Here is a 115,343-nt window from a genome sequence, read left to right as displayed (position 1 = left end):
AGCGTATCCGTATATTCGATCAGCGGCGTCTCGACCGGCTCGAAGCCATAGAGCTCGTAAACGCCCCGAATCGTGGCGAGCATCCGGTCGGCCGTCTTGATCGCGCCGGCATGGCGATCGACGAGCCCACGCGGCAGGCGCGCCTTCAAGGCGTTCGTCTTGTCTTTCTCGGCCATGTCGTCGATCCCGTCTCTCGAGCGATACATCTTGTACCGCATCCGAAGGTACATTTCGTACCGCATCTAGCGGCGCGTTTCGTACCCCATCGACCTTGAACGGGCAACCTCACCGGCGCATGACACGGAACGCAAAAGGCCGCCCCGAAGGGCGGCCTCTCAAAGCGTACTGCGAACAAAAGCACTTAGAAGGCGCGGCCGATCTTGGCGTCGACCGAGTACTGGTTGCCGCCCTTGAAGACGAAGTAGAGCGCTGCGAAGAACCAGAGCGAGGCATATTCGAAGCCGCCGGTCGCCATGAAGAAGCCGTTGCCGATATGGACGGTCAGCGTTGCGACCAGCAGGACGAAGGCAGCGACAAAGGCGGCCGGGCGGGTCAGCAGGCCGATGGCCAGGAACAGGCCGCCGAAGAACTCGCCGAGACCGGCGAGCGTTGCCAGCAGGACTGCCGGCTGCAGGCCAATCGAGCCAAAGAAGCCGGCCGTGCCCTCGATGCCGCCACCACCGAACAGGCCGAACAGCTTCTGCGCGCCATGCGGGACCAGCCAGAAGCCGACGACGAAGCGAAGAACCGCTTCGAAAAAGGGCGATGCAGCGTAAAGGCCGCCAAAGGCGGGCACGATCAGCTTCTGCGACGTCGTATCAGTCATGTTCATCTCCAGATGCCGGATCGGCATGTTCGATTGGTCTGGATCAAAACATAGACGATCCGATTGATCGCCGAAACGTAGCCGTCACACGACACACTGTTCAATCGGGGTAAACAATTCCGCGCAGGGCCTCCCCGCGCGGAACAACGTGTCACGCCGGCTGGAGCGCCACCTCCTCGCGCTCGACCAGCACATGGCCGCCCCCGCCATTCTCGACCAGCTCGAGGAAGCGGTCATGCAGGAGGGTGAGGCTGGAGCGGTGGCCGATCGACACTACCGTGGTGTGCGGCAGCCGTTCCCGGATCAGATTGTAGACCGACGCCTCTGCCTTCTCGTCCAGCGCGCTGGTGGCCTCGTCGAGCAACAGCCAATCGGGACTGGCAAGGATGGCACGCGCGATGGCGATGCGCTGCTGCTCGCCGCCGGACAGGCGATTGCCCCAATGCGCCACCTCGTCCAGCCGGTCCGCCAACCGCGACAGGCCGACGGCCTCCAGAGCCTCGCTCGCCTGGTCGGTGGAGAGCGTTTCCGCGTCGCGCGGATAGGCAAGAGCGGTGCGCAGCGAGCCGAGCGGCATATAGGCTTCCTGCGGCAGGATCAGCAGGTTGGAGCCCTCGGGGATCCGGATGGAGCCGTTGCCGAACGGCCAGATGCCCCCCAGCGCGCGGAAAAGGCTGGATTTTCCGGAGCCGGACGGCCCGGTCAGGAGGACGCGCTCGCGCGGGGTCAGCGTCAGTTGCGGCACGTCGACGATCTCGCGGCCATCGGGGAGATGCACCACCAGCCCGTTGATGACGAGATCGGCGTCGGTGCTGTCGGCGGCGAGCGCGGGTCCGGACTCGGCCAGGGCCTCTGAGTTCTCCATCGCCTTCTCGAAGCCGTCGAGACGATCGACGACCGCCTTCCAGCCCGCCAGCGTCGAATAGGCGGTGACGAAGAAGGAAAGCGCGCCCTGCACTGTGCCGAAGGCCGAGGCGATCTGCGTTAGCCCGCCCAGCTCGATGGAGCCTGCGAAATAGAGCGGACTGATCAGGATGAAGGGAAAGATCACAGCGAGCTGGCTGTAGCCGGCGGTGAGGAAGGTGAGCTTCTTGGTCCGGCTCATGATCTGGTAGAAATTCGAAAGCACGGAGCTGAAGCGGCCATAGAGCCCGGCGCGCTCCGCGGCCTCGCCCTTGAGCAGCGCGACTTCCTCGCCATTCTCGCGCAGCCGCACCAGGGCAAAGCGGAAATCCGCCTCATAGCGCTGCTGCTGATAGCTGAGCGCCACCAGCGGCTTGCCGACCCAATGTGTCACCAGCGTGCCCAGGATCGCATAGCCCAGCGCCAGCCAGACCAGATAGCCGGGGATCGCGTAGCTCTTGCCGAAGACCATCAGCGGCGCCGTCGACGAAAGGCTCCAGAGAATGACGATGAAGGTGACGAGCGTGACGATCTGGCCCAGCAGCGCAACGCCGATCGACAGCGCGCCATCGGTGAAGCGATCCGTATCCTCGGCCACGCGCTGGTCGGGATTGTCGGCAGGGTTGCCGACCAGCCGCATGCGGTAATGCGTGCCCTTCGACATCCATTGGTCGAGGTATTTGTGCGTCAGCCAGTTGCGCCAGCGGATCTGCAGCCACTGCGAAAAATAGAGCTGGTAGACGGTGGTGATGATCGTCAGCGCCGCAATCCAGGAGAAAACCACGAACATCTGGTAGGCGAAGGTCGGCCAGTCCTTCTTCTGCAGCGCCGTGTAGAAGTCGTTGTTCCAGTAATTGAATTTGACGTCGAGCCAGACGTTGAACAACCGCAGCCCAATGACGATCGCGAGCAGCCCGATCGCTACCCACATCTCGGACGAACGGAAATAGGGAAGCGCGATCCGCAGGACCGTACCCAGCGCCGATTTGAGCTTTTGCATGTCGATCTCCACGCGGAGCGGATCGCCGCCGCAGCGTATTCCAGCACTGTGGCGCGACGGACCTCACAGCGACATTGCCGCCGCGTTACCGAACATTAATGGCCGGAAGGGAGAATGCAGGCTCTGTGAACGCGATCACAATCACGGCCGCGTGATTCGCACGTCGGTTGCCGCATCCCAATCGCGATTCTATTCTACCGTATTCGAGAACCGCGCCCCGCGCGCGATGGACCTAAATGGGGGACTCCATGAACTTCCGACGCGTCATAGCCGCTTCGCTGCTGGCTGGAGCGGTCTCCATGACCGCAGGTGGCAGCGCACACGCGCAGAACTTCTTCCAGAAGCTGTTCCAGCCCAGCGACAATTTCCGCGCAACCGGTCCGGGTGCACCGCTTCCCTACAAATACCAGAAGCAGCGCGTGCGCTTCGCGACCAATGAAAAGCCCGGAACGATCATCATCGATTCCAACGAGAAGTTCCTCTATCTCGTCGAGGGCAATGGCAAGGCGCTGCGCTATGGCGTGGGCGTGGGCCGCGACGGCTTCGGCTGGCAGGGCAATGTGAAGATCGGCCGCAAGGCGGAATGGCCGGGCTGGACGCCGCCGCCGGAGATGATCCGCCGCGAGCGCAAGAAGGGCCGGATCCTGCCCGCTTACATGGAAGGCGGCCCGCAGAACCCGCTCGGCGCCCGCGCCATGTATCTCTACCGCGGCGGCCAGGACACCATCTTCCGCATCCACGGCACCAGCGAGCCGTGGACCATCGGCCACAACGTCTCGTCGGGCTGTATCCGCATGGTGAACGCCGACGTCAGCGACCTCTATTCCCGCGTGCCCGTGGGAACGAAGGTCGTCGTCCGCTAAGCGGCAACGCTCCGGGACGCCGCCGGGCGGCGTCCTTCACACCCAGCTTCAGCCGGCCAGGGCCGGCTGCGGCGCCTCATAGGCCTTCATGAAGATCTTGACGGCGCTGTCGACCCGCCGGGCGATCTCGGTCGGCCCGGGCGTATCGATGACGCCGAACAGCACGCTGCGCATGATGCCGCTCTGCGACAGCTCGACGAACTGCTGCGCCGCGAGGAGAGAATCCTCGATCTCCAGCACGCCGGCCTTCGTCTGCGCCTCCAGATATTTGGCGAGCAGTTCCGTGCAGAGCAGCGGGCCGTTCGAATAGAACTCGATCCCGATCTCCGGCATCCGGTTGATGATCGAGAACACCGACCGCATCGCCTTGATGTAATAGGGCTTGGTCAGGATGGCGCAGAGTTCGCGGCCGAATTTCTTCAGCACCGCCTCGACGTCGTGATTCTCGAAATCGAGCGAGACGATGCGAAACACCTCTTCGCGCTTCTCGGTCGAGATCAGTTCGACGAAGAGCTGCTCCTTGTTGGCGAAGTAGACATAGAGCGTGCCTTTCGAGACGCCTGCCGCGCGCGCGATGTCGTTCATGCTCGCCGCGTCAAAGCCCTTCTCAAGAAAGACCTGACTGGCGCCGCGCATGATCTGCTCGCGTTTGCGCGAATCCTGCCCCGCTCCACCTTCATCGGTGTCACGGGTAGCGTCGACGAGTGACACAGCGTTTCTCCCATCCGGCTGCGATCCCCCCGCCCGAGGCGGTTTTGAGTCGGGATCGCTTATGTCCAATTCAAAAGTACCAAGAAGCGGCGGCCAAACCAACTGAGCTGCCTTTTTGTGCGGCGCACGATTTTTATGACCGAACCGTTCAGTTCGATCTTGATTTAACCAGTCAATGGGACTAATTCAAGCGCCATTGACCGAACGGTTCGGTCAAACCCTTTTCCAGGGCTGAGAGACAGGAGACGAGTCATGGCAAAGGTCGCACTTGTCGAGACTCCTGAGGATACCGGTGTTTCCGAGCTGGAGCCGATCCAGCGCCGCAACGCCGAAACCACACCGCCGCCGCCAGCGGCTGCGCCCATTGCCGAGCGGCCCTCCGCGCCCGGCAACAGCGGCGAAGCCAAGCCTGCGATTGCCTCACCCCCGGCAAAGCGCGGCGGGCGGCGGCGGTTTCTCCTCCTGACCGTGGCAGCCGTCGCGATCGCGGCCGGCGCCTATTTCGGTCACGAATGGTGGACGGTCGGCCGCTTCATGGTCTCGACGGACGACGCCTATGTCGGCGCCGACACCTCCACGGTGGCGCCGCGCCTTGCCGGCTATGTCACCAAGGTCGCCGTTGCCAACAACACGGCGGTCAAGTCGGGCGACCCTCTCGTCTATCTCGACGATTCCGACCAGAAGCTGGCCGTCTCCGCCGCCGAGAACCAGATCGCCGCCCAGCAGGCCGCCATCGACCGTATCGACAAGCAGATCGAGGCTGGCCAGGCCGGCGTCGCGCAGGCCCGCACGTCGATTGCCTCGGCCAATGCGGACGCCGAACTCGCCGTGGCCGATCTCGCCCGTGCCTCGACGCTCGCCAAGAACCAGTTTGCATCGCAGCAATCGCTGCAGCAGGCGCAGGCCACCAAGGACAAGACCGCCGCTGCCGTCGAATCGGCCAAGGCCGGCATGACGACGGCCGAGGCCAATGTCGCCGTCCTGCAGGCGCAGCGCGTCGAAGCCGAGCGGGCGCTCGACCAGTACCAGACGACGCTGGAGCAGAAGAAGCTCGACCTCGACCATATGATCGTGCGCGCGCCCTTCGACGGCGTCGTCGGCAATCGCGCGGTCGATCCCGGCGAGTATGTCGCGACCGGGCAGCGCCTGCTGGCCCTGGTGCCGCTGCAGGACGTCTATGTCGACGCCAACTACAAGGAAACGCAGCTTGGCCGGATCCGGCCGGGCGCGACCGCGACGGTCAGCGTCGACGCCTATTCCGATGCCACGATCGAGGGCACGGTCGAAAGCGTGGCGCCGGCTTCCGGCTCGGTGTTCAGCCTGCTGCCGGCCGACAATGCGACCGGCAACTTCACCAAGATCACGCAGCGTGTCCCGGTGCGGATCCGCATTCCCGCCGAGGAAGCCGCCAAGGGCATCCTTCGCCCTGGCCTCTCCGTGGTGGTCGACATCGACAGCCGCACGGGCGGCAATGCCGCCACCGCGGCCCGCAACTGACCCAGCAAGCTTCTCTCCTTCGGGGGAGTGCTTCGAGAGGGGAGCCGGACATGCTGTCCCTACCGGCCCTCCGGCTCCCCTCTCGTTGAACCAAACCGACCGTCTGCGCACGGCCGTGCCGCCAGGTCCAGAAGCCTGGCGCTTTTCAGGGGTGAACGCACCCCCAGGAGACAGTCATGGCCGGTCCGCAACCACCCGCCCTTCCCGTGATGACGCCCCGCCGCACGCTTGGCTTCGTTGCCATGGCGGTCGGCATGTTCATGGCGATTCTCGACATCCAGATCGTCTCGTCATCGCTGACCGAGATCCAGGCAGGCCTTTCCGCCAGTTCGCAGGAAATCTCCTGGGTGCAGACGGCCTATCTGATCGCGGAGATCATCATGATCCCGCTGTCGGGCTTCCTCGGCCGCGCGCTGTCGACCCGCTATCTGTTCGCCATCGCCGCCGGTGGCTTCACCATCACCTCGATCGGCTGCGCCAGTTCCTCGTCGATCGGCGAGATGATCGCCTGGCGCGCGGCGCAGGGCTTCATCGGCGGCGGCATGATCCCGGCCGTGTTCGCCGCCGCCTTCACGATCTTCCCGCCCAACCGGCGCGCCATGGTGTCGGCGATCGTCGGCCTGATCGCGACGCTGGCGCCCACCGTCGGCCCGACCATTGGCGGCTATCTCACCAACATCTTCTCCTGGCACTGGCTGTTCCTGGTCAATGTTATCCCCGGCATCTGCGTGACTCTCGGCGTGCTGGCCTTCGTCGACTGGGACAAGCCCAACTTCAAGCTGCTGCAGCGCTTCGATTATATGGGCCTGGTCACGCTCGCTTTGTTCCTCGGCAGCCTCGAATATGTGCTCGAGGAAGGGTCGGCCAATGACTGGTTCCAGGACGAGACGATCGCGACGCTGGCCGTCGTGACCGTGGTCGCCGGCGTGCTGTTCTTCTGGCGCGTTCTGCGGGCGCAGGAGCCGATCGTCGATGTTCGCGCCTTCCAGAACCGCAACTTCGCCACCGGCGCGCTGTTTTCCTTCATGCTCGGCGTCGGTCTCTATGGCCTCGTCTACCTCTATCCGGTCTATCTGGCCCGGGTTCGCGGCTACGATTCCCTGCAGATCGGCGAGACCATGTTCGTCACCGGCCTGTTCATGATGATCACCGCGCCGATCGTCGGCCGGCTCGGCCAGAAGATGGATCCGCGCTACATGATGGCGTTCGGCCTGTCGCTGTTCGCACTCTCCTGCCTCGAACTGGTACCGATCACCAAGGACTGGGCCTTCAACGAGCTGTTCATTCCCCAGGCGATGCGCGGCGTCGCGCTGATGACGTCGATGATGCCTGTCTCGATGCTGGCGCTGGGAACCCTGCCGCCCGAGCGGATGAAGAACGCGTCCGGCCTGTTCAACCTGACGCGAAACCTCGGTGGCGCCGTCGGCCTGGCCGTCATCACCACGATCTTGAACAATCGCTGGGACCTGCACATCACCCGTCTGCACGAGCAGGTGCAGTGGGGCCGCGAGGCGGCGACCGAACGGCTCGACATGATGACCAAGGGCTTCGCCGCCACGATGGGCAGCGACGCCAATCTGGCGGCGATCAAGACGCTGACCCAGTCGGTCAAGCGCGAGGCGCTGGTGATGGCTTTCTCGGACGTCTTCCTCGTGCTCGCGGTCATCTTCGCGCTGATCGTGCTGCTGGTCCCGCTTGCCCAGAAGCCGCAGGCAGCGCCTGCCGGCGGTGGCGGCGGCCACTGAAACGCCGCGGTCCCACCGATCGGCCGGGACCGCGGATTGAGATCGTCGGGCAACGGGGCTAAGCTCCGGCCCATCTTTGCTGAATCAGAATGATCAGCCGTCTTTATCGCCCCGGCCCTACCCGGCGGGCGAACAATCACATTGGCGATACCCCATGGATGCTTCCGTTTCCGCGCGCCCCGGCCCGGCTCCGCTCGACCAGGCCACCATTCGCTCGATCGTGCTTGGCGTCATGCTGGCGATGTTCCTGGCAGCTCTCGACCAGACCATCGTCGCGACCGCGCTGCCCACCATCGGGCGCGAACTGGGCGATCTCCAGAACATCGCCTGGGTCGTGACCGCGTATCTGCTGTCGTCGACGGCCGTCACGCCGCTCTACGGCAAGCTCAGCGATATCCATGGCCGCCGCACGGTCCTGCTGATCGCGATCGTCATCTTCATCATCGGCTCGGTCGCCTGCGCGCTCGCGCCGACCATGACCGGGCTGATCATCGCCCGCTTCCTGCAGGGACTGGGCGGCGGCGGGTTGATCTCGCTCGCCCATACCATCACGGGCGATGCGATCGCGCCCAAGGAACGCGCCAAGTACATGGGCTATTTCGGCGCCGTGTTCGCGGCGGCCAGTGTCGCCGGACCCGTGCTGGGCGGCGTGCTTTCGGAATCGCTGAACTGGACCGTTATCTTCTGGATCAACGTGCCGCTCGGCCTGCTCGCCTTCGCCATGACCTTCAACGCGCTGAAGAAGCTGCCGCGCAACGACCGCCCGCACAAGCTGGACATCATCGGCGCGGTGCTGCTGGTCGCGGCGGCGGTTCTGCTGCTGCTGGCGCTCAGCTGGGGCGGCGTTTCCTATCCCTGGTCTTCCTGGGAGATCATAGGCCTGTTCGTCGCCTCCCTGGCCGCATGGGCGCTGTTCGTGTTCCGCGTCCTGAATGCGCCGGAGCCCTTCCTGCCGGTCGGCGTGCTGCGCGACCAGGTCGTGGCAACCGCCACGCTCGCCGGCTTCTTCGGCATCGGCACCATGGTGGGCCTCTCGATCTACATGCCGCTGTTCTTCCAGTCGGTGCTGCACATGTCGGCGGCGGAATCCGGCTTCGCGCTCATTCCACTCTCGATCGGCACCGTGTTCGGCGCGCAGTTTTCCGGCCGCGTCATGGCACGCGTCCAGCACTACAAGCGCTCGCCGATGATCGGACTGACAGTTGCGATGGTCCTGACCGGGGTCCTCGCGGTCTGGGCCGGCCGGCTCGACGTGATCTCGATCGAGGTCATCCTGACCTTCATCGGCGCCGGCCTCGGCACGCTGTTCCCCGTGACCATCGTCGTGGCGCAGAACGCCGTGCAGGCGCACCACCTCGGCACGGCGACGGCCACGATCAACTTCATGCGCTCGCTCGGCAGCGCCATCCTGGTGGCCGCCTTCGGCGCGATCTTCCTAGGCGGCCTGGGTGCGATCTCGGGCGGAACCGGCACTTCGGTCGAGGCCAAGATCGCCGCCGCGGCGGAGGCCGGCGTTTCGCTGGCCGGCGCGTTCAACGGCGTCTTCATCGCGGCGACGATCTGCATCGCCATCTCGCTGGCCCTGCTCGCGATCATGGAAGAGCGTCCCCTGCGCGGCGGCCGCAGCCCGGTGCCGACCGCCGTCGAAGTGTAGGACATCAAGACCCATTCCGGTCACTCGGGATGGGTCTCCGCGACCAGTCTGGAGAACGGCTTAGCGAGCGCCCGCGGGGTCGTTGTGTTCGTTGAATCGGATCCGGTTGCCGAACGGATCCGGCACCTCGACCATGCGGGCGTCGTAGCCGGTGTCTTCTAGCCCCGGGCGCGAATAGCCGTACTTCTTGCCGAGAAGTTCGCGATGGAAGGCCTCGATCCCACGCATCCAGACGAACACCGTCGAGCCCGGGCTCGCATCGCCATGGTGTTCGGACAGATGCAACAGCATGCCGGCGCGCGACACCTGCGCATAGAGCGGCATGCCCTCGCCGTAGCGATGTTCCCAATCGACGGTGAAGCCGAGAAAATCCCGATAGAATTCCATCGCCTTGGCGATGTCGAAGATCCGCAGGATCGGGATGACCTGATTGAACCGGATATCTCCGACGACCACGGCCTGCGCCTTGGGAGTGTCCGAAGCAATTTCGGCCGCCAGAATGTTCCAGTCGTCATAGCCAAACTGGCGGGCGACGATCTCGAGCGTTTCGCTATGGGAGAGTTCGATATTGCGCTCGGCCATGGAGGCCCGAAGCGCCTTTGCCATGGCTTTGGCATCGCGAAAATCGCGCATGTTTCCTGTTCCTTGCCTCAGGGCGAACGCAGTCACGTCAGCGCTTGCATTGCTGAGGCGTTCGCCGGAGCCAACGGATCAGGTTCATTCAGTCGGATACATTCACCATACCCCAAGAGGCGCAAGCGGCAGGCCGTATCAGCCTGCCGCCATTTTTAGCGGACGCGGAATGCGCGTCAATCGGCTCGGCTAGTCGATCAGCTTGTAGGCCGGGACCGTGAGGAAGGCCTCGAAGGACTTGGCGGTCGAGAGCTTGGCGAACAGGTCGATTGCCTCGGGGAAGCGGCCGGCAGCGTAATTGTCCGCGCCGACCTCGCCCTTCACGACTTCCATTTCCTCGGCCAGCGCGCGGCGGAACAGTTCTTCCGTCACCTTCTGGCCGTCCTCCAGCGTCGCCTCGAAATTGAGCTGCTGCCAGATCTGCGCACGGCTGATCTCGGCGGTCGCCGCATCTTCCATGAGGTTGTAGATCGGCACCGCGCCACGACCGCGCAGCCAAGCCTCGATATACTGGACGCCAACGCGGATGTTGTGGCGCAGTCCCTCTTCCGTCCGGGTGCCGTCATGGATGGCGAGCATGTCCTTCTGGCCGAAGGAGACCTCCTCGCGCAGGCGCGTGAGCTGGTTCGGCGTCGGCATTAGGCGGTCGAACACTTCCATGGCGACCGGCACCAGATCCGGATGCGCGACCCAGGTTCCGTCATGGCCGGCATTGGCCTCGCGTTCCTTGTCGGCGCGAACCTTGGCGAAGGCGGCGGCGTTGGCTTCCGGGTTGTTCTTGATCGGGATCTGCGCGGCCATGCCGCCCATGGCGAAGGCGCCACGGCGGTGGCAGGTCTTGATCAGCAGTTCCGAATAGGCGAGCAGGAACGCCTTGCCCATGACGACCTGGCCGCGATCCGGCAGCAGGAAGGCCTTGTTGTTGCGCAGCGTCTTGATGAACGAGAAGATGTAGTCCCAGCGGCCGCAATTGAGACCGGCCATGTGGTCCTTCAGTTCATAGAGGATCTCGTCCATCTCGAAGGCCGCCGGCAGCGTCTCGATCAGGACGGTCGCCTTGATGGTGCCGTGCGCCAGCCCCAGCGCCTCCTCGGCATAGGTGAAGACGTCGTTCCAGAGGCGCGCCTCGAGATGGCTCTCGATCTTGGGCAGGTAGAAATACGGGCCCGAGCCCTGCGCCAGCGCCGCCTTGGCATTGTGGAAGACATAGAGGCCGAAATCGACGAGCGAACCGGAAGCGTCCATGCCGTCAAAGGTGATGTGGCGCTCGGGCAGGTGCCAGCCGCGCGGGCGGATGATCAGCACGGCCGGATTGGCGCCGAGCTTGTAGGCCTTGCCGGTGCGCGCGTCGGTGAAGTCGATCTGGTTGGCCCAGCGGTCCTTCAGATTCAGCTGGCCCTCGATCATGTTGGCCCAGACCGGCGAGGATGCGTCCTCGAAATCGGCCATGAACACCTTCGCGCCGGAGTTCAGCGCGTTGACGATCATCTTGCGGTCGACAGGGCCGGTGATCTCGACGCGGCGGTCCTGCAGGTCGGCCGGGATCGGCGCGACCTTCCAGTCGCCCTCGCGGATCGCCTTGGTTTCGGGCAGGAAGTCCGGCAGCCCGCCATTGTCGAAGAAGACCTGACGCTCGTTGCGGAATTCGAGCAGGGCGCGGCGCTTCGCGTCGAACCGGCCATGCAGTTCGGCGACGAAGGCGAGCGCCTCGGGCGTCAGGATCTCGTCGAAACGGGGCCCCAGGGCTCCCTTGACGACCAGGCGTTCAGCGTTGGTGGCGGACATGGACAACTCCTCGGTGGGCACGTTGGAGCGGACTATGCCACGCCGCCGTCTTCAACTGAACCTGCATGAACAGGGCAGAACTTGTTCCGTTTTGGAATAAGTCGCCCTATTGCGAACGGTAGCGCGCGATGCGGTCGGCGAAGTCGCGCGCCGCCTTTGCCGGGTCTTCCGCCGCCATGATGGCGGAAACGACGGCAAGGCCATCGGCGCCCGCCGCCAGCGTCGGCTCGACATGCTCGGGCTTCAGGCCACCGATCGCCACGACCGGAAGGCCAGCCGCCGCCTTGATCCGCCCGAGATGGTCGAAGCCGATCGCGTCGTCCGCGTCCGGCTTGGTCGTCGTCGCGAAGACCGGGCCGACGCCGAGATAATCGATCGGGCCGAGTTCGTCCGGCGTCAGTTCCTCCATCAATGCCGCGGACAGGCCGAGAATGCGATCCGGGCCGATCAGTTCGCGCACCTTGGCGACGCGCATGTCGTCCTGGCCGACATGGACCCCATCGGCATCGACCGCCAGCGCGACATCGACGCGGTCATTGATGATGAGCGGGATGCCACGCGGGCGCAGGATTTCCATCAGCTCCGACGCCGTCGCGACGAAATCGCGGGTGGTGCCGTGCTTGCAGCGATGCTGCACCAGCGTGACGCCGCCCTCGATCGCGGCGCGCACCGTTTCGACCACGCCGCGCGGTCCGGCCAGGTCCTCGTCGGTGACGAGATAAAGCGAAAGATCGAAAGGACGGCTCATCAGACATTCACCTCATCAACAACCCGGATGGTCGCATAACGCGCGATCATGTCGGCGTCGGCCACATAGAGCGCGTCGCAAAGCTCCGCCGGCAGATGGCCCGGCCCGGTCACGCGGGTCGCCGCGGCGGCGCCCGCCGCGCCATAGACGGCGATGGCGGCGACCGCCGCCTCGAAGGGCGGACGCACGGCGGCGAAGGCGGCAACTGTCGCCGACAACGCACAGCCCAGCGCGGTCGAGAGCGGCATTAGCGGGCTGCCGCCGGTGATCGCCACGACCGTCGTGCCGTCCGTGACATAGTCCGTCTCGCCCGTGATGGCGACGACCGCGCCGCTGGCGCGCGCCAGCGCCTTGCCGGCTTCCATCGCCGCATCGGACGAAGCGGTCGAATCGACGCCCTTGCCCCCTGCCCCGGCCGCGCCGGCGAGGCTCATGATCTCGCTGGCATTACCGCGAATGATCGACGGACCCGCCCGGCTCATCTCGACGGCGAAATCGGTGCGGAACTTCGTCGCGCCGCAGCCGACCGGGTCCAGCACCCAGGGCTTGGCGAGGGCGACGGCCCGCTTCGCCGCGCGCTGCATGCCCTCGATCCAGGTCGGCGACAGCGTGCCGATATTGATCACCAGCGCATTGGAGATGGCGACGAAGTCGTCGACCTCCTCGGTCGCATGCACCATGGCTGGCGACGCGCCGACGGCGAGCAGCACATTGGCCGAGATCGTCATGGCGACGTAGTTGGTGATGTTCTGGACGAGCGGACGGGCAGCCCGCATGGCATGCAACGCATCGGTCGCGGCTTCGATCGTGAAGGAAGGGTTGGGAGACACAGGTAGACGTCCTTTGCTGTGACGCAGGACGGAACGACGGCAAGAACATCCAGGTGCTTGAGCATCCAGGCGCTTGGCTCAATCCCTCCGCCGGCATGATCCGGATCAGGTTCGCGGGTTAGTCCGAAGACCTCTCAGCCAGGATCCGGATGGATCAGGGCACCCCGATGAGACGAGCGGACCCTAGCATGGCTAGGCGGACAGGCAAGAGGCACCCCGGCGATCCCTGGTAGGCAGAGCAGCGTGCGACCCATGTCGCCGCGCGCACGGACACATCGCGCAGGCTTCCAGGCGCTCCGCGCCTCGACGCAGGAGCGACCCTATCGCGCGCACGGCAAGGATGGAGCGACGCCACGGAAAGGGCTAGCGTGCGAGCTGGCATGGCGACGGAGCAGCGGGCATGAACAAGAGCCGGATCGAAGCATTCAGCGACGGCGTCATCGCCATCATCATCACCATCATGGTGCTGGAACTGAAGGTGCCGCACCAGGCGGACATCCACACGCTTCTGCCCCTCGTGCCGGTATTTCTCAGCTATGTGCTGAGCTTCATCATGATCGGCATCTACTGGAACAACCATCACCACATGTTCCATGCCGTCAGCCATGTCCGCGGCGGCGTGCTCTGGGCCAATCTGCACCTGCTGTTCTGGCTGTCGCTGACGCCGTTCACCACGGCATGGATGGGCGAAAACCACATCGAGTCGGTCCCGGTCGCTGTTTACGGCTTCGTGCTGATGATGTGCGGTATCGCCTATTACATCCTCGCGCGGTCGCTCATCCGGCTCGAAGGCGCAAACTCGGCTATCGCCGAGGCATTCGGCCGGGATCGCAAGGGCAAGATTTCCGTCCTGATCTATGCCGTCGCGGTCGCGCTTGCCTTTGTCAGCCCGTGGATCGCCATCGCCTGCTATGTCGGCGTCGCAATGATCTGGCTCGTGCCGGATCGACGGGTGGAGCGCGTCCTGCTGTCGGCGCGCGCGGGCCATGCGCCGGAGGCCTAGAACTGGCCGTAGCGCTCCCAAGTCCTCAACCGCTTTGAGAGGGTCGTCTCGACGCCCCGTCTTGAATTGCTTTGGGCCGGTAAAGGAGAAGGCCTTCAGATCTCTGAATTCATGGCCATATCGACTGGGACCACAATAGAGGTAACCCTCGCGCGGAATTGCGCGTATGCTTGGAAGATGAACCTCCAATTCCCCAATCGAAGCCGCAGTTACAATGAGACGCGCCACCGGATTCAGTTCTGGGGCCACGATAGCGCGAAGGAAGTCTCGTTCTATCTCGAAGCGGATGCCCTCGCGCGCATCGATCCGAACGGTGCGCTGGACGAGGACCATGCGCTGCGCACCTTCGACGCCAACCGGGCGCGGATCGAGCACGCCGCGGCGCGCGCCTATTCCCGGCAGGCGCACGCGTCCTACACGCTGACTGCCAGCGATCTCTGATTTCGGGCGATCGCGCCGACCGTCCGGCGCGATGTATCAGACGTTGAGGCCGGCCGGCTTCGGGCCTCCATAGGCCCAATCCAGCAACTCGATCGTATGGACCACCGGCACGCCGCCGGAGAGCTGCGTGATGCAGCCGATATTGCCGGTGGCGACGACATCGGGCGACACCTTGGCGATGTTGCCGAGCTTTCGCGCCTTGAGCTGCTGCGACAGTTCCGGCTGCAGCATGTTGTAGGTGCCGGCCGAGCCGCAGCAGATATGGCCTTCGGGCACATCGCGCACGGTGAAGCCTGCCTTCGCCAGCAGCGTCTTCGGCGTCGTCTTGATCTGCTGGCCGTGCTGCATCGAGCATGCGGAGTGATAGGCCACGGTCAAGGGCTTCGGCGCGGCGACGGGCGCGAGCTTCAAGCTCTCCAGATATTCGGTGATGTCCTTGGCGATGGCTGACACGCGCGCCGCCTTTTCGGCATAGGCGGCGTCCTCGCGGAACATGAAGCCGTAATCCTTGATCGTCGTGCCGCAGCCGGACGCGGTGATGATGATGGCGTCGAGCCCCTCGCCATCCATTTCGGCGGTCCAGGCATCGATCGCCCGCTTGGCCGTCGCATGCGATTGTTCCGACTTGCCCATGTGATGGGCGAGCGAGCCGCAGCAGGTCTCGCCCTTGGCGATCACCACCTCGACGCCGACCCGGTTCAGCAGGCGGATCGTCGCCTCGTTGATACCGGGGTCGAGCACGGGCTGGACGCAGCCGGAAAGCAGCGCGACGCGGCCGCGCTTCTCGACCTCCGTCGGGAAGGTGCCCGGCCCTTCCGAAGCAGTGCGGCCGTGCGGAAAGCGCGGCGCCAGCTTCAGCATGGCGCTGATCCGCTTGAAACCCGGCACCTTGCCCATCGGCCCCGCAAAAGGACGCGCCATGGCAGCTCCTACCAGCGCCAGGCGGAAACGGTTGCGATAGGGCAGGATTCCGGCAATGGCCGAACGGATCACCTTGTCGGCGATCGGCCGGTCATAGGTCTCCTCGATATGCGCGCGGGCATGATCGACGAGGTGCATGTAATTCACGCCGGACGGACAGGTCGACATGCAGGAAAGGCAGGACAGGCAGCGATCGACATGCTTGACCACCTGCTCGTTCGCCGGCTTGCCGCCCTCGAGCATGTCCTTGATCAGGTAGATGCGCCCGCGCGGACTGTCGAGTTCGTCGCCGAGCAGCAGATAGGTCGGACAGGTCGCCGTACAGAAACCGCAATGGACGCAGGTGCGCAGGATCTTCTCGGATTCACGCACATCCGGGTCGGCAAGTTGGGCGAGGGTAAAGGAGGTTTGCATGGGGTCACTCTGCCGAAGCGGGCGGGGTCAGGGACGGCGAACAATCACGCTTGCGCGACCTTGGGGCATCTGGCATTGGCGGGACGCCTGAAATTTCTTCAGTGCTATCAAAGGAATGATTATGCAGCATCGCCTGTGGACCGCCCTGGGCGCGGTGGTCTTTGCAACCATGGTCCTTGGCGGAGCGGCCCATGCCGAAAATCGCAAGGTCAAGATCATCAACGAGACCAACAGCGATCTGAACGAATTCTACGCCTCGAATGTCGGCGCCAGCGACTGGGAGGAAGACATTCTCGGCGACGACCAGGTTCCGGCCGGTGGGTCGGTCAGCATCAACATCGATGACGGCAGCGGCTACTGCAAATTCGACTTCAAGGGCGTCTTCGTCGACGACAGCGAAGCCATTTTGGAAGGCGTCGATGTCTGCGAAGTCGGCGTCGTCCGCTTCACCGAGAAGTAGGTCCAGAAAGGCCGCGGCGTCCTGCGGCGCCGGCGGCCTGCCCGCAGCGGTCCCAATATCCGGCATCGCCTACATCCGCCCCGGATTGAGCACGCCGGCGGGATCGAAGGTCGCCTTGATCAGGCGGCTCATCGCCGCCACGCCGGGCGACTCCGGCTCGAACACCGGCACGCTGGCGCGCAGTTCCGGCGATCCGCGCACCAGCATGGCATGCCCCCCAACGGAGGCGACCGCGCCGCGCACGACGGCCGCGCCACCATCGCCATCCGCCGGAGCGCTCGCCCAGACCAGGCCGCCGGCCCAGTCATAGAGCACGCGGCTGCCAAGCTTAGCTTTCAACGACTCGCCGACCCTCGGGCCATCGGTCGGCCGGACCGAAATCCGCCAGATCGTGGCATCGTGCGGCGTTTCCAGCGCCTCGACGTCGCGTATGGACGCCCAGAGCACGCGCGAGGCTTCGGCGGCAATCGTCTCGAACGCGACAAACGGCTGCAGCACCGAATAGAGCCGGTCGGTACGATAGCGGACCGAGGCGTCGAAGCCTTCCAGTCGCAGCGCCGTGCGGGTCGGCATGCCGTCGGTCGCCGGCAGATGCGCCGCGCCCGTCACTTCGAACGGCGTACCGAGGGCCGTCGTCATCGCCTCGACGGCGCACTCCGCCGACAGCCCGGTCAGGAGCAGCGTCAGTTCCGTCTCGGCTTCCGGCAGCAGCTTGTAGGTGATTTCCGTCAGCACGGCGAGCGTGCCCCAGGACCCGGCCAGCAGCTTGACGAAATCATAGCCGGTCACGTTCTTCATGACGCGGCCGCCGGACTTGATCGTCTCGCCCCGCCCGGTGGTGGCGCGGACGCCGATCAGCGAGTCGCGCGCCGCGCCCGAATGGATGCGACGGGGACCGGAACTGTTGGAAGCGGTGACGCCGCCGATCGTCGGGATGCCGTGATTGCCGAGCAGGTGGCGGTAGTCGATCGGCTCGAAGGGCAGGCGTTGCCGGTTGGCGGCCAGCGTCTGCTGGATCTCGGCCAGGGGCGTACCGGCGCGGGCCGAGATGACGAGCTCCGACGGTTCGTACAGCGTGATGCCGGTCAGAAGCTTCGTCGAAAGCGTCCGGTCCGCGTGCACCGGCTTGCCGATCGGCCGCGTGCCGCCGCCATGGATCGCGAGCGGGCTGTGCGACTGCGCCGCCTCATGCACGATCGCCTCGATCTCGGTCTCGCTGTCGGGGAGAAGGATCGACGTCATCGGCATGCTTTCTCGAAGTACGGACATTCACACATCAGACCGGGCGCCCCGCGAGCGGAAACACCTTGTGCGGATTGAGCAGCCACTGCGGATCGAGCGCGGTTTTCACACGCATCTGCTGGTCGAGATCGATGGTGTTGAACTGGTAGGTCATCAGGTCGCGCTTCTCGATGCCGACGCCGTGCTCGCCGGTCAGGCAACCGCCCAGATCGACGCAGAGCTTGAGGATGTCCTCGCCGCAGCGCTCGGCCTTGTGCTGCTCAACCGGATCGTTGGCATTGAACAGCACCAGCGGATGCAGATTGCCATCGCCGGCATGGAAGATGTTGGAGACGCGCAGGCCATAGCCGGCGCAGATCTCGGCGATGCCGGTCAGGACGGCGGAGAGCTGGCCGGTCGGGATCGTGCCGTCCATGCAGATATAGTCGGCGAGCCGCCCCATCGCGCCGAAGGCGGATTTGCGGCCCTTCCAGATCGCGGCGCTCTCGGCTTCCGATTGCGAAACGCGCAGGCCCGACGGATCATAATCGGCAGCGATCCGCGTGATCTTGCCGATCAGGTCCTCGATCTCGGCTTCGGAACCCTCGACCTCGATGATCAGCAGCGCCTCGACATCGAGCGGATAGCCGGCATGGGCGAAGGCTTCGCAGACCTGGATCGCCGGACGGTCCATATATTCGATCGCGACCGGGATGATGCCGGATGCGATGATCGCGGCCACGCAGGCGCCGGCGTCCTCGGCCGACTGGAAGCCCATCAGCATCGGTCGCGCGCCTTCGGCGAGCGGCAGGATGCGCAGCGTCGCCTCGGTGACGACGCCGAGCTGGCCTTCGGAGCCGACGATCAGGCCCAAAAGGTCATAGCCGGCCGCATCCATATGCGCGCCGCCGATCTCGACGATGGTGCCGTCGATCAGCACGATCTTGACGCCCAGCACGTTGTTGGTGGTAACGCCATATTTCAGGCAATGCGCGCCGCCGGAGTTCATGCCGATATTGCCGGCGATGGTGCAGGCAAGCTGGCTCGACGGGTCGGGCGCATAGAAGAAGCCGAGATGGGCGACGGCGCCGGAGACGCCGAGATTGGTGACGCCGGACTCGACGCGGATGGTGCGGTTGGCGGTGTCGACGTCGAGGATCCGGCTCATCTTTGAGACGCCGAGGACGACCGCGTCCTCGCTCGGGATGGCGCCGCCGGCCAGCGACGTGCCGGCGCCGCGGGCGACGACCTTGACGCCCTCCCGGTTCAGGAATGTTAGCACCTTGGAAACCTGCTCGGTGGTTTCCGGCAACACAACGGCCATTGGGATGCGACGATAGGCGGTGAGCGCGTCGGTCTCGAAGGCGCGGCGCTCGTCCTCCTCGGTAATCAGCGAGGTCGGCGGCACCAGCGCGGCGAGGCCGGCGAGAATTTCCGCACGGCGCGCGAGGATGCGCGGGTCCGGCTTCGGAATCTCAATCGCGGACATGGCAGCCTCCCTCCCAGTTCAGAACCACTCTAGGCGCGGACGGTTTTGTACCCAAGCCGGGATAGAAAACAATCATCCTTGCCCCAGGATTGAAAATGCCCCTGTTTTTTTGCCACTATAGAGGCAATGAGCACCTTATCCGATATGGAGATCTTCGCCCGCGTTGTCACCGCCGGAAGCCTTTCCGCCGCGGGCCGCGAGCTTGATCTCTCTCCCGCCGTCGTCTCCAAGCGCCTGAAGCGTCTGGAGGATCGGCTTGGCACGCGCCTGTTGCAGCGCACCACCCGGCAGATTGCGCTGACGGAGGCCGGGCGCGGCTTCCACGACCGCGTGGTGCAGATCCTCGCCTCGATCGACGAGGCGGAGTCGTTCGTCAGCCGGCGATCCGACGTGGCGCGCGGCACGCTCAAGGTCTCCGCGCCCACCACCTTCGGCCGGCTGCACATCGCGCCGCATCTGGGCAGCTTTCTCGCCGCCAATCCCGGCCTTTCGGTCAATCTCGTGCTCTCCGACGAGTTCGTCGACTTGGTCAAGGACGGCATCGACGTCTCGATCCGCATCGCCGAGCTGACGGATTCGAGCCTTGTGGCGCGACGCCTGGCGCCGAACCACCGCCTGCTCTGCGCGACGCCGGCCTATCTCGCCGAACATGGCACGCCGCAGACCATCGCTGAATTGTCGAAGCACACGCTGCTCGCCACCGCCAGCCAGGATCCCTGGCGGGTGGAAGGGCCGGACGGCCCGGTGACGGTGCATGTCGAGGGCAGGCTTCGCACCAATTCCAACGAGGTGGTGCGCGAAGCGGTGCTGGCAGGCCTCGGCATCGCCTACCGCTCGACCTGGGATGTCGGGCCGGAGCTTCGCGAGGGCCGCCTGGTCGTGGTGCTGCCCGCCTACCGCGCCTCGCGGCATGTGGCGGTGCATGCCGTTTATCCGAGCCGGCGCTTCCTCGCCGCCAAGGTGCGGCTGTTCATCGACCACCTCGCCGGGCTCTATGGCGAGCACCCGCACTGGGACGAAGGCCTCGGCAAGATCCTCGCGCCGGCTACCCCCTAGTCGGCGCCATGCCCGTCATTATGCTTCGAGCGGATGCGGCGGACCAGGAACCAGACGAACAGCGCCACCGGGATCACCGCGAAGGCGGTGACATGCGCCGGGTCCAGCTCGAAGCCGACGACGGACGATCCCTTCGCCAGATAGCCGATCAGCCCGACGATGTAATAGCTGATCGCCGCGACCGAGAGCCCTTCGACCGTCTGCTGCAGGCGCAGTTGCAGCCGGGCGCGGCGGTTCATGCTGTCGAGCAAAGCGCGGTTCTGCTGCGACAGCTCGACATCGACGCGGGCGCGCAGCAGGGCAGCGGCGCGGGCGAGCTTTCGCGACAGGTCCTGCTGGCGCCCCTCCACCGTCTGGCAGGTGCGCATCGCCGGCGCCATGCGGCGGGCGAGAAAGGCCGTGAAGCTCGAATAGCCGGCGATCGGCTGTTCATCCATGGCGTTGAGGCGCAGGCGCACGATCTCGGAATAGGCGCGGCTAGCGCCGAAGCGGAAGGCGCTTTCGGCGGCGCCGGCTTCCAGATCGCCGGCCTGGGCGGTCAGGTCGTCGAGCAAGGCACGGTTGGCCTCGAAGCCTTCGCTGGCGCGGAAGCGGCCGGTATTGGCGACCAGATCCATCTCGATACGGCGAAGCTCGGGATGCAGGCGCTGCGCTTCCGGCAGGCCGAGCATGGCCAGCGTCCGATAAGTCTCAAGCTCGAGCAGGCGCTGGACGATCGGCCCCGCCTCCTGCGGCTCGAGCCCACGATCGACCACCAGCAGGCGCGTATAGCCGTCACCATCCTCGCGAAAATCGGATGCGATCAGCCCCCTGCCCCCGGCCACTTCCGAGACAGCGAGCGAGCCCGGATCGAAGCCGGAGAGCAGCTCGGCGATCGGGCGCTGGTCGGCGACGAGGTCGAGCCGCGCGGCCACCATCAGCGGGCCTGGCGCCTCGAAGGCCTCGCCGAACGGCGTCTCGGCCGGCAGCGCGCCGGCGCCGCCGCGCGCATCCCAGCTATAGGTGGTGAATTCGGCGTGGCTCTCCCAGCGCAGCGTGCCGCCGCAGAGATCGACAACGTGATGGCGCGCATGTGCTGCCGGTTGCGGCAGGCCGTTGCGGATACACAGCGCCGCGAGACGGTCGCGGGCCGCGTCCGCGTGGCCGGCATCGGTCATGAAGGCGTAGTTCAAAACAATGCGCGGCGCTTCCATCATGTGGAAAGGCCGCGCATGGATCTCGTTCAGCACCGCGCTTCGAAGCGGATGATCCTCGAAACGTCTTGGTCCTTCGCGCATCGCGCCCTCGATCCCGCGCCCAACTGACTAAGCAGTAGGGCCGGGACGGATAGGGCTCAACCCCGATCGATGACGGTATCGTCGATCTCGGCCAGGGTGCGACGACCTGTCAGCGCCATCGAGACGTCGAGCTCCTTGCCGACGATCTGGATGACCTTCGAGACACCCTCTTCACCGCCGGCGCCAAGGCCGAACAGGAAGGCCTTGCCCAGCATGCAGCCCTTGGCGCCGAGCGCCAGCGCGCGCAGCACGTCCTGGCCCGAGCGGATGCCGCTGTCGAACAGGATTTCGGTCTGGTTGCCGACGGCGTCGACAATACGCGGCAGGCGCGAGATGGCGGACGGCGCGCCGTCGAGCTGGCGGCCGCCATGGTTGGAAACGACGATCGCGTCGGCACCGGTGTTGACCGCCTTCTGCGCGTCGCCGACATCGAGAACGCCCTTGAGGATCAGCTTGCCGGGCCAGATCGAGCGGATCCAGGCGACGTCATCCCAGTTCAGCGCTGGGTCGAACTGGCCGGAGATCCACTGGCCCAGCGACTTGACGCCGCTCATGCCCTCGACGCCGTTCAGATTGCCGAAGGTCTTGTGCTTGCTGCCCAGAACCTTGAACGCCCATGGCAGCTTGGTCGCCATGTCGAGGACGTTGTGCAGCTTGATCTGCGGCGGCACGGTCATGCCGTTCTTGATGTCGCGGTGGCGCTGGCCCTGCACCTGCAGGTCGAGCGTCAGGATGAGGGCCGAGCACTTGGCGGCGATGGCGCGCTCGACCAGCTGCTTGGCGAAGTTGCGGTTCTTCATGACGTAGAGCTGGAACCAGAACGGCCGCGAGGTCGCCGCCGCCACGTCTTCGATCGAGCAGATCGACATGGTCGACAGCGCGAACGGGATGTTGGCCTTCTCGCAGGCCTTGGCCGCCAGGATCTCGCCATCGGCATGCTGCATGCCGGTCAGGCCGGTCGGGGCGAAGGCGAAGGGATAGGCGAACTTCTCGCCGAGCAGCGTGACTTCGGTCGAGCGGTTGGACACGTCGACCATGACGCGCTGGCGCAGCTTGAGGGCCTTGAAGTCGGCCGAGTTGGCGTCGATCGTTTCCTCATTGTAGGAGCCGCGATCGGCATAATCGAAAAAGGCGCGCGGCACGCGGCGCTTCGCCAACAATCTCAGGTCTGCAATGCTCGTTGCGTCCTTCAAGCCGCCCATGGCGCCGCTCCAATTTCATATGAATTCTTGAAAGGCGAGCCGCGCCCGCCAACTGGATCAATTTCTTGACCACTTCCTGATTTCCGCTGATAGGCTCTTCCGCATGGTCTTTCAACCGATTCCTTCCCGCGCGACCGCCGACGAGGTGGCGCGACAGATCGAGATGCTGGTGCTGGAGGGCGTGCTGCATCCCGGCGACAAGCTGCCGGGCGAGCGCGACCTGTCGGCGACGCTCGGCGTTTCGCGGCCGATCCTGCGCGATGCGCTGAAGGCGCTGGAGGGCCGCGGGCTGGTCGAAAGCCGCCCGGGCGGCGGCACCTATGTGGCCGCGATCGAAGGGTCTGTCTTCGCCGCGCCGATCGTCGACCTGATCGCGCAATCGCCCAAGGCCGGCGGCGACTATCTGGAATTCCGGCGCGAGATCGAGGCGACGGCCGCGGCGATGGCGGCGACGCGCGCCACCGAGGCCGACCGCATCATCCTCGGCCGCATCATCGAGACGATGGAAGCCGAACACGGCAAGGCCGACTTCCGGCGCGAGGCGGCGCTGGACGTTGAGTTCCACCAGGCGATCGGCGAGGCGACGCACAACATCGTCATCATCCACGTGCTGCGCGCCTGTTACCGGCTGCTGGCCGACGGCGTGTTCTACAATCGCAGCCGTCTCTACGGCCAGGCCGGCTCGCGCGACCAGCTCCTGGCCCAGCACAAGGCGATCCGGGATGCGATCCTTGCCGGCGATCCCGAAGCCGCCCGCCAGGCGGCCATCGATCACATCGCCTATGTCGCGGCGTCGATGAAGGACGCCGCCGAGGCCGGCGCCCGCGAAGAAATCGCCTCGCTGCGGCTGATGCAATTCGAGGAACGCGCGACGGCGAAGCGTCCCGTGCGCCGGGACTGAACGGTTTTGGACTGCGGGCGGCGTTGTTCCCGTAGCCTTTCAAGACGGTTGGTCCTGCTCCACCATCATCGTGAGTGTCTGGCCCATACTTCGACAAGCGAGCCCCGATTTCCCAACTCGTGCCGCGTTGCCCCTTACCTCTCCCTGAGGGAGAGGTCGGATCGAAGCTCCGGGTGAGGGTTTAGGGAACCATCCGGTGAGGCCGTAAACCCTCACCCGCCGGCCTGCGGCCGTCGACCTCTCCCTCAGGGAGAGGTAAAGGAAGGATATTCCGCACAGTGCCAGTGAGGAGAGATCCTCCTTCGAGGCCCGGCTTCGTCGGGCGCCTCAGGATGATGGTCGGGGGATGGAAATGCCGTTGGAAAAGAAGGTTGACCGGTCCCTCGGCAGGCCCGAAAGACGAACTCCTCTCGGGGCCCCGTTCGTGGCATAGTGAGCGGACCCATTTGTCTTTGGTCAGGAGAAAGCTGCATGGGCCTCGCCAAGGAAAAGCCGCTCTTCGATCCGCCGACCGATTACGAAGATGATTTCTCTGCTTGGCTGTACGAGCAGATCGAACTCTTGCAGCAGAAGCGCATCCATGAAGTCGATTTGCCCAACCTGATCGAGGAGTTGGAGGACATGGGGAGTGAGCAGCGTCATGCGCTGGAGTCTTCCTACCGCCTCCTGATTGGCCATCTGCTGAAATGGACATACCAGCCGGAACAGCGATCCGCCTCCTGGGAAATCACCGTCTTGCGCGAGCGTGGCAACATCGAGCGCCGTGAAAAGCGCAATGGATCGCTGAAGGCGGATGCTGGTCGAATCGTTGCGGACATCTACCGCTACGCGGTACGCGAGGCTGCAGTCGAAACGGGCCTGCCGAAATCGACCTTTCCTGCAGAGTGCCCATGGACCTTGGAACAGCTTCGTGACCCGGACTTCATGCCCGCATAACGGCGTTCGGCATCCTTAGGAACGTTTGACGAGCCCGCCTACCGGATCGTTGCGATCCAGGCACGGGCGATCGCCCTTCCGGCGGCGTCGGCGCGGCTGCCGAGCGGACCTTCCTCGCGAGCATGGCGCTCCGGCCAGTCCGGATCGATCTCCGCCGCGACATCGCCGAACGTGTCGCTCCAGTCGCGCACCAGCGCTGTATCGGCCTCAAAGTGGAACTGGATGCCATAGACGGCGCGGCCGATGCGAAAGGCCTGGTTGGGCGTCAGCGCGCTGGTCGCCAGGTGGACGGCGCCCTCCGGCAGGCTGAACGTGTCGGAATGCCAGTGGAACAGGGGCGACGGGCCCTCCAGCACGCCGACGACGGGATCGTCGCGGCCCGCCTCCGTCGGCGTGACTTCCTGCCAGCCGAATTCGGTCGGCCGGCCCAGGATATTGTTGGCGCCATAGCCGCGCGCCAGGATCTGCGACCCCAGGCAGATGCCGAGCACGGATTTGTCGGCATCGCCAAAGGCGCGCATCAGGCGGGCGAGGCGCGGCAGATAGGGATGCGCCTCGTCGTCGACCGCGCTCTGGCCACCGCCGAGCACGATGATCGCATCGTAGCCTTCCGGGGTTTCCGGCAAGGCGTCGCCCTCATGGGCGCGGCGGATATCGATCACCGCCCCGGCCGAGGCAAGCGCCGGCCGCATCAGGCCGAGCGAGGTGGCTTGATAGTTTTCGACGACGAGAATGCGCATGGGGCTGACGGCTCGCTTGGATTCGGCGTCCATCAATAGATGCCGATCCGAACGATTCCGCCAGCCCGCGCTTGTCGCGAATGAGCCGAAGCTATTCTCCGGCCGGCTGCGGCAGCAGTGCCGGCGCCGCAGGCGATCCGGCCGGCGTCGCCGGCTCCGCCGAAGGGCCATGGCGCAATCCGGCGAGGAACCGGCTCAAGCGCTCCATCTCCACAAAAATCACCGGCGTGATGAACAGCGTCAGAAGCTGCGAGACCAGCAGGCCGCCGACCACCGCGATGCCGAGCGGCTGGCGCAGTTCGGCGCTGGCGCCGGTCCCGAGCGCGATCGGCACCGCGCCGAGCAGGGCCGCGAAGGTCGTCATCATGATCGGCCGGAACCGACGCACCGCCGCTCGGTGGATCGCCATCTCGGGCGCGAGGCCCTCCTCGCGCTGCCCGACAATGGCGACGTCGACCATCATGATCGCGTTCTTCTTGACGATACCGATCAGCATCAGGATGCCGATCAGCGCGATGACCGAGAGATCGAGCCCCATGATCTTCAGCGCCACGAGCGCGCCAAAGGCCGCCGCCGGCAGGCCGGACAGGATGGTGAGGGGGTGGATGAAGCTCTCATAGAGCATGCCGAGCACGACATAGATCGTCAGCACCGCCGCGAAGATCAGGATGCCCTGCGTCGCCAAAGATTGCTGGAACACCTGCGCCGTGCCGGCATAGGAGGTGTAGACATTGGCCGGCACGCCGATCTGCTGCTTCAGCACCTCGATCTGGTCCGTCGCCTGGCTGAGCGCGACGCCGTCCGGCAGGTTGAACGAGATGGTCGCCGCCGGCAACTGGCCAAGCTGGTTGACCGTGACGGGGCCGACCGCGCGCTGGACGCTGGCAAAGCTCGACAGCGGCACCAGCGTGCCGGACGACGAGCGCACGCGGATGTCGGAAAGCAGGCTGTCCGACCAGGCCAGATCCGGATCATATTCGAGGATGACGTCGTAGCTCGAGCCGGTCGCCTGGATCGTCGCCGCCGTCGAGGTGCCGAAGCCGTCTTCCAGGGTCTGGCGCAAGGTGGCGGCGGAAATCCCGAGCGAATCCGCCTTGTCGCGGTCGACGACGATGCGGGCCTGCAGCGCGTTGTTCTGCAAATTGTTGGCGACGTCGACGAAATGCGGGTCGCCGCGCATCGCCGTGGTCATCCGCGTCGCCCAGTCGTTCAGCGCCTGTTGGTCGATCGCCTGCAGCATCAGCTGGTAGGTGCTCTGCGAGCTGACGCCGCCGATGCGCAGGTTCTGCACCGGCTGGATGTAGGACTGGATGCCGGGAATGCGCGAAAGCTGCGCCCGCAGATCGTTCATGACGACATTGACAGGCGGACGCGCATCCTTCGGCTTCAGCTGCACCGACAGCGAGGCGGAGTTCAGCGTCACCGATCCCGGTCCACCGCCGACGAAGGAGGCGACGTGATCCACATAGGGCGAGGCCTTCAACGTCGCCTCGACCTGCCGCTGCAGCCCCACCATGGCCTGGAAGGAGATATCCTGCCGCGCCTGGGTCGAGACCGAGAGTTGGCCGATATCCTCCTGCGGGAAGAAGCCCTTCGGCAGCGTCATGAACAGCCAGCCGGACGCCACGACGGAGGCCAGGAAGACGCCGAGGATGATGAAGCGATGCGCCAGGCACCAGCCGACGCCGCGGTCATAGCGTCCCTCGACCCAGAGGAAGCCGCGCTCGAACCAGGCGGCCGGTCCCCGCCGGACGTGGCTGATGGCGGATTTCGGCAGGCGCGCCGCCAGCATCGGCGTCAGCGTCAGCGACACCACCATCGACGCGCCGATCGCCAGCGTCACGACGACGCCGAACTCGTTGAACAGCCGGCCGATGACGCCGCCCATCAGCAGCACCGGCAGGAACACGGCGACAAGGGACAGCGTCATGGAGACGATGGTCGCGCCGACCTCGCGGCTGCCGACCAGCGCCGCCTCGAAGGGCGGCATGCCTTCCTCGACATGGCGCATGATGTTTTCGAGCATGACGATCGCATCGTCGACGACGAGGCCGACGGCGAGCGTCAGGCCGAGCAGCGAGATGTTGTCGACGCTGAAGCCGAAGAAATACATGCCGCCAAAGGCCGCCACTAGCGACAGCGGCACGGAGAGCGCCGGGATGAAGGTGGCGGAAACCTTGCCCAGGAACAGGTAGATCACCAGGATCACCAGGCCGATGGTGATCGCCAGCGTGGTCTGCACGTCGGCGATAGCGGCGCGGATCGAGGTCGAACGGTCGTTCAGCACCTTGATCGTCATCGAGGCAGGCATCGACGCCATCAGCTTGGGCAGCTGCGCGTTGACGGCATCGACCACGGCGACGGTGTTGGCGCTCGGCTGGCGTTGGATCGCCAGCACGATCGAGCGCGTGCCGTCATACCAGCCGGCCGTCTGCGCGTTCTGCACGCCGTCGACGACATTGGCGACATCCGAAAGCCGCACCGGGCTGCCGTTCGGATTGGCGATGATCAGCTGCTTGAAGGCCGCGGCGTTTGTCATCTGCGTCGGCGCGTCGATGACGAGCGACTGGCTCCGGTTCTGCATCGTGCCGACCGGCGTCTGGTCGTTGGCGGCGGCAAGCGCCGACGCGATCTGATCGAGGCCGATATTGCGCGTGGCGAGCTTGTCGGGATCGGCCTGGACGCGGACGGCATAGGTCTGGCCGCCATAGACGCCGACCTGCGCGATGCCGGGAAGCGTGGAAAGGCTGGGCGAGATCACGTTCTCGGCGAAATCGTCGAGCGTCGACATCGGCAGCGTATCGCCCTGCACGGCCAGCAGCAGCACCGGCGCATCGGCCGGATTGACCTTCCGGTAGCTGGGCGGGTTCTGCATGTTCGGCGGCAATTGCCGCAGCGAGCGGTCGATCGCCGCCTGAACGTCGCCGGCGGCGGTGTCGATGTTCTGGTTGAGCGCGAATTGCAGCACGATCTGCGAATTGCCGAGCGAGCTGGTGGCGCTGATCGTGTCGATGCCCGAGATGGTCTCGAACTGCTTGATCAACGGCGTGGCGACGGCGGTCGCCATGGTCTGCGGCGAGGCGCCGGGCAATTGCGCGCTGACGCTGATGGTGGGGAAGCTGACTTCCGGCAACGCCGCCACCGGCAATTGCTGGTAGGCGAAGACGCCGCCCATGGCGACCCCGAGGAAGAACAGAATGGTCGCGACCGGGCGGCGGATGCAGAGCTCGGAGATCTTCACAGCTTGGCCTCCGATCCGCTGACCGCTTGAGGCGCGCTCGAGCTTGTCTGCGGCCCGGTTTTCGGCGCTCCCTTTGGCGGCGGCGCGACGGCCGGCTTGGCGTCCCGGACGTTCACCTTCGTGCCGCTGGCAAGCGAGAGCTGACCCTCGGTCACCACCGCCTCGCCGGCCTGGAGGCCCGAGACAATGCCGGCGCGATCCCCGACAATGCCGGCAAGCTCGACCGGACGGACGTCGATGGTCTGGTCCGGCTTGACGACGAAGACATTGGAACCCTGCTGCCCCGGCTGAACCGCGACGGTGGGAACCAGCACGACGTTGGTGTGCATGCCGAGATCGACATCGACCTTGACCGCCTGCCCCGGCCAGAACAGCCGGTTGTCGTTCGGCACGGCGGCGCGGACCGCCATCGTGCCGGAGCTGGTATTGATGGTGCTGTCGATGAAATCGACCGTCGCCTCGGCCGAGCTGCCGGCCGGGGTCGCGGGGTGAGGCTGCGTCGCGGCGGCGGCCTTCGGGCCGATAGCCACCGCCGTCGGCTGGTTCGAGGGCGAAACGCGCACCGGCACGGAGCCTGCCGCCAGGGACTGCCGCAGCAAGCAGACATCGGCGTCGGAGACGGTGAAATTGGCCTCGAGATGGGTCATGTCGGTCAGCATCACCACCGAGTTGCCCGGCTGGACGAGGCTGCCGACCGTGATCAGAAAGGCGCCGAGCCGGCCATCATGCGGCGCGGTGATGCGCATGTCGTCGACCACCACCTGATCGGCGTCGATATTCGCCTGATCCAGCGTGACCACGGCGGCGGCGCTGGCGGCGGCCGCGACGGCCTGGTCGAGCTGCTGGCTGGAATCGACCTTGCGGGCGACGAGGTCCTGCGCGCGCTTCAGGTCGGCCGTGGTGGCAACGACGGTGGCCTGGTCGCGGGTGAGCGCCGCCCGGTCGCGCGCCAGCGTTGCCTGCGCGGCGCGATCGTCGAGCTGGACCAGGAGATCGCCGGCCTTCACGTCGGCGCCGTTCGCGAGTGCGATGCGGGTGACGACACCCTGCTGCTGCGTCGTCACGGGGGTCGAGGCGACCGAATTGATCCAGCCGATGGTAGAGCGCCGGACCGGCAGGTCGCCGGTCTCCGCCTGGGTGACCGTCACGGACGGCGTGGCGTTGCGCCGCCCGCCCTTACCCCCGCCGCCACCGCCTCCTGCATCCGCCGGCGGACCGTCGCTGGCCGCGAACCGGTCGATCGAGGCGGGAAGAAGCCCCTCCCGATAAGCAACCCCGACGACAACCACTGCGGCAACAACCAGCACGGCAACAACGGATCTGCGCATGACGAGCTTTCCTGCGTCCCCCGCTATTGCTATGGCGCGGTCGCCTGAACGTTTCTCATTAAATCGCGGTAAGCTTTGCCGAGCGGCCGCGGCGGCGCCGGTTTTCGCCCGCGGGCCAAGCGCGACGCCTTCGCAATTAGGCGCTGAATTCCGCGACTTTCCCGCATTGCAACATCGGACCCATCAATCTGGGTGACGTCACCGCTCACAAAGATTTGCTGGACGGGGTGCGGGGTTCCTGCTCTCGGTGCAGTCCCCCAGCCATCCGGATCGCCGCATGTCTCCCCCAACCGATACCCACGCGACCGAAATCGCCCCGGCCGCCCTCCCACGCGCCAAGCCCTCCGAGGCGGCGATGACACGGCTCGATTATTCGCTCTATGCGGTCACCGTGTTTGCCTGGAGCACGAGCTGGATCGCGCTCAAGCTGCAGCTCGGCGTCGTCGCACCCCAGGTGGCGCTGACCTGGCGGTTCCTGCTCGCCTCGCTGGTGATGTTCGGCTGGGCGATCGTGCGCCGCCACCGCCTCGCCTTCCCGCTCGCCGACCATCTGCGCTTCATCGGGCTCGGCTTCTTCATCTTCTCGATGAATTTCCTGCAGTTCTATATCGGCGGCGCCAAGCTGGCCTCGGGCCTGCTCGCCGTCATCTTCTCGCTCGCCTCGGTCTTCAACATGCTGCTTGGCGCGATCTTCCTGCGCCAGTCGGTCGACCGGCGCGTGCTGCTCGGCGCCGCCTTCGGCTTCGGCGGCGTGGCGCTGATGTTCTGGCCTGAGATCGCCGGCACCGAGATCGACCACGACGCGGCCATCGGCCTGCTGCTCTGCGTCGGCGGCACGCTGTTCTTCTGCATCGGCAACATGATTTCCGCCTCGGCGCAGAAACGCGGCATTCCGGTCGTCTCGGCCAGCGCCTGGGGCATGGCCTATGGCGCGGCGATCCTGGCGATCACCGCGGCGCTGCTCGGCAAGCCGTTCATCTTCGACCCGTCCTTCCAGTACATCGCCTCGCTGCTATGGCTGGCGCTGCTGTCCTCGGTGGTCGCCTTCTTTGCCTATCTGACGCTGCTCGGCCGGATCGGCTCAGGCCGCGCCGGCTATTCGACGGTGCTGTTCCCCGTCTTCGCCCTGCTGATCTCGACCTTCGCGGAAGGCTATCACTGGACGGTCTTCGCGATCGCCGGCCTCGCCCTCGTCATGGTCGGCAACGTCATCGTGCTCGGCCGGCGCTGAGGAACGAGAAAACCCGGAAGGCGTGGGCCTTCCGGGTTTCGTAATCAGACCATCCGCATGCTCATGCCGCCATCGACCACCAGCGTCTCGCCGGTGATGAACTCGTTGGTCAGCAGCTCGACGGCGGCGGTCGCCACCTGCTCGGGGGTGCCGAGGCGCTGCAGCGGGATGCGGTTGGCGAGGTTGTTGGCGCGCGCTTCCGGCGTCATCGCCTCGTGGAAGCGGGTTTCGATGATGCCGGGGCAGATCGTGTTGATGCGGATGCCTTCATGGCCATGGTCGCGGGCGAGCGCCCGGCCCATCTGCGGCAGCGCGCCCTTGACGGTCTGGTAGGCAATGGTCGCCGGGCAGCCGCGCAGGCCCGCCACTGACGAGATCAGGAGCATCGCCCCGCCCTGCTTCGCGAGCGACGCGTGCGCCGCGCGGAACAGGTGGAACGGCGCATGGACGTGAACGCGAAAGGCATTCTCCCAAGCCTCCGGCGTGACCGTCAAAGCCGTGCCCGGCACGGCGCCGCCGGCCGAGGGAACGAGATAGTCAACCCGGCCGAAGCGCGCGAGCGCGGCATCGACGATCGCCGGCGCCGAAGCCGGATCGGCCGCATCGGCGGCATGGAACAGCACGCCGGTGACGGCGCCGAGTTCGCGCATCAGCTTCTCCACCGGCTCGTCGCGATGGCGGCCGGAAAGCACGAGGTCGACGCCCCGCGAAGCAAGCGCCCGGGCGATCGCCGCGCCGATGCCGCGCGTCCCTCCGGTGATGATGGCAACCGGTCTCGCCGAATCGGTCATTCTGATTTTCCTCCCTGAAAGCATGTCCTCGGTGCTATCGGTGCACCGATTCAGGCGATCGGTCCACCGCCCGTCTCGGTTTTGCGAGGTAATGGCCCCTCCATTGCCGTTCCCCTGGCGCGCCGCTACTGTGCCGCGCCTCACTGCTTCGGAGTACTCATGGCCCGCGACGCTACCGATTCCACGATCGTCGAATCGCGCGACGAACTCGTCGACGTAATTGCCAGCGGCTCCAAGCCCAAAGCGCAGTGGCGGATTGGCACCGAGCACGAGAAATTCGGCTTCTACACCGATGACCTGACGCCCGTCCCCTATGAGGGCCCGCGCGGCATCGAGCGTATCCTCCGCCTGATGGAAGGTCTTCTCGGCTGGCAGCCGATCGAGGATCGCGGCCTGATCATCGGCCTGGTCGACCCCATCGGCGGCGGCGCCATCTCGCTGGAGCCCGGCGGCCAGTTCGAGCTTTCCGGCGCGCCGCTGGAGACGATCCACCAAACCTGCCGCGAACTGCACGCGCATCTCGCCCAGGTGCGGCAGTGCGCCGAGCCGCTCGGCATCGGTTTCATCGGCCTCGGCACCTCGCCGATCTGGTCGCTGGCCGAGACGCCGGTGATGCCGAAATCGCGCTACGAGATCATGGCCCGCTACATGCCGAAGGTCGGCACGCGCGGCCTCGACATGATGTTCCGCACCTCCACGGTGCAGGTGAATCTCGACTTCTCCGACGAAGCCGACATGGTCAAGAAGATGCGCGTCTCGCTGGCGCTGCAGCCGATCGCGACGGCGCTGTTCGCCAACTCGCCCTTCATCGACAACGCCGCCAACGGACTGCTGTCGAACCGCGCCGAGATCTGGCGCGATACCGACAATCAGCGCTCCGGCCTGATCCCCTTCGCCTTCGAGGACGGCTTCGGCTTCGAGCGCTATGTCGACTGGGCGCTCGACGTGCCGATGTATTTCGTCAAGCGCGGCGACACCTATCACGACGTCGCCGGCCAGTCGTTCCGCGACCTGCTGAAGGGCGAACTGCCGGGCCTGCCGGGCGAGATCGCGACGCTGTCGGACTGGAACAACCATCTCACCACGTTGTTCCCCGACGTGCGGCTGAAGAAGTACATCGAGATGCGCGGGGCCGATGCCGGTCCGTGGCGGCCGCTCACCGCGCTGCCGGCGCTCTGGGTCGGCCTGCTCTACGACCAGCCCTCGCTCGACGCGGCGTGGGAACTGGTCAAGGACTGGACGGTGGAGGAGCGGCAGGCCCTGCGCGACGGCGTGCCCCGCACCGCGCTTTCGACGCCGTTCCGCAACCACACGGTCCGCGATATCGCCCGCGAAATGGTGCAGATCGCACGGCGCGGACTGACGGCGCGCGGCTATCTCAACAGCGACGGCCATGACGAGACGGTCTATCTGCAGCCGCTCGAGGAGATCGTCGCCAGCGGCCAGACCCTGGCCGAGCGGCTGCTCCACGAATGCCGGACGGAGTGGAACGGCGACATCAGCGAAGTCTTCCGCCGCCACGCCTACTAGTTGCGCATATTTGCCGATTGATCCTTCTCAAAGCGCGTGGTCGGAGTAGACTCTAGCCTCGCCAGGATCGAGAGAGCCAAGGGAGCGCATCATGGATATCAAGGACATCAGCGTCGTCGTCGATCTGGCCGGCGACCGGCCGGCCGCGCGCGCCGCGGCCGATCTCGCCAAGCGTCTCGGCGCCCATCTGACCGGCCTTTCGCTCGCCTATGATCCGATCGTGCCCGGCTATGCCGTGGCGCCCGTGCCGGCCGACTTCATGATCAGCGCCCGGAACCAGGCGATGAAGGAAGCGGAGACGGCGATCGACGCCTTCCACAAGATCGCCGCAGAAACCGGCATCGAGGGCGAGGCGCATCTGGTCGACGTCATGGCCGGCGGCGGCCTGGACGGCATCGTGCACGAAGTGCGCTTGGCCGATCTCGTCATCATCGGCGAGGACGACCCGGACCATCCCGAGCCGGTGCGCGAAGCGCTGATCGAGGCCGTGCTGTTCAATGCGGGCGCGCCGCTGCTGATCGTGCCGCGCAAGGGCAAGACGACGATCGACCCGAGCCGCATCATGATCGCCTGGGACGGGACGATCACCGCCGCGCGCGCCGTGCGCGCCTCCATGCCGTTCCTGAAAATGGCCAAGCATGTCGAAGTGGTGCTGGTCGACGACGGCAAGAAGCTGCCGACCGGCGAGCGGCTCTGCGGCCACCTGCTGCGCCACGGCGTGGAAAGCAGCATCCGCAAGGTGCCCAATCCTGGCAAGGACGTCGCCAAGGCCATCCGCCAGGCGGCGATCGACGCCGATTCCGGCATCATCATCATGGGCGCCTATGGCCATAGCCGGCTGCTGGAATGGATCCTCGGCGGCGCGACGCGCGGCATGCTGACTGGCCTGAGCCTGCCGGTCTTGATGACGCACTGATCGCGGCGATCGACACGAACGAGTTGACGCGGGCCGACCGCCGCGCCGAACATGCCCTTGGGGCGGCGGGAGCAAGATGATGAAAACCTTCTACGATCTGATGCTGGAGGCGCAGCAGGGCGCCTTCGCCGCGACCATGGCCAAGGAGTTCGGCCTGTCCCAGGACCAGCAGTCCAAGGCCTTCGAGGCGATGATGCCGGCCTTCTGGCTTGGCATGCGGCGCACCTCCGCCGACCCGTTCGGCGTTGCCGCCTTCTGGCAGCAGGTCGGGGCCGGCCAGTTCCAGTCCTATTTCGACAATCCGCTGGCGGCGATGACGCCCCGCGCCCAGGCCGATGGCAACGGCATCGTCGAGCGCATGTTCGGCTCGCCGGAGGTCGCCAAGGCTGTGGCGCTGCAGGTCGAGGCATCCACCGGCATCGCGCATGACGTGATCCGGCGGATGATGCCGGTCATGGCCAACATGATGATGGGCGGGTTGCAGCGGCAGACCGAGAGCTACGACAACCCGTTCCTCGCCATGATGCGCGACATGACGGGCGGCGGCGCCCGGCCGAAGCCCGCGGCGCAGAAGCGGCCCGACCTCCCCTTCGTCACGCTGATGGAGAGCTTCCTCGGCAAGGAGAAGGAGCCCGAGCCGGAGCCCGGCCCGATGAGCAACGAGGAAGTGATCGACCGCCTGTTCGATGCCGGCAAGAGCATGCAGGACAACTACCGCAAGTCGATGGAGATGATCTTCGACCGCTTCGCGCCAGCGACGACGCCCCGCAAGGACTGACGCCGCCGTCGCACGGAAAAGAAAAGGGCCCGCCACGAGAGCGGCGGGCCAAGTGCGGAACCGCCAGGGGATCTAGGGGTTCCGGCTGCGGCGGTATCGCAGGGCCTGAGCAACGATTTCGTCGCGATTCTCAGGCCTTGCGCTGATAGCGGGCGGACGAGCCGCGCAATTCCCGGGCATGGACGAGGCGGTCCTTCGCCTGCGCCTGGGTGGCATAGCGACGCTCGAGCGAGCGCATGGAGAGCTGGACCGATGCGTCCTCATCGGCACGCGTCGACAGGGCGGAATACACATCGCCATGCGTCAGTCCGATATCGCTCAGCATGCGGGCGTCCCAATCGAGAAGGCGCGCGACGGAGCGACGATTTTTCCAGATGCGAACGCGCGTCACAAGTGCCGTCGCGACCTGGGCGACGATCAGGACGATCGTGCGGCCACGCGACGGGCGAGCATGCGGGGTGAACGTTTCGAATGTGGTCATGTCAGCCTCCAACGGCAGGCGTGGCGAAGTCCTTCGAATGCTTCGAAGGGGTTGTCCGGCACGCGTCTCGGGTACGCTCTGAAGATGCCCCGTCCCGATTGATCATTCCAACGAATGTTTCTAATATCAGCCATCGGAATTGATGATGCTTATCGTGGGGCCTGGAAGCCTGTTTGCCCCGCGCCGACGTCCCGCTCCAGCGGAAACGGCGATGCTTCGTTCGCGGGCGAACCATCGGGGCGGGCCCGGCAGAGCGAAACGGCGGCGGCATCCAGCGAGGGTAGTGCCATGGCATCGATGCTTGATCTCGACCAGTTGCGGACCTTCGTCGCGATCTCGGACTCCGGCAGCTTCACGCGCGCCGCGGAGACGGTTCACAAGACCCAGTCGGCGGTGTCGATGCAGATGCGTCGTCTGGAGGAGCGGATCGGCAAGCCGATCTTCGGCCGCGACGGCCGCAGCGCCAAGCTGACGGAAGACGGCGAGCGCCTGCTCGGCTATGCCCGACGGATGGTGCGCCTGTCGGACGAGACGATGGCCGCCTTCGACGACGACGAACTCTCGGGCCGTGTCCGCCTGGGCACGCCCGACGATTATGCCGACCGCTTCCTGCCGGAGATCCTGGCCCGCTTCTCGCGCTCCAATCCGCGCGTCGAGGTGACGGTGGTGTGCGAGCCGACCGTGCAGCTGATCGAATGCCTGCGCGCCGGCGAGCTCGATCTCGGCATCATCACCAACATCAAGGGCACGCCGATGACCGAGGTGGTCCGGCAGGAGCCGCTGCTCTGGGTCGTCTCGAACCACCACCAGCTCGAACAGGACGACGTGCTGCCGCTGGCGCTCGGCCGCGACACCTGCTGCTGGCGCAAGACGGCGATCGAGGCGCTCGCCCAGACCGGGCGGCGCTATCGCATCCTTTATTCCAGCAACAACTCGACCGCGCTCGCCGCCGCGGTGCTGGCCGGGCTCGCGATCTCGGTGCAGCCGGAATCGGCGTTGCGGCCGGGCATGCGCGTGCTGGGCGAGGCCGATGGCTTCCCCAAGCTCGCGCCCTGCGAAATCGGGCTCATCCGCGCCTGGAACAAGCCGACGACGCCGATCGTCGACGCGCTGGCCGAACATATCGTGTCTTCGCTCGACAACCTTTCCATGCAGATCGCCGCCGAATAGCGGCCCGGGACAGAACCGATGCCGCCCAAACTGGTGCCCGAACTGGAGGTTTCGAACCTCGACGAGTCGCTTCGTTTTTATATCGGGCTGGCCGGCTTCCGCATTCTGTACGGCCGCCCGGAGGAAGGGTTCGTGTTCCTCGATCGCGACGGCGTGCATCTGATGCTGGAGGAAGCGGAAGGCCCCGGCCGCCGCTTCCACAAGGCGGCGCTGGAGCGTCCCTTCGGGCGCGGCATCAATTTCCAGATCGAGGTCGAGGATGTCGATGCGCTCTGGACGCGGATGCGCGACGCGGCGCCGATCACCCTGCCCTTCGAGGAACGCTGGTATCGGCGCGAGGACGAGGAACTCGGCCACCACCAGTTCGTCGCCGCCGACCCGGATGGCTATCTGCTGCGATTCTTTACAAGCCTCGGCACGAGGCCGGTGGCGGGCTGAGGCCCCTAGCAGGGGCTGGCTGGGACTCGCCTCCTACTGAAGCGCGCCCCTGCGCCTAGCGCTTGAGACAGCCAAGCAGGCCAGGCTGCGTGGAACGTTCGTCGCCCCGGCGGAGGCCGGGGCCCATAAACACCGGCCGCGCAGTCACAGCCCCAGCTCTTTCCGGCAGCCTCGCGGGTATGGATCCCGACCGTCGCCGGGATGACGACCGAGGGAAACAGGGCTGTGGCGCTTTAGCGCTATTGAGCGAAGAACTCCCTGAGGAGACGTCGGAAGCCGAAGGCCGAGTCTGCCCTCGCCCGCTTGCGGAAGAGGGACAACGTGAAGGTCTTCCCTACCCCGCGAGAACCCGGGTCGCCGGGAAGGTCACGCGGATCAGCGTGCCCTGGCCGACCGCGCTATCGATCTGGAAGGCCGCGCGGTTGGCCTCGACCAGCGCCTTGGTCAGCGGCAGGCCAAGGCCCGTGCCGTCGCTGCGATGCTTCGCCGAGGTCGCGATCTGGCGGAACGGCATCAGCGCCGTCTCCACATCCTTCTCCGACATGCCGATGCCGGTATCGCGAATGCGCAGCGTCACCTCGCCCCGCTCCTCCAGCGCCGTCGACACGATCACCTGGCCGCCGGCCAGCGTGAACTTGACGGCGTTCGAAACCAGGTTGAGCACGATCTGCCGGATCGAGCGCGGATCCGCGACGATGCTCGGCACCTGGCTCGAGAGGCTGGTGCGAATGATGATGCGCTCGCGGTTGGCCTGCGGTTGCATCATCGCGACGCATTCCATGACGATCTCGTTCAGCGCCACGGCCTCGAAATTCAGGTCGAGCTTGCCGGCCTCGATCTTGGAGAGATCGAGCAGGTCATTGAGCAGGCTCATCAGATGCGCGCCCGAGACATTGATGTCGCGCAGATATTCCTTGTAGCGCTCGGTGCCGATCGGGCCGAAGCGCTCCTCCATCATGACTTCGGAAAAGCCGATGATGGCGTTGAGCGGCGTACGGATCTCGTGGCTGACCTTGGCGAGGAAGTCCGACTTCTGCATCGAGGCCGTCTCGGCCGCGCGGCGGGCGTTGATCAGCTCTTCCTCGGCGTTCTTCCACTGTGTGATATCGCGCAGCACGGCGCAGAATTTTCCGGTCTCGCCGAGCCGGCCCATCGTCATGAACAGCGGAATGAGCCCGCCCTGCGGCACGCGGCCGATGACCTCGCGGCCATCATTGAGCACGCTGGCCACGCCGTTCTGCGCCAGGCCCTCGAGATAATCGAGCGCCGATTTCCGGCTTTCCTCGGCCAGCAGATGGGTGAAGGGCAGGCCCGCGACATGGGCGGAATCGACCCCGAACAGCGCCTCGGCGCTGCGGTTGATGCGCACGATGCAGCCATCGGCATCGACGACCGCGACGCCATCCGTGGCGGTATCAAGGATCGCCTCCAGTTCGGCGATCTTCTGCCCGGCCGCGGCAAGATCCTCGACCAGCTGGCGGTCCGGCGACGGCGCCCGGGCGACGGGGGTTTCCACACGCCCTGCAAGCGCCGGTTCCGGCGCCTGGACGACTTCCACGACCGGTTCGGGCTCGTGCGCAGGCGCAATTTCGGCCGTCGGTAGCTCGGCGGCAAGCACAGCCGCACTCTCGGGCGCGACAGCCGTTTCCGTCGCCTCGACTTCCGGCATGTCGGCGGCTCCGTCCTGCGGGACAGCCGGCGCGGAGGCATCGGCCGAAGCCGACGTCTGGTTCGATTGGGTATCCGTCTGGGCGACGTCCACGGGCGCCGCTGGCGCATCGCCCCTCGGCTCCGGCACGACGGTCGCCTCGACTGCGCGCGCCGGGGCATCCTGCCCCTTGGCTTCCTCGGCGGGCGGGGTTTCCGCCACCGGCTTGGCGGCGTCCTCGACCTTGGCGCCGAGCGCCACGGCGATCCGGCGGAAGGCGTCCTGCTCGGGCATGCTCAGCCGTTCGGCATCGGCCGGCAGGGTTGCGGCGCGCGGCAGGCGCACGACATTGGACGGCTCGGTGGCGGGCGGCCGCGTCGGCAGAACCACGACCGGCCTCGGCGCCGCGACGGGCGGCTCGCGGCGCAGCTCGACCGGGCGGATGACGCCAAAGCCGCGATAGCCCTCAAAGGCCCGATCGCGCGAAAAGGCGGGCAGCGCGGCGAGGTCGACCGAAACACGCAGGTCCAGGCCATCGACGGGCCAGTTCAGGGTCGCGCCGCTCCAGGTATCGCGCCGGGCGATCAGAGCGGCAATGGTGCCTTGCGGGTCCAGCCCGCGCTCCGCCGCGACGGTGTGCCAGGCGACGCCGACGATGGCGGCCGAACGCGGCCCGACGACCGCCGCGAACTCCGGCGAGACGAAGCTGAAGCGGCTTTCCGAATCCATCTGGAAGACGAAGCGGACGGGGGTGGACGGCGCCTCGAACCGGAAGCCGGGCTGTTCTTCGACCGGCGAGGCCCCGACGGCCTCGGCTGCGGCAGCCGGCTCGGGCTCGACAGGCGCAGCTTCCGGCCCATCCGGCGTTGCAGGCGGCGCATCGGAAGGCGCAGCCTTTTCCGGCGCCATGTCGGTCGCGGCCGGAACGGGGGCCTCGACGGCGGGCGCTTCGCTAACCGCCTCGACGATATCCGCCATCGACTTCGGCGCGCGCTCGAGCGGCGGCGCGGCGCTTTCGACATCCACGAACGGTTCGGTTTCCGATTTCGGCTCTTCGACCGGGAGCGGAGCGGCGGCCTTTTCCGGCTCCGGCTCAGCCGCCGCAGGCGGTTCTTCCGGCGCGGCGACAGGCTCGGCCGGCGCCGTGGCGACTGCGACCGGCTCGAGAGCGGGAGGCTCCGCCCCAACGGACTCGGCGCCTTCGCTCGCAGCTTCTTCGTCCGGCGCTGGCGCCGAAAGGACAGCAACCGGCTCCAGGCGGACTCGTTCCGCCGGGCCGACGACCAGGAGATGGAAACGCCGATCGTCCTGCTCGAAGCGCGCGACACCGGCCGGACGGCGGACGTCGTCGATGCGCAGCACACGCTTCAGCAGGCGCGCCTCGCCGCGATCGATGCCGGCGACCAGCGCCTCGATGGCGCTTTCCGCCGCCGTCAGGGCGTCGAGCCCGCCGGAGGCGGCAACCACCTCGCCCGAGGCATCCAGAATGGCGACCAGGCAATCCTCGGCCGCCAGCGCATCGGCCAGGCGTTCGGCGCGCTCGCTCAGCGACGACGCCGGCCCGCGCGGCGCATCAAGGGCGATCAGTACGGCGCTGCTGTCGTCGCCCAGCGCGATACGCGTGCAACGGGCCGCCAGGCTCTGCAGCCTGCCGCCGGTCGCGAAACTGATGCGCTCCATGCGGGTCGCGCCCTTCGGCAGGGCGCGGGCAAAGCGGGCGATCTGGAGGGTCGAGGGGAAGGTCTCGGAGAAGCGGCGTTCCAGCAGCCGGTCGAGCTCGGCGACGCCGAAGAAATCGGCGCCGGCGGCATTCGCCCAGAGCACCCGTCTTCCATCCGCTGCCCAGACGAAGGTCGGGCGGGCAGACAGCAAAGCCGGTCCGACGGTCGGCAAGGCCGACAGGTCGAGATAGGCAAGATTGCGTGCACTCATGTAGCTGCCACTTTTCCCGCCATTCCGGCGTACTCACTCTCACGCCTGGCGCAGCCCTGTGATCGATGGGGCCGCCTGCTCATCGTCCGCCGATGAACAATCTTCTCCTCAAGAGCGTCAGTCCCTGAAGACAAGCTAATATAGGGCCTGCCCTCCCCGGTCCACGCCGTGCCGCCGCAACCCCTTATCTCTTCCATCCTTTGGTTAATGTGTTGCTTGCGCTTTCCATCAAAGGCGATCCATGCCGCAAGCATTGCCCGCAAGCTCGCCTTGCGTCGCCCCCAACAGGGACTATTGTTGTCTTGTCCTCAACATGGGAGATGGCGATGGCTGACAAGACGGCATTCGAAATTCCGGAGCAGATGCGGGCCCTTGCCGACAAGAGCGTCGACCAGGCCAAGAAGGCTTTCGACGATTTCATGGGCGCCACGGTGAAGGCGGTCGAGAAATCGGAGACATCGGCCAAGACCCTGCAGTCCGGCGCGCGCGACGTCAACCGCCAGGCGCTCGCTTTCCTGGAGGCCAATGTGGCCGCGTCCTTCGACTTCGCGCAGAAGCTGGTGCGCGCGCGCAGCGTCGAGGAACTTAGCCAGATCCAGCAGGACTTCCTGAAGAAGCAGGTCGAGGCGGCGCAGAGCCAGGGCAAGGATATGGCTGACACCATCGGCAAGGCCGCCAGCGAGGTGCAGCAGCAGACCAAGAAATAGACCAGGAAATGGGCAGGATGGCGAGGAACGCGCCAGATTTCCCGTCCCCGTTGCCGTGCCTTTCGGCGGCTTGGGCGTGTCGCCCCTGCTAAGATCCTGAAATCACTTCGAAATTGTGCAATGCAACAAAATATTGCATTGCACAATGAATTGACGTAAGGTCGCGTCAAGTCGATCGGAGTTGCAATGGATCCGCAATCCCTGGATCCGGGACCAAGCTCCGCGACGGCGATTGAGCCCGAAGGAGACTTTCAGTCCATGTCCGATACCGCCACCGCCCCCAAGAGCGCCAAATCCGCTTCCAAGTCGAGCAAGGGTTTCGACGCCCCGTTTGAAGCGTTCAGCTTCGCGGTTCCCAATGTCGAGGTTCCCGCAGCCTTCCGCGAGATGGCCGACAAGGCTGTCGCCGGCTCGAAGGATGCCTATGCCAAGCTGAAGACGGCCGCCGAAGAGGCGAGCGAAGTGTTCGAGGACAGCTACGAGACCACCCGCAGCGGCTTCGTCGCGCTTGGCAACAAGTCGCTCGACAACGCCAAGACGCATTCGGACGCCACCTATGCGTTCGCCCGTGCCTTCATGGGCGTCAAGTCGTTCGCCGAAGCGGTCGAGCTCCAGGCCGCCTTTGCCCGCCAGCAGTTCGAGACGCTGACGGCGCAGACCCGCGACATGCAGGAATTCGCGCAGAAGTTCGCGACCGACGCGTCGCGCCCGGTCAAGCAGGGCGTCGAAAAGGCGCTGAAGAGCTTCCAGCCCAGCTGATTACATCTGGATCGGCCCCTTGCCGATCGCGGAATTCCGCCAAAAATGACGAACGGCCCGATCGATTTTCGGGCCGTTTCGCTATCGGCTCAAAGCTTCTGCGGATAAGTCGGATTCCGTGCTTGTAACCGGCGAACTTTGATTCTAGGTTCCGCTCGCTTTTGGCAGGCAGTTGTAGCTCAGTTGGTTAGAGCGTCGGATTGTGGCTCCGAAGGTCGGCGGTTCGAGCCCGCCCAACTGTACCAAAGCACCTCCATTCGAATCATTGAACGTTGCGAGTTTCCCCCTCTCGGGGAATATCGTTTGCGATCGACCTGGGAAGCACCCGGGAACCACCGCGTTCTTCCGCGAACTTCGAAAGCCCAACACGGCGAGACGCACTCGGCGCTATGTGCGGCGATCAGGGACCGCTCGGCGGCTTCCGCTGCTCTCGCTAGGTCTGCTCAGCCCCCCTACGCATCGCAATGATCAGAATTGCCAAGAGCATTGCCCAGATGCCGAGGGCGCGTGGTAGGCAACCGTCTTGATCAGGAACCGTCGCGTAGCTCCTGTTCGGCGACATAGCGGGCGGGCGGCTTACCCAAGGCATTCTTGAACATTGTGATGAACGCGCTGACGGACTCGTAGCCGAGATCATCCGACACGCTTTGCACCGAACGCCCGGATGTCAGGCGTTGCAGGGCGATGATGATATGCAACTGCTGTCGCCACCTGCCAAAACTCATCGACGTTGTCCTGACAACCAAGCGCGCCAGTGTGCGCTCACTCATGGCGACGCGCTTCGCCCATTCGGCGACCGTGCTGCGGTCGTCCGGGTTTTGGATCAGCGCATTGGCGATCCGGGTCAGAGTCGGGTCATCGGGGATCGGCAGATGAAGCGACGCTACCTTCATGCGCCGCAGTTCCTCGAGTACCACCTCAGCAATCCGGTCCTTGTGCGAATCCGGGGCATGGGCGCTCCGCGGATAGGCTGCCATGTGTTTGATGATCTCTATGACGAGGCGTGTCAGCGACAGCGTGCAGCACTGGGTCGGCAGTCCCGGCACGGAGGGTGCGACAAAGAGCAGGCATATCCGGCCATTGGCCGTGACGTGATTGGAATGCAAGACGTTCCCCGGGATCCAGACCCCGCTGCCCGGCGGGACCATCCACAAGCCACCGTGCGCCCGGCACATGACCCCGCCCTGCAGGGCCACGACCAGCTGACCTTTGCGATGCTGGTGCATGGGCAACTCCGCCTCGTGCTCCTTGACCGTGATACTGGCCGCGAACGCCGGCTCATCGACCAAGTCCGGATCCAAGGAAGCCAAGGAGGCGTGGAGGGAACTCATGGGTGATTGACCGATTTCGAAAACTATTCGTCATGATACCGAAATTCGGCAGGGCTCGCCCCCTCTAGTGTCAGCGCAGTTTCACCTCTCGCGCTGGAAATCCATGTCCTCTCACGCCCGCCGCCTTCACCCATACTGGATCATCGTCGGAATCCTGCTTTTCTCGACCAATTTGCGGGCCCCGTTCACATCTGTCAGCCCGCTGCTCGACCTTGTCCGCGACGCCTTCAGCATGGGGGCGAGCGAGGCCGGGCTACTGATGACGCTGCCACTGCTCATCTTTTGCGTCATTTCGCCGTTCTCGGCAGGCTTGGCTCGGGAATATGGCCTGGAAAGAACCTTGTTCATTGCCTTGATCGTGATGGCAGTCGGCATTCTCGTTCGCTCATTAGGTCCGTCCTGGGGCTTGTTTCTCGGAACGTCGCTGTTGGGCGCGGGAATAGCGGTCGGCAACACGCTTCTACCCAGCCTGCTCAAGCGCGATTTCCCCGATCAGCTCACCAAGCTGACGGTTGTCTATTCGATCACGATGGGCGTGGCATCGGCAGTCGGCTCGGCGCTTGTGGTGCCGCTGGCCCAAGCGTTCAGCTGGCAGATTTCGCTTGGCGCCTTCTTGACTTTGCCTGTTCTGAGCGCCCTGGCCTGGCTGCCGCAGCTTCGTCGGCATTCGCGCCCGGCTGCCGGCACCGCCACGGCCCCGCATGGCGGCGTTATCTGGCGATCGTCACTGGCCTGGCAGGTCAGCCTGTTCTTTGGCGTCAATTCCTTTGTCTACTACGCGGTCGCCACTTGGCTTCCGTCCATTCTGCTGACCCAAGGCTATTCACCGGATCAGGCCGGTTCGCTTCATGCCGTCATGCAGTTCGCGACCATCCTGCCGGGATTTGTGATCGTGCCCCTGGTGAAGACGGCAAGGGACCAGCGGGGCCTGGCCGCGGGCCTGGCGCTATCGGGTCTTTTGTCGCTGGCAGGGCTGCTGTTCGCGCCAGCCCTCGCCGTATTGTGGGTGGCACTCTTCGGTTTCGGAATTGGCGGCGCCTTCGTGTTGGCGCTCGCTTTTATTGGCCTGCGGACGGCCACCTCGCATCAAACCGCGACTCTTTCGGGCATGACCCAATCCGTCGGATATCTCATGTCGGCAACCGGACCGGTTTTGCTGGGAGCGCTGCATGACGCGGCAGGAAGCTGGCAAGCGGTGTTGACCGTCTGCATGATTTTCTGCGTTGTGCTCGCAGCGCTAGGTCTCGGAGCCGGACGTTCGATTCATGTGTCATCGAAATGACTGGGATGGAAACAACCACGGTCTGCCTTCTGGACGCGGCGCCGGATATCGGTAGCCGGCACAAGGGGCGGCCGGCGACGGAAAATCGCTGTAGTTCAGCAGCTTTGGGATCAGTGGCTTCGGATGCTCCCGATCTTTACTTCCCCGCCTTCCACGTCCAGATGGTGCTGGACGAGCGGGCGATTGCCCGCCACCCGGCGCATCAGGACATAGAAGACGGGCGTCATGAATATGCCGAAGAAGGTGACGCCGATCATGCCGGAGAAGACCGCGACACCCATGGCCGAGCGCATCTCCGCACCGGCGCCGACGGAAACAACCAGGGGAACAACGCCCATGATGAAGGCCATCGAGGTCATCAGGATGGGCCGAAGGCGCTGGCGGCTGGCCTCGATGGCCGCCTGAACCGGGTTCCTACCTTCAAACTCCAGTTCGCGGGCGAACTCGACGATCAGGATCGCGTTCTTGGCGGACAGGCCCACCAGGACCATGAGGCCGATCTGGGTGAAGATGTTGTTGTCGCCGCCGATCAGCCAGACGCCCGTCAGAGCTGCCAGCACGCCCATCGGCACGATCAGGATGATGGCGACCGGCAGGGTCAGGCTCTCATATTGAGCCGCCAGCACCAGATAGACCAGCAGCAAGGCGAGCGCGAAGACGATGAAGCTCGAATTGCCGGCGATGATCTGCTGGTACGTCAGGTCCGTCCACTCGAAGTCGATGCCCGCCGGCAAGGTCTCGCCTGCGATCTTCTCGATGGCCGCTTCGGCCTGGCCTGAGGAAAATCCAGGCGCCGGCCCTCCATTGATGTCGGCGGCCAGGAAGCCGTTGTAGCGTGTTGTCCGTTCCGGGCCATTGGCGCTTTCGACCTTGAGCAGGGCGGCCAGGGGGATCATCTCGCCCGATTGCGAGCGGACATGGAGCCGGCCGATGTCTTCCGGCACGGCCCGATAGGCCGCGTCGGCCTGGACACGGACACTGTAGGTCCTGCCAAAGGCGTTGAAATCATTGACGTAGAGCGACCCCAGATAGATCTGCAGCGTGTCAAAGACGTCCGTGACCGCGACGCCAAGCTGCTGGGCCTTCGGCCGGTCGATATCGGCGAAGAGCTGGGGCACGTTGATCTGGAAGCTGGAGAACAAGCCGGCCAGTTCCGGCGCCTGGCTGGCCTTGGCCAGGAAGTCCTTGGTGGCGGTGTCGAGTGCCTGGTAGCCAAGGCCGGCGCGATCTTCGATCTGCAGCTTGAAGCCGCCCGTCGAACCAAGACCGTTGACCGGCGGCGGCGGGAACATGGCGATGAAGGCGTCCTGGATCCCCGCAAATTTGCCGTTCAGCTGCATGGCGATCGCGCCGCTGGACAGCTCGGGCGACTTGCGCTTCTCGAAATCGTCAAGGATCGCGAAGACGATGCCGGAGTTCGAGCCGATCGTGAAGCCGTTGATCGACAGGCCCGGGAAAGCGATCGCATGGGCGACGCCCGGCTGTTCCAGAGCGATGGCGCTCATCCGCTTGATGACAGTCTCGGTGCGGTCGAGCGAGGCGCCGTCCGGGAGCTGCGCGAAACCGATCAGATACTGCTTGTCCTGGGCCGGCACGAACCCGCCGGGCACGCTGTTGAAAACCAGATAGGTCGCGCCGCCGAGGGCGAGATAAATGGCCATCACGATGCCCTTGCGCGTCATGAGGCCGCCTACGCCCTTGCCGTAACCGGCGGACGCGGAGCTGAACATCCGGTTGAAACCGCGGAAGAACCAGCCAAAGGCAAAATCCATGGCGCGGGTAAGGCGGTCCTTCGGCGCGTGATGGTCCCTGAGCAGAAGGGCTGCCAGGGCGGGCGACAGCGTGAGCGAGTTGATGGCCGAAATCACCGTCGAGATCGCGATCGTCAGCGCGAACTGGCGGTAGAACTGGCCGGAGAGCCCGCTGATGAACGCCAGGGGAACGAAGACGGCCACCAGAACCAGGGCAATGGCGACGATCGGTCCGGACACTTCGCGCATGGCGCGATAGGTCGCCTCCCGGGGGCTGAGCCCCATCTCGATGTTGCGCTCGACATTCTCGACCACGACGATGGCATCATCGACGACGATGCCGATGGCCAGCACCAGGCCAAACAGCGTCAGCGCGTTGATGGAGAATCCGAACACATACATCACGGCGAAGGTGCCGATGATCGATACGGGAACCGCGATCAGGGGAATGATCGACGCCCGCCAGGATTGCAGGAAGAGGATGACGACCAGAACGACGAGCGCGATGGCCTCGAGCAGCGTGTCGATGACCTTGTCGATGGAAGCGCGCACGAACTGGGTCGTGTCATAGACGATCTCGTACCGGACCCCTTCCGGCATGGCGCGTTGCAGCTCATCCATCGTGGAATAGATCTGGTCGGCGATCTCGATGGCATTCGAGCCTGGCGCCTGCAGAACCGCGATGGCCACGGCCGGCTGGCCATCGAGCAGCGAGCGCAGCGTATAGTCGGCCGCGCCCATTTCAACACGGGCCACATCCCGGAGCCGCGTTATCTCGCCGTTCGCGCCTGTCCGGACGATGATGTCGCCAAACTCCTCGGGCGTGCCGAGGCGGCCGCGTGCGTTGACGTTCAACTGCAGGTCCGCGGTCGACGGTGCCGGCGAAGCGCCGATCGTGCCGGCGGCCGCCTGGATGTTCTGCTGGCGGATGGCATTGGTGATGTCGCTCGCGGCAAGGCTGTGTCGTGCAGCCTTTTCCGGATCGATCCAGACGCGCATGGCGTAGTCGCCGGCGCCGAAAATCTGGACCTGGCCGACGCCCTCCGTGCGAGCCAGGCGGTCCTTGATGTTCAAGGTCGCGTAGTTTCGCAGATAGGTGATGTCGTAGCGGTCCGAGTCGGAAACCAGGTTGACCACCATGATGAAGTCGGGCGAACTCTTGATGGTCGTGACGCCCAGCGCGCGGACCTCGGCCGGCAGGCGGGGCTCCGCCTGCGAGACGCGATTCTGCACCAGCTGCTGCGCCTTGTCGGGATCCGTGCCGAGCTTGAAGGTGACGGTGAGGGTCAGCACGCCGTCGGAGGTCGCCTGGCTGTTCATGTACAGCATGTCCTCGACGCCGTTGATCTGCTCCTCCAGAGGCGTTGCCACGGTTTCAGCGACGACGACGGGATTGGCGCCCGGATAGGTCGCCCGAACGACGATCGAAGGCGGAACGACCTCCGGATATTCGGAGATCGGCAGCGACCGCATGCCGATCAGGCCTGCGACGACGATGAGGACGGACAGCACGCCGGCAAACACGGGGCGATCGATGAAGAACCGCGATATATTCATTTCCAAGTCCTACTCTGGGACGAAATTTGCGTGAATCGTCCTAGTCCCCGGATCGCTCCGCAGGCCGATTAGAAGAATCTGAGATTTTTGCGGAGCTTGGGGGCCCTCCGCTGTGGCCTCTATTTCAGGACGGCGACCGCTTCATCGACCTTCGGGGCCACAAGGGCGCCGGGACGAACCCGCTGCAAACCGTTGACCACCACCCGGTCACCCGCGGCCAGTCCGCTTTCGACAATCCGCTCACCATCCGCGCTGTCGCCGAGTTGCACGGGTCGATAGATCACCTTGTTTTCCGCATCCACGACGAAGACGAACTTCTTGTCCTGGTCTGTGCCGATCGCGCGTTCGCTGACCAGGATCCGCTTCTCGGCCTTGGGTTCGCCGACACGGATCCGAACGAACTGGCCCGGAATCAGCTTGCCACCCGGATTGGAGAAGACCGCGCGGATCCCGATGGTGCCGCTGGTCGCATCGACCTGATTGCCGATGAACTGCAGCTTTCCGTGAAGGGGCGCGCCATCTGCCGTCGGCGACTGGATCTCGACGGGTATCTCTTCGAGAGGCGAATGGGCGGCGCCCGATGACGGAAGCTTGGCGAGGATCTGTGCCGCCATCTCCTCGGCGACGTCGAAGCTCGCATAGATCGGATCGATCGAGACCAGCGTCGTCAGCGCAGGCGAGGCGGAACCGGCGGCGACCAGATTGCCGGCGGTGATTTCGACCTTGCCGATCCGACCGGTGACCGGCGCATATAGCTTCGTATAGTCGAGTTCCAATTGCGCCGACTGCAGGACGGCCTGGGCCGTCTGTTGCGCTGCCCGCGCTTCGGCCAGGGCGTTCTGACGCTGGTCCAGGGTACTTTGCGATATGACCTGGGTCTGCGACAGCCGCCGTCCTCGCTCCAACTCGATTTCTGCGAGCTTCAATTTGGCAGCAGCCGACGCGACCTGGCCTTCTGCCTGGGCGACGGCAGCCTGATACGGGCCCGGATCGACCGTGAAAAGGAGGTCGCCGGCGTTTACGAGCGAGCCTTCCCGGAAGTCGACGGACTGGATGGCGCCCGCGACGCGAGAGCGAATCTGGATGCGGTTGACCGCCTCGAGGCGGCCGGAGAACTCCTGCCACCGGTTCACGTCACGAGCCTCTATGACGGTGACGGTAACGGGAACTGCCGGGGATTGCAGCACCGCGTCCGATGCCGCTGCACGGCTGCTCAGGGGTAGATCCAGGACCATGGCGGCGGTCAAAACGGACGCAGCAAGGCCCAGACCGGTGCCCGCAAGGGCCCAGCGCTTGATAGTCGGTGTCATTGTCTTTTCCTTACGGCGTGTGGATGCCGGCGATGGTCAACTAGGTTTCAAGCCGCGCATACCGGGTGCCGAGTTCGCGGGTGAAACTCAAAAAATGGCTGCCTACTGGATCCTGCCATGACGATGCCTGGCCCGTGTCGCCACCATAGATGGATGGCCAGCCGGTCCCGGCAGGAAGAATGTGCTGGTGTACGGGAACCCCCGCATCCGTCAGATGCCGGGCATAGTCTTTCGCTTCATCCAGCAAGGGATCGTCGTCCGACGCCAGCACGAGTGCCGGCGCCACGTCATGAAGGCGCGAACAGAGGGTGGGGGCGGCGTAGGGATGACAGATCCCGCCGCTCAGATAATGGGCCCATCCATTTTCCCAGCGTTGGCGCATCCCGATATCGTCGGAATTGCGAAACGACGGCGAGCCCATGAAAGGATCCAGCAGCGGCGAAGCAAGCACCTGGCCATCCAGTTCGCCGGCAAAGTTGTCGCGTGCCTTCAGCGCGACGGCAGCGGCGATATTGGCGCCCGACTCCTCGCCGCCGACGATCAGCAGCGACTTTCGCTCGCCAAATCCGGCGCACTTCTTCGCAAGGGCGGAGAAGATCGAAAAGCCGACTTCCATGGGTTTGGGAAACACGCCGCCGAAAGGCGCATTGTAGTCCGGCACCACGACGATTGCGCCGGTCGCCGCAAAGCACCGGGCGAGCGGGCACTCTTCCAGACCCGTACGCATGAAAGCGCCGCCATGAAAATACAGGAGGACGGGCGGGCATCGGACGGGTTCTGCGCCCTGATAGATCTGCGCAGACACACAGCCTCCCGCCAGCTGTTCCAACTCCACATTTCTCACTTGGACGGCGATCACGCTTTTCACTCTGGATGTTGAGGCCGCAGGGTTCGCAGCTCCCGTCATTTCAAAAATTTAGCATTATTCAACGCCTTGAATAAGGGCGCCAAATCCGACTACTCTATTCGAGATTTCGAACAATGACCCGCAATCCGGAGGCGCAGGCTCTGATATGGATCAGCTATTGGCCATGCGCGCCTTCATCCGTGTCGTCGATACCGGCAATTTCACCAAGGCTTCCGAGGCCCTCGGCCTGTCAAAAGCGTCGATGACCAACCTCGTCCAGAATCTCGAGGCGCACCTGCAGACGAAGCTGCTCAATCGGACGACGCGGCGGGTGATGGTGACGACGGATGGCGCCCTCTATTATGAGCGGGCCCTGCGGATCATTTCCGAAGTGGACGAACTCGACGGCAGTCTGTCCCAATCCTACTCGACCCCGACGGGACGCCTGCGGGTGGAGATGGCCAGCATCTTCGCGGACTGGATCGTCATTCCTGCGCTTGATGATTTCCACCGGGCGTTTCCGGACATCCATATCGACCTGGGTGTCGGCGACCGGAATGTCGACTATCTCGCCGAAAATGTCGATGTCGCCTTGCGGGGCGGCCAGCCTGCCGATCAGTCCCTGATCGCGCGTCGCGTGGGCCAGGTCGACCTGACATTTGGCGCTTCCGCCGGCTACGTGGAGAGGCGCGGGATGCCGAAGCATCCCTCGCAGTTTGAAACGGACCACCAATGTGTCGGCTACTTCATGCCGCCCGGCAATCGGAGCATGTCGTTCCAGTTCGAAAGGGATGGCGAGCGCGTCGAGATCAACCCGCGCTACGCCTTGTCCGTCAACGACGCACGCAGTTACACGGCAGCGGTTCTTGCCGGCCTCGGCGCGGGCCAGCTTCCTCGCTGCATGGTGGCGGACGAGATTGCCAGCGGGCGGCTCCTTGCGGTGCTGCCGGACTGGCATATCGAACCGATCCCGCTCTATGTCGTCTATCCGCCAAACCGGCATCTGAGCAACAAGGTCAGGGTCTTCGTCGAGTGGCTTGTCAGGCTGATGGCGGAAAAAGGCGTGAACCCGCAACATTCACGACAGCCTCGCTAAGGCGATGGGGCGAGCTGTCCGATGATTGCCACCCGCTAAATCAAAAGCTTAGCTGAAGCGTCGATCAAACTACGCGCTACTACACGGTCGGGCGAGGCCCCTAAGAAAATGTTCTCACGAGTGGGAGGGAGAGGCGGAATGTCGACCCGGACGTGTCGCTGGCGACCAAGGTAAGGTCGCCGCCATGCTGTCGAGCGATCTCCCGCGAAATATAGAGCCCCAGACCCGATCCATTCACGCGCTGGCCCCTGGCTCGATAGTATTTGAGGAATATGAAGGCGTGGGCATCGGGCGGGACGCCGGCGCCACGGTCCGTCACCGTGACGAACGCCGTAGCAGCATCAACAGACAGCTGAACGGTAACCGGACTGGTCGGAGGTGAATATTTCAGAGCGTTCTGGATCAGGTTCTGTAGCACTATTTCCAGCAGGTAGCGGTCCCCCTTGACGATCGCCTCATCCCCCGGAGTGAAGTCGACCCGGCTGGCCGCCACGTCGTCCAGTCCGGCCTTGGCGGTTTGCAATGTGGCGTTCAGGTCGAACCTCCCGATCGCCGTGTGGGGCCCACCAGCATCGAGGCGGTCGCCCGCCAGAACGTTTTCGATCAGCATGGACAACCGTCTCACGGTCTCGCGGATCTTAGTAGTACGCGCCCTGATGTCGTCGGTGCCTTCTATCGCCGAATGGGACAGATTGTCCGCGGCGGCGGCTATCACGGCCAAGGGCCCTCGAAACTCATGCGACACAAGGGCGAGGAAGTCTCGTTGCTGCGAAAGGGCATCGTTGAGAGAGTCGAGCGATTGCCTCAGCTTAACCTCGAGGAGATGGCGTCGACCCATTTCGGCCTTGAGCGTGGCGTTGCTTTGCGAGAGTTCCGTGGTTCGCTCTTGCACCTTGATCATCAGGTCGCGTTCGGCTGCCTGGGAAATCGCGATGATACGATACTGTTCCTCTCGTAAACGACGCTCGGAAATCTGCGTGGCCAGATGGCCGCAAAGTAGGATCAAGGCGAGGCCGAACCCCGCCGTCAGTCCCGCCATCATCCAATGCTGCCGACGCATGGGCGCCAATTCGTCCAGGGAAGCGAGCGTGAGCAAATGGTATGGCGTATTGGCCAGTGACTGCGCCCGCAGAAGGTAGGGTCTGCCTTCGATGAGCCAGTGGTCGGCTTGCCGGGCGTCCGTCGTGGAGCGCACGTCCAAGGGTTCTCCAGTTTCTTCCTCGCCGTCGGACGGATCGATTGCGCCAGGAGGCAAGAGCGCCGCCACATTGCGCAGCATGTAAGGTTTGGACGAGGTGGTGATTACGCGCCCTTGGCGATTGACGACCAGGGCAATGTGCCGGCCAGTCAGGTAGTGAGCCACGTCCGGTGCATCAAACTTCACCGTGACCACTCCCTGCGGTGCGCCGTTGGCATCGTTGATCCGACTGGCGACGAAGTAGGAGGGGGTCTTGTTTATGCGCGCAATACCAAAGGAGGAGCCCTTGCCATTTCGCAATGCATTGATGAGGTAGGGCCGACCCGAGTAGATCATGCCGACGATGCTTTGCGGTTCAGCCCAGTTGCTGGCCGTAATCGTATCGTAGGACATGTTGTTCATATAGATACGTGCATAGCCCAGATCGGCTGCAAGCGCGTTCATGAAGTCGCCGACCTGCCGCACCAACGGGTCGCGCGTGAATTGTGCCGCGCGCTGCTGACGCGTCAGTTCGGCAGTACCCGGCGGATCCGTGAGGTAGCGAGCCGCCAGTTCGATCACCTGCCCCTGGCTCGCCACCATATTGGACACGCTGACCATCTCGGCGAACAACCGGTCCATGATGCGTGCAGTAGTGATTGCCTCGTATTCGGCACTGGCTGCCAGACTGTCGGTCTGTTCCGTCAGGATGCGCTGCGACATCCACCATCCCATGCCGGCCACGAGCAACAGCCACGCGACGGCCGCCCCAATCGTCACCCGGTGAACGCGCGACAGCCTATGCCGCTTGCGCTGCTGCGGAAGCCCGCCGCTCCCATCCGCCTCAGCATGAAGAGGGCCGTCCAGTGCAGCTTTGTCGCGTTCCACGCTTGTCATTGATGGGGTCTCGTACCGTCGCCCCCCGCAAGCTGCGCCTGTCTGCGTAGTCGCGAAGCCAACGCATTCGGTATGGGGCCAACGTCGATCTCAAGGCGTTCGGAAACGACGTCGTTAACGGGGAGCATGCAGGGGGATCCGGAATAATGGCAAAATGGACGCAGAGCGACCTTGGTTTCTCGACGCCGTCCTCCTGTTTTAACAAAAGGACCCATGACGTTTGTCACATGAGGCATCGAACTTGAATAGACAACGCAATTATTAAGTGAAGTCGGATACTCCGGAATTAATTGCATAATTGGCTGTTAGTGATCGGCGACGCCTGGCCCTGCGATGCCGAGGCAAGACGGTTTCTGACAGAAAATGACAGTATATGACATTGAGTGAAGTTGTCGGGAATCGACTGAACAGCTATCCAATGAAAGATCGCGAATATTTTCTGGACCGTGTGCGGATTAAAACCTGATGACGCCTTGCAAGGCTCGTGGAGACCAACTGGCTTCGGCTCAGTTTCGCCCAGAGCTGGAGGTTCGCCCGCTATGGTGCCGCGACACTCGCTAAGGGTGAGCCGTTCTTCTTCATCACCCGGACGCCGAGCGTCGCGATTCGAAGAGGTGCAGTCGATCATACCGACGAATGAAATGGACGACCCCGACTTCCACCGAGATCACAAGGTCTGGAGCAGCGAGCGCCGCCTGTTCAATGCCGCGCTTCCGATGCGCGATGAACTGACTGAAAGGCAGAAGTGACAGAAAACCATCTAAAGGCGTTTCTTCATCCAGTCTTTCGCAGGCAGGCGGGAACCATCGCCTAAAGCGGCCCCAATACGCCGGCGCATGGCAAACTCCGGATGACGCTGGTTCTGCCGCCGCGGAGGGCTTCGCCGAATAGTGACGACGAGCGGACAGATGACTTTTCGATCGCCGGGCCCCCGGTTGCATTGCCGAAACGCGCCAAGCCAATCGAGCGAATTTGGCTCCACCCATATTCAAAACGTCGCTGAGGCAGTGTCTTTATGATCAGCAGTGAGTTCGTGCCGGGAGAGTCGGCTCCTTCCCTCGTCTATTACGTCGATGACGACAAGGATTTCCGCGAGGAAATGGTGTTTGGCTTGTCTAGGCTGGGCTTGGACGTACATGGATTTCACAACGCTTCCGAACTCTATCGGGCTTACGCTGTAAGACCGGCCGATATCGTTGTTCTGGATATAGGCCTGGAGGGCGAAGACGGGCTTTCCATTGCCGCCCATCTGCGATCGTCTCGATCCGTCGGGATTGTCATCGTAACGGCACGAGGCTCCGTCGACGACCGAATCAGCGGGCTTCAAAGGGGGCGGACGCCTATCTCGTCAAACCCATCGATATGCGCGAGCTCGCCGCCACGATTGTCGCTCTCAGTCAGAGACTGGGTCTGAGCGGCAACAAGGCGACGCCCCAAACCCCGGGATGGGCCCTGCTGGAGGGGGGATGGGTATTGACGGATGGGATGGGGCACCGGCTTCGTCTGACCACCTCGGAACAGCGCTTTCTGGGGCGATTGTTCAGCGAGCGCGGCAAGACCGTCGATCGGCGCGCGCTTGCCGAGGCCCTGGGCGCAGACGTTCACGACTTCTCCTATGCCCGCCTGGACACCATCGCCAGCCGTCTGCGTCGACGCGCCGAGAAATCCGAAATGCAGCTCCCGCTGCACGCGATTCGAGGACTGGGCTTCGCATTCACGGACTAGAACGGCCTCTTTTCTGTCTAGTGATGTAAAATAACCACCGCCCTCAATCTAGATTACGGCAGAAAAGCGATACTTGAGCTTTTATCAATGACAGTAAGTGTCAGAAATAGACATTTACTGAAGTTGTTCAGAATCGATCAAGCAGTTAATTGAAAGGAGGGGTGCGGTTTCGCTGCTGAAGCGGGACCGAGGCAGATCTGCGCCTGAAGTACCGCTGTATAGACAGCGCGCGCGGCTACGCGGACTGATTGGGGGTGATATGGGTAACGTATTGGTCGAGTGGTTTGCCAGATCGAACCGAACTAGTTCAAAGAACGCCTGTCAGTCTGCTCTCCTGAACAGGATGTCAGGGGGCCGCCTGCTCTCCCCGCTCAACACTTTGGCGGGAAGTCGTCTCGACCCTGCGCGAGTTTCGGCTCCAGCGAGTGTCTTTCATCGCTTCCCGGAGACGCCGAACGGCGGCAACTCTTTGCTCGATCGCGCTTTCTTTGCGCGAACCGGCAACCAAAGCGCTCGAAAGCGCCTTGAGATCTCCATCCTGCCACCCAGCATGACGATCGGTGCCGGCGAGCCCGCCAAACCGCCCCAGGGTACGCCCTTGGCGCCCCGCGTCGCTGCGCGCCGGAAGGAGCGGCCGGCAAACCATTCTCGAAGGCCGGCTGCTTTCACGGGATGTGAGCCGTCGGTCGTCAGCTATGCGGCCTCAATGCGCCAAGACATCGCCCCCGGCCCCTCGGCCTGACAGCGTCTCCGCATAACCACCGCCCCGAAACCTAAAATCGCATCATCGCCACTAGGACAGAGCCATGACCAGCACCATCCCATCAATCCTCCCCGGTCAACCAAGCCGAGATCACGACCATCAGGGGCATACCGGCTGGCGCTCGCTGCTGGTCCGCGGGGGCCGCGCCACCAAGTACAAGGGCATTGTCGGTGGGGTGGCACCGCAGTCGGTCGGTCGCGAATCGGCTACCTTTGCGGTCGGAACGATCTCTTTGCTGGCCTTGGGCGGCCTGCTGTTGTCGACGCCTGCTTCCTACGCCGGGGACTGCACGGCATTGCCGGCTTCGGTGTGCTCCGGCGCTGCCGATTCGGCCAACGACACGACGCAGACCTTCACCGGGAGCGACATCTCGATCGTGACGGACCCTGGCTTCGGTCTCGACGTGGCATCGGGAAATGCGATCACCAGCACGTCTGGGACCGATGGCTTCAGCTTTGACGACGCCAATGGCAGCGCCATCACCGGGAACAACTACGGCCTCGAGATTCACAACAGCTCGTCCGGTGACATCGTCGTAAAGTCGGACGGTCACATCACGGGCACCAACTGGGATGCGATCGAGGCTACGAACAATGCGGGCACGGGTGACATCATCGTTGAAGCCAACGATCTTGATGCCGGGCGCCGCGGTGTTGAAGCCGTGAACAACGGCACCGGTGTCATCGACATCAAGGTTTCCGGAACAATCAACAGCGGTTGGGATGGCATCCTCGCCAGTGGTGGCGCGGCATCGACGGGCATCAAGATCGACGCTTACGATATAAACGCGGGCACGCACGGCATCGATATTTCTGGCAACGCCGGCACGGGCGATGTTTCGGTCAAGGCCAACAATATCGACGCGGTCAATAACGGCATCAACGTGGACACCAGTCCGAACACGGGCAACTTCACCGTTGATGTCAACAAGATCACCTCTGGTGACAATGGCATCTACGGCTTCGCCAGTGGAAATGGCGAAGTCAAAATCACGGTGCACGACTCGATCGTCGCCGACGACAACGGTATCTGGCTCGATGTAAACGCCAGCGCCGGCGCGGGCGCGGTAAACATTGACGTCGGTAATATTGACGCCGGTAACGAAGGCATCAATGTCGACACGAATGCGAATACGACCGACCTCACGATCACTGCAAATGACATTACGTCGGGCGCCAGCGGCATTCACTTCACCCATAGCGGTAGCGGCGACATCAGCATCACTGCTCACGATATCGACGCAGGTGAAGATATCGAATTGTTCGCTTTCGGCATCTGGTCCGACACCGCCGTATCCACGCATGACTTCACCATTGACGTGAATAGCATCAAGTCCGGCGACGACGGCATCTATGGCTTCCACAGCGGTGACGGCGAGGTCAACATCACGGTGCGCGACTCCATCGTCTCCGGTGACGATGGCATTGAGTTTTATGCCGATAACGCCGCTGTCGGGAAGGTCAATATCACTGTCAATGACGTGAAGGGCCGCGACAACGGCGTATATGTCGGCACGGCCTCTGCTGCCTTGGCGGACCAGACTCTGAATGACCTCAATGTCACGACCACCGGCCATATTGAGGCGGGCTCTGGTTGGGGCATCTGGACCCAGACCAATGACAACGTGCTGACCAACATCACCGTCAAGAATGGCTCTGTCATCGAGTCGGCGAGCGGTTTCGCTATTGGCAACTACATCGGCGACAGCCATGTCATTATCGAGAATGCCACCGAGATCGCCGATGACCCCAATACGGTCGAGGTCGAGAAGAACAGCGTCAACGGCGCTGTCCAATTAGGGTTGGGCGGGGATCGTCTGGATCTCCATGGCGGCTTCTCGGGCATCACCGAGGTGAATGGCGGCTATGGCGGAACCAATACCGACGATATTCTGAACCTGTACGATGCGAACAGCACCTACAACGCCAACAACATTGTCGGATGGGATGTCTTCAACGTCAGCAACAGCTACCTGACGCTGGACGGCCCGCTGGGCAACCTGAACGTTGGCACGGCAGGCGTGGCGGGTACCGGCATTTTCCTGACCAACGGATCGACGCTGGAAAGCAACCAGCACGGTCTGAACATTCTCGGCAACCTCACGCTGGACAGCGGCACCACCTTCCTCAGCGACGTCAATGACGACGCCGGTAATCCGGGCCGCGGCGATACCTACATCACCGGCTTCCTCACCAATGGCGGCACGGTCTCGATCGCCGATGGCGCTGCCGACGACGATCTCCAGGTCAACGGCCTCTACACGGGTAACAATGGCACCCTGGTTGTCGACACGGTATTGGGCGACGACACCTCCGCCACCGACACGATGACCTTCTTGGGCGGCACAGCTGAAGGCGCCACCTCGGTCGTCGTCAACAATATCGGCGGCACCGGTGCCCAGACGGTCGAAGGCATCAAGATCATCAATGTCAGTGGTGCTTCCGACGGCGCGTTCTCGCTGGTCGGCGACTATGAGATCGCCGGTCAACAGGCGGTGCTTGGCGGCGCCTATGGTTACACGCTGTGGAAGAACGGCATCTCGACCCCGGATGACGGCGACTGGTACTTGCGTTCGCAGCTCGCTCCGACCGGCTCGAACCCGGGCGGGCTCCTCTACCAGCCCGGCGCGCCGGTCTTCGAGGCCTATGCCGGGGTCCTGCTCGGGCTGAACAGCCTCTCGACCCTGCAGCAGCGCGTCGGCAATCGCTCGTGGAGCGGCGGCGCGGTGGACACGGACTCCAAGCTGGCCGGCGAGCCCCTGTCGGGCATCGAAGGTCGCGGCATCTGGGGCCGCATCGAGGCAGCCCATACCTCGATCGACCCTGCCGTCTCGACCACGGGCTCCAACTACGACTTCGACACGCTGAAGTTCCAGGCCGGGGTGGACTTCTCGGTTCTCGAGAACGAATCCGGCAAGCTGATCGGCGCCGTGACCGGTCACTATGGTCATGCCTCGGCGGACATCTCGTCCTCGTTCGGCAATGGCTCGATCAGCACGGATGGCGCGGGCTTCGGCGGCACGCTGACCTGGTACGGCAATAGTGGCTTCTATGTCGACGGCCAGGCACAGGTAAGCTGGTATGACAGCGATCTCGGCTCGGACGTTCTGGGCAACCTCGCTTCCGGCAATGACGGCACCGGTTATGCCCTGTCGCTGGAGACCGGCAAGCGGATTGGCCTGGATAACGGCCTTTCGCTGACCCCGCAGGCACAGCTGGTCTACTCCTCCGTCGACTTCGACTCGTTCACGCAGACCTATAATGGCGAGGACGTTGCGGGGGTCTCGCTGCTCAACAATGACAGCCTGCGTGGCCGTCTCGGCCTGTCGCTCGACCAGAACAAGTCCTGGCGTGCCGAGGACGGTCTGGTATCGCGCAGCCACGTCTACGGGATCGCCAACCTCTACTACGAGTTCCTGGACGGGACGTCGGTCGATGTGTCGGGTGCAACGCTAGCCAGCCGCTCCGACCGGCTGTGGGGCGGCGTGGGCCTCGGCGGGTCTTACGACTGGAACAATGACAAGTACTCGATCTACGGTGAGGGCTCTGTCAACACCAGCCTCGAGAACGTCGCCGACAGCTACGACCTGAAGGCCACCGCCGGATTCCGCGTCAAGTGGTAGCCACGCGGCGACGCGAGAACTGATTGCGATGAGGCGCCGGCCACCGAGGCCGGCGCCTTTTTTGGTTCCCTACGATCAGGGAAGACATAGCGATGCATGTGGTGCTGGTAATCGGCGGCGGGGTCGTTCTGCTCGGGCTGTTTCTGCTGTTCGGCAGACTCTGGGGTGGGGCTGCATCCGACTTCGCGTTGGCTGCAAAACTGTTCGTCCCGGTATGGGCGCTGATCGCCTTGGCCAACCTGTGGGTCGGCGTGACCCGGGCTGGCTATTCGGTGAAGGAAGAACTGCCGATTCTCGCTATCGTCTTTGCCGTGCCGGCGGTCCTTGCCGGGGTCGCTTTCTGGCGGTTGGGACGGTGAGGAGAGGGATATGAGCGAACAGGCAAACCATCACCCCTTGCTGCGCCGCCGCGATGGCCACCATGCCCGCGTCACCTTCGAAGAGCTGTTCTTCGATCTCGTCTACGTCTTCGCCGTCACCCAGCTTAGCCATGAATTGCTGCATGACCTGACACCGACAGGCATCCTGCAGACCCTGATCCTGTGGTTCGCTGTCTGGCTTGGCTGGCAGTATACCTGCTGGGCCACCAACTGGTTCAACCCCGAGACGCCCCCCATTCGTGGCCTGCTGTTCGCCACCATGGCGCTGGCGCTTGTGATGGCTTCGGCGCTCGATGACGCCTTCGGGGATCGCGGCCTGGTCTTCGCCGGCGCCTATGTCGCCATGCAGGTCGGGCGCACGGCCTTCATCCTGTTTTCGCTGGGGCGCGATCACCCGCTCGCCGCCAACTACCGGCGGATGCTCGGATGGCTGCTGATCTCGGCCTGCTTCTGGATTGCGGGCGGATTCTCAGAGTCCTGGATGCGCGTGGGCTTCTGGGTGATCGCGGTGCTCTGCGAATATGTCTCTCCGATGTTCGGCTTTGCCCTGCCGGGGCTTGGCCGGTCCTCGACCCGGGATTGGACCATCGAGGGCGGGCATCTGGCCGAACGCTGCCAGCTTTTCGTCATCGTCGCGCTCGGCGAAACGCTGCTCGCCACGGGCGCCATGCTGGCAGGCGCGGAGATCTGGGATCTGCCGGTTCTCTCGGCGATGCTGGCTACCTTCATGGGCACGCTCGCCATGTGGTGGCTGTATTTCGGGACATCGAGCAAAGACGCCACGAACGCGATTACCAGTTCCGACGATCCCGGCCGGATCGGTGCTGCCTTCCACTATGTCCATGCCATCCTGATCGCCGGCATCATCGCGACCGCCGTGGGCAACGATCTGGTCATGGCCCACCCGCATGAGGGGGTGAAGCTTGCCTACGGCCTCATCCTGTCGTTCGGTCCGATCCTCTATCTGGCCGGCAGCGCGATTTACAAGAAGGTGGTCTACGGCGCTATTCCGATCTCGCATGTCGTGGGAGCGGCCGTTCTGGCGGCCCTGATCCCGGCCCTGCTCAGCACCGACCTGCTGGTCGCGGGCTGGCTGACCAGCGCTGTCATGCTCGGCACCGGGCTGTGGGAAGGCCGCGTCCGACGCATCCACGCTGATATCGGCAGCGTGTCCGGTTGAGAAGACGAGGCCCGCTGACGGGCCGACGGTTCGGAGTACCCGCGCGTCTCTGGGCCTGGACCCGAGCTCAAGCTCGTCGGCTCGGCAACCACATTCTGAGGGGCTTACACGCTGTGGGTGCCCGCTGTGTGAGGTACTGCGCCAAATCCTGTCAGCCCAGCTCGGCGCTTGGGGCACATGCCGCTCCCCCTAGGCGACGACCTCTGGTTCGGACAGCCATTGTCCGCGCTGCCAGCTAGTTCATTCCGTTCCTCGAGACCTCCAGCCATCGCGATCGCGCCCCCCCGAGCTGTGATAGCCCCCGGCTGCACGGATAGGCGCTTGCGAAAAAGTCTTTCGCAGATCGAGGAGCAACGATCCGGCGGGGCGGGCCGTTGAGGCTCCAGCAGGAGGAGCGATCGGGATCCCCGCCGAAAATCCAAAGCTGGCCCCGTGCCGGCAGGACGATCGAGATGCCGTCCCGATACGCTCCCTCCTTTGCCGTTCGGCCGCGAGATCGCGGATTTTCACAAGGATGGAATCATGTCGATTGCTCGCACCCTCGTCGTCGCTCTCGGGACCGCGCTGGTTACCCTGAGCCTTTCCCCCGCCAACGCGCTGAGCGATGCGGTGCCGCCCAAGGCCGAGGAGTTCATCTCCCGCGCGGCGGTGTCCGGCCTCTATGAAATTGATGCCAGCCAGATCGCGCTCGAAAAGGCGCAGAATGCGCAGCTGAAGTCCTTCGCGACGGCCATGATCGCGGACCACACCAAGGCCGGCGAAGAACTGAAGAAGGTCGCGGGCGACCTGCCCGTTCCGACCACGCTCGACAGCACGCACCAGGCCCTGATCGACAAGCTGAATGCGGCGAAGCCGGGCGAATTCGACAGGCTCTACTGGGAGCAGCAGTCGGCGGCGCACAAAGACGCGGTGTCGCTGTTCACGCTCTATTCGATCAAGGGCGGCAATGGCGCCGAAAAGGGCTTCGCCGCCAAGACCCTGCCGACGCTGCAGCATCACCAGGAAATGTTGGGCGCGCTGGAGCCCAAGATCAGCAACTGAGGCCATCGCAGGCGGAACCGCGAGCCGGTTCGCGGGTTCGCTCTGGACAAACAAGGGAGAGTTGGATGAGTGCGAAGCTGTTTCTGATGGCATTGGGTCTGGGACTGGTCGGGTTGGGGGTTTCCCAGGCGAAGGCGCCCCAGCGGGACACGCCGCACAAGGGGCACGACCGGGACCGTTCGCGGAACCGATCGGCGATCGCTGACGGGACGGAGACGGAGGACGGTGCCGCTGAGGCCCCTTCCCCGCTCACCGAGGCGTTCGTCCGCGATGCGACCATGGCCGAGATCTATGACGTGCAGGCCGCGCGCATCGCCCTCAACAAGGGGCAGAACGCCGAGCTCCGGGCCTTCGCGGCCCAGGTGATCAAGGACCATAACGACGCGGCCGGCGCGTTGAAGGACGCGACCGGCGGTCTCCCGGAACCCAAGGCACTGGACCGGGAGCATCAGGGGCTGATCGACCGGCTGAACGAGATCTCCGAGCACGATTTCGACGCGCTCTATCTCGAGCAGCAGGCGAAGGGCCAGGAAGCGGCGGAGTCGGCTTTTGTAAAATTCTCCGCCGAAGCGCCGAACGAGGCATTGCGCGCCTTCGCCGACAAGCTGCTGACCGCCATCCGCCATCGCCAGGACGCCGTCCGCGCCCTGATGCCGTAAAGGCAAATGCGGCTACGGCTCGCGTCCCGCCGGATGGCCTGCCCTGTCAAGGCGGGACGCCGCGAGCCGATACAGGCCGCCTCATCGAAGGCGTACGGCTCGCCTGCGCGAGCCTTTGGATCCCAAGCGAGGAGATCGATTCATGCCCGATGAATCCAGCCATGATTTCGGAACCGAGCCCAACAAGGCGCTTCCATCGGAGGTGATTGCCGCGATCGATCGCGGCGTCACGCCCCTGCTGGCCGTCCGGGAGTGGAAAGGCTACAGCATCGAGGATCTCGCCCGCATCGCGGGCGTCGAGGAGCAGGCGATCCGCAACGCGGAAGACGGCGGCGAGCTCTCGCTGCAGACGCGCGTGGCGCTGGCGAAGTCGCTCGGCGTCGACGCCGGTGTGCTGGCGCACAGCGCGATCTAAGTCCGTTGTCCGTCTGGTTGCCGCCCCCGCCGACAACCAGCGGCAGCTTCGGCGGCGTGCCGTACTCTTCCCGAAAGAATCGGGCCTGCCCCTCCAGCGATGGCCCAAGGGGCAGGCAGATCTTTAAGTGGACCAATCAGGGCTTCAGCACGACCTTGATGCAGCCATCCTTGCGGTCGCGGAACTTGGCGTACAGGTCCGGACCATCCTCGAGCGAGCCACGATCAGTGATGACGAAGGAGGGATCGATCTCGCCCTTCTCGATCCTGCCGAGCAGTTCCGGCAAATAGCGCTGGACCGGGGTCTGCGCCATGCGGAAGGTCAGGCCGCGATTGATCGCGGAGCCCATCGGGATGCCGTCGAGCTTGCCGCCATAGACGCCGACGATCGAAACCGTACCAAAGTTCCGGCAGCACATGATGGCTTCGCGCAGGACATGCGGGCGGTCGGTGCCCAGATAGGTGGCGACCTTGATGCGGTCGACGACGGCGTCCAGGCCGCTGCTGGCATCGGGTTCGGTGCCGACCGCGTCGATGCACGCATCGGCGCCGCGTCCGCCCGTGAGTTCCTGGATGCGCTCATAGACATCGCGCTCCTTGAAGTCGAGTGTGATCGCCCCGGCCGCGCGGGCCAGTTCCAGCCGTTCCGGCACCGTATCGATCGCGATCACCCGCCCTGCCCCAAGCAGGAATGCGCTGCGGATCGCCATCTGGCCCACCGGACCGCAGCCCCAGATAGCGATCGTGTCACCGCCCTGGATGTTGCAGAAATCGGCGGCCATGTAGCCGGTCGGAAAAATGTCGGAGAGGAACAGCGCCTGTTCGTCCGTCAGGGAATCCGGCACCTTGATCGGGCCGACATCGGCATATGGTATCCGCAGATACTCGGCCTGCCCGCCGCTATAGCCGCCCAGCATATGGGAATAGCCGAACAGGCCGCCCGGCGAATGGCCCCACATCTTTTCCGCCGTCTCGCGGTTGGGGTTGCTCCGCTCGCAGCCCGAGAACATTCCCCGCTTGCAGAAGAAGCACTCGCCGCAGGAGATGGTGAAGGGAACGACTACACGGTCGCCGATCTTCAGCTTCTGGTTTCCGCGACCGACTGCGACCACCTCGCCCATCGTCTCGTGGCCCAACACGTCGCCCGATTTCATCTCGGGAATGACGCCGTTGAAGATGTGAAGGTCGGATCCGCAGATTGCGCAGGCCGTGACCTTGATGATCGCGTCCCGGTCGTGCTCGATTGTCGGATCGGGCACCGTCTCGCAACGGATATCGCTTTTGCCGTGCCAGGTTAGAGCTTTCATGGGATGTCTCCGGACTGAGAGGCCCGCCAAGGCGCGGCCCCGGTGTGGCCTTGGTGCTGGCCACTCTTGCTGTTTGTTCCGCGAGCGACGCTGGTGACTGCTGGCGGGCAGACCCGAGCAGTGGCCAGATCTTTGCTGGACGGCTCGTATAGCCTGCCGCCCCAGAGCGCTCGCCGCCTGTGCTAGGAATAGTCTTCCAGACGCGGCTCGATCTTGAGATTGACGACGTCGCAGCGCTCGGAGCGGGTCAGGATGAACTGCACCGCCTCGGCGATCTCTTCTGCCTCCAGCATCTCGTGCTTCTGGATCTTCTCGCGTTGTTCTTCCGGTGAGGACTCCTGCATGTCGCTGGAGACCGAACCGGGCTGGATGCAGCTCACACGGATGTTCTTCTGGGCGAGCTCTTTTCGCAGCGTCTCCGCGAAAGCCTGGTTGCCGGCCTTGGTGGTCGCGTAGATGCTTTCGCCGGGCGATTTGAGATCCGCGCTGATCGAGCCGATCATCACGATCTGGCCGGCGCCCTGCTTCTTCATGCGGTCGATCGCCGCCTTCGAAGCGGCGATGTAGCCGACCAGATTGGTCTCGATCACATAGCGCCATTCGTCATCCGACGCTTCGTCGAGCGGTTCCGACGCGATGCCGGCATTGGCGACGAGGACGTCCAGGCCGCCCAACTTGCTGTCGACCTCGGAGAAGACCCGGGCCAGATCCTCTTTCGAGGTGACGTCGGCCACGGTTCCAAACACCTTGCCGCGTCCTCCTTCCGCCAGGCGAATGACCTCGGCCAATGGCTTCTCGTCCCGGCCGAAGGTCAGAACATGGGCGCCTTCGGCTACCAGGAGAATGACCGTCGCGCGCCCGATGCCGGTGGTGCCGCCGGTTACGAGGATGCGTTTTCCTTCGAGGGATGTACGCTCCTTCAGCATCAGCTTCTCCTTTTCTGTTCCCAGCTCAACACCAGGTGGGCATTGGCCGGCACGTCAAACTGAACTCGGTCTTTGAGGATCGCGACGGGTTCGACGGGGGCCCCCGCGATGGTTCGCAGGTTGAACTCGGGCAGGCGCCTGCGCTTGAGGCGGAGGCAATGGAGCGTGGCCCGGCCGCGACCATCTCCGGTCAGTTGCAGGCCGATCGCGTTGCCGCCCTGATGTTCGAGCGAGACGATGAAGTGATCGCATTGCAGGCGGAACGGCGCGTCCTGGATGTGATGGAAGGCGCGACTGGCGAAGATCCAGGCCGCGCCCGCGCCATAGACTTCCTGGCCGACCTGTCCCGCGGGCTGGCCATCGGGATAAAGATCTTCGAGCGGAAACGACAATTTCCGGTCGATATGGCCGTTGCGTTGCTTGGTGGCGAGCACCTGCTTCGGCAGCGCATCGGGATAGTAATACCAGGCGCGGTCGAGCGCATATTTGCAGTATTCGCTGAGCAGCAGGCGAACCGCGGGGTCCATGTCAGGACCGCCATCCTGAAGATAGCGTTCGAACGCGGCAAACGACTCGAAACACTCGTAGATGGCCATGTAGGGCGCATCCTGGAGACAGGTGACGCCCAGGAAATTCTTGTAGAGGGCGGCGTTGTCGATCTCGGATTCCCAGATCTCGCAATTGTGGAAGAAGCTCGCGAGATAGACATAGCTCTGCTGCAGGTAGCGCTCGTCGCTGGTGATGCGCCACAGCCGCATGCAGGCGGCCGCCCCCCAGGCGGTTAGATTGGCCTGGTAGTTCAGGTTGAAGCGCAGCCCCATGGCCGCTTCGATCGCCGTCTTGGCCTCATCGAGAAATCGCTCTTCCGCCGTCAGCTGGTAGGCGACCAGCATAAGCTGCGCGTAGAGACCGCCAACGTCGGTCTGGCCTCGGCCGTCCGATGGCGCCACGGCGGTAACGATCGAGAAGTCGCGGATATCGTACTGGATCGGCCAGCGATATTTGAAATGATGCGCAGCCTTGATGCCGAAATCGATCGATTTCAGAAGCAGGCTGCGCGCCTCTTCGTCACCGTCCAAGGCCAGGTAGGCCAGGTTGAGCAGCGGGTGGTAGAGGTACCAGGAATCGACCGCATTGGCGTCCTTGTCGTCGCCCACATCCGGTAGATAGCGGCAGATGCTTTTGAGCTTCGGGTCGTAGAACTTGGCGAGCCCCTTCCGGAACGAGGCCTCCAGCGGATCGGCCTCACCGCGCCAGACACCGTAATTGTGCATGGCCGTGAGCAGCGACATCTGCACCATGCTGTCGGGATATTCGTCGTCCGTATAGGGACGGGCATAGATGGCGCCGAACTTCTTCTGGGTTGCCTTCGGCGACGTGGCGAGGTCCTTCAGCGTGCGCTCCGCGCGATCCACCCAGTCATGGTATTCGGCGACGGGCAGCTCCAGCGCGGTATAGGCCGCCGCCAGCATCTGCAGGAAATGGCGGGCCGAATCCGTCTCGTTCGGCTTGTCGCATTGCTTGATCACGAGGATGGCGTCGGAGAGCACGACCGCCTCGCCGGGAGGCAGCGAATGGATCTCGCCGTCCTTCGATTTCGTCGGCGGCAGGTAGCCGAGTTCCGGCCATTCGCCGCCGACCGCGCCATCCGGCTTGGTCCGCGTCGCACGATAATAATCGTTCAGCGCCGTCAGATTTTGAAAGTACAGCACGCTTCCGAAATCCGGCTCGGCCATGCGGAAATAGACCAGCCCGCTGTTCAGGCCGCGCTGGGCCGCCTCGACCTCGCCGACCGCGCCAAGCGGGTCCAGGGTCTCGTCGAAGGGATAGACATCACGCGGCGCGAAGGGGATCGACAGTGGGGCGATGGGTGTCAGCGTGTGGGTGATGCGAACTCGTTGCAGCCCGATGTCGACCTTGTGTATCAGGACGAGATGCTCGCCGAGCGGGCTCGTCGCAGAGAGGCGCAGCGCCTCATCCGGCCCAGGCTCGATGAGTTTGCAGGTGAAGCCGCCACCCGGAATGAAGGCCGCGCGGATCGCCATGCCGCCGGCCCCCTTGCGACGGAACAGAACCCAGATGGAATCTCGGCCCTGCACGACGTTCAAGGCGACATCCCCCAAGGAAACCTTGGCAAGAGAGACCAACGATCCCGAAATCAGCTCGTCCCGAACGCCGAGGACATAGGAACTGACATTCTGCTCGGAAGTAACGTCTCCAAGGGACTTGAGCATTGGACTCTCCAGATTGACGCATGCCGGCGACTGTTTTCATGCGGCATGCTCTCAACCCCTCAGCGCCCATTTAGTTCGAGGTAGAATCAATCCATTCAAGACTGTGAACGCCGGGAACGATATCGGAAGACAAACCGTTCGAACGCCCGCAGACGGGACATCGTTTCGCTGACCCAGAACCTATTTTCCTGAGACTTGCGACCTGTCCCAGGCAGGGCCGCCAAGTACTGGCGCCTGCAAGCGGATCCCGATCCGGCCGCAGCCAGCTCAGCCACCTTCTTCCGGGCGATCGATCGCCTTGCGGCCGTCGGTGTCGGCCTTGGCGGTTTCGCTCTTGTCGATTTCCTTCCTGCCCAGTTCGCTGATCACGCCTCGCTCGCGCGGCGGCGCCTGGCCACGATCGATCGCCTTGCGACCCAGCTGGGGATCCGATTGCTTGTCGGTGTCCTTGCGGCCCAGATCGATGTCGGTGCCGCTATCCTTGGCAATGCTCATTTCCCGATCCTCTTTTCGCCTTCCCATTTGCCGTCGCTGCGCAAACCACTCCGCACTGTCCCTCCAATGGCCGGAACGGCACCCGGGTTGCCCGGGCCATGCGACAGAGGCGCGCTTTTGCCAAGGCGCGGGCTGGCTCCAAATCGCTCGAGGATGGCCGGGCGTGCTTCAACTGGGTGGCCAGATTTCCATCAGGACGTCGGTCGTCAGCACCTGGACCTGCTGATAGAAGCGGGTGTGGTAGAGCGTCAGAACCGCGTCGTGGCTCGCATCGGTCGAACTGCAGACCCCGTCCGAAATGACGTAGACGGGCCAACCGAGGTCGACCGCGTCGAGCACGGTTGCGAGGACGCAGACATCCGTTTCCGCTCCGGTCACGATGATCCCGTCGGCGCCCCTCGCCATCAACGTTTGCCGGAGCGTCGTTCCCAGGAAGGCAGAGTAGACAGGCTTGTCGATAACGACCGCAGGCGGAGCAAAGGCCGCAAGGGGGTCGATCAGGTCGATGGCGGCCGGGTCGATGGTGTCGAGCGTCGATTGGCTGTGCAGCGTGTAGTAGTGACGCCAAGTCCCCCTCGCTTCGGCCGAAGACGGCGGCGGCACGAAACGGGTGAAGATCGTGCGGTCGGGTGCATGGCCGGCAATCCGAACAATATTGGGAAGGACCGCATGCATCCAAGGGGTCGGCTAAATATTGCCCGGTGCGAAGATGCCCTGCATATCGAGGCACAGGTGAACCGTTCGGCGGGTCGGGTACCAGGGGAAGGACGGCGACTTGATCTCATCCAAGGCCAGCGACTCCTGAGAATTTCGGCAGCATGGGCTAGGTGAAGGCCCTCGACTGGCGCAGTTTTTCGATCGTGGTCAGCGACTCCTGAACCTTCGCCGCCGACGCCTGGCACTTCTCCTGCAACGCATCCAACTCTTTGTCCGTCAGCTTCTCGATGCCCATGAACTCATCCTTGGCAGCGGAGGAGCGGATCAGTTCGTCCAGCTTGGTCTGCAGGGCCTCGCTGTCGCGGTTTTGCGTATTCTGGATCAGGAACACCATCAGGAAGGTCACGATGGTCGTGCCGGTGTTGATGACCAGCTGCTACGTTTCCGAGAAGCCGAAGAATGGCCCCGAAACCGCCCAGAGGATCACCGCGGCGACGCAAAGCAGGAAGGCAGGCGAACTGCCCGTGGCTTTGGCTGTGGCATTGGCGAATTTCTCGAAATAGCGCTCCATCCGATCCTCCTGGCAAGCTCAGGAGAACGGGCGCGCGATGAAATGCGTTCCCTTTGGACGTCCAATTGGCGGAAAGGTCGAGCCAAGGCGAGCCGGCTGGTGGGCCCGCGGACACCACGAGCCATGCAGGGGCGCGTTCGGCTTTTCTGCAAAGGACAAAAGGCTGCGCGGCCGGAGGAAACGCTGTTTCCGCGGCACGCGCAGCCCTTTGATGGCGAGGGGCGAGCGACGGGTCCGGAGGATCCGCCGCTCGCCCGTAGAGGGAGCTATTTCGATTTCACGACGGGCGGGATGATCCAGCTGCCGTTCAGGATCGTCGGATCGCTCTCATCCGGCCAGTAGAGGCGCATCATCAGGTAGAACTTGTCCTTGGGCGCCGGCAGCCAGTTGGACTCCTTGTCCTTGCCGGGAGACTTGTGCTGGATAAGGATATCAACAGAGCCGTCCGGATTGCTCTTCAGGTCCTGTCGCGCGCTGATGGAGTAGCGATTGATCGGGTTTTCGACGAAGAAGTACTGGTCGTTGTACATGGTGATCGACCAGAAGCCCTTCACCGGCGGCAATTGTCCCTTCTTGAAGGTCAGGACATAGTCTTCGCTGCCATTGTAGCTGCGCGAAAAGACGCCGCCGCCATCCTTGAGCGAGGTCGGATAGACCGCGTCCTGCGGCCGGTTGGCGCCGAGGCCGATGGCGGTGATGAGGGCGCGCTGGATATAGTTGGTGCCGTAAAGACCGGTCTTGGTGGTGAAGCCCCAGCCATTGACGCTTTGCACGTCGCCATCGCTGAACTTGAAATGCATCATGATGCGGTCGAAGGCGAGATCCGGCAGCCGCTTCTCGAAGGCCGGATCGAATTTCGACTTGTCGAAATCCTGCCCCGGCACGATGCCGATCGAAGCGAACTTCTCGATCGCCGGCGCGTCGGCGGGCGCCGGCGGGTTGGTCTTCATCAACTCGCAGAGCAGCGTGAAATACTCGGTCGCGGTCATGCGATTGACCTGCTCGCGTACCGCCGTCTTCATGTCGATGGACGGGTCCACCTTGCCGGCCGGCGGCGTATATGTCTTGCCCCAGGTCGAGAGCGGCTGCAGCTTGCAGGCGTCCTGGAGCTTGTGCACGGCGGCATAGTCCTCGGGCGTGCCCTCGCAGTAAATGCGGCCGAGCAGCCAGACGATGTTGGTCGGCGATTTGTACTCGACCACGCCCTCCGGCAACGTGCCGGACCAGCCGGGGCCGGTGATGGCGACGGTCTTTGCGCCTTCGCCGGTGGTGCGGGAGCCCGGCACCTGGAAGACATTGGTCCAGCCGTCGAGCATCGGGAACAGGAAGTAGCGTTCGCCCATGTCGGGATAGGCGAACACCCAGGGCTCGCTGCCGACATCCACAAAGGCCGTCGTGTAGAGCGTATCGGCATTCGGGGCCGTCACGTCGCGGAACGAAGCGTTGGGATATTCCCGCAGCTTGATGAGATGGCCCATAGGAGCTCGCGTGCCCTTGGGCTCCGCCACATTGGTGACGACGCGGCGCGTCATCTCCATCGTGACCAGCGGGTAGCCGTAGATGTAGGCCTCGACCCCGGTCCAGAAGTCGTCGCGGCCGGCGACGATGTCGGACAGGGGGCCATCCAGCGCAAAGGCGGGCGAGAGGGCGGCGGAACCGAGCAGGCCGGCGCCCAGCAGGGTCGCGGTGCGGCGCGTGATATCCATGGTCATGGCTCCTGGATCAATAGGGGCGATAGGGCGGGTAGTAAGGATAGGGCGGATAGACCGGATAGGGCGCGTAGGGCGGCGGATAGCGATAGGCTGCCCCGGCTGCCGCACCGGCGTAGAAGGCGCCGCGATAGGCCGTGCGGCGCGCGGCGCCGGCAAAGGACAGCGGCGTCAGCGGCATGCCGATGATGTCGATGAACACCGAGGCCGGCCCCGCCGCATCGCCGAGGTCGCCCTCTAGCACGGCGACATCGAACACGATGTTCGCCCCGTCCACCTTGGGCGAGCGAAGCGTCACCACGGCGTCCTTGACGCTCGCGCCGGTCTTGTCGAAGACCGAGACGGTGGCGTTGGGCGGATCCTTGGCGAAACTGTCAGACCCAGTGTCCCATTCCTCCAGGAGATGGGCGGTCAGCGCATGGCCGGCGGCCCGCACCGGGCGGTCGGCGAAGATGATCGCGTTGGGCGCCGCGCCGATCAGCGTGAGCCGGTTGCCCTCGAGCTTCGCGCCGGCCGCGTTCAAGACGATCAGCGACGGCTCGATCTGCGTCTTGGAACTGCCGCCGATCGGCTTCTGCGCCGGCGCCTGGATGGCGTCCTGTGCCTGGGCGGAAGTGGCGAGGGCGCAGAACAGCGCCGCTGCCAGCAGGTTCATTCGCCTCATGGTCGTTCTCCTCGTGGATAGTGGAAGCGGGCGCGGCCGCTTCAGCCGTCGGACCCGCTGGTCCGGTCTATGGACACGACCCGTGCCTGTCGCAGGTCGGCGTCGATCTCTTTCAGCGCCCAGCGCACGAAGGCGAGCCACTCCAGCCGCCGTTCCGCGCGCAGGGCCAGTTCGAGCCCGTCGACTGCCGAAAGCGCCGCTTCGGCCTCGGCCAGTTCCTCGCAGAGGTCCCGGAAGCGCTCGCTCTCGCGTGCCAGCGCCTCGATCTCCGTCGCCTGGGCTGGAAAGTGGCGGATGGCGGCCGGGACCCCGTCTCGCCCTGCCCCAGACTGTTCCTCGCCTGCCATGGTTGAACCCCAGTTCGCCTGTTGTTCATGCGTGCGGGCCCGGGGCTCAGGGGCAGATCACATCCGTCGTGCCGCCCGCGCCCGTGGACTGGCACGTCGAGAGTCCTCCCGTCGACGACTGGTTGCTTTGGCAGGCCGCCAGAGCCAGGACGCAAAGAACGAGAGCCAATGCGGTCTTCATTTCCGATCTCCTCGTCGGTTGATGGGACCCGGCCGGTCCATGGCGCATCGCCGCCACGGCCTGCCGACCCCGCACACAAGCCTGGACGGCTGCCGCAACCTGCTGGTGCGCCCGGCCCCTCACGGATTTAGCAGCGGAGAAGACCGGCAGACCCGCTGTCGTCCTTCCCTGCGCCGGAATGCAGCTATAGAGTGCGGCGGGCATATCGCTGCGTAAGGTTACGCAGCATGTGGGGGTAACAAAGGCGATGCGGGGTTGGTTGGCGGCGCTCCGACACGGTCCGACAGCGGCGGGCGAGACCCCGCCCCCGGCAGACCGTTCGACACCTGCGGCGGGCGAAGAGCCCACGCCGAAGAGTGTGCGGGAGGCGCTGGCCAGGATCCTCGAAAGCGCGAAATTCGACGCGTCGCCCCGGTCGCGCCGATTTCTGGCCTATGTCGTCGAGGAGACGCTGGCCGGCCGGGCCGATCGCATCAAGGCGTTCTCGATCGCCACGGATGTGTTCGGCCGGGGCGCGGATTTCGACGCCCATGCCGATCCGATCGTGCGGTTGGAAGCCGTCCGGCTGCGCCGCGCGCTGGAGCATTATTATGAGAGCGACGGGTCCGCGGATCCGGTCGTGATCTCCATCCCGAAGGGTGGCTATGTCCCCGCCTTCGAGCCCCGGCAGCCCGAGCCGGCCGCGCCGCCAGAGGCTCCGAGGCGGCGGCCCTTGTGGCCCGCCACGCTCGTCGCCGCCCTTTGCGTGGTCGTCGTCGCCTCCGGGGCGTTGTTCGCCCTGGGCTGGTCGCCCTGGCCGATCGATCGATCCGCGCCGGCCGTCCCGCGCCTGCTTGTCCGCCCATTCGAAGATCTGTCGCGCACCGATGCCGCCTCATCCGTCGCCGACGGGCTGACGCAGGAGGTCCTCAACCAACTGACCAAGTTCAAGGACATCGTCACGGTGCAGGGCGAGCGCGACGGGGCCGATCACGGCTCCCGCTATGTCCTGATGGGCGCCGTCAGCGTCGCCGAAGACAAACTCCGCCTGCAGGCGCGCATTCTCGACGCCCAGGATGTCAGCGTGCTCTGGGCCAAGACCTACGAGGCGAGCTACGACCCCGCGCGGAGCCTTGCGGTCGAGGCGGACCTGGCGCGCCAGGTCGCGACGGCGGTCGGCCAGCCCTATGGCGTGATCTACAAGGCCGATACGGGACGCAGCGGCTCGGTCGCCAATGGCGACTGGGATGCCTATTCCTGCACCCTCTCCTATTTCACCTATCGCGCCAATTTAGACGCCCACTCCCACCCCCGCGTGCGGACCTGCCTGGAAGAAACCGTCGAGCGCTTTCCCAACTATGCCACCGCATGGGCGCTGCTGGCGCAGACCTATATGGACGAGCTGCGCTTTCAGTATCCGGTGGCGGAATCGACCTCGCCGGCTTCGCTCGAACGGGCGGCGGCCGCGGCCAAGAAGGCGACGGAGTTGGATCCCGAGAATGTCCGCGCGTTGCAGGCGAAGATGCTGGCGCTTTATTTCGATGGCCAGGTCGAGGCCTCGCTGGCCGTCGGCGAGCGGGCGATGCTGACCAACCCGAACGATACCGAGCTGGTCGGCGAATATGGCGTGCGGCTGGCGGATTCGGGCCAGTGGAAGCGCGGCTGCGCCCTGGTCGCCGAAGCACTCCAGCGCAATCCCGGACCGCTCGGCTATTACGAGGTCGTGCTGTCGATCTGCGCCTATATCGACAAGGACTACGAGGCGGCGAAGATGTGGGTGCGACGGGCGGCGGTGATGGACAACCCCGCCTATCATCTCATCGCGGCGGCGGTCTTCGCCGAAGGCGACGAACCGCAGGAGGCGGCTGCCGAGCGCCAGTGGCTGCTCGGACATGCGCCGGAATTCGTCGCCAATGTCCGCGCATGGGTGGGACTGCGCAACGTCATGCCGGCGGACCGCGAGCGCTTCCTCGCCTCGCTCCGCAAGGCCGGCCTCCAGGTTTCGCCGTGAACGCCCGGCGTCGATCAACGCCCATAGTGTGACCGCGGCCGACACCGGTCAGCCGGTCGCGCCGGCCTTGGGCGGGTCTTCGTCATATTGCGGGATTCCGGACAGCGGCGGCAGCCAGGACTCGCGCCGCTTCACCCACGCCTCTACGCCCGGGCTTATGCCGGACGGGATGACGTCGAGGGTTCCCACATAGACCTCGGCCTGTTCTTCGCTCAGGCTGAAGAGACGGGAGCCGCAGCGGGGGCAGAAGGAGCGGCCCTGATAGACCTGTACCTCGCCGGTGTAGCGAAACATTTCCGGCCGCCAGTCGGCATAGGCCAGGAACGCCGTGCCCGTGACCTTGCGGCAATCAGCGCAGTGGCAAAGGCCTGCCTTGAACGGATCGCCCTTCGTCTCGTATCGCACCGCCCTGCACAGGCAGCCCCCGGCCCTGGTCTGGATCTCCGACATCGTTCTCCTCCACGCTGCGACCTACTTTTCTTTGAAGGATCCTGAGGCGGAGAAGTTCCGAGCGGTAGCTCTTCGCCGCGCGAAAGGCCCATCCTGGAAGGCGCCAGCATCAAGACAGATGGGGCCCGCGCCATGAGCCGGACTGCCCGCCTCTCGAGATCGAGAGCAACCAAATTTAACGCGACGGGATTGGAGGGGTCTCTACCCCGAAACGGGCTGCAAACAACGGCACCCCCGTTCGGGGGTGCATGCAGGCCCGACCGGGCGCCCCATCAAGGAGACGCGACAATGACATCCACGCGCGACACTTCCGACAAAACCAAGCCCGACGTCGACGGCGTCGCCAGCCCGACGAAGGAGGACGCCACCGGCCAGTTCCATCGTGGCAAGGCCGGCAGCGGCAATGACGGGCTCGTCAGCGCCGAGCCGCGCATCTTCGGCAGCCGGGAGCGGGAGGCTTCCAGCTGGAACGAGAATGCCGATGAAACCGATACCAAGACGGACAGGCAGGAGAAGCGGCCATGAGCAGCGCGTTCCATATCACCCTCGGCAAGCCGCCCGCGGCGCAGGAAATCCAGGATGTGGCGGCCGCCGCGGAATGGCTGTCCGATCGCTGGCCAGAGGCCCATCGCGGCACGCTGAAACATCTCGCCGCCCAGGTCGCCTGCGCCGACCTCATCGAGAGCGGCGGAGACGCGGCGATTGCGCAGGACGCCTTCATGGCCGCGGCGGAAGAGGCAGGTCTCCTCTCCTCCCAATAGTCCAGGGCGCCCCCTGCCCGTCCTGTGGGCTCAGTAGACGTCGGCCTGGAAACGGCCGGCCTTCTTGAGCGAACGGATCGCCGCGACAGCTTCGTCCGCGCCCAACCCGCCATGGCTGGCGGCGATGGAAACCAGCGCCGCCTCGACATCCTTGGCCATGCGCTTGGCGTCGCCGCAGACATAGAGATGCGCGCCCTCGCCGATCCAGCGCCAGAGCTCGGCACCGACTTCCAGCATGCGGTCCTGCACGTAGAACTTCTCGGCCCCGTCGCGCGACCAGGCCAGCGAAAGTCGCGTGAGCAGTCCGCTCGCGCGCATTGCCTGCAGCTCGTCCTTGTAGAAGAAATCCGTCGCCTGGCGCTGGTGGCCATAGAACAGCCAGTTGCGACCGGGCGCGGTGATCGCCTCGCGCTCCTTGAGGAAGGCGCGGAACGGCGCGATGCCGGTCCCGGGCCCGATCATGATGACGGGCGCGTTCGGATCGGCCGGCAGGGCGAAATCATGCGCCTTCTGGACATAGCAGCGCAGCGTCTCGCCCGGCTCCATCCGCTCGGCAAGGAAGGTAGAGGCGACGCCGAGGCGCTTGCGCTGGCCGACCTGGTAGCGCACGGCATCGACGGTCAAGGTGATGCGACCGGCCTCGGTCTTCGGCGAGGACGAGATCGAATAGAGGCGCGGCTGCAATGGCTCCAGCGCATCGACGAAGGCTTCGGGATGCGGGCGGGCGGCAGCGAATTTCTGCACCACGGCGAAGACGTCGAGCTGCGCCGCGTCGCCGTCGGGATCGCCGCCACGCGCCAGCTCCCGCGCCTTTTCGCGCAGCGTGCCGCCCAGGATGTGCGAATAGAGCTCGTAGAGCGCATCGGGCGCAAGGCCGAGCGAAACCTCGTCCCGCAGCACCTCGCGAAGCGTCCGGCCGCGCACTTCCGTCGTGTGGGCGACGCCCAGCATGGCGATGATCTGGTCGACATGGCCAAGGCTGTTGCGCGGAAAGACGCCAAAGCTGTCGCCGACGGCGTAGTCGAGGCCGCTCGCAGCGATGTCGAACTCGACGTGATGCGTATCCTTTTCCGAGCCCGCGCCATTCAGGCGGCGGCGGCCGAGGAACACGGCCTCGACCGGCTGTTCGCGACTCATGCCGGGCTTTGAGACAGCCACAGCGGGCTTGTCCTCGGAAACGGGCGATGCCTTGGCGTCCGCGCTCGCCTCGCCAAGCTCGGCCGCCAGCGCCTTGACCAGCCGGAACGTCTCCTTGCCGCCGGGCGCGCAGAGATTGAGCCGCGCCTCGTCCTTCAGGAAGATCGCATTGGCATAGGCGGCGCAGCTATAGCCGCACTGGCCGCAATCCTGCTGCGCCATCGCCGCCATCAGTTTCTGGCTGGCGGGGCGGCCTTCGGCGAGTTTCATCCGCTCCTCCGCCGGCATGGCGGCATCGTGCCAAGGCGCATCGTCATTGCTGGCCAGCGGCGGACCGATGGGCGCTTCCGGCGCCGGAGCGAGCAGACCTTGCGGCAGGATGCCGGCGGCGTCGACGGGGGTGAGCGAGCCGAGGGCGGCAGCGAGGAAGCCCGACAGCCAGGCGCGCTGCTCGTCGCTGAACGGCGCGCCCTCGGGCACGATGTTGGTCGGCGAGGGTGTCGGCTGGAAGGTCATGTGGCGGCCTCCTGGGTCATGGCGTTCAGCGCTTCGGCGTCGTGGCGCAGCGTGAAGGTGGCGAAGCTCTCGGTCGCGTCCGCGCGATGGGCGAGATAGGCGCGCAGCAGCGCCTCGATCCGGGCGGGCGCGTCCTCGGCCTTGACATCGGACTGGAGCAGCCGGCCGATCCGCGCGTCGGCGCCGAAGCCGCCGCCGACATGGATGTGATAGCCCTCGACCTGGTCGCCCTCCTCGTTGATCGAGACCTTGGCGCCGATCAGGCCGATATCGCCGATATAGTGCTGGGCGCAGGAGTGATGGCAGCCGGTCAGGTGGATGTTGAGCGGCTGGTCGAGTTCGATGCGGCCATCGAGATGATCGGCGATTGCAAGCGCGTGGCCCTTGGTGTCGGAGGCGGCGAACTTGCAGCCCCGGCTGCCGGTGCAGGCGACGAGTCCGGCCCGCACGGCGGAGGCCGTCCACGCGAGACCGATCGCCTCGATGCGGGCCTTCGCCTCGGCGATGCGGCTGTGCGGGATGCCCGACAGGATGACGTTTTGCCAGACGGTGAGGCGGATATCGCCATCGCCCAGGTCCTGCGCGATGGCCGCGATCGCCCGCATCTCCTGCGCGGTCATCCGCCCGGCCGGAATGACGATCCCCGCCCAGGAAAGCCCCGCCTGGCGCTGGGGGTGGAAATCGATATGCGCGCCACGGTCGGTCGCCGGCCGCTTCGCCACCAGCGCGGCGTCGATCCGGGTCAGCGGCGCGCCGAGCTTCTTTTCGACTTCCTCGAGGAAGCGGGCAAAGCCCCAGTCGTCGAGCAGGTATTTGAGCCGCGCCTTGGTCCGGTCGGTGCGGTTGCCATGATCCACGAAGACGTGGACGATGGCGTCGGCGACGCGCACCGCCTCGGCCGGCTCGACGATGATGCCGGTATCGCGGGCAAAATCCTTATGGCCGGTGATGCCCCCCAGGGTCAGGCGATACCAGATGCCGGGGCGCACCGGCGCGCCGGACAGCACCTCGACCGCTTGGAAACCGATATCGTTGGTCTCCTCCAGCGTCGGGATCTTGCCGCCGCCATCGAAGGCGACGTTGAATTTTCGCGGCAGGCCATACATCGCACGCGTATTGAGGATGTGATGGTGCCAGGCGCGAGCATGCGGCCTGGTATCGATCAGTTCCTGCGGATCGATGCCGGCCGTGGCCGAGCCGGTGACGTTGCGGATGTTGTCGGCGCCCGACCCCTTGGACACGAGGCCGACATCCATCAGCCCCTCGACCAGGGACGGGGCATTTTCCGGCACGATTTCGCGGATCTGCAGATTGGCGCGCGTCGTCACATGGCTGTAGCCACCGCCGAGGCGCTCGGCCAGATCGGCAACGGCCGCGAACTGCCAATGCGTCAGGATGCCGTTCGGGATGCGCAGCCGGCACATATAGCTGTCCTGCGCCGGCGCGACGTGGAACAGGCCATGATAGCGCCAACGGAAATTGTCCTCCGGCTTCGGCTTGGCGCCGGAACGGGCCTCGCGGCTCAGCCGGTCATAGGCCTCGAACGGATGATCCGCGCGCTTCCACTTTTCCTGGTCGACCAGCTTGCCGCCGGCTGCCACCGTGCGGTCCTGCGCCTTCCATTGCTCGGCGTCCGGGCCGGTCGGCTCGGCAGCCATGGCGGGGGTGGCAGGCGGCGCGACGTTGCGCGCCGCCGTCGCGCCGGAGAGAAAGCCCTCCAGCCAGCGTTTCTGTTCGGGGAGAAAATCCTGGCCCATCGTCGCCTCCTTCACTCGGCCGCGACAATGCCGGCGACGGACCGGGACGAAGGCCGCGCCGCCGCCACCCAATAGGCGCCCGCCATCAGGATGGCGCCGGCGAAGGTGTTGCCGAGCGTGACCCAGAACAGGTTCCAGGCGGCGCCGGCCCAGGTGATGGTGTCGGGATGCTTCGAGAACAGGGCGAGCGCGAAGACCGTCATGTTGGCGACGGAATGCTCGTAGCCAGACGCGATGAAGGCGAACAGGCACCAGGCGATGGCGATCATCTTGGCGGCGTCGCTGGTGGTGCGGGCCGACATCCAGAGCGCCAGGCAGACAAGCCAGTTGCAGAGGATGGCGCGCGCGATCAGTTGCACCGGATCCGCGTTCATCTTGGCAGCAGCCGCCTTGAAGAGGAACTCGCTCGGCGACGAGAGGATCGATCCGCCGCCGGCCAGGACGAACAGGCCGGCCAAAAGCATCGCGCCGACGAGATTGCCGACCCAACTCGCCAGCCAGACGCGACCGAGCTGGCCGAGCGTCGTCTGACCCTCCAGTGTCGAGATCGTCATGTTCATGGTGTGGCCGGTGTAGAGCTCGGCGCCGGCGAAGACGACGAGGATCAGCGCCAGGCCGAACGACGCGCCCATGACGAGCGGCCGGATGCTCGGATCGAGCAGCGAGCCGAGGCTGAAGATCAGGAGGATGCCGAAGCCGACATAGATGCCGGCCATGGCCGAGCCGATGAAGAAGCCGGCCGGGTGGGTTTCGAGCAGACGGGCCTTGGACGCGCCAAGGGCGGAGAGTTTGCTGATGGTCTCGTCAAACATGCTGCTTGTCCTCAGGTGCCAAAGAGAAGGGTCTGTGCGGTGTCGGGGTGGTAGATTTCGGCTTGCGCGGCGGGGCGGAACGCCTCGCCGATGCCGACCAGGACCGGGCCGTCGGAACGGCTGGAAGGTTCGGTCGCGAGGCTCGCCAAGGTCGTGTGGCGGATGGTCTGCTCGGGTCGCGAAACGGATTGCGCCAGCACGACGGGGGTCGCAGCGGCGCGGCCCTCGGCCAGCAGGCGGCGGGCGAATTCGGGGGCCGTGCGGCCGCCCATATAGACGGCGAGCGTCGTCTCAGGATCGGCAAGGCCGCGCCAGTCGAGATCCGGCATGTCGCCGTCGCGGCCATGGCCGGTGACGAAGCGGACCGAATGGGCGTGGTCGCGATGGGTCAGCGACGCGCCGAGGCTGGAAGCCAGCGCCGACGCGGCTGTGATGCCGGGCACGACCTCGACAGCGATGCCCTCAGCCCGCAGCACCTCGATCTCCTCGCCGGCGCGACCGAACACCATCGGATCGCCCGACTTCAGGCGGACGACATTCTTGCCCTGCCGCGCCAGCTTGAGCGCCATGGCGTTGATATCGTCCTGCGCGCAGGAAGCCCGGCCGCCGCGCTTGCCGACCATCATCCGCCGCGCCTCGCGGCGGGCGAGTTCGAGCACGCCATCGGAGACGAGATCGTCGAACAGGATGACATCGGCCGCCTGCAGGGCGCGCACCGCCTTGACCGTCAGCAGGTCCGGATCGCCCGGGCCCGCGCCGACCAGCGTGACGCGGCCAACCGGCGCGGCGACCTCGCCACGCCGGGCCTCATCGACGAGTTGCGCGAGATCGCCGGCCTCGGCGGGCGATGCCGGGGCGAGCGCCAGGTCGGCAAACCGCTCCCAGAAGCGGCGGCGTTCCGCCCCCGGCTGAAGCGTTTCCAGGACCGTCCGGCGCATCCGGGCCGCGCGCTCCGCCCAGGCGGCAAGCGTCGCGGGAAGCGCGAATTCGATCCGCCGCCGTACGGCCTGGCCAAGGATCGGCGCGGCGCCGCTGGTTGAAATGCCGATCACCACGGGCGAGCGGTTGACGATGCCGCCAAACTGAAAGCTGCAGAAATCGGGGCGATCGATGACGTTGTGGGGTATGCCCGCTGCCAGCGCTTGGTCACGAAACTGCGCCGCCTGCTCGTCCGTCTCGGCATCGAAAACGGCGACCGCCATGCCGCGCAACTGTTGGGGTTCGTAGGCGCCAAGCCACGAGATGCGTCCGGCATCGACCAGCGCCGCGAGTTCGGGAGCCAGCGGCGCATCGCCCACACAAGCAAGGCAGGTGGTCGCCCCGGTGGCGGCGAGAAGCTCCGCCTTCCAGGCCGCGGCGGCGCTGTGGCCGACGACGAGGGCGCGCCTGCCTTCCAGCCGCAGGAAGATGGGCAGGACGGCGAGCGGGTCGATGCGCGGCGCGGTAATACGGGGCTGGCGGCTGGCAAGCGGCATGCGATCTCCTGTCATCGGGGGGATGGACACGGCTTTCCGTTCCGAAGGCATTCGGAAGAAAGCGGGATCGTCGCCGGAAAACGGATGCATGCGTCGCGGCCGTGCGTTCATGCACTCGAATGCGGCGACGTCGTTGTCGGGATAGCCTCTTCAGAGGCAGACCAAGGGCGTATCTTCGTTGATCACCCTGGCGGCGAATTCGATCATAACCGAACTCAGCTTGGAATAAGTGTAAGGCCTTGCCTCATCTTTACTCAAGGCTAATTTGTAAGCACAGCGCCGGAATTGCGGGCGGCGACATGCTGCTTTCGGCGGCTAAAGCAGGTCGTGGCGCCCGCTGCCCGAGGTCGGATGGGTAACGGGAAACCCGGCGACATAGTCGACGATCCGGTCGGGTTCGAAGGCCCGCCCGTCGAGAAACGGCGCCGCAGGCAGCCGCATCGGCCCTGCCGTGGTCTCGATCTCGATGGCGACCGGACTGCCCTCGACCTTGCGGTCGGCGAGCGGCAGCGGCGTCGAGGAGCCCGCCAGCGCCTGGCGATACAGATCGGGCCGATAGGCGGACGCCGCGCGCTCGATCGCCTGCGGCGTCAGCGGCGCCTGGCCCCAGCGCGCCATCTGGCTGAACAGCCACAGCGCCTCGCTGATCCAGGGGAAATTCGCGGCCTCGCGGTGGAAGGTCAGGTAGTTCGGAATATCGCGCAGCGTGCCGTCGGGATCGACGAGGAAGCGATCGGTGAGCAGCGAGCCGATCAGCGCCGGGGAGCCGCCGACATAGCCGGGCTCGGCCAGCATGGCGGCGAGCGTCGGCCGGTTTTCCGGCACGTCGCACCATCTGGCCGCCGCATCGAGCGCGACGATCAGGCGCGACAGCGTCTCGGGCTGGCTCTCGGCCCAGTCCGGCCGCACGCCCAGGACCTTTTCCGGCGCGGCCGGCCAGATATCCGCCTTGACCGCGACGACGCGACCGACGCCGCGCTCGACCGCGATCATGTTCCAGGGCGCGTTGACGCAAAAGCCGTCGATCGCCCCGGCGGCCATCGCATCGGCGGTCAGCGGCGGCGGCACGACGGTCATCGTGACGTCACGGTCGGGATCAATGCCGGCCGCCGCCATGAAATAGCGGAACTCGTAATTGTGCGACGAGAAGGGATAGGTCATGGCGAAGACCAGCGGCCTTTGCCCGGCCTCGCGCCGCGCCGCGATCACCTGCGCCAGCGCGCGCGCATTGGTCAGCGCATCCTCCGTGCCGCCCAGGCCGGCCAGCGCCTGCATGTCGCGATAGAGACCGACGGAGAGCGTGATGGCATTGCCGCCGCGCCCGAGCACGAAGGGCGCCAGGGTCGGCGACGGGTTGGAGCCCAGCCCCACGCAGGAAGCAACGGCCATTGGCGCCAGCATGTGCGCGACATCGAACTGATGGAAGGCGAGCCGGTCGCGGATATTGGCCCAGGAGACATCCCTGATCAGTTGCAGGCTCAGCCCCTCGCGGGCCGCGAAACCCTGCTCCTCCGCCGCGACGAGAACGGCGATATCGAGCAGCGGAATGAAGCCGACGCGCACGATGCGGTTCTGGTCCGGCCGGATCGCGGCGGGACCGGCGAGCCGGACGCCGTCCGGGCCTGGCATCGTCGAGCGTGCGGTCATGGCGTCGTTTCCGCCTTTCCTGGCATTCAGCATGGCTATTTTCCGAGCAATCCGGCCGCGGTGACGAGGCTCTGCGCGATGTCGGCGATGCGGCGCTTCTCGTTCATCGCCGCCTGCCGCAGCAGCGCATAGGCCTCTTCCTCGGACAGGTTTCGCGACCGCATCAGGATTCCCTTGGCGCGGTCGATCACCTTGCGGTCGGCCAGCTCGCTCTTCGCTTCCAGCAGTTCGCGCTGCAGCCGGTCAAACGCCTCGAAGCGGCTGATCGCCATGTCGACGATGGCTTTCACCCGCTCCTTCTTCAGCCCGTCGACGATATAGGCGGAGACGCCGGCATCGACGGCGGCACGGATCATGGCCTGGTCGGACTGGTCGACGAACATCGCCACGGGACGCGACACGACGCGAGACACCTGGAACATCTGCTCGAGCATGTCGCGGCTGGGATTTTCGAGATCGATGATGATGACGTCGGGATCGATGGCGGCCAGCCGGCGAACGAGTTGCGTGCTGGTCTCGATCACCTCGACGCCATCAATACCGGCCTCGCGCAGGCCATCGACGAGGATGGCCGCCCGAACCGCATTGTCGTCGACCACCACGACCCGGATGGCATTTGGTTTCATCGGCGACCCATCAGTCCCTCGCACACCCCGCATCGAGATGAGACGCAAGCAAGAATCATGCAAGATCGGTTCTTGCTCCTACTCTGTTCTTCCCGCGACGAGCCATCGAAGACACGCATCCATTCGCGGAAAGCCGGGCGATGTGCCTTGCGCCGAGCGTCTGGCGCAGATATCGAGCGCGCGACGTACAGGAAACCAAGATGGCGCCCGGAGGCCATCCCGATGTCCGACACCCATGGCAGCTCCGGTCTGTTGAGACCACTCGCACGCCTCTGGCGCCGGGCACGCAGAGCGGACCGGTCCAGCGCGGGCCTCGACCTGCGCGGATCCTCACGACGCCCCATCCGCTACCTGCTCGAACTGGAAGCCCGTCCGGGACAGCGCCCCTTCGTGCCACTCCAGATCAGTCGACACGGCCAGCCGGAAGCCTCCACGATCTATGTGCCTTGCCTCGGGCGCACCCGCTATGTTCTGGAAGTCTCGCTACCGGCGATGAGGATCACGTTCAGTCCGCAGCAGGTCGCCATGGCGACACGGGTTCCGCTCCTGCGATGGCTACGCCGGCTGGGGCCAAGCTTTCGCCGCGCCGAACGCCGGTTGGGAATCGAGATCGTCGACGGGCTTCGACTGACGCCGCTGCTGTATGGCCGGGGACCCGAAGCGCATGAACTGGCCGCCACGCTGCGGACGTTGCGGGGCTGGGGGTTGGGCGTCGAGAGCCAAAACTTCCAGGAGGTGATGGCACGGGCCGTGGAGCCTCCCGCCCGGCCGTATCAGCCGCGCGCCGTGGATCCAAGGCCCCGGATCGGCATCGTGCTGCATCTGCACTATGTCGAACTCTGGCCAGAATTCGAGGCGCTGCTTGCCGGACTGGAACGCCCGTTGCGGCTTCTCGTCACAACGACTGCGGAAGATCCCGACCTCGCCGCCCGGATTACGGATGGCTTCCCCGGGGCAGTCATCAAGACCTACCCCAATCGAGGCCGCGATATCGGACCGTTCATTGGCCTGCTGCGGGACGGACATCTCGATGGGCTGGATCTGCTGTGCAAGCTGCATGGCAAGCGTTCGGGCGCCTCGGGCGCGCGCGCTGTGCTGGGTGAGATGTGGCGGCGGGCGAGCGTCGGCGACCTGATCGGCTCCCGCGACGTCGTGGACGAGATCGTCCGGCGCTTCTCCGATACCCCCGAGATCGGCATGATCGGCTCGCGTCGGTTCCGCTTACCCAACGAGCATATGGGGCTCGATTCCGTATGGGGCGCGAACCACGAACAGATCCGAATGTTGGCGCAGCAGCTTGGCTTGCCCGATGACAGGCTTGTCGTCGAATTTTTCGCAGGGACGATGTTCTGGGTGCGGCGCGACGTACTAGACGCCCTGGCGCAGCTGCCGCTCGACATCGACTCCTTCCCGCCCGAGGCCGGCCAGCTCGATGGCACGCTGCACCATGCGTTGGAGCGTGTCTTCGGCCTGCTACCCGGGCTTGCCGGCAAGCGGCTGGAAGATACGCTCTGGTCCAGCACGCCGACGCCGGCGCTATCGGCGCGCGGGGGATCGACCACCGAAAGCGGGCAGCGTCAAACCGCCTGACGTCAAGACTTCGATCGAAGGCGTTCCAGCGCGACCATCGCCTCCGCCAGTTCGAGATCCTCCAGACTGGTGATCTTGATGTTGCGGGCGCTGCCCTCGACGAAGGCGGTGCGAATGCCGGCTATCTCGAGCACTTCGAGCAGGCTCGGATCTCCGGAGACGTCGGCGGCGTCCAGTCGCTCGTAAGCCCGTTTCACCGCCTCGCTCGAAAAGACGACGGGCTTCTGGCCTACCAGCACATCGCCCGGCGCATGCAGGATCTCTCCGTCGCGGCGATAGAGATACTCGGTGTTGACAATGCCGGGCGCGGCGGCGCCCGGCTCCCTCGCCGCATCCAGCAATTGCCGCACCGAAGCCGTGGTCGCGAACGGGTGGACGACGTCGTGCAGGATCAGCCAGGGGGCCGTCGCCGCCCCGATCAGCTTTCGGGTCGTGTCGCTGCGCGTGGGGCCACCGACCAGGATCGTGACGCCGGGGGCTCCAACCAGCGCCCGCGCGCGCTCGAAGTCGGCGGCCGGAACTGCGACGAGGATGCTTTCGGCGATGTCGCGGAAAAGCGTGATCGAGCGTTCCAGCAAGGTCTGGCCGCCCAACGGCACGAAAGCCTTGGGGCCAAGCCCCAATCGGGTGCCTCCACCAGCCGCCTGGATGAGGGCCTGCGCCGCCTGCGGCTTGCGCGCCTTAGCGTCGAACATCGTCACTCCGTCGAAGAAGGGAATTCCAGACCTTTTGCAAAGACTGCGGAATCCAATCGTTGTTTGCCGCGGCTCGGTCGAAGAACGCGTCACGGCCATGCCGGTTGATCCGGTGGAGGCAAGCGGGATCGAGAGCGCGTGAGGGTGCCGGCGTCCGGGCCTCGATATAGGCCTGCTTCTTGCCGAGCCATGTGCGAAGCGCAGCGCGCAAGCGCTGGAAGTCATCGCCGACCGTGCCCTGGCGACCGAGCATGTGGGCCATAGCGGTCGCAAAATGCGGCCGGGCTCCATCCGCCCCGACGAAGACCAGGCCGCCATCGCGATCGAGGTCAAAAAAATGGAGCAAGTTGCAATGATTGCCGGGATCGAGGCGGTGATTAAACAGTTCCATGCCGCGCGAACTCACCAGCAGGCTGTGCGAGCCATTATGGACGGCGAAGGCCTTGCGCGTGTCCATGTCGACCGAGTCGGGTTGGCTGCCGGTGAAATTCTGGGAACACGCGACGGTCCGGCGCTCGGTCTGGACCAGGCTTTGGCCGGACTCCGCGAACGGCAACAGCGCCTTGATGCCGAGAAGATCGAGGCATGTCGGCGCGAGATCGATGGTACTCGCCAAGCCGTAGTCGTTTCCGGCCGGCAAGGACGCATCACGAATGAGCAAGGGACAATGAACGATCTGCGTGTGCGGCTCGACGCCGTGGAGCAGCCCCTTCTTGAAGCCGTGCGTCCAGTAGTCGTCGCCATGATCGCCGAAGATCACGATGGTCGTATCGTCCATCAGCCCCTTGCGCTCGAGCAGGGCGAGCATCGCGCCGAGCGTGTGGTCCGCGACCGCGCACGCGCCGCCGATCAGATCGTCGAGACCCTCGGCATGCGGCGCCAGCGCCATCGCATGTTCGATATGCGTCACCAGGTTCCAGACATAGATCGCAAAGCCGTTCGTGTCGGTCGCATCGTCGAACTTGCGCGAAAGCGCGCTGAAGTCGTTCGTCGCCCAGACCGGGGGCAGACTGTCGGCAAGCAAGGGAAGCATCCGCTTTGCCGGCTGGGCGCTGGCGCAGAGAAAGTCCGTCCGGTAGCCGGTCTCTTCCAGTGTCGAAAAGAGACTAGGATTGTTGGCGGCCGGTTTGCAGAGACCGGTCCCCGCATCCATCTCAAAATCATTGCCGTGAAACAGATAGGCGAGGACCATCTGGGTCGAGGTCGCGGACGAGAAATAAGAGCGGTATACCCGCGCCGTCGGCATAAACCGGCTCAAATGCGGAAATGCTTCCGGAAAGGACTGGATCGTCCGCCAGGAAATGCTCTCCAGGTGGAGGACCACCAGATTTCGGCGTTTCAACAAGCAAGCGGCTTTCCAGGAGCGCGGCAAGAGCGGGAAGACAGCGAGCCGGACGTCATGATTTCGCGCTTCGCCAATTCTGGAAGATCGAGCCGAAATCCAGTCCCGTGAAGCGCGGCATGGAACGCCAGTTGCGGCCTTCGCCAGCACCATGCCGTTCAAAGTGCTGCCAGCCACTCTGGAAATGACCCTTGGCCACCGCCTGCCGAACGTCGGGGTTGAGAGACAGATACAACGCCTCGTCAAACAGGGCGCGATCGGGCAGCGCCGGCGCCGGGATGGCGGAATAGCCGGTTGGTAGGACGCGACCTCTCGTCGCCGGGCCGGAGAGATCGGTATAGCCGCGCCAGGGACGCACGGATCGCAGCGTCAGATTGCTTTCATCGACGAGATGCTGGTAGCCAGCCGCCTGATGCTCGTTACGGGGATCGATCGCGCGGAATTTCTCGAAACGGATTTCGCGATCCTGCCGATCCATCATGCTGAGGTGATACAGATAGGCGTTCATGCGCGCCTGCGGCGCCGCGTCGAGTTCCGGCGGAAACCAGGGCCGGTGCAAGGCGGATGGGCGCGGCGTGAAGCCCGCCGGAACCTGGAACATGCGCACCGTCCAGCGCGGTCCACAAAGGCCGTCGCCGCGGAACTGGTCCGGCGCGTTCCATAGATTGACGATGCGGACCAGACGAAGAACGCGGCCGGTGCGGTCGCCGTGCGCCGCCTCCTGGGGCAAGCGACGCAGGAAAGCATCTTCGAACCGCTCATCGGCATCCGCGCAGAGAACCCACCGGGCGCCGAGCCGGGCAGCCTCGACCAGCAGGCGGTGGCGGTTGCGGGTTTCGTTCGCATGCGGCGGTCCCCCGCGCGCCTCGCTGAGGACGGATGCAACGCGCGGCTCGTTGGCGAGAATTTGCGTCGTTCCATCCGTGGAGCCGTCATCCAGGGCGATGATGCCGTCCACATGGTCGCGGATGTGGTGCAGAAAGCCGGGCAGGTACCGTTCTTCGTTCCGGACCGCGATCAGACAGAAAACGCTCACCCTGGTTCCTTGGTCGCGATCGGGAGCCCCGCCGCGGAGCGCCATCTACCCTTGCCCGAGAAACCAATTTACACCCGAATCGTTCGCAGACAACGGCAGGATCCGCCTTATCGGACTCGACTATTCTCGCTGATGCTTCGGCCTTCTGATGATCACGGAAGTGCAAAGGACGGAAGGCATGCTCGGCCTCCGGCGACTGGGCGTATACGGTCGGCCTGCCGGGCAAGAGCGGCGTCGGGGGCGGGATCCTCGCGGTTGCGCCCGGCAAGATGGCGATCGCCGCCTTTTCGCCGCCGCTCGACCCGGTCGGCAACAGCGTGCGGGCCCAGGCCGCCGTCGCCGCCGTGGCCAGGGCGCTGGCGCTCAACCCGTTCGGCCCGGCCCCTGCCCCGCGCTGACCGGTCAGCCCGCCCGGCGCACAGGACCAGCCCCCACAACTTGCCGGATCGCGGTCTCGTTGCGCGATCCGGCATTTCTTCGCGAAAGCGCTAGGCGGGATCCAGCGCCTGCCTTGCCTCCGCGGTCCGTTCGGCGTCGACGCGGTTGTCGTCCGTCAGTACGACGCCATAGACCGAGGCCGCCCGGTCGCGGCTGATCCAGCCTTCCTTCACATCGTGCAGGACGCGGGCCGGATCGCGCTCATGCGGATGGCCGTAGCCACCGCCGCCACCGCTGATCGAGACCATGGTTTCGTCGGGACCGATGACGACTTCAGCACAGGCCGGAACCGGCTGCAGCGTGCCGTCGGCCAGGCGGCGATATTGCGCCGAGGTCGCCCCCGCCAGGCCGCCACGGGTGCCCAGCGCCGGATTGACGTTGCCGTCGCTGACATAGGCGACCGTCATCGAGCAGTCGACCGGCGCGAACTCCGAATAGGCGCCGAGCGCGCCACGGAACCTTCCCGCGCCTTCCGAATCCGAGATGAGGCGCCGCGCATGGACAAAAATGGGGTGGCGAAGCTCGTCGATCTCGATCGAGTCCTGGTAGCACATGCCGGCATTGCCGACATGCAGGATGGTCAGCCAGCCATCCGTCCAGGGCGTGCCAGCCCCGCCCGTGCAACCGAGATAAACCTCGTTGACGAAGGGCTTGCCGTCATGCACGCCGGAAACCACGCCGCAGGAGGGCGGGATCAAGGCGCCCGTCTCGGCCTGGCCGAGGCCATCGGCGAGTTCGGCCAAAGCCGCCTGGACCGGATTGGCGACGCGATCGGCAATATTGGTGGTCGCGACCGAGCAGGAAGTCGGATGCCGCGGCCTTCCGACGACGCAGCCATCGCGCAGGTGGATCTTGATGCGGCGGAAGCTGCCCTCGTTCTTCGGCACGGTGTGATCGATCGAATTGAAGATGCCGATCATCGGCGCCGACAGCGAACAGGCCTCCGACAGGTTGAGCCCGTTCGGCATCGAGTCAGGGTTGTCGGTCATGTCGACCTCGATCATCGCCTCTTCCGGCTTGACCTCGACCGTCGCCGTGATCGTCACGCCTTCCGCCGGCGTGCCGGGGAACGCGTCGTGCGTGCTGGTGCGCGTCACGCGGCCCTTGGGCAGTGCGCGGATCACCTCGATCATCCGCTTCTCGCTGTAGTCGAACCATTGCTGCGAATAGTCTTCCAGCCGGTCCCAGCCGATTTCCTTGCCGAGCGCCAGGATCTCGCGCTCGCCGACGCGCGCGGCGCCCAGCGTCGCCAGATAGTCGCCCCACCACTGGTCCGGCACGCGGATGCGCATCTGGCACATGCGGATGATGTCCATGACGTGCTGGTAGTTGTCCTGCACCTTCACGGCCGGGAAGATCAGCGCGCCCTCATTATAGACGTCGAGCGCCGCGCCCATATAGGTCGTCGGCAGCGAGTTGCCGCAATCGGCCTGGTGCGCCTTGGCGAGCACGGTGAAGCGATGAACGCCCGCCTCGTCAATGATCGGGATCAGGATCGAGTGATCGGCGGGATGGGTACAGCCGTGATAGGGCGAATTGTGCAGGAAGGCGTCGCCGCGCTTCAGCACCGGATGATTGTCGGTCATCGTGCGCGACATGATGTCGGGCCCGCGCAGCACATGGTTGGGCAGGCTTTCGGCCGTTGCCAGCAGCTCGTGCTTGGCTGTCAGCACGACGCAGGAGAAATCGCGCGCGATGGTGAGAATCCCGGAGCGGCCGGTGCGGTGCAGCGTGTTCGCCATCTTGCGGGCGATGCCCTCGAAGCGGGCGGTCAGCACCGCGAGCGTCGAGCCATCCATCTTGTTGGTGTCGGACATGGGTCTCTCTCCGCTCAGACTTCGATGACGAGATTGCCGGATGCGTCGCGCCAGGCCTTTGCGCCGGGATCGATGACGATCGACGTGAAATCGGATTCGACGATGGCCGGGCCAAGCAAGGGCTGGCCTTCCGGGATGGATTCGAGCCGCCAGACATCGGCGTCGATCCAGTCGGTGCCGAGGAAGCGGACCGGGCGCGACGGCAGCTTGGCCGGACGGCTGTCGGCTGCGAGACGGCCGGGCACGCCGGAGCCGATGCGGCAGCGCACCTCGGCATTCCAGCTCACGGTCTCGATCTCCGCCTTGTCGTCGCTGACGGCGAAGATATCCTGGTGCATCTGGTGGAAATCGGCGACCAGCGTGCGAACGTCATCGCCGCCCACGAAGCTCGGCACCCGGAGCGGGACCTCGATTTCCCAGGCCTGGTCCATGTAGCGCGCCTCGGTCGACCAATCGATTTCGACCGCCTTGGCGCCGGCGCCGGGGCCTGCCGCGAAGGCGTCGCAGGAGGCCTTGAGGCCGGCCAGCACCTTGTTAACGCCGTCGACGTCGAAGCTGTCGCTGCGCGAATGGAACATGGCCTGCTGGTGCGCGGTCAGGTCGGAAATCAGTGCCCCGGAGGCCGAGAGCGCGGCGCCGGCTTCCGTCACCAGCACGCGCTTGCAGCCGAGACGCCGGGCGATCGCCACGCAGTTGATGCCGGCGGCGCCGCCGCCCGCGACAAAGGTCGCCTGCGTCGGGTCGATGCCCTGGTTGACGGTGATGTCCATGATCGCCTGGACCATGTGCTCGGTCGCCAGCGCCACGATCACCTCGGCCGCCTGCTCGACCGTCTTGCCGAGGGGCTCGGCCACGTCGGTGCGGATCGCGTCGAGCGCGCCCTGCTTGTTCAGCGCCATCTTGCCGCCGAGGAAGAACTCGGCATCGATGAAGCCGAGCGCGACGGAGGCGTCGGTCAGGGTCGGCTTCTTGCCGCCACGGCCATAGCAGACGGGGCCCGGAACCGCACCGGCGCTCTTCGGACCGACATGAAGAAGGCCGCCCGCATCGACCCAGGCGATCGAACCGCCGCCGGCGCCGATGCTCTTCACGTCGACGGAGGGCATGCCGGTCATGTGGCTGCGGAAAGGCTGGCCGAGCCAGGTTTCGCGGCTGCGCGGAATGCGGCCGCGCCGGACCAGCGAGACGTCGAAGGTGGTGCCGCCGGTGTCGCCGACGATCAGGGTTTCGGCCGCGTCATCGGCGCCATAGGCCTTGGCCGCGACCGGGGCCATGCTCGGTCCGGAATTGATCAGATGCACCGGGGCTTCCGCCACCCGCGCCGCGTCCATCACGCCGCCCTGCGAGGTGACGACGAGCACGCGGCCCTGGAAGCCGGCGTCCCGCAGGCGCTGTTCGAGGCCGCGCATATAGGCGCCCATGACCGGCTTCAGCGAGGCGTCGATGCAGGTCGAGGAGGCGCGGCGATATTCGCGGATCGACGGGTTGATCTCATGCGACAGCGTGTAGGGCACGCCCGGCAGGTGCTTTTCAATCAGCGCGCCGACGGCCAGTTCATGCGCCGGATCAACCACCGACCACAGAAACGACACGCCGATCGCCTCGACCTCGGCCGCCTTCAGCTTCGCCAGGATCTCGATCACGGCCGCCTCATCCAGCGGGGTCTTGACCGCGCCGCTGACCGTGATGCGCTCCGGCACCTCGAAGGTGAGTGCACGCGGCACATAAGGCTCGGTGTAGGGCACCGTGAAATTGAACGGCTCGATGCGCCCGCCCTCGCGAAAAACCAGCGTATCCGGATGGCCCTTGGTCGTCAGGAAGGCCGTGCGGGCGGTCGAGCCGGTGACGATGGCGTTGATCGCATGCGTCGTGCCGTGGACGAGGATCTCGCCGCGACCCAGATAGCTGTGCAGGTCCTCGCCCGCCGCCTCGGCAGCGATCCGCAGGCTGTCGATCACCCCGGCGACGGGATCGGACGGCGTCGTCGACGCCTTGTGCATGCTGAGAACGCCATCTTCCGTGGCGACCATCAGGTCGGTGAAGGTGCCGCCCGTATCGACGGCAAAGCGAAGGCCCATTATCGGCTCCAGAATGCGGGCGCAACCGAGAGCGGCGGCGCCTTCAAGAAGGGATCGGAAAAGATGCGAGACCGTCGACGGCCCCGGAAAAGCGGGGATGAACCCAGACGGCTATGGCTGTTGCCCGACGCGGCATCGGGGCTGAACGAATCCGTCAGCCGGCGCCGGTGTCGAAAGCACCCGGCGAAGATCGCGTCTGCCGACCGCAACCGATCGATCCATGCGCGCCTCCCCGGGACAGAAACTCTGACGTTCCGACCGCATCCTGCACTTCCCCGTCGCAACCATTTATCTGTTCTGTTAAGCCGAACATGGTTCTGTTATGCAAATCGTAGGGGCAGTTCGAGGATATTGTCAACGGGCCATCGTTCCGCGTATCGGTTGTGCGGACGGCCCTATCCGCCCTGCACGTTGCAGGCGCGGCGAAACCAGAAGGCAACCAACCGTGTCCACCACGCCTGACGAGAGCACTCCCGACAAATACCCGCTGCGCAGCGTTGGCCGGGCGCTGGACGTGCTCGAAGCCCTGGGCGCGGGCGACAGCAAGGGGATGGGCGTGGGCGAGATCGCGGCGGCCATCGGCGTCTCGCGCAGCACCGCCTTCACCCTGCTGCAGACCATGGTGGCGCGCGGATTCGTGGCCGATACCCGCGTCGGCAATGGCCGCCTCTACCGGCTCGGCCTGGCGCTCGTGCATCTGGGCGACCGTGCCGTGGCCGAGATGGGCATCACCCAGATCGCCACCCCGATCCTCCAGCAACTCACCGACACGACGAAGCTGACTTCGCGCCTCGCCGTGCTGGACGATGGCCATGCGGTGGCCATCGGGCGCGTCGATGCGCCGGGGCCGTTCCGCATGATGTCGTCGCTTGGCCGCCGCGAGCTGCCGCATTGCTCGTCGGTCGGCAAGGCGCTGCTGGCGCGGCTGCCGCAGGACGAGGTCAAGGCCATCCTCAAGCGGCTCGGCATGCCGCGGCGTACCGAACACACGCTCACGACACCGGCGGCCCTGATCGAGGAACTGAAGGTGATCGCCGAGCGCGGCTATGCCCTCGACAACGAGGAAGACAATATCGGCGTGCTGTGCGTCGGCGCGGCGATCTACGACCGCAACAGCGCCGCCGTGGCCGCGATCAGCGTCACGACGATGAAGCGCGCCGACGAGGACGTGCACCGCCTGGGCGCGATCGTCCGCGCCCATGCCGATCGGATCAGCCTCCTGCTCGGCGGCCCCGCGCACGCCGCCCTGCCCTCAGAGCGCTAAGACACCCCCGTCCCGCCAACCGGTCCGGAACGACCTCCCGCCTGTGCGGGGGGCGCTTCCGCGCGCCTGTTCCCCCCTCACCACGAACGCCGCCAGACGACCCCAGCGGTCGTATTGACAAGCCGCGCCCCTCCGTTACAGTTCAAGTGCACAAAACATAGTTCTGCCTAACAGAACACTTCCAGATGCGAACGGAGAGCCACATGTCCCGCCTTAGAAGCCGCATGCTCGCGGTAATCGGATCCGCGCTGCTTGCCGGTGTTTGCGGCGCAGCCACCTCGGCCCACGCGGCCGGCATCACCGTGCCGGACGGCGCGAAGAGCCGCACCATGCCCTGGGGGGAGTTCAAGCTCGCGCCCCGCATCGTCAAGAAGCTCGAGGCGGGCGAGACCGCCAACATCGTGGTCGGCATCGAAGGCACCGGCCTGCCGATCCAGGGCGCGGAAATGCGCATCGGCACGAAGAAGGGCTGCGAGACCGCCAACAAGTCGCTTTCCGCCGAGTGCCGCATGGTCGGACCGGTCAATCCCGACACCGCCAAGCAGTTGTCTGAACTGGAAACGCTGCTGAATTCGGGACAGGTCGACTGCCTGGCCCTGCAGCCGCCGCTGCCGAACCAGTTCACCAACATCATCAACAAATATGCCGATGCCGGCATCCCGGTGTTCACGCTGAACATTGACGCGCCGAAGGCCAAGCGCTTCGCCTTCTACGCGCTGAACGAGGTGCAGGCGGGCAAGATCAACGGGGAGACGACCGCGCGGCTGATCAAGGAAAAGGGCATCAAGGTCAACCAGATCGCCATGGGCAGCGGCGCTCCTGACCAGCCCTGGGCGCAGGCCCGCATGGAAGGCTTCATGGAAGGCTATAAGTCGGTGTTCCCCGACGCGAAGTTCTTCAATGACGTGAAGAGCGGCATCCCGACCGGCAAGAACTTCACGACGCAGGAAGTGCTGAACTCGGTCACGCCGTTCCTGACCGCCAATCCGGACGTCACCCTGTTCTTCCACACCGACCAGGGCATTGAGGGCGTCGGCAACGTCATCCGCAACCTGAAGCTCAATGGCAAGGTGTTCGCCTCGGGCTTCAACGTCAGCGGCGCCATCCTCGACTCGATTGGCGAAGGCAACACGCTGGTCACGATCGACCAGGGCTTCGACAATCAGGCCCAGGCCCCGGTCGAGCAGTGCGCCCAGTTCCTTGCCAAGGGCGAGACCCCGGCCGATCCGATGCAGTTCCTGCGCCCGATCGTCATCACCCAGGCCGGCGGCGCGAACGAACTGACCGTGGACGCGGGCCGCGAGCGCCTCAAGGCCGCCCGCTAGCCTTCAGCGCCGACAGGACGGCGCGGGGATCCGATCTCCGCGCCGTCCCTGCTTCTCCCTTGTCGCTGCCGTCCCGGAGCCACCATGACCCAGTCCGCCCTTGCCCTCCTGGGGCAGCAAAAAGTCCTGAACAGCCTACGAACCCTCGGTTTGGCGCTGGCTATCGTCCTCATCGCCGTCATCGTCCAGTCGCAGCGTTCGGCCTTCCTCAGCCCCGAAAACATGCTGACGCTGGTCCGCTCGATGGTGGCGCTCGGCATGGTGGCCTTCGCCCAGATGCTGGTCATCCTGCTCGGCGAAATCGACCTTTCGGTCGGCGCGGTCTACGGGCTGGCCGGCACGGTCACCGCCACGCTCTGGCTCGGCGGCGGCAGCCTGCCCTTCACGACGCCGCTGCTGGTGGCGCTGGCGGCCGGCCTCGGCATCGCCCTGCTCACCGGCCTGCTCAATGGCTTCCTGACCGTCCGTGCCGGCCTGCCCTCCTTCATCACGACGCTGGGCATGCTCAACGTGGCCGATGGCCTGTCGCTGCTGATCAGCAACGCCACCACCTTCACCCCGGCCTATAACGAGCCGCTGCCGCCCGCCTGGGAGCTCTCCTTCTTCCACGGCCTCGGCGGGGCGCTGATGGCCTATGACATTCCCGTCGAGACGCTGTGGCTGGTCGGCGCCTTCATCCTGTTCTGGATCCTGCGCCACCGCACCGTGTTCGGCTTCCGCCTGATGGCGATGGGCGGCAATGCGGAAGCGGCGCGCGTCGCCCGCCTTCCGCTCAAGAAGTACAAATATGTCGTCTTCGTCCTGAGCGCGCTGATGGCAGGGCTCGCCGGCATCCTCGATTTCTCCTATGTCGGCTCGGTCGGCCCGACCCAGTCCAGCTCGCTGTCCTTCCAGGTCATCGCGGCGGTCGTCATCGGCGGCGCCAGCCTGAATGGCGGCCGGGGCACCATTGTGGGCACGCTGCTCGGCGTCATCCTGCTCGCCCTTCTCAACAACGGCCTCGCTTTGCTCGGTGTCAGCTCCTTCGTCCAGCTCCTGTTCATCGGTCTGGTGACGATCGGCGCCGTCTGGCTCGATCTCGTCTCGCAGAAGCTGATCCGCAGCGCCGGCCAGCGCTCGGTCCGTTCGGGCACGGGAGCCGTGGCATGATCCGGCTCACCGGCAAGGGCATCACCAAGCGCTATGGCGCGACGCGGGCGCTCGACGGGCTGGATCTCGACATCACCTCGGGCAGCATCATCGGCATTGCCGGCCCGAATGGCGCCGGCAAGAGCACGCTGATGCGCATGCTGGCCGGCGAGGAGAAGGCGGATAGCGGCGAGATCGTACTGCAGCGGCCCGACGGCCCGGTCGCGGACGTGTGGCAGCGGGTCGCCGTGGTGCACCAGGAGCCGCATATCTGGCCAAACATGACGGTCGAGCAGAACCTCGCCGTCGGTCGCGAGGGCCACTGGTTCGGCCGCATCGCCGTCGATCCGGCGGCCGCCGAGGCAGTGCTGACCCGGCTCGGGATCGCGGCCTTCGCGCATTACGAACTCGCCGATCTGTCGCTCGCCGTGCAGCAGCGCGTCGAGATCGCCCGCGCCATGCTGAGCGATGCCGACGTCTATCTGTTCGACGAGCCCAACTCGGCGCTGACGGAACAGGAATCGGAAGCGCTCTTCACCACCATGGGCGAGCTCGCTCGGGATGGCAGGATCGTGCTGCTGATCACGCATCGGCTGAACGATTTCGTGCGCAGTTGCGACCGCGTGTTGGTGCTGCGCGATGGCCGCATCAGCGCCGAGATCAACGGCGCGGAGATCAGCGAGACCGCAATCGCCGCCCATCTGACGGCAAGCCATGCCGGCGACCGGAAGCCGGATGAAACCCGCGCCGCGCCAAGGGCCGCCTCCGGCCAGGCCGGATCGCCGGTCTGGCGCCTTGCCCGCTGCGCCGACCGGCTCGACGCCTTCCGCGACATCTCGATCGACCTGATGCCGGGCCGCATCATCGCGCTTTCCGGCGTCGAGGGTTCCGGCGCGCGCGAACTGGCGCAGGCGATCGGCGCCTTTCGCCCGATGTGCGAAGCGGACCGCAAGAGCCTGACGCCGCGCGGCCGCACGTCGGTCTCCTATCTCGCGGCAAGCCGGCGGCACACCGTTTTCCACAATATGAGCGTCGGCGAAAACCTAGCGGCGCGGCTCGGCCTCGGCGCGCTGGGCGGCCGGTCGCGCCTGCTCGATCCCGGCCGGCTGGAGGCGATCGCCCGCGAGGGCGTAGCGCGCTATCGCGTCAAGACCGGCAGCACGAGCCACCCGATCACCTCGCTCAGCGGCGGCAACCAGCAGAAGGTGGCGCTCGGCGCCTCCATGGAGGAGAACACCGACATCATCGTGATCGAGGAGCCGACACGCGGCGTCGACATCTCCAGCAAGGCCGACATCTACGAACTGCTGCGCGACTTCGCCGCCCGCGGACGCTCCGTCGTCGTCTTCTGCACCGAAGTGCAGGAGATCTTTGACGTGGCGGACGAGGTCGTGGTGCTGTCACGGGGGCGGATCGTCGGGCGGATCGACATGGCCGAAATCGCAGACATACCGACGCTCGGCGATCGCCTGGCCCACTATGAAAGCCTGCCGGAAAGCAGCCCCGCCCTGCCCGCCGGCGAAAGGCTGCCCGCCTTTGCCTGATAGCGGTTAGACGGCCCGTAACACGCTCTGCTGTGCTTCCAACCTCGATTGATCGCCTCGCCGGCAACGGTGGGGCGATTTTCGTTTGGCGATCCCGAACGCCAACTCGAATGTCGGCGTATTTATATACGTCCAAAAATATACATAACTCAGTTGACTTAAGACCACACGCGGACATTAATTCGTCAGCCGCCGACAGGAAGCGTTTCCTGCAAATCGGCGAGCGGGATCGAGGCGGGCCCATTCGGCCTTCCGCAGGAGTGAACTGGGTGCATCGTGGCTGACGTCTATCTGCTAGGTCTGGATTTCGGCACGGAGTCGGCGCGCGGCGTCCGCATCCATGCGACGACGGGCGAGCAGGAAGCGAGCCACACCCACCCCTACCGGCACGGCGTCATGACCGCCGCCCTGCCCGACGGCACGGCGCTGCCGCCCGCCTATGCGCTTCAGGACGCCGCCGACTATCTCGAAGCGGCCGAGGCGATCCTGACCGCGATCGGCGGGGGATTCGAGATCGCCGGCATCGGCATCGGCTTCACCGCCAGCACGCCGCTGCCCGCCCGCGCCGACGGCACCCCGCTCTCCGCCCTGCTCCCCGACGAACCGCATGCATTCGTGAAGCTCTGGAAGCATGCGGCGGCCCAGCCCTATGCCGATGCGATCAATGCGCAGGGCGGCCGTTTCCTGAAGAATTTCGGCGGCCGGCTCTCGGGCGAATGGATGCTGGCCAAGGCCGCGCAGATCGAGGCCGAGGCGCCGGCGATCTGGAAGCAGGCCGACCGCTTCATCGAGGCCGGCGACTGGCTGGTCTGGCAACTGACCGGGCTTGAGGCCCGCAGCCTCGACTTCGCTGCCTACAAGGCGCAGTTCTCGGCCGAGAGCGGCTATCCCAACCATACCGTACCGGGCCTCGCCGACCGTCTGTCGCCGCCCCTGCCCGTCGGCTCGGCCGCAGGATTGCTGGCGCCGGGCTGGCACGAGCGGACCGGCATTCGCGGCGACGCCGTCGTCGCCGTCGCCGTCATTGATTCGCATGTCGTGCTGCCGGCCGTGGACGGCATCGCCGCCGGCACGCTGGTCGGCGCGCTCGGCACCTCGGCCGCCTACCTGCTGCTCGGCGACCGGGCCGGCGAGCTGCCGAAAGGCATCGAGGGCGTCGCGGATGGCGCCGTCCTGCCGGATCTCGCCTGCTATGAGGCGGGACAGGCCGGCTTCGGCGACATTCTAGCCTGGTATATCCGCAATTTTCCCCGCGCCGAGACGGTGGCCGAGAGCTTCCGGCTCTATGACGAAAGCGCCGCCTCGCTGAACCCGGGCCAGAGCCGCCTGATGGCGCTCGACTGGTGGAGCGGCAACCGCGTTCCCTTCGCCGATTCGAGCCTGAGCGGCCTGCTGGTCGGGCTCAACCTCTCGACCAGCTCGACACAGATCTATCGCGCCTTGCTGGAGGCGCTCTGCTATGGCGCGCGCTCGATCTTCGATCACCTCGCCGCCGGCGACCTGCCGATCGACCGGGTCATCCTGACCAGCGGCCTGTCGCGTCGCAATCCGCTGCTGCTGCAGATCATGGCCGACGTGCTCGGACGCGAGATCGAGGTTCCCGACATCGCCAACCCGACCGCCGTCGGCGCCGCCATCCATGGCGCGGTCGCGGCCGGCATCGTCCCGGATTTCGCCGCCGGCGCGGCCCGTTTCGGCGCCCGGCGCTTCGACCGGTTCACGCCCGATCCCGCCGCCACCGGCGTCTATGCTTCGCTTTATCAGCAATACCGCCAGCTTGCCGCCGACGACCGGCTTCGCCAGTCGATGCGCGCGCTTGGGACGGCGGGCGGCTTTCCGAACGGCTCGTCGGAAACGCCGCGATACGCGAGCCAGCCCGCAAGCCCGGAGCGGGAGGTTGACCAGGCACATCCGTGACACTCGACAATAAACCAGGTTGGAGGAGACCAGGACTATGTTGAAGATGACAAGCCGGACCCTACGGTCCATCGCCATGCCCGCGACGCTCGCGCTGACCGCCACCATGGCGCTTTCGGCCGGCGCGCAGGCGCAAGACAAGACGTTCCTGATCGGCATCGTCGAGCAGCAGCTGGCAAACCCGTTCTTCGCCAAGCTGCAGCAGGCGGGCGTCGACGCGGCCAAGAAGCATGGCCTCGAGACCATGACGGCAGAATCGAGCGTCGCCGGCGATTCCGCGACCCAGGTCGCCGCCATCGAGAACATGATCAACCGCGGCGCCAAGGGCATCGTGCTCGATCCCGCCAACGCCTCGGCGCTGGTCAAGATCGTGCAGAAGGCCCGCGACGCCGGCATCATCGTGGTGACGACCAACACCTCGCTGGAGCCCGCCACCGCCGCCGACGCCTCCTACGAGACCGACAATCTCGCGGCGGGCGAACTGATCGGCAAATGGGCAAAGGCCCGGCTCGGCAGCACGCCGGCCCGCATCGCCATGCTCGACTACGACCTCTCCGACAAGACCGCCAAGGCGCGCCATGACGGCTTCCTGAAGGGCTTCGGCATTGCCGAGGGCGCTCCGGAGATCGCGGGCACCGCGCTGACGCAGGCCAATGTCGAGACCGGCCAGTCGTCGATGGAAAACCTGCTGTCGGCCCATCCCGACATCAACGCCGTCTACACGATCAACGAGCCGGCGGCCCAGGGCGCCTTCCTCGCCATCAAGCGGGCGAAGAAGGACATCGTGATGACCTCGATCGACGGCAGCTGCTCGGGCGTCCGCAGCGTTGCCGACGGCACGATCGGCGCGACCGTGATGCAGTTCCCGACCAATATGGGCACCCTTGCCGTCGAGGCGATCGTCAAGGCCGTCAATGGCGGTCCCAAGCCGACCGGCGTCAACAATTCCGGCACCATCCTGATCACCGACAATCCGGTGGACGGCATTGAATCCAAGGACTCCAAGTGGGGCCTGGAAAACTGCTGGGGAGAGTAACCATGCAGACGTCTGACCGGGCTCGCACCGATACCGGGCAGGCAAAGATCGACGCGGAGCCGGCAGGGAATCCCCCTGCCGGCCTCCTCGCCGGATTGCGCCGCGCCGCCACGGGACTGTTCGCCTTTCCGGTCGCCGGACCGCTGGTGGCGCTGGTCCTGATCCTTATCGTCTTCTCGGTCACGACCTCGACCTTCCTGAACGCGGGCAATCTGTCCCTCATCTTCCAGCAATCCGTTGTCGTCGGCACGCTGGCGCTGGGGCAGACGCTGATCATCCTCGTCTCGGGCATCGACCTCGCCAATGGCGCGATCATGGTGCTGGGCATGGTGGTCGCGGGCAGCATCGCCGCCAATGGCGATCCGATGCTCGGCATGCTGGTCGGCCTCGCCGTCTGTATCGTCGCCGCCTCGATCAACGGCCTGATCATCACGCGCTTCCGCCTCCCGCCCTTCATCGCGACGCTCGGCCTGTTCACCATCCTGACGGCCGCGGCGCGGCTCTATACCCAGTCGCGCAGCTATCCGATCAACTCGGACCTGATGACCATTCTCGGCGAGGGTCCGTCCTTCGGCCTCGTCACCATCACCTATGGCAGCATGCTGTGGATCGCGCTGACGCTGGTGCTCGCCTATGCGCTGAACCAGACCGCCTGGGGCGTCCGCGTCTATGCGATCGGCAATTCGCCCGCCGCCGCGCGCCTCAACGGCGTCAACGTCAATGGCGTCATCTTCAGCGTCTATGCGCTCGCCGGCGTCTTCTATGCCTTCGCCGGCTGGCAGGCGCTGGGCCGCACGCCGATCGCCGACCCGAGTGGCTACCAGATCGCCAACCTCGACAGCATCACCGCGGTCGTCATTGGCGGCACCAGCCTGTTCGGCGGACGCGGCGGCGTCGCCGGAACCTTCATCGGCGCGCTGATCGTCGTGGTGCTGAAGAACGGCCTGACCCAGGCCGGCATCGACTCGCTCTACCAGCAGATCGCCACCGGCTTCCTCGTCATCCTCGCCGTCGGCGCCGATCAGTATCTGGGCCGGGGACAGCGCGCATGACGACCCAGCCCCTCCCGTCGCTCGCCATGCAGGCCATGGGCCTGACCAAGCGCTATGGCCATGTCGTCGCCCTGGACGGCGCCGATTTCGAGCTGGCAAAGGGCGAGATCCTCGCCGTCGTCGGCGACAATGGCGCCGGCAAGTCGAGCCTGATCAAGGTGCTGACCGGGGCGACGATCCCCGATTCCGGCACGGTATTCGTCGATGGCGCCGAGGTTCACTTCAAGAACCCGCTCAGCGCCCGCCTCGCCGGCATCGAGACCGTCTACCAGGAACTCGCCGTCGCGACCCAGCTCAACATCGCGCAGAACCTGTTCCTCGGCCGCGAACTGCGCAAGCCCGGCCTGCGCGGGCAGATCTTCCGCCAGCTCGACAAGTCGCGCATGCGCCAGCAGGCGGCCGACCACATGAAGAACCTCGGCATCCGCATCCAGTCGATCAACCAGAAGGTCGAGACCCTTTCCGGCGGCCAGCGCCAGGCCGTCGCGGTCGCCCGTGCCGCCGCCTGGGGCAAGCGCGTCGTCATCCTCGACGAGCCGACCGCGGCGCTCGGCGTGCGCGAGACCAACCAGGTGCTGAACCTGATCACCCGCGTGCGCGACCAGGGACTTTCGGTCGTGCTGATCAGCCATTCCATGCCCGACGTCTTCCAGATCGCCGACCGGATCCATATCCACCGGCTCGGCCGCCGCGCCGTCGTCGTCAGCCCGAAGACCACCTCGATGAGCGACGTGGTCGGCGTCATGACCGGCGCGCTGCCGGCGGATGCCGTCCAGTCGAGCCTGATCACCACCAACCCGCCGCTTGAGACGGCCCGCCCCTAATACACGAAGAGAGAGTCATACCCATGTCGATCCTGGACAAGTTCTCGATGCGGGGCAAAGTCTCCGTCGTCACCGGCGGCAATCGCGGCATCGGCAAGGCGATCGCCGTCGGCCTCGCTGAAGCCGGCTCGTCGATCGTCATCGCGGCGCGCGACGAAGCCAAGAGCGAGGAGACGCTGGCCGAACTGAAGAAGCTCGGCGTGCCCGCTATCGCCGTGAAGACCGACGTCGCCAATCGCGACGATCTCGAAGCCATGGTCGAGACCGTGGCGAAGGAGCTCGGCCCGATCGACGTGCTGGTCAACAATGCCGGCATCGGCTTCCACGCCAATGCGCTGACGCTTTCCGACGACGAATGGCAGCGCCTGTTCTCGATCAATCTCGACGCCGTCTGGAAGGCGAGCCAGGTCGTCGGCAACCAGATGGTCCAGCGCGGCTCCGGCTCGATCATCAATATCGGCTCGATCTCCGGCCTGATCATCAACCGCCCGCAATGGCATTCGCCCTACGGCATCTCCAAGGCCGCCGTGCATCACCTGACCAAGTCGCTGGCAGCCGAATGGGCGCAGTCGGGCGTGCGCGTCAACGCGATCGCGCCGGGCTATGTGAAGACCGAGATCGCCAGCACCGAATATGAGGACTACGCGCATTACTGGCGCGACGAGGTGCCGATGCAGCGCTATGCGACGCCGGAAGAGATCGCGCCGATCGCGCTGCTGCTCGCGAGCGAAGCGTCGTCTTTCGTGACCGGATCGGTGTTCGTCGTCGACGGCGGCTATACACTCTGGTAGCCGACGAATCGGCCGGTTCGGTCGCCCGGAGCGTGCGCTTGCAACAGGGCGCACGCAGCCGGGCCTGGCCTGGTTCGGCAGAAAGAGCGACATTTCGTGCAGAACGATTCGGATAGAAGCGAGATTGCGGCGGCGGCCAGCGGGGCCCCTCTCCTGTCCCTGATCGCCTCGGGCCGGGCGCAGTCTCGCGCCGAGCTGATCGACCGCACCGGACTGTCCCGCACCACCGTCACCCAGCGCCTCAACGCGCTCATCGCGGCCGGCCTGGTCGACGAGGCGCCGAAGACCCTGCCGAGCGGCGGCCGGCCGACGCGCGTGCTGGAAATGAACACCGGCTTCGGCGTCATCCTGGTCGCCGATGTCGGCGAAAGCATCCTGCGCACCGCCGTCACCACACTGGAGCCGGCGATCCTGGCCGAATCCACCTGCACGATCGACCTGCGCGACGGGCCGCTGCCCGTGCTGGAGCGGATCGCCGGGCAGTTTCTCTCCCTGCTCGACGGCATCGGCCGGCCGCGCAGCGACCTGCTGGCCGCGGGGCTCTGCCTGCCGGCACCGGTCGATTTCGGCGCCGGGCGCGTCTTCGGCCCTTCGATCCTCACCGGCTGGGACAATTTCGACATCCGCTCGTGGCTGGGCGACGCGATCGGCGCGCCCGTGGTGGTCGAGAACGACGTGAACCTGATGACGCTGTCGGAATCGCGCCGCTTCTGGCCCGAGGTCGAGCAGCTGCTGTTCATCAAGGCCGGCACCGGCATCGGCAGCGGCATCATCGCCGATGGCCGGCTCTATCGCGGCGCACAGGGAGCGGCCGGCGACATTGGCCACATCCAGCTCAATTCCGCCGATCCGCCGCTCTGCCGATGCGGCAAGCTCGGCTGCGTCGAGGCGCGCGCCGCCGGCTGGGCTCTGGCCCGCGACCTGCGCGCCAAGGGATTCGAGGCCGAGAATGCACGCGACATCGTCGCCCTGGTCCAGGCGAACCAGCCCGAGGCGATCCGCTGCGTGCGCGAGGCGGGCCGCGTGCTGGGCGAAGTGACGGCGGATGTTGTCAGCGTGCTCAACCCCAGCACGATCGTGATCGGCGGCACGCTTTCCGGCGCGGCAGACCATCTTCTGTCCGGCGTGCGCCAGCTGGTCTTCGAACGCTCCTTGCCGCTCGCCACGCGCGAATTGCAGATCGTGCGGGCGAAATCGGACGGCAATGGCGGCATCCTCGGCGCCGCGCAGCTAGCAATCGACACCATTCTCCGGCCGGAGACGATCGAGGGCGTGATCGTCAAGCACGCCCGCTTCGCCCGTCGATAGAGGCGATCGATTGGGACTGCCGGACGATCAGGCGCCGGCGGCCGGCATCACCGCGGCCATCCGCTCCAGGCAGCGCGACTGGTCCAGGGGCCGGCCCAGATCCTCGTAGCGGGCGGCGGCCTCCGCGAAGGCGGCGAGCGCCCGCACCTTGTTGGATTGCGCCTGCCGCTGGATGCCGCGCGCCTCCCACAGGGCGGCCGCCCACGGCCCGCCCTGCCACATGCCGGCGATGCGCTCGGCCTCGTTGAGCCGGCGATCGACCTGTTCCATCTCTCCGGCCTGCGTCAGCGCGACCGCCGAGGCGATGCGAAGGCCCATCGAACAGGGCTGGCAGGCGCCCGGCGTCAGCAGGCGGTCGCCCGTCAGGATCGCTTCCTCGACCTTCTCCGGCGTCGTCGCCGCCCGGACGGCCAGAGCCTGCAGGCGAAGCAGCAGATGGTTGGACAGCCAGGATTGCGTCGCGTCGCCCAGCGCCCGCTGGACCAGCCGGCTCGCCTGCCATTTCTGGCCGCGCGCCAGCGCAATCTCGGCCAGGCGCTCCAGGACGAGAACCCGGCCCGACAGGGCATTGGCGCCGGCATGCAGGCGCTCGGCCTCGTTCAGATGCGTCTCCGCCTCCTCGAGGTCACCGGCGCAGCGGGCAATCTCGCCCAGGATCAGCCCGGCCAGGGCGCGGCCGGCGACCGAGTCGGCATCCTCCGCGACGCACATCAGCTCCTGCGCCGATCGAGCGATCGCGGCGTGGCCCTTGGCGTCGCACAGGCAGAATTCGGCGAGGCACAGGTGCCCGTCGAAGACGGAGGGGACGAACTCGTCGCGGCTGCGCACCCATTCGGTGAATTCGCTGCGGAACAGTTCCGGCCAGCGGCCCTGCATATGCGCGGTCAGGCCGAGCACGGCGCCCGCCTCGCCGACCTCGCGGGCCAAGCCGCCACCCAGCGCCTGCGCGCGGGTTTCGCGCGCCAGCTCGGCCGCCTTGTCGAACTCGCCGCTCTGCAGATGCACCAGCGCCCAGGCGAGCGAGGCGCGGATGCGTTCCGCGGGCGATGCCGGCTCGGCGCCGGATAGCGCCAGTGCCCGCTCATAGAGCTCGATCGAGGCCTTGCTCGGGCCGACGCCCAGTTCGGCATGCAGCCGCTCGCGCAACTGGTCGAACTGGCGGATCGCCTCGCCGCGATTGCCGGCGTCGAGCGCCGCCTGCATCAGCGCCCGCTGGGCCTCTTCATCGGTCGGGTCGAGCGCGATCAGGCGGCGCCAGAGCCGGCCCTTGCGCAGCACGGCGGCATAGAGCTGCTGCAATCGCTCGCGCGGGGCGTCCAGCCATTCGAGGAACCGATCGTCGGGCAGCAGTATGCCGCCATAAAGATCGGCCGCCGCTTCGCATTCCGCCGGATCGCCGCTCCGCAGCGCCTGCGTCGCGGCCGCCTCGAAACGCTCCATGTCGGTCTCGAGCTGCACCTCATCGGCAAAGGCGACGATCTCGCGGGTCACCGTGATCAGATCCTGCGTGCCCATGGCGCGGCGGGCGAAATGGATCGCCTTGCGCAGATTGGCGCCGGCCAGCTCGACGTCCTGGTCGGGCCAGAACGCCTCCATGATCTGCTCGCGATGGATACGGTGCTGCGGCGATACGGCCAGCAGCTTGATCAGGGCCGCCGCGCGATCCCGCTTCCAGGCGATCGATGGCACCTCTTCGCCATCAAGGCGGACGCCGAAGCGCCCCAGTAATTGAATGAAAAGCCGCACCCTGCATCCCCAGCCAGCCATGGATCCGGCGCCCCAGAGACTCGCCGCAACGCTTTTTACGTCGGGGAACGCTCGCGGAACAGCGCATTCGTATCCTGCCCTCCTCGACACGTTCAACCAGGAAGGGAAACATCATGTCGCTTCGCATCAACGACCTCGCCCCGGACTTCACCGCCGAGACCACCCAGGGCCCAATCTCGTTTCACGAGTGGCTGGGCAAGGATTGGGGCATCCTGTTCTCGCACCCCAAGGACTACACGCCGGTCTGCACCACCGAGCTCGGCTACATGGCGCGGCTGAAGCCGGAATTCGACAAGCGCGGCGTCAAGATCATCGGGCTCAGCGTCGACCCGGTCGACAAGCACGCCGGCTGGGCCAGGGATATTGCCGAGACGCAGGGCATGGCCCCGAACTTCCCGATGATCGGCGATCCGACCCTCGCCGTCTCCAAGGCCTATGACATGCTGCCCGCCGCCGCGGGCGACACGTCCGATGGCCGCACCGCCGCCGACAACCAGACCGTCCGCAATGTCTACGTCATCGGGCCGGACAAGAAGATCAAGCTCGTCATTGCCTATCCGATGACCACGGGCCGCAACTTCGACGAGGTGCTCCGCGTCGTCGACTCGCTGCAGCTGACGGCCAAGCATCGCCTCGCCACGCCGGTCAACTGGAAGCCGGGCGACGACGTGATCATCGCCGGCTCCGTCTCCAACGACGAGGCAAAGCAGCTCTATCCGCAGGGCTGGAAGGAGCCGAAGCCCTATATCCGCATCGTGCCGCAGCCCGTCCTGACCTAGGCGAACCCGGCGGGGACGGTTCACCCGTCCCCGCCGCCCCTTTGCCAAGCCGGATCCCCAGGAAATCGCGGACATGATAGACTGTCGCCGCGTCCCGGCGTTCGGCGGAATCCTTTTCCAACCGATGGAGCGGACCATGATCTTCCGGCAGCTGTTCGATAGCGTTTCCGGCACCTACACCTATCTGCTCGCCAGCCGGCCGGGCGGCGAAGCCCTGATCATCGATCCGGTGCTGGAAAAGGTCGACCGCTACCTGCAGCTGGTGCGCGAGCTCGACCTGAAGCTGGTCAAGGCGGTCGATACCCACCTGCACGCCGACCACATCACCGGCCTCGGCGCGCTGCGCGACCATACCCAGTGCATCACCGTCATGGGCGAGCAGACCAAGGCCGACGTCGTCGCCATGCGCGTTTCCGAGGGCGACCGGGTCACCATCGAGGGCCTGAGCCTCGACGTGCTCTACACGCCGGGCCACACCGACGATTCCTATTCCTATGTGATGGGCGGAAGGGTCTTCACCGGCGACACGCTGCTGATCCGCGGCACCGGACGCACCGATTTCCAGAACGGCGATCCCCGCGCGCAGTATGACTCGATCTTCAACAAGCTGCTGCGCCTGCCGGACGAGACGCTGCTCTACCCGGCGCATGACTACAAGGGCGACACGGTCTCCACCATCGGCGAGGAAAAGCGCTTCAACCCGCGCCTGCGGGTGAAGTCGATCGACGAATATGTCCAGCTGATGAACAACCTGAACCTGCCCAACCCGAAGATGATGGATGTCGCCGTGCCGGCCAATGTCCATATCGGGCTTCATCAGGACGAGATAGCCCGCAAGGGCTGGGCCGTCTCGGCGACGCAGGCGCTCGACCTGCGCGGCCGCACCGACGTGACGCTGGTCGATTTGCGCGAGAAGAGCGAGCGCGAGCGCCACGGCGTCATTCCCGGCTCGATCCATGCACCCTACCCGGCCCTGCAGGAAAACTTTGATGCCGGTGGCCTGCTGCATGCGCTGGCCGTCTCCGCCGGCAAGCGGATCATCTTCTACTGCGCCTTCGGCGAACGCTCGGCCATGGCCGTGCAGGCGGCCCAGGATGTCGGGTTGAAGACGGCCTGCCACATCGAAGGCGGCATCGACGCCTGGAAGAAGGCCGGCGGCCCCGTCGCGTCCTGAGGCGCGCGGGCGCACACCGCGTTTCGCAAAAATCGGGACGGGGGTTTTCCCCGTCCGTGCGAGCCCTAGGTCCCCCTTCGGCGGCGCCTAGGGATCGGGACCCTTGCCGCTGCATTGACCAGCCATGTTCCCTCCCCGGCGGCGCTCCGTCCCGAGGCGGGCTCATACTCAAGTATGATTGGGACAACCCTACATAGAATGGTTCACGGGCGGGGTGTGTCCCATGCTGTCCCTGTCATCAACACCCAGCCGGCAGCGAGCCGGTTCCCAGAGATTCCCAGCGGAGAGAGATCCATGAGCACGTTCCAGGTCAAAGACGGCACCACCATCTCCTACAAGGACTGGGGCACCGGCCAGCCTATCCTGTTCTCGCATGGCTGGCCGCTGGCCGGCGACGCCTGGGCACCGCAGATGCTGTTCTTCGGCTCGCAGGGCTTTCGCGTCATCGCCCATGACCGTCGCGGCCATGGCCTCTCCGACCAGCCCTGGGACGGCAACAACATGGACCAGTATGCCGACGACCTGGCGGAACTGATCGAGGCGCTCGACCTGCGCGATGTCGTGCTGGTCGGCCATTCGACCGGCGGCGGCGAGATCGCGCATTATGTCGGCCGCCATGGCACCAGCCGAGTCGCCAAGATGGTGCTCGTCGGCGCCGTCCCGCCGCTGATGCTGAAGACCGAGGCCAACCCGGAAGGCACGCCGCTCGAAGCGTTCGACGGTATCCGCAAGGGTACCGCCGGCGACCGCTCGCAGTTCTTCAAGGACCTGTCGATGCCGTTCTACGGCTTCAACAAGGAAGGCGCCAAGGTCAATGAAGGCCTGCGCGAGAACTTCTGGCGGCTCGGCATGATGGGCAGCATCAAGGGCGAATATGACTGCATCCGCGAGTTCTCCGAAGTCGACTACACCGAGGACCTGGAGAAGATCGACAAGCCAACCCTGGTCATCCATGGCGACGCCGACCAGATCGTGCCGATCGCGGCCGCCGGCCTGAAGACGGCCAAGATCGTCAAGGGCGCCGAGCTCAAGGTCTATCCGGGCGCGCCGCATGGCCTCGCCGAAACCGAGGCCGACAAGTTCAACGCCGACGTCCTGGCCTTCATCCGCGCCTAGGCCAGGCCTTGAGGGCGCCGCGTCCCCCCGCGTGGCGCCCTCGTCTCTTCCCGTCCTTTTGCCAACCGCCCACCTGGAGATGAACCATGTCGATGCAGTGCCATCACGTTGACACCATCCGGACCGTCACCCCCGGCAGCAAGGGCTGCGAGGAGTGCCTGAAGATCGGCCAGGAATGGGTGCATCTGCGGCTTTGCCGGCAATGCGGCCATGTCGGCTGCTGCGACGACTCGCCCGGCCGCCACGCGACGGCGCATTTCCACGCCACCCGCCACCCGATCATCGAAGGCTACGATCCGCCGGAAGGCTGGGGCTGGTGCTATGTCGACGCGATCATGGTGACGCTGCCCAACCAGACCCCGCAGGTCGGGCCGATCCCGCGCTATTACTGACGCCGGCTTCCGGCGCCTTTTCCCTGCAGTCCGGCGCGAAACAGCGCCCTCGTCTCATGAGGATGCCATGGCCAGCTTGCGGGATGCGCAAATGTTTCCGGTGCTCTCGCCGGCGCAGGTGGCGATGGCGAAACGCTTCGCCAGCGCGCTGGTGCCGCGTTTCGCCGCCGGGGCGCCCATCTTCGCCATCGGGGCGCACAACGTCCCGACCTGGCTTGTCCTCGAAGGCTCGCTCGAAGTCTTCAGCCGGTCCGGATTTTCCGGCGATACCGTCATCACGACGCATGAGGCCGGCCAGTTCTCCGGCGAGATCAGCCAGCTTGCCGGCCGTCCTGCGCTGGCCGGCGGCCGCGCCGGTCCCGAGGGCTGCCTCGCCATTCCCTTTGACGCCGCGCATCTGCGCGCGCTGGTGATCGGCTCCGCCGAGATCGGCGAGATCATCATGCGGGCCTTCATCCTGCGCCGAGTCGCCCTGATCGACGCCGGCAGCGGTGGTCCCGTGCTCATCGGCGCGCCGGACGCTCCCGAGATCGTCCGCCTGCGCGGCTTTCTCACCCGCAACGGCTATCCCCATGTGGTACTCGACGCGTCGCTGGACGCGGAAGGCCGCGCGCTGGTCGAGCATCTGGGCGTGCAGCCTTCGGAGCTGCCCCTGATGGTATGCCCGGCCGGCACGGTGCTTCGCCGTCCCAGCGATATCGAGGTTGGGCTCTGCCTCGGCATCACGCCCGCGCTCGATCCGGCAAAGCTCTATGACGTCGCGATCGTCGGCGCTGGACCGTCCGGCCTCGCCGCCGCCGTCTATGCCGCCTCCGAAGGCTTGAGCGTCCTCGTGCTCGACGAGCGCGCCATCGGCGGCCAGGCCGGCGCTTCGGCGCGGATCGAGAACTATCTCGGCTTTCCCGCCGGCATATCCGGCCAGGCGTTGGCCAGCAGCGCCTTCGACCAGGCGCTCAAGTTCGGCGCCGAAATCGCCGTCCCGCTTGCCGTCGCAAGGCTCGATTGCCCGGATCCCTCGGATATCGGCACGGCGCCCCTGCGGCTGACGTTGACCGATGGCCGCGAGATTCAGGCCCACACGGTCGTCATCGCTTCGGGCGCGCGCTACCGCCGCCCTGCCATCGCCAACCTCGCCGATTTCGAGGGCGCCGGCGTCGCCTACTGGGCGTCGCCGATCGAGGCGAAGCTTTGCGAGGGCGAGGAGATCGCCCTAGTGGGCGGCGGCAATTCGGCCGGACAGGCCGTCGCCTTCCTGGCGCCGCGCGTAAAGCGCCTGCACCTGATCGTGCGCCGCGACGGCCTTGAAGCGACCATGTCGCGCTATCTGATCGACCGCATCGCCGCGCTGCCGAATGTCGAACTGCACGCGGAATGCGAGATCACCGAGCTGGATGGCGACCGCGAATCCGGTCTGACGGCGGCGGTGATCCACAATCGCCTGACCAGCACCGATGACCGCCGCCCGCTGCGGCATCTGTTCCTGTTCATCGGCGCGGATCCGAACGCGGCCTGGATCGAAGACTGCGTCGAGCGCGACGGGCATGGCTTCGTTCGGACCGGCGCCGATGTCGGCACCCGGCAGACCGCGCCCGACCGCACGGCCTATCCGCTGGAAACCAGCCTGCCGGGCGTGTTCGCGATCGGCGATGTCCGCTCGGGCTCGACCAAGCGCATCGCAGCCGCCGTTGGCGAGGGCGCGGCGGTGGTGGCGCAGATCCATGCCGTGCTGGCGGCTAAGGCCCAGCGCGCCGGAACGGCGTGAGGGGCACGCGGCGCGCGTCCGTCCTGACGATCCCCCAAACGAAAAGGCCCGCGACATGCGGGCCTTTTCGTTTGCGGGGTTGTGTCAGGCGACCAGCGCCATCTCGATGCAATCGATCAGCGCCTGACCTTCAAAGGGCTTGCCGAGAAAGCCGATCGCGCCGGCGGCCATGACGCGGTCGCGGATGCGATCATCCGGAAAGGCGGTGATGAAGATCACCGGCGTGGTGTCGCCGCGCTCGCGCAGGATCTGCGACAACTCGACGCCGCCGATACCGTCCATCTGGACATCGGTGATCAGGCAGTCGATCGGCTGGACGCCGAGCGCCGCCAGATAGTCCTCGGCCGAGGGAAAGGTGGTCGCCTTCATGCCGAGCGAGCGGACAAGGCTCTCGGTGGCGACACGGACGGACGCATCATCGTCGACGATGGCTATGGATTTTACCTGAGACACTGCGGTTCCTTCGGGAGCGGCACACGCCCCATGCGCCCGGTTTCATGCTTCCAAAATGCACCCTGCAGCGTCGGATTGGAATCATACTGAAGTTTAGCCGGGCTGGTTTTCGAGCCCGGGCTGGAGCGCCTGATACATCTTCACCAGCTCGGCCAGCGAGCGCGCCGCCATCTTCTCCATGACATGGCCGCGATGGATCTTGACGGTGATCTCGCTGACGCCGAGCTTGCCCGCCACCTGCTTGTTCATCAGCCCGGTGGTGACCAGCGCCAGCACCTCCCGCTCGCGCGCCGTCAGCGTGCCATAGCGCTGCCGAAGCGTTGAAAGCTGCGCGTCGCTGGCGCGGCGCAACCGGTCATTCGCCAGGGCGCTCGAGACGGCGTCGAGCATGTCCTGGTCGCGAAACGGCTTGATCAGGAAGTCCAGTGCGCCGGCCTTCATCGCCCGAACCGACATCGGCACGTCGCCATGACCGGTCATGAAGACGATCGGGATGTTATTGCCGAGCTTGGCCAACTGGCTCTGGAAATCGAGGCCGCTGACGCCCGGCAGCCGGATGTCGAGCACGAGGCAGCTTTCGCTGTCGATCGCGCCGCGCGCCAGGAACTCCGCCGGCGAGCCGAACAGCTCGACGCGCATGCCGACCGAGCGGAACAGGCTGCCCAGCGCCTCGCGCAGCGATGCGTCGTCATCGACGACGAAGACCAGGGGAGCGATATCGGCCATTACGCGGCCTCCTTGTCGGCGGGAAGGCTGAATTCGAAACTGGCGCCGCCAGACGCCGGCGAACTGGCGCGCAGGCGGCCGCCATGCGCCTCGACGATCGAACGGCAGATCGAAAGACCCATTCCCATCCCCTCCGGCTTGGTCGTGAAGAAGGCGGCGAAGAGGCGCGCCTCGTCGGCGGGCTCGAAGCCCGGTCCGGTGTCGGTGATCTCCAGCACGACGCCGTCTTCGCCCGCCCGGGAGAGGATGGCAAGCTGGCGGTAGCCGACCGGCATGGCGCCCATCGCCTGGATGGCATTGACGATCAGGTTGATGATCACCTGCTGCAACTGCACCCGGTCGCCCGATATCCGGCCGAGCCCGTCGGCCAGCGACAGCCGCAGCGCGACATGCTGGGACGCGATCTCGCGCTGGACCAGGGTAAGCGTATCCTGCACGAGCTCGTTGATGTCGACGGAGGTCGGCTGCGGCGTTGCCTTGCTGGAAAGCGCGCGCAGCCGCTTGATGACCTCGCTGGCGCGCCGCGCATCGGCGATCATCCGCTCGATCGAGGCAGAAACCTCGCCGAGGTCGGGCTCCGGCCGCCGCAGCCAGCGTAGCCCCGCCTCGCCATTGGTGACGACGCCGGCCAGCGGCTGGTTGACCTCATGCGCGATCGACACCGTCAACTCGCCGAGCGTCGCCACGCGGGAGACATGCGCCAGCTCCGCCTGCGCCTGGTGCAGGCCGTTCTCGGCCTCGAGGCGCGCGGTGACGTCCATGATGCTGACCAGCACGACGTCGAGCGCGCGCCGATCGGTGGGCATCGCCACCGTGTAGAGGACGTTCAGGCGCTTGCCGTCGATCGCATCCATGACGCCCTCGGACTCGAAATTGGTCCGGCCGTTCCAGATCGCGTCGAGCATTCGCAGGATCGACGGCTCCATCTCCTTGGGCGTCAGGTCCGGCAGGCTCTCGCGAAAGGCTTCGAGATTTGGCGCCTTGAAGGTGGAGAAGGTGGTGTCGTTGGCATTGACCAGCTTCATCAGGCCGAGCGCTTCGCGAACGAAGTTCGGATCGTCGCGCACGATGTCCTCGATGCTGCGCGCGCCATCGGATCGCATGGAATCGAGCCGCGCCTTGAGCGCGGAGAAATCCATTTCGAGAATCGCGACGCCTGTCGAACGGAAGATCGTACGGTAGCGCCGCTCGCTTTCGCCGATGATGGCGATGGTCGCGGCGAGCCGCAGCGCCAGTATGGTGGTGATGACGATGGCTGCGAGGCTGACGAGGGCTCGGGCAACCGCGCCCGACTCCATCCCCGCGCCGTGGGTCACGACGAAGCTGATCAGCGTCAGAAGAATGCAGATCGCCGCCACCGCCAGCGTGCCGCGCCGGCCCGTGAAATTGAGCGACAGCAGCACCACGGCGACATAGAGCACCGCGATCGCCACATCGAACTGCGTCAGCGTGTCGAACAGGAAAATCGCCGCGGCGAGGACGATCGCAGCGATAAGCGAATAGCGTGGCATGAGTCCCCCGACCGGTAGTTGCGGCATGGCAATATCAGATCCGCGCGCCGTCATGCAGGAAACTCGCCATGACGGGTCGCCTGACCCAGCACCACTGCAATACCGATCACGATCGCGACCGCGAAAACAAGACAGCCGAGCCCGACCGCCTTGAAAGCGAGGCCGCCGACCGCCACGCCCACCAGAAAGCCCAGCATGACGAGGCCCGTATCGGCCATTCCCGGCGCCACGCGGCGGCGCATCAGGCTGTCGGCCAGGTCGATCGACAATTGCGTGGTGTTGGTGGTCATGACGTTGCTGGATCCATAGCCCGGCAGCAGCAGATGCGCGGCCGCGCTCTGCACGCCCATGGCACTCAAGCCAAACAGGGCGGCCAGGGTCAACAGCCCGGCCGGACTGCCCATCACACCGTAAAGAGCCAGCACGCTCAACAGCGCCGCCTCGATGCAGAGCGCGGTGACCAGAGCCTGGCGGGCCCCGCTGCCATAGGCGCGAACGACGATGGTCGTCGCCATGCCGGCGAGCAGGAACACCGGGATAGCCAGAACCTTCAGGACAAAGCCGGCATTGCCCTGGACGAGTTCGGAGCCGGCGACGACGAAGCTGCCGGTGACCTGGGCGACGAACAGGCCGGAAAACGCCAGGAACGTGCAGGCATCGACGAAGCCGGCCACAAAGGCCAGCGTGGTCGGCAGGGCGTGCCCCGGTTTGAAGGCCGGCACAGACACGGCCGGCAGCGCCATCTTCGACGTCATCTGCTTCTCGCTTTCCCGGCTTGCGTGAACGGCCTCCGGCGCACTTCGCGTCGAGGAGGCAAGCGCCCTGGCTGGGACGGGCGCGGCGCGGACCTTAGCCGGGGCGGTCGCCGGCCGTCGCTTATACGCAGGTATGAACCAACCGAAACCACCATCCGATATTGCCGGGGGGAGGCTCCGGTCTAGATTTGCTCATCGACCGACCGGCCCAGGAGGGGGAGCA

Annotated in this window: 97 protein-coding genes, 1 tRNA gene, 2 pseudogenes and 1 riboswitch (1 of these 101 cut by a window edge); of the genes and pseudogenes, 50 read left to right on the top strand and 50 right to left on the bottom strand. The window is 65.4% G+C overall.

Annotation, left to right across the window (positions count from 1 at the left end):
• The 3 genes from hisS to ABIE08_RS16695 form a co-directional block, all read right to left on the bottom strand.
• A protein-coding gene (gene hisS / locus ABIE08_RS16705; protein ID WP_354552721.1) for a histidine--tRNA ligase crosses the window boundary here: on the bottom strand, window positions 1-176 show its 5' portion. It extends 1,315 nt beyond the left edge of the window; 176 of the gene's 1,491 nt are visible here — the first part of the coding sequence; its start codon is at window positions 174-176; its stop codon lies off the left edge, out of view.
• A gap of 185 nt (window positions 177-361) precedes the next feature.
• On the bottom strand, window positions 362-826 hold the full coding sequence (locus ABIE08_RS16700; RefSeq protein WP_354552720.1) for a DoxX family protein: 465 nt from the start codon (window positions 824-826) through the stop codon (window positions 362-364).
• 151 nt (window positions 827-977) lie between these two features.
• Window positions 978-2,729 carry an ABC transporter ATP-binding protein/permease gene (locus ABIE08_RS16695; RefSeq protein WP_354552719.1) on the bottom strand — a complete coding sequence of 584 codons (1,752 nt, stop codon included), beginning with the start codon at window positions 2,727-2,729 and terminating at the stop codon, window positions 978-980.
• A 248-nt stretch (window positions 2,730-2,977) separates the two neighbouring features.
• Between ABIE08_RS16695 and ABIE08_RS16690 the strand changes: the two genes are divergently transcribed.
• Window positions 2,978-3,592 carry a L,D-transpeptidase gene (locus tag ABIE08_RS16690; RefSeq protein ID WP_354552718.1) on the top strand — a complete coding sequence of 205 codons (615 nt, stop codon included), beginning with the start codon at window positions 2,978-2,980 and terminating at the stop codon, window positions 3,590-3,592.
• 48 nt (window positions 3,593-3,640) lie between these two features.
• Here the strand turns inward: ABIE08_RS16690 and ABIE08_RS16685 are convergent, their stop codons facing one another.
• Window positions 3,641-4,303 (bottom strand): TetR/AcrR family transcriptional regulator, encoded by a 663-nt coding sequence (locus ABIE08_RS16685; protein ID WP_354552717.1) that lies wholly within the window; start codon window positions 4,301-4,303, stop codon window positions 3,641-3,643.
• Window positions 4,304-4,555: 252 nt separating this feature from the next.
• Between ABIE08_RS16685 and ABIE08_RS16680 the strand changes: the two genes are divergently transcribed.
• From ABIE08_RS16680 to ABIE08_RS16670, 3 genes are all read left to right on the top strand, one after another.
• On the top strand, window positions 4,556-5,800 hold the full coding sequence (locus ABIE08_RS16680; RefSeq protein WP_354552716.1) for an HlyD family secretion protein: 1,245 nt from the start codon (window positions 4,556-4,558) through the stop codon (window positions 5,798-5,800).
• A 176-nt stretch (window positions 5,801-5,976) separates the two neighbouring features.
• Window positions 5,977-7,545, top strand: coding sequence for a DHA2 family efflux MFS transporter permease subunit (locus tag ABIE08_RS16675; protein ID WP_354552715.1), 1,569 nt, complete (start codon window positions 5,977-5,979; stop codon window positions 7,543-7,545).
• A gap of 154 nt (window positions 7,546-7,699) precedes the next feature.
• Window positions 7,700-9,199 carry an MDR family MFS transporter gene (locus tag ABIE08_RS16670; protein WP_354552713.1) on the top strand — a complete coding sequence of 500 codons (1,500 nt, stop codon included), beginning with the start codon at window positions 7,700-7,702 and terminating at the stop codon, window positions 9,197-9,199.
• Between the two features lie 60 nt (window positions 9,200-9,259).
• Here the strand turns inward: ABIE08_RS16670 and ABIE08_RS16665 are convergent, their stop codons facing one another.
• The 4 genes from ABIE08_RS16665 to thiM all read right to left on the bottom strand — a co-directional run bounded on the left by ABIE08_RS16665 (window position 9,260) and on the right by thiM (window position 13,195).
• Window positions 9,260-9,832: a glyoxalase superfamily protein gene (locus ABIE08_RS16665; protein ID WP_354552837.1), complete on the bottom strand. Its 573-nt coding sequence runs from the start codon at window positions 9,830-9,832 to the stop codon at window positions 9,260-9,262.
• 189 nt (window positions 9,833-10,021) lie between these two features.
• The gene (aceB, locus tag ABIE08_RS16660) at window positions 10,022-11,617 is read right to left on the bottom strand and encodes a malate synthase A (RefSeq protein WP_354552712.1); all 1,596 of its coding nucleotides are present in this window, start codon (window positions 11,615-11,617) and stop codon (window positions 10,022-10,024) included.
• Between the two features lie 106 nt (window positions 11,618-11,723).
• A complete protein-coding gene (thiE, locus tag ABIE08_RS16655; protein WP_354552710.1) occupies window positions 11,724-12,365 on the bottom strand; it encodes a thiamine phosphate synthase in 642 nt (213 codons plus the stop codon).
• Window positions 12,365-13,195 carry a hydroxyethylthiazole kinase gene (thiM, locus tag ABIE08_RS16650; protein WP_354552709.1) on the bottom strand — a complete coding sequence of 277 codons (831 nt, stop codon included), beginning with the start codon at window positions 13,193-13,195 and terminating at the stop codon, window positions 12,365-12,367. Before thiM ends, thiE begins: the two co-directional genes overlap by 1 nt.
• 65 nt (window positions 13,196-13,260) lie before the next feature.
• A riboswitch (TPP riboswitch) is annotated at window positions 13,261-13,372 on the bottom strand.
• 223 nt (window positions 13,373-13,595) lie between these two features.
• Between thiM and ABIE08_RS16645 the strand changes: the two genes are divergently transcribed.
• A complete protein-coding gene (locus ABIE08_RS16645; protein WP_354552708.1) occupies window positions 13,596-14,198 on the top strand; it encodes a TMEM175 family protein in 603 nt (200 codons plus the stop codon).
• A gap of 177 nt (window positions 14,199-14,375) precedes the next feature.
• On the top strand, window positions 14,376-14,639 hold the full coding sequence (locus ABIE08_RS16640; protein ID WP_354552707.1) for a DUF1488 domain-containing protein: 264 nt from the start codon (window positions 14,376-14,378) through the stop codon (window positions 14,637-14,639).
• 36 nt (window positions 14,640-14,675) lie between these two features.
• Here the strand turns inward: ABIE08_RS16640 and glcF are convergent, their stop codons facing one another.
• Window positions 14,676-15,974, bottom strand: a complete 1,299-nt coding sequence (gene glcF / locus ABIE08_RS16635; RefSeq protein ID WP_354552705.1) for a glycolate oxidase subunit GlcF — start codon at window positions 15,972-15,974, stop codon at window positions 14,676-14,678.
• Window positions 15,975-16,095: 121 nt separating this feature from the next.
• On the opposite strand from glcF, the gene ABIE08_RS16630 reads away from it, so the two are divergent.
• A complete protein-coding gene (locus tag ABIE08_RS16630; RefSeq protein WP_354552704.1) occupies window positions 16,096-16,434 on the top strand; it encodes a hypothetical protein in 339 nt (112 codons plus the stop codon).
• A gap of 69 nt (window positions 16,435-16,503) precedes the next feature.
• Here the strand turns inward: ABIE08_RS16630 and ABIE08_RS16625 are convergent, their stop codons facing one another.
• Complete coding sequence (locus ABIE08_RS16625; RefSeq protein ID WP_354552703.1) at window positions 16,504-17,676, bottom strand: FAD-binding protein; 1,173 nt, start codon at window positions 17,674-17,676, stop codon at window positions 16,504-16,506.
• A gap of 34 nt (window positions 17,677-17,710) precedes the next feature.
• On the bottom strand, window positions 17,711-19,144 hold the full coding sequence (locus ABIE08_RS16620; protein WP_354552701.1) for an FAD-linked oxidase C-terminal domain-containing protein: 1,434 nt from the start codon (window positions 19,142-19,144) through the stop codon (window positions 17,711-17,713).
• Window positions 19,145-19,270: 126 nt separating this feature from the next.
• Here ABIE08_RS16620 and ABIE08_RS16615 point away from each other — a divergent pair, with 126 nt between their 5' ends.
• Window positions 19,271-20,200 (top strand): LysR family transcriptional regulator, encoded by a 930-nt coding sequence (locus tag ABIE08_RS16615; RefSeq protein WP_354552700.1) that lies wholly within the window; start codon window positions 19,271-19,273, stop codon window positions 20,198-20,200.
• Here the strand turns inward: ABIE08_RS16615 and ABIE08_RS16610 are convergent.
• Together ABIE08_RS16610 and ABIE08_RS16605 are read right to left on the bottom strand one after the other, a co-directional pair.
• The gene (locus ABIE08_RS16610) at window positions 20,197-21,477 is read right to left on the bottom strand and encodes a DUF3422 family protein (RefSeq protein ID WP_354552699.1); all 1,281 of its coding nucleotides are present in this window, start codon (window positions 21,475-21,477) and stop codon (window positions 20,197-20,199) included. The two genes, ABIE08_RS16615 and ABIE08_RS16610, sit on opposite strands and share 4 nt — an antisense overlap.
• A gap of 56 nt (window positions 21,478-21,533) precedes the next feature.
• On the bottom strand, window positions 21,534-22,670 hold the full coding sequence (locus tag ABIE08_RS16605) for an alpha-hydroxy acid oxidase (RefSeq protein WP_354552836.1): 1,137 nt from the start codon (window positions 22,668-22,670) through the stop codon (window positions 21,534-21,536).
• Window positions 22,671-22,782: 112 nt separating this feature from the next.
• Between ABIE08_RS16605 and ABIE08_RS16600 the strand changes: the two genes are divergently transcribed.
• Both ABIE08_RS16600 and ABIE08_RS16595 read left to right on the top strand, forming a co-directional pair.
• Window positions 22,783-23,580, top strand: coding sequence for a FadR/GntR family transcriptional regulator (locus tag ABIE08_RS16600; protein WP_266333527.1), 798 nt, complete (start codon window positions 22,783-22,785; stop codon window positions 23,578-23,580).
• A 471-nt stretch (window positions 23,581-24,051) separates the two neighbouring features.
• Window positions 24,052-24,516: a DUF29 domain-containing protein gene (locus ABIE08_RS16595; protein WP_354552697.1), complete on the top strand. Its 465-nt coding sequence runs from the start codon at window positions 24,052-24,054 to the stop codon at window positions 24,514-24,516.
• Between the two features lie 38 nt (window positions 24,517-24,554).
• On the opposite strand, the gene ABIE08_RS16590 is transcribed toward ABIE08_RS16595, so the two are convergent.
• The 3 genes from ABIE08_RS16590 to ABIE08_RS16580 form a co-directional block, all read right to left on the bottom strand.
• The gene (locus ABIE08_RS16590; protein ID WP_354552834.1) at window positions 24,555-25,256 is read right to left on the bottom strand and encodes a type 1 glutamine amidotransferase; all 702 of its coding nucleotides are present in this window, start codon (window positions 25,254-25,256) and stop codon (window positions 24,555-24,557) included.
• Between the two features lie 91 nt (window positions 25,257-25,347).
• Window positions 25,348-28,497 carry an efflux RND transporter permease subunit gene (locus ABIE08_RS16585; RefSeq protein ID WP_354552696.1) on the bottom strand — a complete coding sequence of 1,050 codons (3,150 nt, stop codon included), beginning with the start codon at window positions 28,495-28,497 and terminating at the stop codon, window positions 25,348-25,350.
• Window positions 28,494-29,825, bottom strand: coding sequence for an efflux RND transporter periplasmic adaptor subunit (locus ABIE08_RS16580; RefSeq protein ID WP_354552695.1), 1,332 nt, complete (start codon window positions 29,823-29,825; stop codon window positions 28,494-28,496). The genes ABIE08_RS16585 and ABIE08_RS16580 overlap by 4 nt, the downstream gene beginning before the upstream one ends.
• A 277-nt stretch (window positions 29,826-30,102) precedes the next feature.
• On the opposite strand from ABIE08_RS16580, the gene ABIE08_RS16575 reads away from it, so the two are divergent.
• Window positions 30,103-31,056 carry a DMT family transporter gene (locus ABIE08_RS16575; RefSeq protein ID WP_354552693.1) on the top strand — a complete coding sequence of 318 codons (954 nt, stop codon included), beginning with the start codon at window positions 30,103-30,105 and terminating at the stop codon, window positions 31,054-31,056.
• A 44-nt stretch (window positions 31,057-31,100) separates the two neighbouring features.
• Here ABIE08_RS16575 and ABIE08_RS16570 read toward each other — a convergent pair whose 3' ends face one another.
• Entirely contained in the window at window positions 31,101-31,847 is a 747-nt protein-coding gene (locus tag ABIE08_RS16570; RefSeq protein ID WP_354552692.1) for an SDR family NAD(P)-dependent oxidoreductase, read from the bottom strand.
• Between the two features lie 159 nt (window positions 31,848-32,006).
• On the opposite strand from ABIE08_RS16570, the gene ABIE08_RS16565 reads away from it, so the two are divergent.
• From ABIE08_RS16565 to ABIE08_RS16555, 3 genes are all read left to right on the top strand, one after another.
• Window positions 32,007-33,377: a glutamate--cysteine ligase gene (locus ABIE08_RS16565; protein ID WP_354552691.1), complete on the top strand. Its 1,371-nt coding sequence runs from the start codon at window positions 32,007-32,009 to the stop codon at window positions 33,375-33,377.
• A gap of 91 nt (window positions 33,378-33,468) precedes the next feature.
• Window positions 33,469-34,293, top strand: a complete 825-nt coding sequence (locus ABIE08_RS16560) for a universal stress protein (protein ID WP_354552689.1) — start codon at window positions 33,469-33,471, stop codon at window positions 34,291-34,293.
• A 79-nt stretch (window positions 34,294-34,372) separates the two neighbouring features.
• On the top strand, window positions 34,373-35,071 hold the full coding sequence (locus tag ABIE08_RS16555) for a DUF937 domain-containing protein (protein ID WP_354552687.1): 699 nt from the start codon (window positions 34,373-34,375) through the stop codon (window positions 35,069-35,071).
• A 130-nt stretch (window positions 35,072-35,201) separates the two neighbouring features.
• Here ABIE08_RS16555 and ABIE08_RS16550 read toward each other — a convergent pair whose 3' ends face one another.
• Entirely contained in the window at window positions 35,202-35,552 is a 351-nt protein-coding gene (locus ABIE08_RS16550; RefSeq protein ID WP_354552686.1) for a DUF1127 domain-containing protein, read from the bottom strand.
• 288 nt (window positions 35,553-35,840) lie between these two features.
• Here ABIE08_RS16550 and ABIE08_RS16545 point away from each other — a divergent pair, with 288 nt between their 5' ends.
• Window positions 35,841-36,722 carry a LysR substrate-binding domain-containing protein gene (locus tag ABIE08_RS16545; RefSeq protein ID WP_354552685.1) on the top strand — a complete coding sequence of 294 codons (882 nt, stop codon included), beginning with the start codon at window positions 35,841-35,843 and terminating at the stop codon, window positions 36,720-36,722.
• Between the two features lie 18 nt (window positions 36,723-36,740).
• Window positions 36,741-37,160 carry a bleomycin resistance protein gene (locus tag ABIE08_RS16540; protein ID WP_354552684.1) on the top strand — a complete coding sequence of 140 codons (420 nt, stop codon included), beginning with the start codon at window positions 36,741-36,743 and terminating at the stop codon, window positions 37,158-37,160.
• A 334-nt stretch (window positions 37,161-37,494) separates the two neighbouring features.
• Here the strand turns inward: ABIE08_RS16540 and ABIE08_RS16535 are convergent, their stop codons facing one another.
• Window positions 37,495-40,740, bottom strand: a complete 3,246-nt coding sequence (locus ABIE08_RS16535; RefSeq protein WP_354552682.1) for an ATP-binding protein — start codon at window positions 40,738-40,740, stop codon at window positions 37,495-37,497.
• A 326-nt stretch (window positions 40,741-41,066) separates the two neighbouring features.
• On the opposite strand from ABIE08_RS16535, the gene ABIE08_RS16530 reads away from it, so the two are divergent.
• From ABIE08_RS16530 to ABIE08_RS16520, 3 genes are all read left to right on the top strand, one after another.
• Entirely contained in the window at window positions 41,067-41,447 is a 381-nt protein-coding gene (locus ABIE08_RS16530) for a phasin (RefSeq protein ID WP_354552681.1), read from the top strand.
• Window positions 41,448-41,705: 258 nt separating this feature from the next.
• Entirely contained in the window at window positions 41,706-42,206 is a 501-nt protein-coding gene (locus ABIE08_RS16525; RefSeq protein ID WP_354552680.1) for a phasin family protein, read from the top strand.
• Between the two features lie 168 nt (window positions 42,207-42,374).
• Window positions 42,375-42,451 (top strand) — tRNA-His (locus tag ABIE08_RS16520).
• 282 nt (window positions 42,452-42,733) lie between these two features.
• Here the strand turns inward: ABIE08_RS16520 and ABIE08_RS16515 are convergent.
• Window positions 42,734-43,537, bottom strand: coding sequence for an AraC family transcriptional regulator (locus ABIE08_RS16515; protein WP_436409565.1), 804 nt, complete (start codon window positions 43,535-43,537; stop codon window positions 42,734-42,736).
• A gap of 103 nt (window positions 43,538-43,640) precedes the next feature.
• Between ABIE08_RS16515 and ABIE08_RS16510 the strand changes: the two genes are divergently transcribed.
• Entirely contained in the window at window positions 43,641-44,819 is a 1,179-nt protein-coding gene (locus tag ABIE08_RS16510) for an MFS transporter (RefSeq protein ID WP_354552677.1), read from the top strand.
• 110 nt (window positions 44,820-44,929) lie between these two features.
• On the opposite strand, the gene ABIE08_RS16505 is transcribed toward ABIE08_RS16510, so the two are convergent.
• The 3 genes from ABIE08_RS16505 to ABIE08_RS16495 form a co-directional block, all read right to left on the bottom strand.
• Window positions 44,930-48,127, bottom strand: a complete 3,198-nt coding sequence (locus tag ABIE08_RS16505) for an efflux RND transporter permease subunit (protein ID WP_354552675.1) — start codon at window positions 48,125-48,127, stop codon at window positions 44,930-44,932.
• Between the two features lie 119 nt (window positions 48,128-48,246).
• Window positions 48,247-49,437, bottom strand: coding sequence for an efflux RND transporter periplasmic adaptor subunit (locus ABIE08_RS16500; protein WP_354552674.1), 1,191 nt, complete (start codon window positions 49,435-49,437; stop codon window positions 48,247-48,249).
• Between the two features lie 40 nt (window positions 49,438-49,477).
• Window positions 49,478-50,293 (bottom strand): alpha/beta hydrolase, encoded by an 816-nt coding sequence (locus tag ABIE08_RS16495; RefSeq protein WP_354552832.1) that lies wholly within the window; start codon window positions 50,291-50,293, stop codon window positions 49,478-49,480.
• Between the two features lie 157 nt (window positions 50,294-50,450).
• Between ABIE08_RS16495 and ABIE08_RS16490 the strand changes: the two genes are divergently transcribed.
• Window positions 50,451-51,380: a LysR family transcriptional regulator gene (locus ABIE08_RS16490; RefSeq protein WP_354552673.1), complete on the top strand. Its 930-nt coding sequence runs from the start codon at window positions 50,451-50,453 to the stop codon at window positions 51,378-51,380.
• A gap of 100 nt (window positions 51,381-51,480) precedes the next feature.
• Here ABIE08_RS16490 and ABIE08_RS16485 read toward each other — a convergent pair whose 3' ends face one another.
• Window positions 51,481-53,454, bottom strand: coding sequence for a sensor histidine kinase (locus ABIE08_RS16485; protein ID WP_354552671.1), 1,974 nt, complete (start codon window positions 53,452-53,454; stop codon window positions 51,481-51,483).
• A 484-nt stretch (window positions 53,455-53,938) separates the two neighbouring features.
• Between ABIE08_RS16485 and ABIE08_RS16480 the strand changes: the two genes are divergently transcribed.
• The 9 genes from ABIE08_RS16480 (at window position 53,939) to ABIE08_RS16440 (ending at window position 63,239) form a co-directional block, all read left to right on the top strand.
• A complete protein-coding gene (locus ABIE08_RS16480) occupies window positions 53,939-54,094 on the top strand; it encodes a hypothetical protein (protein ID WP_354552669.1) in 156 nt (51 codons plus the stop codon).
• Window positions 54,095-54,469: 375 nt separating this feature from the next.
• On the top strand, window positions 54,470-54,868 hold the full coding sequence (locus tag ABIE08_RS16475; protein ID WP_354552667.1) for a response regulator transcription factor: 399 nt from the start codon (window positions 54,470-54,472) through the stop codon (window positions 54,866-54,868).
• Window positions 54,817-55,179 carry a helix-turn-helix domain-containing protein gene (locus ABIE08_RS16470; protein WP_354552665.1) on the top strand — a complete coding sequence of 121 codons (363 nt, stop codon included), beginning with the start codon at window positions 54,817-54,819 and terminating at the stop codon, window positions 55,177-55,179. Before ABIE08_RS16475 ends, ABIE08_RS16470 begins: the two co-directional genes overlap by 52 nt.
• A gap of 806 nt (window positions 55,180-55,985) precedes the next feature.
• Window positions 55,986-59,564, top strand: coding sequence for an autotransporter outer membrane beta-barrel domain-containing protein (locus ABIE08_RS16465; RefSeq protein ID WP_354552664.1), 3,579 nt, complete (start codon window positions 55,986-55,988; stop codon window positions 59,562-59,564).
• 92 nt (window positions 59,565-59,656) lie between these two features.
• On the top strand, window positions 59,657-59,923 hold the full coding sequence (locus ABIE08_RS16460; RefSeq protein ID WP_354552662.1) for a hypothetical protein: 267 nt from the start codon (window positions 59,657-59,659) through the stop codon (window positions 59,921-59,923).
• A 10-nt stretch (window positions 59,924-59,933) separates the two neighbouring features.
• Window positions 59,934-61,124: a low temperature requirement protein A gene (locus ABIE08_RS16455; RefSeq protein ID WP_354552660.1), complete on the top strand. Its 1,191-nt coding sequence runs from the start codon at window positions 59,934-59,936 to the stop codon at window positions 61,122-61,124.
• A gap of 522 nt (window positions 61,125-61,646) precedes the next feature.
• Window positions 61,647-62,165, top strand: coding sequence for a DUF4142 domain-containing protein (locus ABIE08_RS16450; RefSeq protein ID WP_354552658.1), 519 nt, complete (start codon window positions 61,647-61,649; stop codon window positions 62,163-62,165).
• A 65-nt stretch (window positions 62,166-62,230) separates the two neighbouring features.
• On the top strand, window positions 62,231-62,824 hold the full coding sequence (locus ABIE08_RS16445; RefSeq protein WP_354552656.1) for a DUF4142 domain-containing protein: 594 nt from the start codon (window positions 62,231-62,233) through the stop codon (window positions 62,822-62,824).
• Window positions 62,825-62,966: 142 nt separating this feature from the next.
• A complete protein-coding gene (locus ABIE08_RS16440) occupies window positions 62,967-63,239 on the top strand; it encodes a helix-turn-helix domain-containing protein (RefSeq protein ID WP_354552654.1) in 273 nt (90 codons plus the stop codon).
• Window positions 63,240-63,375: 136 nt separating this feature from the next.
• Here the strand turns inward: ABIE08_RS16440 and ABIE08_RS16435 are convergent, their stop codons facing one another.
• From ABIE08_RS16435 to ABIE08_RS16395, 9 genes and pseudogenes are all read right to left on the bottom strand, one after another.
• Window positions 63,376-64,545 (bottom strand): zinc-dependent alcohol dehydrogenase, encoded by a 1,170-nt coding sequence (locus ABIE08_RS16435; protein WP_354552652.1) that lies wholly within the window; start codon window positions 64,543-64,545, stop codon window positions 63,376-63,378.
• A 182-nt stretch (window positions 64,546-64,727) separates the two neighbouring features.
• The gene (locus tag ABIE08_RS16430; protein WP_354552651.1) at window positions 64,728-65,471 is read right to left on the bottom strand and encodes an SDR family oxidoreductase; all 744 of its coding nucleotides are present in this window, start codon (window positions 65,469-65,471) and stop codon (window positions 64,728-64,730) included.
• Window positions 65,471-67,705 carry a hypothetical protein gene (locus ABIE08_RS16425; protein ID WP_354552649.1) on the bottom strand — a complete coding sequence of 745 codons (2,235 nt, stop codon included), beginning with the start codon at window positions 67,703-67,705 and terminating at the stop codon, window positions 65,471-65,473. Before ABIE08_RS16425 ends, ABIE08_RS16430 begins: the two co-directional genes overlap by 1 nt.
• Before the next feature lie 267 nt (window positions 67,706-67,972).
• Complete coding sequence (locus ABIE08_RS16420; RefSeq protein WP_354552648.1) at window positions 67,973-68,200, bottom strand: hypothetical protein; 228 nt, start codon at window positions 68,198-68,200, stop codon at window positions 67,973-67,975.
• A gap of 168 nt (window positions 68,201-68,368) precedes the next feature.
• Complete coding sequence (locus ABIE08_RS16415) at window positions 68,369-68,875, bottom strand: cysteine hydrolase family protein (RefSeq protein WP_354552646.1); 507 nt, start codon at window positions 68,873-68,875, stop codon at window positions 68,369-68,371.
• Between the two features lie 148 nt (window positions 68,876-69,023).
• Window positions 69,024-69,428 (bottom strand): annotated as a pseudogene (locus tag ABIE08_RS16410) (low affinity iron permease family protein).
• A 266-nt stretch (window positions 69,429-69,694) separates the two neighbouring features.
• Window positions 69,695-71,134 carry a DUF1254 domain-containing protein gene (locus tag ABIE08_RS16405; protein WP_354552644.1) on the bottom strand — a complete coding sequence of 480 codons (1,440 nt, stop codon included), beginning with the start codon at window positions 71,132-71,134 and terminating at the stop codon, window positions 69,695-69,697.
• A 16-nt stretch (window positions 71,135-71,150) separates the two neighbouring features.
• Window positions 71,151-71,801 carry a hypothetical protein gene (locus tag ABIE08_RS16400; protein WP_354552642.1) on the bottom strand — a complete coding sequence of 217 codons (651 nt, stop codon included), beginning with the start codon at window positions 71,799-71,801 and terminating at the stop codon, window positions 71,151-71,153.
• 41 nt (window positions 71,802-71,842) lie between these two features.
• Complete coding sequence (locus ABIE08_RS16395; protein ID WP_354552640.1) at window positions 71,843-72,148, bottom strand: hypothetical protein; 306 nt, start codon at window positions 72,146-72,148, stop codon at window positions 71,843-71,845.
• Window positions 72,149-72,687: 539 nt separating this feature from the next.
• On the opposite strand from ABIE08_RS16395, the gene ABIE08_RS16390 reads away from it, so the two are divergent.
• Window positions 72,688-74,319: a hypothetical protein gene (locus ABIE08_RS16390; RefSeq protein ID WP_354552638.1), complete on the top strand. Its 1,632-nt coding sequence runs from the start codon at window positions 72,688-72,690 to the stop codon at window positions 74,317-74,319.
• A gap of 48 nt (window positions 74,320-74,367) precedes the next feature.
• On the opposite strand, the gene ABIE08_RS16385 is transcribed toward ABIE08_RS16390, so the two are convergent.
• The gene (locus tag ABIE08_RS16385) at window positions 74,368-74,769 is read right to left on the bottom strand and encodes a GFA family protein (RefSeq protein ID WP_354552636.1); all 402 of its coding nucleotides are present in this window, start codon (window positions 74,767-74,769) and stop codon (window positions 74,368-74,370) included.
• Between the two features lie 288 nt (window positions 74,770-75,057).
• On the opposite strand from ABIE08_RS16385, the gene ABIE08_RS16380 reads away from it, so the two are divergent.
• Entirely contained in the window at window positions 75,058-75,294 is a 237-nt protein-coding gene (locus ABIE08_RS16380; RefSeq protein ID WP_354552634.1) for a hypothetical protein, read from the top strand.
• Window positions 75,291-75,530, top strand: a complete 240-nt coding sequence (locus tag ABIE08_RS16375) for a DUF982 domain-containing protein (RefSeq protein ID WP_354552632.1) — start codon at window positions 75,291-75,293, stop codon at window positions 75,528-75,530. Before ABIE08_RS16380 ends, ABIE08_RS16375 begins: the two co-directional genes overlap by 4 nt.
• A 30-nt stretch (window positions 75,531-75,560) precedes the next feature.
• Here ABIE08_RS16375 and ABIE08_RS16370 read toward each other — a convergent pair whose 3' ends face one another.
• The 6 genes from ABIE08_RS16370 to ABIE08_RS16345 form a co-directional block, all read right to left on the bottom strand.
• On the bottom strand, window positions 75,561-77,183 hold the full coding sequence (locus ABIE08_RS16370) for a sulfite reductase subunit alpha (protein WP_354552630.1): 1,623 nt from the start codon (window positions 77,181-77,183) through the stop codon (window positions 75,561-75,563).
• Window positions 77,180-78,940 (bottom strand): NirA family protein, encoded by a 1,761-nt coding sequence (locus tag ABIE08_RS16365; protein WP_354552628.1) that lies wholly within the window; start codon window positions 78,938-78,940, stop codon window positions 77,180-77,182. The genes ABIE08_RS16370 and ABIE08_RS16365 overlap by 4 nt, the downstream gene beginning before the upstream one ends.
• 11 nt (window positions 78,941-78,951) lie before the next feature.
• Complete coding sequence (gene nirC, locus ABIE08_RS16360; protein WP_354552626.1) at window positions 78,952-79,752, bottom strand: nitrite transporter NirC; 801 nt, start codon at window positions 79,750-79,752, stop codon at window positions 78,952-78,954.
• An 11-nt stretch (window positions 79,753-79,763) separates the two neighbouring features.
• A complete protein-coding gene (cysG, locus tag ABIE08_RS16355) occupies window positions 79,764-81,227 on the bottom strand; it encodes a siroheme synthase CysG (RefSeq protein ID WP_354552624.1) in 1,464 nt (487 codons plus the stop codon).
• A gap of 315 nt (window positions 81,228-81,542) precedes the next feature.
• Window positions 81,543-82,874, bottom strand: coding sequence for a CmpA/NrtA family ABC transporter substrate-binding protein (locus ABIE08_RS16350; protein WP_436409564.1), 1,332 nt, complete (start codon window positions 82,872-82,874; stop codon window positions 81,543-81,545).
• 35 nt (window positions 82,875-82,909) lie between these two features.
• Window positions 82,910-83,500: an ANTAR domain-containing response regulator gene (locus ABIE08_RS16345; RefSeq protein WP_354552622.1), complete on the bottom strand. Its 591-nt coding sequence runs from the start codon at window positions 83,498-83,500 to the stop codon at window positions 82,910-82,912.
• A gap of 222 nt (window positions 83,501-83,722) precedes the next feature.
• Here ABIE08_RS16345 and ABIE08_RS16340 point away from each other — a divergent pair, with 222 nt between their 5' ends.
• Window positions 83,723-85,090, top strand: a complete 1,368-nt coding sequence (locus ABIE08_RS16340; RefSeq protein ID WP_354552620.1) for a rhamnan synthesis F family protein — start codon at window positions 83,723-83,725, stop codon at window positions 85,088-85,090.
• Between the two features lie 2 nt (window positions 85,091-85,092).
• Here the strand turns inward: ABIE08_RS16340 and ABIE08_RS16335 are convergent, their stop codons facing one another.
• The 3 genes from ABIE08_RS16335 to ABIE08_RS16325 are packed head-to-tail and all read right to left on the bottom strand — an operon-like array spanning window position 85,093 to window position 88,163.
• A complete protein-coding gene (locus tag ABIE08_RS16335) occupies window positions 85,093-85,785 on the bottom strand; it encodes an IspD/TarI family cytidylyltransferase (RefSeq protein ID WP_354552618.1) in 693 nt (230 codons plus the stop codon).
• Window positions 85,772-87,127 carry a sulfatase-like hydrolase/transferase gene (locus tag ABIE08_RS16330; protein ID WP_354552617.1) on the bottom strand — a complete coding sequence of 452 codons (1,356 nt, stop codon included), beginning with the start codon at window positions 87,125-87,127 and terminating at the stop codon, window positions 85,772-85,774. The genes ABIE08_RS16335 and ABIE08_RS16330 overlap by 14 nt, the downstream gene beginning before the upstream one ends.
• A gap of 55 nt (window positions 87,128-87,182) precedes the next feature.
• Window positions 87,183-88,163, bottom strand: coding sequence for a glycosyltransferase family 2 protein (locus tag ABIE08_RS16325; protein WP_354552615.1), 981 nt, complete (start codon window positions 88,161-88,163; stop codon window positions 87,183-87,185).
• 182 nt (window positions 88,164-88,345) lie between these two features.
• Here ABIE08_RS16325 and ABIE08_RS16320 point away from each other — a divergent pair.
• A pseudogene (locus ABIE08_RS16320) lies at window positions 88,346-88,561 on the top strand (glutaminase); the annotation flags it as partial.
• A gap of 90 nt (window positions 88,562-88,651) precedes the next feature.
• On the opposite strand, the gene ABIE08_RS16315 reads toward ABIE08_RS16320, so the two are convergent.
• Entirely contained in the window at window positions 88,652-90,418 is a 1,767-nt protein-coding gene (locus tag ABIE08_RS16315; RefSeq protein ID WP_354552614.1) for a hydantoinase B/oxoprolinase family protein, read from the bottom strand.
• Window positions 90,419-90,432: 14 nt separating this feature from the next.
• A complete protein-coding gene (locus ABIE08_RS16310; protein WP_354552612.1) occupies window positions 90,433-92,496 on the bottom strand; it encodes a hydantoinase/oxoprolinase family protein in 2,064 nt (687 codons plus the stop codon).
• A gap of 445 nt (window positions 92,497-92,941) precedes the next feature.
• Here ABIE08_RS16310 and ABIE08_RS16305 point away from each other — a divergent pair, with 445 nt between their 5' ends.
• The 10 genes from ABIE08_RS16305 to ABIE08_RS16260 all read left to right on the top strand — a co-directional run bounded on the left by ABIE08_RS16305 (window position 92,942) and on the right by ABIE08_RS16260 (window position 104,685).
• Window positions 92,942-93,760 carry an IclR family transcriptional regulator gene (locus ABIE08_RS16305; protein ID WP_354552610.1) on the top strand — a complete coding sequence of 273 codons (819 nt, stop codon included), beginning with the start codon at window positions 92,942-92,944 and terminating at the stop codon, window positions 93,758-93,760.
• Window positions 93,761-93,963: 203 nt separating this feature from the next.
• On the top strand, window positions 93,964-95,085 hold the full coding sequence (locus ABIE08_RS16300) for a substrate-binding domain-containing protein (RefSeq protein ID WP_266333480.1): 1,122 nt from the start codon (window positions 93,964-93,966) through the stop codon (window positions 95,083-95,085).
• Window positions 95,086-95,169: 84 nt separating this feature from the next.
• Window positions 95,170-96,234 (top strand): ABC transporter permease, encoded by a 1,065-nt coding sequence (locus ABIE08_RS16295; RefSeq protein WP_354552608.1) that lies wholly within the window; start codon window positions 95,170-95,172, stop codon window positions 96,232-96,234.
• Window positions 96,231-97,757, top strand: coding sequence for a sugar ABC transporter ATP-binding protein (locus tag ABIE08_RS16290; RefSeq protein ID WP_354552606.1), 1,527 nt, complete (start codon window positions 96,231-96,233; stop codon window positions 97,755-97,757). Before ABIE08_RS16295 ends, ABIE08_RS16290 begins: the two co-directional genes overlap by 4 nt.
• A gap of 276 nt (window positions 97,758-98,033) precedes the next feature.
• A complete protein-coding gene (locus ABIE08_RS16285) occupies window positions 98,034-99,674 on the top strand; it encodes an FGGY-family carbohydrate kinase (RefSeq protein ID WP_354552604.1) in 1,641 nt (546 codons plus the stop codon).
• A 37-nt stretch (window positions 99,675-99,711) separates the two neighbouring features.
• Window positions 99,712-100,710, top strand: a complete 999-nt coding sequence (locus tag ABIE08_RS16280) for a substrate-binding domain-containing protein (protein ID WP_266333476.1) — start codon at window positions 99,712-99,714, stop codon at window positions 100,708-100,710.
• 2 nt (window positions 100,711-100,712) lie between these two features.
• Window positions 100,713-101,762 (top strand): ABC transporter permease, encoded by a 1,050-nt coding sequence (locus ABIE08_RS16275; RefSeq protein ID WP_354552602.1) that lies wholly within the window; start codon window positions 100,713-100,715, stop codon window positions 101,760-101,762.
• Entirely contained in the window at window positions 101,759-102,586 is an 828-nt protein-coding gene (locus ABIE08_RS16270; protein WP_354552600.1) for an ATP-binding cassette domain-containing protein, read from the top strand. Before ABIE08_RS16275 ends, ABIE08_RS16270 begins: the two co-directional genes overlap by 4 nt.
• A 23-nt stretch (window positions 102,587-102,609) precedes the next feature.
• On the top strand, window positions 102,610-103,377 hold the full coding sequence (locus tag ABIE08_RS16265; RefSeq protein WP_354552598.1) for an SDR family NAD(P)-dependent oxidoreductase: 768 nt from the start codon (window positions 102,610-102,612) through the stop codon (window positions 103,375-103,377).
• A 96-nt stretch (window positions 103,378-103,473) separates the two neighbouring features.
• Window positions 103,474-104,685: an ROK family transcriptional regulator gene (locus tag ABIE08_RS16260; protein ID WP_354552597.1), complete on the top strand. Its 1,212-nt coding sequence runs from the start codon at window positions 103,474-103,476 to the stop codon at window positions 104,683-104,685.
• A gap of 27 nt (window positions 104,686-104,712) precedes the next feature.
• On the opposite strand, the gene ABIE08_RS16255 is transcribed toward ABIE08_RS16260, so the two are convergent.
• The gene (locus ABIE08_RS16255; protein ID WP_354552596.1) at window positions 104,713-106,431 is read right to left on the bottom strand and encodes a BTAD domain-containing putative transcriptional regulator; all 1,719 of its coding nucleotides are present in this window, start codon (window positions 106,429-106,431) and stop codon (window positions 104,713-104,715) included.
• Between the two features lie 134 nt (window positions 106,432-106,565).
• Between ABIE08_RS16255 and ABIE08_RS16250 the strand changes: the two genes are divergently transcribed.
• The 5 genes from ABIE08_RS16250 to ABIE08_RS16230 all read left to right on the top strand — a co-directional run bounded on the left by ABIE08_RS16250 (window position 106,566) and on the right by ABIE08_RS16230 (window position 111,675).
• Window positions 106,566-107,231, top strand: a complete 666-nt coding sequence (locus tag ABIE08_RS16250; protein ID WP_354552595.1) for a peroxiredoxin — start codon at window positions 106,566-106,568, stop codon at window positions 107,229-107,231.
• Between the two features lie 136 nt (window positions 107,232-107,367).
• Window positions 107,368-108,405: an MBL fold metallo-hydrolase gene (locus ABIE08_RS16245; protein WP_354552593.1), complete on the top strand. Its 1,038-nt coding sequence runs from the start codon at window positions 107,368-107,370 to the stop codon at window positions 108,403-108,405.
• 294 nt (window positions 108,406-108,699) lie between these two features.
• The gene (locus ABIE08_RS16240) at window positions 108,700-109,521 is read left to right on the top strand and encodes an alpha/beta fold hydrolase (RefSeq protein ID WP_354552591.1); all 822 of its coding nucleotides are present in this window, start codon (window positions 108,700-108,702) and stop codon (window positions 109,519-109,521) included.
• A gap of 86 nt (window positions 109,522-109,607) precedes the next feature.
• Window positions 109,608-109,913 (top strand): UBP-type zinc finger domain-containing protein, encoded by a 306-nt coding sequence (locus tag ABIE08_RS16235; RefSeq protein ID WP_354552589.1) that lies wholly within the window; start codon window positions 109,608-109,610, stop codon window positions 109,911-109,913.
• Window positions 109,914-109,980: 67 nt separating this feature from the next.
• On the top strand, window positions 109,981-111,675 hold the full coding sequence (locus tag ABIE08_RS16230) for an FAD-dependent oxidoreductase (RefSeq protein WP_354552588.1): 1,695 nt from the start codon (window positions 109,981-109,983) through the stop codon (window positions 111,673-111,675).
• 84 nt (window positions 111,676-111,759) lie between these two features.
• Here the strand turns inward: ABIE08_RS16230 and ABIE08_RS16225 are convergent, their stop codons facing one another.
• From ABIE08_RS16225 to ABIE08_RS16210, 4 genes are all read right to left on the bottom strand, one after another.
• Window positions 111,760-112,128, bottom strand: coding sequence for a response regulator transcription factor (locus tag ABIE08_RS16225; RefSeq protein WP_354552587.1), 369 nt, complete (start codon window positions 112,126-112,128; stop codon window positions 111,760-111,762).
• A 93-nt stretch (window positions 112,129-112,221) separates the two neighbouring features.
• The gene (locus ABIE08_RS16220; protein WP_354552585.1) at window positions 112,222-112,854 is read right to left on the bottom strand and encodes a response regulator transcription factor; all 633 of its coding nucleotides are present in this window, start codon (window positions 112,852-112,854) and stop codon (window positions 112,222-112,224) included.
• A complete protein-coding gene (locus ABIE08_RS16215) occupies window positions 112,854-114,365 on the bottom strand; it encodes a sensor histidine kinase (protein ID WP_354552584.1) in 1,512 nt (503 codons plus the stop codon). Before ABIE08_RS16215 ends, ABIE08_RS16220 begins: the two co-directional genes overlap by 1 nt.
• Window positions 114,366-114,415: 50 nt before the next feature.
• Window positions 114,416-115,120 (bottom strand): YoaK family protein, encoded by a 705-nt coding sequence (locus tag ABIE08_RS16210; RefSeq protein ID WP_354552583.1) that lies wholly within the window; start codon window positions 115,118-115,120, stop codon window positions 114,416-114,418.
• Window positions 115,121-115,343 lie beyond the last annotated feature (223 nt).

The sequence above is a fragment of the Kaistia defluvii genome (assembly GCF_040548815.1).
Taxonomy (GTDB): Bacteria; Pseudomonadota; Alphaproteobacteria; order Rhizobiales; family Kaistiaceae; genus Kaistia; species Kaistia defluvii_A.
The sequence above is the reverse complement of the archived record's forward strand: the minus strand, read 5'-3'. Positions and strand labels throughout refer to the sequence as shown.

Coding starts and splice junctions, on each gene's coding strand:
- ABIE08_RS16695 (WP_354552719.1), bottom strand. CDS start 2,729: ATGCAAAAGCTCAAATCGGCGCTGGGTACGGTCCTGCGGATCGCGCTT.
- ABIE08_RS16395 (WP_354552640.1), bottom strand. CDS start 72,148: ATGGCAGGCGAGGAACAGTCTGGGGCAGGGCGAGACGGGGTCCCGGCC.
- ABIE08_RS16385 (WP_354552636.1), bottom strand. CDS start 74,769: ATGTCGGAGATCCAGACCAGGGCCGGGGGCTGCCTGTGCAGGGCGGTG.
- ABIE08_RS16475 (WP_354552667.1), top strand. CDS start 54,470: ATGATCAGCAGTGAGTTCGTGCCGGGAGAGTCGGCTCCTTCCCTCGTC.
- ABIE08_RS16645 (WP_354552708.1), top strand. CDS start 13,596: ATGAACAAGAGCCGGATCGAAGCATTCAGCGACGGCGTCATCGCCATC.
- ABIE08_RS16335 (WP_354552618.1), bottom strand. CDS start 85,785: ATGTTCGACGCTAAGGCGCGCAAGCCGCAGGCGGCGCAGGCCCTCATC.
- ABIE08_RS16580 (WP_354552695.1), bottom strand. CDS start 29,825: ATGCGCAGATCCGTTGTTGCCGTGCTGGTTGTTGCCGCAGTGGTTGTC.
- ABIE08_RS16430 (WP_354552651.1), bottom strand. CDS start 65,471: ATGCTGAAGGAGCGTACATCCCTCGAAGGAAAACGCATCCTCGTAACC.
- ABIE08_RS16575 (WP_354552693.1), top strand. CDS start 30,103: ATGTCTCCCCCAACCGATACCCACGCGACCGAAATCGCCCCGGCCGCC.
- ABIE08_RS16590 (WP_354552834.1), bottom strand. CDS start 25,256: ATGCGCATTCTCGTCGTCGAAAACTATCAAGCCACCTCGCTCGGCCTG.
- ABIE08_RS16425 (WP_354552649.1), bottom strand. CDS start 67,705: ATGCTCAAGTCCCTTGGAGACGTTACTTCCGAGCAGAATGTCAGTTCC.
- ABIE08_RS16240 (WP_354552591.1), top strand. CDS start 108,700: ATGAGCACGTTCCAGGTCAAAGACGGCACCACCATCTCCTACAAGGAC.
- ABIE08_RS16560 (WP_354552689.1), top strand. CDS start 33,469: ATGGATATCAAGGACATCAGCGTCGTCGTCGATCTGGCCGGCGACCGG.
- ABIE08_RS16680 (WP_354552716.1), top strand. CDS start 4,556: ATGGCAAAGGTCGCACTTGTCGAGACTCCTGAGGATACCGGTGTTTCC.
- ABIE08_RS16220 (WP_354552585.1), bottom strand. CDS start 112,854: ATGGCCGATATCGCTCCCCTGGTCTTCGTCGTCGATGACGACGCATCG.
- glcF (WP_354552705.1), bottom strand. CDS start 15,974: ATGCAAACCTCCTTTACCCTCGCCCAACTTGCCGACCCGGATGTGCGT.
- ABIE08_RS16690 (WP_354552718.1), top strand. CDS start 2,978: ATGAACTTCCGACGCGTCATAGCCGCTTCGCTGCTGGCTGGAGCGGTC.
- ABIE08_RS16375 (WP_354552632.1), top strand. CDS start 75,291: ATGAGCAGCGCGTTCCATATCACCCTCGGCAAGCCGCCCGCGGCGCAG.
- ABIE08_RS16290 (WP_354552606.1), top strand. CDS start 96,231: ATGATCCGGCTCACCGGCAAGGGCATCACCAAGCGCTATGGCGCGACG.
- ABIE08_RS16640 (WP_354552707.1), top strand. CDS start 14,376: ATGAACCTCCAATTCCCCAATCGAAGCCGCAGTTACAATGAGACGCGC.
- ABIE08_RS16510 (WP_354552677.1), top strand. CDS start 43,641: ATGTCCTCTCACGCCCGCCGCCTTCACCCATACTGGATCATCGTCGGA.
- ABIE08_RS16525 (WP_354552680.1), top strand. CDS start 41,706: ATGTCCGATACCGCCACCGCCCCCAAGAGCGCCAAATCCGCTTCCAAG.
- ABIE08_RS16230 (WP_354552588.1), top strand. CDS start 109,981: ATGGCCAGCTTGCGGGATGCGCAAATGTTTCCGGTGCTCTCGCCGGCG.
- ABIE08_RS16370 (WP_354552630.1), bottom strand. CDS start 77,183: ATGACCTTCCAGCCGACACCCTCGCCGACCAACATCGTGCCCGAGGGC.
- ABIE08_RS16500 (WP_354552674.1), bottom strand. CDS start 49,437: ATGACACCGACTATCAAGCGCTGGGCCCTTGCGGGCACCGGTCTGGGC.
- ABIE08_RS16470 (WP_354552665.1), top strand. CDS start 54,817: ATGCGCGAGCTCGCCGCCACGATTGTCGCTCTCAGTCAGAGACTGGGT.
- ABIE08_RS16545 (WP_354552685.1), top strand. CDS start 35,841: ATGGCATCGATGCTTGATCTCGACCAGTTGCGGACCTTCGTCGCGATC.
- ABIE08_RS16350 (WP_436409564.1), bottom strand. CDS start 82,874: ATGACCGCACGCTCGACGATGCCAGGCCCGGACGGCGTCCGGCTCGCC.
- ABIE08_RS16210 (WP_354552583.1), bottom strand. CDS start 115,120: ATGACGTCGAAGATGGCGCTGCCGGCCGTGTCTGTGCCGGCCTTCAAA.
- ABIE08_RS16490 (WP_354552673.1), top strand. CDS start 50,451: ATGGATCAGCTATTGGCCATGCGCGCCTTCATCCGTGTCGTCGATACC.
- ABIE08_RS16315 (WP_354552614.1), bottom strand. CDS start 90,418: ATGTCCGACACCAACAAGATGGATGGCTCGACGCTCGCGGTGCTGACC.
- ABIE08_RS16380 (WP_354552634.1), top strand. CDS start 75,058: ATGACATCCACGCGCGACACTTCCGACAAAACCAAGCCCGACGTCGAC.
- ABIE08_RS16550 (WP_354552686.1), bottom strand. CDS start 35,552: ATGACCACATTCGAAACGTTCACCCCGCATGCTCGCCCGTCGCGTGGC.
- ABIE08_RS16265 (WP_354552598.1), top strand. CDS start 102,610: ATGTCGATCCTGGACAAGTTCTCGATGCGGGGCAAAGTCTCCGTCGTC.
- ABIE08_RS16270 (WP_354552600.1), top strand. CDS start 101,759: ATGACGACCCAGCCCCTCCCGTCGCTCGCCATGCAGGCCATGGGCCTG.
- ABIE08_RS16530 (WP_354552681.1), top strand. CDS start 41,067: ATGGCTGACAAGACGGCATTCGAAATTCCGGAGCAGATGCGGGCCCTT.
- nirC (WP_354552626.1), bottom strand. CDS start 79,752: ATGTTTGACGAGACCATCAGCAAACTCTCCGCCCTTGGCGCGTCCAAG.
- ABIE08_RS16405 (WP_354552644.1), bottom strand. CDS start 71,134: ATGGATATCACGCGCCGCACCGCGACCCTGCTGGGCGCCGGCCTGCTC.
- thiE (WP_354552710.1), bottom strand. CDS start 12,365: ATGAGCCGTCCTTTCGATCTTTCGCTTTATCTCGTCACCGACGAGGAC.
- ABIE08_RS16535 (WP_354552682.1), bottom strand. CDS start 40,740: ATGAGTGCACGCAATCTTGCCTATCTCGACCTGTCGGCCTTGCCGACC.
- ABIE08_RS16625 (WP_354552703.1), bottom strand. CDS start 17,676: ATGACGTCGATCCTTCTCCCCGACAGCGAGACCGAGATCGAGGCGATC.
- ABIE08_RS16445 (WP_354552656.1), top strand. CDS start 62,231: ATGAGTGCGAAGCTGTTTCTGATGGCATTGGGTCTGGGACTGGTCGGG.
- ABIE08_RS16275 (WP_354552602.1), top strand. CDS start 100,713: ATGCAGACGTCTGACCGGGCTCGCACCGATACCGGGCAGGCAAAGATC.
- ABIE08_RS16700 (WP_354552720.1), bottom strand. CDS start 826: ATGACTGATACGACGTCGCAGAAGCTGATCGTGCCCGCCTTTGGCGGC.
- ABIE08_RS16400 (WP_354552642.1), bottom strand. CDS start 71,801: ATGAGGCGAATGAACCTGCTGGCAGCGGCGCTGTTCTGCGCCCTCGCC.
- ABIE08_RS16460 (WP_354552662.1), top strand. CDS start 59,657: ATGCATGTGGTGCTGGTAATCGGCGGCGGGGTCGTTCTGCTCGGGCTG.
- ABIE08_RS16620 (WP_354552701.1), bottom strand. CDS start 19,144: ATGTCCGCGATTGAGATTCCGAAGCCGGACCCGCGCATCCTCGCGCGC.
- ABIE08_RS16295 (WP_354552608.1), top strand. CDS start 95,170: ATGACCCAGTCCGCCCTTGCCCTCCTGGGGCAGCAAAAAGTCCTGAAC.
- ABIE08_RS16675 (WP_354552715.1), top strand. CDS start 5,977: ATGGCCGGTCCGCAACCACCCGCCCTTCCCGTGATGACGCCCCGCCGC.
- ABIE08_RS16670 (WP_354552713.1), top strand. CDS start 7,700: ATGGATGCTTCCGTTTCCGCGCGCCCCGGCCCGGCTCCGCTCGACCAG.
- ABIE08_RS16420 (WP_354552648.1), bottom strand. CDS start 68,200: ATGAGCATTGCCAAGGATAGCGGCACCGACATCGATCTGGGCCGCAAG.
- ABIE08_RS16630 (WP_354552704.1), top strand. CDS start 16,096: ATGCAGCATCGCCTGTGGACCGCCCTGGGCGCGGTGGTCTTTGCAACC.
- ABIE08_RS16610 (WP_354552699.1), bottom strand. CDS start 21,477: ATGCGCGAAGGACCAAGACGTTTCGAGGATCATCCGCTTCGAAGCGCG.
- ABIE08_RS16515 (WP_436409565.1), bottom strand. CDS start 43,537: ATGAGTTCCCTCCACGCCTCCTTGGCTTCCTTGGATCCGGACTTGGTC.
- ABIE08_RS16365 (WP_354552628.1), bottom strand. CDS start 78,940: ATGGGCCAGGATTTTCTCCCCGAACAGAAACGCTGGCTGGAGGGCTTT.
- ABIE08_RS16250 (WP_354552595.1), top strand. CDS start 106,566: ATGTCGCTTCGCATCAACGACCTCGCCCCGGACTTCACCGCCGAGACC.
- ABIE08_RS16245 (WP_354552593.1), top strand. CDS start 107,368: ATGATCTTCCGGCAGCTGTTCGATAGCGTTTCCGGCACCTACACCTAT.
- ABIE08_RS16345 (WP_354552622.1), bottom strand. CDS start 83,500: ATGAAACCAAATGCCATCCGGGTCGTGGTGGTCGACGACAATGCGGTT.
- ABIE08_RS16435 (WP_354552652.1), bottom strand. CDS start 64,545: ATGAAAGCTCTAACCTGGCACGGCAAAAGCGATATCCGTTGCGAGACG.
- ABIE08_RS16415 (WP_354552646.1), bottom strand. CDS start 68,875: ATGCATGCGGTCCTTCCCAATATTGTTCGGATTGCCGGCCATGCACCC.
- ABIE08_RS16300 (WP_266333480.1), top strand. CDS start 93,964: ATGTCCCGCCTTAGAAGCCGCATGCTCGCGGTAATCGGATCCGCGCTG.
- ABIE08_RS16215 (WP_354552584.1), bottom strand. CDS start 114,365: ATGCCACGCTATTCGCTTATCGCTGCGATCGTCCTCGCCGCGGCGATT.
- ABIE08_RS16440 (WP_354552654.1), top strand. CDS start 62,967: ATGCCCGATGAATCCAGCCATGATTTCGGAACCGAGCCCAACAAGGCG.
- ABIE08_RS16665 (WP_354552837.1), bottom strand. CDS start 9,832: ATGCGCGATTTTCGCGATGCCAAAGCCATGGCAAAGGCGCTTCGGGCC.
- ABIE08_RS16600 (WP_266333527.1), top strand. CDS start 22,783: ATGGTCTTTCAACCGATTCCTTCCCGCGCGACCGCCGACGAGGTGGCG.
- ABIE08_RS16540 (WP_354552684.1), top strand. CDS start 36,741: ATGCCGCCCAAACTGGTGCCCGAACTGGAGGTTTCGAACCTCGACGAG.
- ABIE08_RS16455 (WP_354552660.1), top strand. CDS start 59,934: ATGAGCGAACAGGCAAACCATCACCCCTTGCTGCGCCGCCGCGATGGC.
- ABIE08_RS16570 (WP_354552692.1), bottom strand. CDS start 31,847: ATGACCGATTCGGCGAGACCGGTTGCCATCATCACCGGAGGGACGCGC.
- ABIE08_RS16595 (WP_354552697.1), top strand. CDS start 24,052: ATGGGCCTCGCCAAGGAAAAGCCGCTCTTCGATCCGCCGACCGATTAC.
- cysG (WP_354552624.1), bottom strand. CDS start 81,227: ATGCCGCTTGCCAGCCGCCAGCCCCGTATTACCGCGCCGCGCATCGAC.
- ABIE08_RS16450 (WP_354552658.1), top strand. CDS start 61,647: ATGTCGATTGCTCGCACCCTCGTCGTCGCTCTCGGGACCGCGCTGGTT.
- ABIE08_RS16505 (WP_354552675.1), bottom strand. CDS start 48,127: ATGAATATATCGCGGTTCTTCATCGATCGCCCCGTGTTTGCCGGCGTG.
- ABIE08_RS16565 (WP_354552691.1), top strand. CDS start 32,007: ATGGCCCGCGACGCTACCGATTCCACGATCGTCGAATCGCGCGACGAA.
- aceB (WP_354552712.1), bottom strand. CDS start 11,617: ATGTCCGCCACCAACGCTGAACGCCTGGTCGTCAAGGGAGCCCTGGGG.
- ABIE08_RS16340 (WP_354552620.1), top strand. CDS start 83,723: ATGTCCGACACCCATGGCAGCTCCGGTCTGTTGAGACCACTCGCACGC.
- ABIE08_RS16310 (WP_354552612.1), bottom strand. CDS start 92,496: ATGGGCCTTCGCTTTGCCGTCGATACGGGCGGCACCTTCACCGACCTG.
- ABIE08_RS16465 (WP_354552664.1), top strand. CDS start 55,986: ATGACCAGCACCATCCCATCAATCCTCCCCGGTCAACCAAGCCGAGAT.
- ABIE08_RS16280 (WP_266333476.1), top strand. CDS start 99,712: ATGTTGAAGATGACAAGCCGGACCCTACGGTCCATCGCCATGCCCGCG.
- ABIE08_RS16555 (WP_354552687.1), top strand. CDS start 34,373: ATGAAAACCTTCTACGATCTGATGCTGGAGGCGCAGCAGGGCGCCTTC.
- ABIE08_RS16485 (WP_354552671.1), bottom strand. CDS start 53,454: ATGACAAGCGTGGAACGCGACAAAGCTGCACTGGACGGCCCTCTTCAT.
- ABIE08_RS16615 (WP_354552700.1), top strand. CDS start 19,271: ATGAGCACCTTATCCGATATGGAGATCTTCGCCCGCGTTGTCACCGCC.
- ABIE08_RS16235 (WP_354552589.1), top strand. CDS start 109,608: ATGTCGATGCAGTGCCATCACGTTGACACCATCCGGACCGTCACCCCC.